This is a genomic window from Paenibacillus thiaminolyticus (genome assembly GCF_003591545.1).
Taxonomy (GTDB): Bacteria; Bacillota; Bacilli; order Paenibacillales; family Paenibacillaceae; genus Paenibacillus_B; species Paenibacillus_B thiaminolyticus_A.
Window position 1 is genome coordinate 115,344 of the sequence record NZ_QYZD01000006.1, and the last position, 114,120, is coordinate 229,463.

Below are 114,120 nucleotides of genomic sequence, written 5' to 3' on the forward strand. Positions count from 1 at the left end.
TAAAGTGCAGCAGCACCATGCCGAAGGTCATAATGAGCAGGCCGCCGATGGCCATCTTTTTATATTTTCCCGTCTTCGAGATGAATTGTCCGATAAATGCCGTACACAGAATCATAACGACTGACATCGGCATGGTGACATAACCCGAATAGGTCGGGGAGATGCCCTTCACCCCTTGCACAAAGAAGGGAACATAAATAATGGCGCCCATCATGCCGGCATTCAATACGAATCCGGCCAGGTTCGAGACCGTGACGATGCCGTTGCGGAACAGCGACAGCGGCAGCACCGGTGATTTGACCTTCATTTCCACCAAAATGAAAATAATGAGGGAAACGAGGGTGGCCGAGAACAAGCCGATAATTTGCCATGAACCCCAAGCATATTTGCCTACGCCGTCTCCCGCCCAGGAGAAGGCGAGCAGAAGGGGTACAATAGTCGTCGTCAGGAATACCGAGCCCAAATAGTCGATCGATTCTCCTACTTTGCGCTCCACTTTCGGGAACAGGGAGATAATCATAAAGAAGGCGATAATGCCAAGCGGCAGGAACATCCAGAATACCCATCTCCAATCAAGATGGTCGACCAGATAGCCCCCAAGCGGAGGCCCCAATACGCTGGACAGGCCGAACACGCCGCTCATGATGCCCATCCATTTCGCCCGCTCACGTGGCGCATAGAGATCGCCGACCGCCGTGAATGCGGTAGACATTATAATGCCGGCGCCCATCCCCTGGATGCCACGGAAGGCTATCAATTGAAAAATATCAGCGGAAAAACCGCACAAAAATGCGCCCAGCATAAAGAGCGCTATACCTGTCAAAATAAAAGGCTTGCGCCCATAAATGTCGGATAATTTGCCGACCAGCACGGTAGCGACCGTCGAGGTCAGCAGATAAATCGTAATTGCCCATGTATAATAGTCCATCCCGCCAAGCTTCGCGATTATGCGCGGCATGGCAACGCCGATGATCGTCTGATTGATGGCCGAGAAGAACATCGCTGCCATTATCGCGATCATGATCGTTAGTTTTCGTTTTTCTGATAAATGTTCCATATATCCACTCCTTGTCTTACTCCATTACTCTTCCAGCATTTCTTTTTCATATTTGTCCAGGTTCTCGAGCAGCTTCTCATAGGTACGATTGAGATGATGCAGATCGTCTGCCGGCAAGTTATTGAACAGATAGCGGATGATCTCCAGCCGCTCCTGATGAAGCTCCCTCATTATGTCCATGCCTTTGTCGGTAATCTCCAGAAAGACAACCCTGCGATCCTCCTCGTCGCGCTTCCGCTGCGCATACCCGCTCGCGATCAGCTTGTCGGAAATGCTGGTGACGCCTCCAGGCGTAATGCCAATGGACTCCGCCAGGCTGGACACCTTCTGCGGCCCTTCGGTCGCTAGCTTCACGAGAATATAAGTTTGCGAATCCGACAACCGATCGTTGAACTTCTTCTTGCGCAAGCACTGAATCTTGCGGGACACTCGCCAGAATAGCCGCTCGAACTGAATAAGCTCCTCATCCCCCGCCATTTTCCAACCCCCTTTAGTTGCTATACTTTATACAAACTATAATGTATACAAGTTAAATAGTTTACTAACTAAAATAAAAAACAATTCATAGTATATCCCTTTGATAAAATGGCGTCAATCTTTTTTTAAAGTTTTGGTTGCCACGGCGTCCCGGTTCTATTACCTTAATAAGTAAGGAAAAATATACCCGAAAAATGTTGAAATCACGCAACTTTTGGTCATGTTTTCCGTCTAATATATCGTCCGGCCTGAACACATAGACAGATAGGCCGGAACAATATGAAAGGATGTAGAGGTGAAGATGAAAAAAGGAAAAAAATTTGGTGTAGCTCTGATGCTCATGTGGTTGTTCATGCTGTTTCCTCAATTGGGACAAGCCGCTCCGACAGGAGCCTTGTACCTGGATGGCAATTCCATTCCATTGCCGGAAAAGATAACGTTGGTTAATTCGGTCACTATGATTCCGGTTCGCGTCGTCTCGGAACAATTAGGGTATAAGGTCGATTGGGACCCGAAGGCGAAGTCGGTAGCCATATATAATGACAGCAATCGATTGACTATGGCCGTCGATCAGAAGACGGCAACGGTAAATGACAAGGAAGTAAAGCTGGACGTAGCCCCGATGCTGCAAAAGGGCACCACCCTTGTACCGCTGCGGTTCATCGGGGAGAATATGGGATTGACGGTAGATTGGGACAGGGAGACCAAGTCGGTCTATCTGTTCACGGCTGACGAATCATCCGAAGTCGTCCCGCCAACGCCGGGTACCCCGAGCGGCGAGGACGCGAATGGTAGCTCGGATAACGGCAATTCCGATGACAACGGTGGCGGTGTCGTGAACCCTCAAGAAGGGGATGCCCTAATCACTGATTTTTCATTCATCGATAATAAGTTACATATCGCTGCTACTCGCAGCGTCACCCCGAGCATCATGATGATGGACTCTCCGGATCGGGTCGTTATCGACTTCCCGAAGGCAGTATTTGCCGATGAATTTTTGGAGGAATTCGGTTTCAACAGCGGCAGTCAGGGGGAAATGGTAATTACGGACTACCCTGACGTGCAGCGAATCCGCTTCGCGATGTTCAGCGACAACCCGAATACGGTCCGGTTCGTCATTGACCTGAACAGCCCGAATCACGGGAAGATTGCCTATAACGAATCGGGGCTGACGACGATCGAGCTTGTTCCGGGCAAAGACACCTCCGATCCGAAGCCTCCCATCAAGACGGACGGCAAGTATACGGTCGTAATCGATGCCGGACACGGCGCTCATGATTCCGGGGCCGTCAGCGTGAAGAAGCGGTACGAGAAAGATTTCAATCTGTCGGTCGCTCTGAAGGTTGGCGAGATTTTGAGTCAAGACGACCGGTTCAACACGGTGCTGTCACGCGAGGACGACACGTTCCTGGAGTTAAGTGAACGGGCGCAGCTCGCGAACAGTCTGAATGCTGATCTGTTCGTGTCGATTCATGCGAACAGCGTTGACAATAAGCCTTCCGTGTCGGGCACGGAGACCTATTACTGGCGCGCGGAGAGCAAGGCGTTCGCCGAGACGATGCACAAGCATCTGATGGAAGGAACGCAATTCAAAGACCGCGGTGTCCGCCAGGCGAATCATCATGTCACGAGAGAGACGAAAATGCCGGCCATTTTGCTTGAAGTCGGGTTTTTGACCAATGCCGCCGAAGAAGCCCAGCTTTTTGACGAACAGTTCCAACAGCGCGTCGCCGACAGCATCGTCAAGGGGATTCTTGACTATTTGGGCTTGTCCTGAGGATGAAAAACGCAACTTTTTACTTCGTGTTGCGTTAGGAACGGTGTAAAGGAGGTCATTACTGATGAAAAATAAAAAATGGTGGGGATTGGCTGCGATCGTGCTGTCGATCTCTTTGGTTACTGCGTGCGGCGCCAAGCCGACGACGAATGCTGGTCAGCCGGAAGTGCCTCCAGCCGAGGTGCTGCCGGATAACGGGGCTGTTCAGGATCCGGATCAAACGGATTCGAATCAGCAGGAACCGGATAAAGAAGAGCCTGCCAACCAAGAACCGGGGAAGCAGGAGAAGCAGGAGCAGTCGATTACGGCGTATGTGTCTGACAGCGATCTGATGGAATTAAAATCGTACTCCGCCAAGATTCAATTCTCAGATGATGAAGAGAAGTATAGAGAGGCGCTGAAGGCGCTCCAGACGTCTGATAATCCGGAAGACACTCCGTTATGGCAAAAAATCGAATTCAAGTCAGTGAAGCTGAGCGACGGAACATTGACCGTTGATATCCATATTCCGGACGATGCCCGTCTCGGCGCCGGTGGTGAATCGTTCGCTATCGAAGCGTTAACGAAGACACTGTTCCAGTTCGACGAGATCAAGGCGATTGATGTGCTCGTAGATGGCCAAGCTGAGGAGAGCATGATGGGGCATGTCACGCTGGAGCATCCGATCCACCGACAATAATACGAACTTTTGGGGAACAGGGGCAGGAATTGCCCCTGTTCTTGTCGAAATGGAACTACTTATAGCAATTTTTATGGACTATTTGGGGAAGGGGATTACATATGCACTCGAATAATACACAACCAAAGCGCAAGTTCCGTACGCTTGGCAGCGCACTGCTTGCCGTCTCGCTGACGCTCACTTCCGCGCCAATGGCAGTTATGGCGGCAGAGTCCGGACAGACGGCGCAGAATGAGTCTTCGTCCGCCGGAGTCAGCCCGATGTTCAGCGATGTTAATTTGGGATTCTGGGCTGAGAAGCATATACATAAGCTTGCAGCTTTGGATATTTTGAAGGGGAACAACGGCAAATTCCGTCCGAATGACGACGTAACCCAGCAAGAGGCAATCACGATAGCGATCCGCTTCATGGGTCTGCAGGGAGAATTGAACTCTTCCGATTCGGTTGCTCTGCCAGCCGACTTCAAGGTGGGCGAAATTTTCAAGCCTTACGTCGTGCTTGCCTTCCAGAAGGGGCTTATCGACAAGAACGAGGAAATGGCGAATCCGGATCCGAAGAGCAGCTGGGGCGAGAAGAAAGCGACGCGGGAATGGATTACGAAAATTCTCGTACGTGCCGTCGGCAAGGAAGAGGATGCCAAGCAGGCGAAGAACAAGCAGACTTCTTTTGCCGATAACAGCAAGATTTCCTCGTCTGCGCTCGGCTATGTCAATACGGCCGTCGATTTGAAGCTGGCAGCCGGCCTGAACGGCAACAAATTCGACCCGCAGGGCAAGGTCACGCGCGCGCAGATTGCGACCTTTTTCAGCCGCGGGGAGAAGATAGCGGACGTCAAACGCGAGAACGAGTCGATTGGCTATATTATGGAGCTGACGGACAAGGAAATCCGCTTGTACGGGGAGGATGGCCAGGCTTCGACGTTCCGCCTCGACGACAAGACGCTGTATTACCAGGCCGATTCGGATAAAGCGCTCAAGGCATCCGAACTGGAGCTGTACACGAAGGTGCGTGTCCTTGGCAGCGGCGGGGCCGGCGCCTTCGTCGAGCTGCTCGACAGCACGCCGCAGGTGGAGACCTCTCAAGCGACGCTGAAGTACGCTGTCAGCTCGGAGAACAAGCTGTACGTAAAGCGTGACGGCACAGCGGATTTGACTGAAATTTTTTATGATTCTTCGACCGTGTTGAAAGACGCAAGCGGCAATTCGATCCAGGCTTCGCAGCTGACGGAGGACAGCGTGCTTGAGATTAAGCGTGAAACCTTTACCTCCGATCGCAAAGTAATCGAGATTCAAGTGAAGTCCGGCCCTATCAACAAATCGGACAAGGGCACCGTTGTCGCCGTTGACGCGACCAACCGTTCCATTACGATAAAGCCGGAGAGCGGAAGTGAAGAGACCTTCACCGTCGCTGAGGACGCGGTTGTGCGCTACAAGGATCAACTGATGAGCGGCATCAAAGATTTGAAGCCGGATTCGGCAATCTCCTACGTGGTCAAAAACAGCATCGTCCAGTCGATTGAACTGACCCAACTGACGGAGATGACGGTGACGGGCCGTCTGTACGAGAAGGGGGCTGCGAAGACGAGCTTGACGATCCGCAAGGAGAATGACAAGCTGGAAGCGAAGATGCTCGCGCCTAACGTGGAAATCATAATGGAAGGCATCAAGGTACCGACGTTCGATGATCTGGTTGCCGGAGAGTTCGGCGATCGGGTGGAGCTGACGTTGAACAGCGAGGATCTGGTTACGAAGATCCATGTGCTCGATCGCAAGCTGGAGACGCTGATCGGGGTAACGGTTATCAACTATGACCGAACGAACAATCTGTTGACCGTAATGGACGCGAACAAAGTGCCTTACGCCTTGAAATTGACCAACGAGACCCGCTTCGAACGCAACGGCGATAGTGTGTACATCGATGATATCGTAAGCGAGCTGCGGGAGGGCAAGAAGAAAGCAAATATCCAGCATACCGCCAATCAAGCGCTGCTGGTCCAATTCGTCAACAAGTTCGAAGGCACATTCGTTTCGGCAAGCAGCACCGCCAAGACGGTGACGATGAAGCTGGAGAACGGCACGGCCGTTACGCTGCCTTACAAAAATACAACATTGAACGTGGAGAGATTCGATAAGTCGAGCGCGACGGTAGCCGATCTCCGTAGCGGCGATTATATCGTAGCCTACTTGACGGACGATCAGAGCACCGTCAACTCGCTGGCGCTGCGCACCGTCGAGCAGTTCGAGGTTCAATCCGTCGATACGTCGCGCAATCGTATCCGTCTGCGCACGTCCAGTTCGAGCGTAGAGGAGTTCAGTGTAGGCAGCACGTCATTCTATGATCTTGACCGCAAGAGAATCAAGCTGGCCGATATCAAGCCGAACGAGTATCTCAACGTGGTGATGGACGGCCGCAATTTTGTCGAGGCAAGCAAGGTGCAAGTGACCTATGGACGAATCGAATCGATTGATGCCTCTACCGGGGTGCTGATGGTTCGTGACAATGATGGCAGCGCATCGGTGCATCAGCTCGGCAAAAATCCGGTTATTCAGGTGGACGAGTCTTCCACAGGCAGTGTCAATGCGCTCAAAACCGGCGATCGGGTCTTTGTACGCAAGAACGTTGACGGTCTGACTACGGTCAATCTGATCACCGGCATGAAGCGAAGCTTCTGGAAAGTAAGCGGAGATCAGCTATATGTGAAGCGTTCGCTTGCCGAGAGCAATTATATCTTCAACTTGGCGTCAAATGTGTATGTTCATTCCAAAGGAGACAAAATTTCATTGTCTACGATTAAGGAAGACAATGAAATTATGCTCTATATCGTGAAAAACAAGGTTGTTGAAATCGAAAGATTGTCTTAAAATACAGTAGGGTTGTATCTGACCGTCTCATTCCTGTTCAGGGATGAGACGGTTTTTACCTAAGGAATGGGGGGGGAGAATTGGCAACCAGTGCACGTGTACGCCGAATATTGGATACGATCGCCAGCATGTATCCGGATGCGCATTGCGAGTTGATCCATTCCAATCCGTTCGAATTGACGATTGCCGTTCTGTTGTCGGCCCAATGCACGGACGAGACCGTCAATAAGGTAACCGCGGACTTGTTCCGGAAGTATAAGCGCCCCGAGGATTATTTGGCGGTGCCACTGGAGGAACTGCAGGCGGACATCCGGCGCATCGGGCTGTACCGCAACAAGGCAAGCAATATCCAAAAGCTGTGCCGTATGCTACTTGACAAGTATGACGGCGAGGTGCCTCGGGAGCATGCCCAATTAACCGAGCTTCCCGGTGTCGGGCGCAAGACGGCGAATGTCGTCGTCTCCAATGCGTTTGGCGTGCCCGCGATCGCGGTCGATACACATGTGGAGCGGGTATCCAAGCGCTTGAAGCTGGCCGATGAACAGGACAGCGTGCTGGAAGTGGAGAAGAAGCTGATGCGCAAGGTTCCGCGGGACGAATGGACGCTTACGCATCACCGGCTTATATTTTTTGGACGTTATCATTGCAAAGCGCAGTCGCCCCGGTGCGAGATTTGTCCTCTCATCGATTGCTGCCGCGTGGGAAAAGCACGTATGAAAGCGACCAAACCAAGAAAGACTGGAAAATAAAAGAACGTGAATAGGAGCGGTCGCGATGAAATGCATTTCTGTCTATACGAATGATTTTGAGCAGTTTTCCGATATCTACGAGGCCATCATTCAGACTCCGCTGCAGGAGGATGAGGAGAAAGAAGTAGAAGGCGTCATGATATACGGAGCCGGCGCGGTGCCTGCGCAATATGTGGATCGCATGCGCCAGAAGCGGGGGGTCGTCGTGATGAAGGTGAAGGATTTGGGCATCACCATTTTGCAGCACGGCGAGCAATTTGAAATTATCCTCCCGGAACAATAAAATATGGTAAACTAGAAACCGAGTCTAAGGCAGATGCTGCCAAGGCTCGGTTTTCATTATGTCAGGCCTTATTATCGCAGACCGGAGGACATGAAGATGCTGGACTTGAATGCAAAGCAAACGGCCGCAGAAACGACAGCAGGAATTAGCTCCATGGAAGCGTGGCTCGAACATACGGCGGATCAATTCCGCGAGGCAGGCGATCTCGCCCGGAGCCGGCAAATGCTTGATTTGCTCGGCAAATGGCGGGACGGCACGATTATTTTGGCGTTCTGCGGACATTTCTCTGCCGGCAAATCGACGGTTATCAACCGGCTGTGCGGAGCGGAACTGCTGCCGTCCAGCCCCATCCCGACAAGCGCGAACGTGGTCACCGTTCGCTACGGCAAGCGGCGCGCCGATATCATGCGCAGGGACGGCGAGCAATCGAGCGTCGTCTCCGTGCCGATTGAACAGCTGGCAGAGGTATGCCGTGACGGGGAGGCCGTGGAACGGGTCTATCTGTACAATGAAGCCGCCTGGCTGAAAGAAGGGGCCGCTCTGCTCGATACGCCCGGAGTCGATTCGGCCGATCCGGCCCATCGGGAAGCGACCGAAGCGGCTATGCACTTGGCAGATGTCGTGTTCTATGTGACTGATTACAACCATGTTCAATCCGAATATAATTTTGCATTTGCGAAGGAAGTGGCCGATGCCGGCAAGCCGCTTATCTGGATCGTGAACCAGATAGACAAGCACCGGGAGCGCGAGATCGCCTTCGACCTCTACCGCGACGACGTGAAGCGGGCGTTGGATGCTTGGCAGCTTAAGCCGGCTGCCATTTTCTATGTCAGCTTGAAGGAGCCGGAACATCCGTTGAATGAATGGGCTACGCTGGAGCGCTATATGCGCCGCATCGTCCAGGACAAGGCGGCGTTGGTACGGTTCGGCGTGGAGCGGGCAGCGAGAGAACTGGCCGTCTCCCATATCTCGATGCGCATCGCGCCGATTGAGCAGGCGCGGCAGGCGTGGATTGAAGGCCTAGGCGGGATGGAAGCGGCACAGGCGCTGCGGCAGCGCTGGGAGACGCAGCAGGCGGCCGTGCGTGCTGCGGAGGCCGAAGCGCAATCCGTGTCTTCGGCCTTCCAGGAGGCGCTGCAGAAGCTGCTGCGGGATGCGAATATTACGCCGGCGGCGACGCGCGACCTGGCCCAGTCGTATTTGGAAGCGCGGATGCCCGGCTTCAGGGTCGGGCTGCTCTTCTCCGGACAGAAGACGGAGCAGGAACGCGAGCGGCGACTCACGGCCTTCGCGGAGGCGTGGCGGGAAGGAATCCGCGCCAATGTGGAGGTCCATGTGCTGCGTATGATTCGGGAAGCGGCCCGCGCTGCCGGCATGGACGAGGCGAAGGCGGCCGCGGAGCTGGAAGCGGCGCTGCCGGCGCTGGAGGGCCCGTGGCTGGCGCAAGCGGTTCAGCCTGGGGCAGGAGCCCCTTCGGAGTATACGCTCAATTATTGCCGTGCGCTCGGCGATGAGGCGCGCTCGCTAATTCGCCGAGCCGTCCTGGCTCAGGCGGAGCCGTACCTCGCTGCGCAGCGGGCCCGGCTGGATCAGAAGGCCGGGACGCTACGGGCGCAGGCTGGCGAACTGAGCGCCGAGCTGGCGGAAGACGAGCGGCTGGCCGCGGAGGAGCACGCTATCACGGCACAGCGCGCAGCGCTGCTCGCCTCGTGGGAGGGCGTCCGTTCTATCGAAGCGGACGACCCGCAGCGCTTGCTGCCGCCAGTGGAGCGGCCGCAGACGCGCCGCCTGCCGGCACAGGACACCGGCGCAGCGGCAGCGGCGCCGCCTTCACTGCGCGGGCCGCTGCCAGCCGCAGCGGAAGCGCCAGCGGGCGCACCCGTGCAAGCGGCCGGGGCGCGCCGGCTGCTGCGCGATGCGGCGCAGCGGCTGACGCAGGCCGCGCAGGCGCTGGCGCCGCTGCCGGCGATGCGTCCGCTGGCGCAAGGGCTGCGCGACAAGTCCGCGCGGCTAGAGGCGAACCGGTTCACGGTCGCCTTATTCGGGGCGTTCAGCGCCGGGAAATCGTCGTTCGCCAACGCCCTGATGGGCCAGGATGCGCTCCCGGTCTCGCCGAATCCGACGACGGCGGCCATCAATACGATCGCGGCGCCGACGGAGGAGCATCCGCATGGTACGGCGCGCATTACGATGAAGAGCGAGGCGAAGCTGCTCGGCGATGTTCGCTTCGCCCTGGAGAGCATGGGTGAGCGCGGGACCGCTGCTATGGATATGGATGAGGTGCTGAAGGCCCTGGACCGGCATTCGCCGGAAACGCTCCATCCGACCGGGCGTCCGCACTACAGCTTCATCCAGGCGGTCAAGCGGGGATATGACGGCGCGCGTCCGCATCTTGGGGTGGCGCTTGATGTCGGCTGGGAGGAATACCGCGCCTACGTCAAGGATGAATGGAAGTCTGCGTTCGTCGAGCGAATCGACCTGCACCTGGACAGCCCGTTGACCCGGGAAGGGTTCGTGCTCGTCGATACGCCGGGCGCAGATTCCATTAATGCCCGCCATACCGGTGTTACCTTCAATTATATGAAAAACGCGGATATCATCCTGTTCGTAACCTATTACAATCACGCCTTCTCCCAGGCGGATCGCCAGTTCCTGGCCCAGCTCGGCCGCGTGAAGGACGCCTTCGAGTTGGATAAGATGTTCTTCCTGGTGAACGCTGCGGATCTGGCGGCATCCGGGGAGGAGCTGGAAGGAGTCGTAAGCTACGTCTCGGATCGGCTGACGGAATTCGGCATTCGCCGTCCGCGCTTGTTCCCGGTCTCGAGCCTGCGGGGACTGGAAGCCCGGCTGTCTGGCAACGCGGAGGAGTGGCAGACTTCCGGCCTTGCCGCCTTCGAGGAGCAGTTCCTCCGCTTCGCTTCGGAGGATCTGGCTGGCTTGAGCGCGGAAGTATCCCGCCAGGAGCTGCGCCGGGTGCTGTCGCAGCTCCTGGCGATGTGGGACGCCGCGCATGCGGACGCATCGGAACGGGCGCGCCAGGCGGAGCATATCCGGCAGGCGGCTGCCGAATGCGAGACGCGTGCCCGCGAATGGCTGCATGCGGACGAGCGCGCCCGGCTGGAGCAGGAAGCCGACGAACTGCTGTACCACGTTCGGCAGCGGATGCTGTACCGGTTCAATGACAGCTTCGCATACGCGTTCAATCCGGCCTCTCTGCGACAGGATGCCCGCGGCGGCGACGCCGCGCTGGAGCGATGTTATCGTGAATGGCTGCGTCTGTTCCGCAAGGAGCTATCTAATGAACTGTATGCGACGTCGCTTCGGTTGGAGCAGACGGCCAAGCGGATCGTGCAGGCACAGCGCGTGCGTCTGATCGAGCATTGCGAGCAGCAGCTTCCCGGCTTCGCCTTGGCGGCGGAACCGTTGGAGTCGTGGCCAACGCCGGAGGTACAGGAACCGGCCGAACCGGCGGACGTATCGGTCCGCTGGCTGCGCTCTTATTTCCGCAACGCCAAAGCCTTCTTCGAAGGAGGAGGCCGCGAGACGCTTCGTCAAGCGCTCGAAGAGAAAGCGTCGCAGGCGATTCAACTGACCGTGCGCGACCATCGCGATGCCTTCGCGGAACATGCGCTGCGGCAGATGGGCCAGACCGTCCAGCTGCTGCGCGGACAATGGGAGGATACGCTTCGCGCCCATGCCCAGCGTCTTGATGAAGCATCGCGGACGGACTATGACGTCGAGCCGCTGCGAGAAGCGATCGAGGCGATACGGCGCACGTTGAAATGAGATGAGTTGAACGGGTTTCTATATCAAAAAGGCATCAATTCATGGAAAACGCTTACCACGTATGAACGGGGTAAGCGTTATTGTGTCTCTAGCGGCTAGGATCGAAGGAAATCAGATGATTTAAAAGAGATCATCGGATTCGTTCTCTGAATTCTCGAAATAGGAAGTCATAGCCGGAATTATGAGCGAATTGACGTTTTGCCGTTGGATGGGGCCGATGATAAACTGCAATACATCTAATGAGTGTGCGTTCAAAATGTTTGCCTTCCGATTCGTTCCGGTGTGCCGCGTCGGCGGGGACAGATGGTTTGAGCAGCCACCACGAAAGATAGTTAGGGGAGGAGAAGTCCGATGAACGTCTTCAAACAGCTCGGCTCGTTCTACTGGCCCAAACGAGGCCTGCTGTTCGCATCGGTGTTTTGCTTGATTGTCGCGATGGCGCTCGGATTGGTTTATCCCAATCTGCTGCGCATTCTCATCGACGACGTGATAGCAAAAAAGCGGTTCGAATTGGTGCCTTGGCTGGCAATAACGGTAGTCGTCGTTGTCAGCATCAAAGGCATTTTGCAATTTATGCACGGATTTTTTGGCGGACGCCTGGGGAATCATGTGGCCTATGAAATGAGGGGCGCCTGCTATCGCAAGCTGCAATTTTTATCATTCCGCTATTATGACAAAGCAAGAACGGGCGACCTGATGTCTCGCCTGACCGCCGATTTGGAAGCGATTCGCAACTTCATCGGATTCGGGTTCGCCCAGATCCTGAACATGGTGCTGATGGTGGTATTCGGCGCGGCGATGATGTTTTCGATCGATTGGGGGTTAACGCTAACTACCCTTGTCTCCATTCCGCTGCTCGTGTTCGTTGCCTTCCGCTTCGAATCGAAAATTCATCCGGCTTTCCGGGAAATGCGGATTGCCTTCAGCCAGTTGACGACGGCGGTCCAGGAGAACATTACCGGCGTACGCACTGTCAAATCGTTCGCGCGCGAGAGCCATGAAGTCGACAAGTTCTCCGATCGGAACGAGGCGTACAAGGCAAACCAAATCTATGCATCGACCTTATGGGGGCGTTATTTTCCGTTAATGGAAATGCTGGCCTGCTTCTGTATCGTCCTCCTCATCGCGGTTGGGGGAACGAAGGTTATCAACCATTCAATGTCTCTTGGTGAACTGGTATCGTTCTTCAGCATGATCTGGTACATTATCGGACCAATGTGGGGAGTCGGCTTCCATATTAACAACTATACGCAATCGAAAGCGTCCGGCGAACGGGTGCTGGAACTTCTGGACACACCGGTAGACGTTGAGAACCGGAAAGATGCGATTGTGCTCCATGAGAGCCAGGTCACAGGCCACGTCCAGTTCAATGACGTGACATTCCGCTATGAAGGCGATGTGGACGCCATCCGCAATGTGACGATTGATGCGGAGCCCGGCAAGGTCATCGGTCTTCTGGGTGGAACCGGTTCCGGGAAAACGACGATTATCCAGCTGTTGATGCGGGCTTATGACGTGAAGCAGGGAAGCATTATGTTGGATGGACAGGATATCCGCAATCTGGACATTCGAAGTCTGCGGAGCCAAATGGCGGCCGTATTCCAGGAGACGTTCCTGTTCTCTTCTTCCATCTATAATAATATCGCCTACGGGCGCGATGACGTGACGATGGATGATGTCATTCGGGTAGCCAAGCTGTCCAAGGCGCATGACTTCATCATGGAGCTCCCGCTCGGCTACGATACGATTGTCGGGGAACGCGGACTCGGCCTCTCCGGAGGCCAGAAGCAGCGGATCGCGATCGCTCGCGCGCTGCTGAAGGATCCGAAGGTGCTTATTCTCGATGATGCGACCAGTGCCGTAGACATGGAGACCGAGCACGAGATTCAGGCCGGCTTCCATGAGGTGATGAAGGGGCGTACGGTATTCATCATTGCGCACCGCATTTCTTCTCTGCGCCATGCGGATGAGATTATCGTCCTCGACAAGGGTGAGATTATTCAACGCGGCACGCATGACGAGTTGATTCAGGTGCCGGGCACTTATCAGGATATCTACCATATCCAATATGCAGACCAGTTGCAGGGCGCTGCGGCAGGCATGAGAGAGCAGGTGAGAGCATGAGCGCGATGAACGAAGCCGCTGCCGCCGGCCGGAAGGGGCGGGAGACTACGCAGGATACATCACAGAAGCGATCCCGGTTCGTCTATCAGGATGACGAGATTATCGAGAAGCCGTTCAACTGGGCCCAAATGCGCCGCTTGCTCGTCTATATGAAGCCATACCGCAAGCAGCTGCTTCCGGTGCTGATCATCATGATGGTGCTGGGCACCATTACGAAGCTGGCGATCCCGTTCCTCATCAGCTACGCGATTGACCATGCGATACAGCCGGCGGTCGGGGATCCGTCGACACGGCTGCTCTATATTATTGCCGGAACGGCATTTGGCCTGTACCTCGTGCAATGGGCGGCCAACGCGTTCCGCATCAAGTTCATGAACATGATCGGACAGCGGATCATTTACGATCTGCGGGCAGACCTGTTCAAGCATATTCAGAGGCTGTCCTTTCATTTCTATGACAAACGTCCGGCGGGCTCCGTACTTGTTCGGATTACCAACGACGTCAACTCGCTCCAGGATCTGTTCACGAACGGCGCCGTTAATACCCTTGTAGACTGCTTGCAGTTACTCGGGATCATCATCATTTTGCTGTTCCTCAATGTGCAGTTAGCGGTCGCTGTCATGATTACCGTGCCGATTATGTTCCTGGTCTCGACCAAGCTGCGCAAAAAGATCCGTTTCGCCTGGCAGGATGTGCGCATCAAGCAGTCGCGCATCAACTCTCACTTGAACGAAGCGATTCAAGGCATCCGGGTAACGCAGGCGTACACGCAAGAGCAAGCGAACATGGAATATTTTGATCACATGAACCAGGTCAACAAGAAATCATGGGATCGGGCGTCCGCCATGAACCAGACGTTCGGCCCGGTCATCGAGATTACGAGTGCTATCGGAGCGTTCATCCTGTTCATGCTCGGCTCGCATCTCGTGCAGACCGAGGCGATTACGGTCGGTATTCTGTTCGCCTTCGCACAGTATATCGGGAACTTCTGGGAGCCGATCAACCGGCTCGGTCAGATGTATTCGCAGATGCTGATTGCGATGGCTTCGTCGGAGCGCATCTTCGAATTCATGGATGAGCGCCCGACCATTGCGGAGAAAGAGCAAGCCCGAAAGATGCCGGAAGTGCACGGCGACGTGAAATTCGAGAACATTGTGTTCGAATATGAGAAAGGCCGCCCGGCGCTGCGCAACATCTCGCTGTCCGCCAAAGCGGGCGAATCGATTGCTCTCGTCGGCCATACCGGCTCTGGGAAAAGCACGATCATCAGCCTGCTCAGCCGGTTCTACGATCCGACAGAAGGCCGCGTACTCGTTGACGGCATCGATATCCGGGATGTGACACTGGAAAGTCTTCGCTCCCAGATCGGCATCGTGCTGCAGGATACGTTCATCTTCTCGGGCACGATTCGCGACAATATCCGCTTCGGCCGGCTTGATGCGACGGATGCGGAAGTCGAAGCAGCCGCCAAGGCGGTATTCGCCCATGACTTCATCGTCAAGCTGAAGGACGGGTATGATACCGAGGTGCAGGAGCGGGGCAATCTGCTCTCCATGGGACAGCGGCAACTGCTCTCGTTCGCCCGGGCGCTGCTAGCGAATCCGCGCATTCTGATTCTGGATGAGGCGACGGCTAGTATCGACACCGAGACCGAGCTGAAAATCCAGGAGGCGCTGAAGACGCTGCTGCAGGGCCGGACTTCGTTCATCATTGCCCACAGGCTGTCGACGATTCGCCACTGCGATAACATCATCGTCCTGGATCACGGGGTGATTCAGGAACAGGGCACCCATCAAGAACTGATGGCGAAGCAAGGAACGTACTACGGCCTTGTCGCCGCCCAATATAAATATATGTAAGCTGAAGAAGGATGGCTCCATTCGCCCGAATCGACCTGGACCGCGCAAGCGAATTGGGAGGTTCCGCGGATGGAGCTTTTTTGGTGTGGGAAAGGCGCCGGGGCCGGAATCCCCTCTATGCTCAGAAATTATGGGGTCGTAAAGTCATTGATCTCGACTCTCTTTTCATGACTCTCTTTGGCAAATCAGGAACGGTGCATTCGATACACTACGCTCATATCGTCATTGGGAATGTGGCGCATTCGTTTTCTTAATGATTCCTGACTGGGTTATCCCTTTTGGTCAGGAGCTTTGTGGCAAAGAAAATATATTCGCAGCGTGTACGGAAGGCGTGTGAAAATACAGTGCTTCCTTATGGTCAGGCTGATGCGAATAGATGTATTTCCCTCTTTTAACTGTACTCTCCCCAATGCTCAGAAAATCGGACTAGATATGCAAGAAGCTGCTTACAGGCCATCTCCCATTCAGTCAGGTGCAGGTGAAGATGGAAGTCCAGTGTACATAGAAAATGAAGGTGGACTAAGTCGGAGCTTGAGTCTGTGCTGAACCCCTTATACATATTCTCCCCATTGCTCAGAATGGCGGGTCCCATACGGCTTTTCTCCTGAAAGTTCAGTCTTATTGTTTTTCATTTCTCGAATGGAAACAAAGTCTTGGTTCATTAATGTAAGGGTCCAATGATAAGTTATTGAATCCTTGAATAATGATGATCGCGTTTAGGCTGATTGAACGGGATAATACACCAAAGGCACTGCGAGAGACGCACCTAGGCGAACCTGCGTGGAAGGGAGAGTGCAAAGAGCGGTTAGGGTAGCAAAACTAGAAGGATGGCGATTGACAAGAAGAGAGTCAGCCTGATGAGAAGGGATAAGCGTAAAAGGGAATAGAACGTCCTGATTAGAAGGGATAGTGCGTTAAAAAGACAGAGCGACCTGAAGGGATAGTGCGTCAAAAGACAGTGCGAGCTGATTAGAAGGGATAACGCGTCAAAAGTGAACAGCGTGACCTAACGAGAGGGGAGAATGCGTCAAAGTGAAACAGAGTGTCCTGATGAGAAGGGGAAATGCATCAATGGATACCGGAGTAACTCCTGACCGGTTGGGAGAAAACATCAATGACAACCAGAGAGGGGATGGTCCTAAGTGAATGGGAGTATGGTGAAAAGAACAGCGAAGGGTTGAGGAGGGGGCGGGAACCAACCAATTGCTCCGGGAAGCGGATTTGTGTTGCACAGCGAAAGGGACTCGTTTGCAAATCGGTACGCGAACAGGTATTCTAATACAATATAGCATGTATTGTTAGTCGCATGGCAGTATACGTAACAAGTCGGGCATCTTTAGGCGGAGATCCGGAATACCCGGGCAAAGATGTTGAGGGAGGATGGATATGCAGCGCAGACCGATCTCGCAATTATGGAGCTGGATTGTTATATTCGGATGTTTGTCTACGGTTCTGCTTATCATCGGTTTTGGCTTTGGGGTAGCGGATATTTTGCGGCCGGCGTCTGTGCCGTTCACGGATAAGCCGGAGATGAAGCTGCCTCCTGTTGAGGAGACGAGCCGATCGAAGGAGCTGCTGATAGCGTCGCTCGGCGATTCGCTGACGAGAGGCACTGGTGACGGTACGGGAGAGGGGTACGTTCGCCGTACGGTGTCATTGCTGAAGGAAGGTACGGATAAGCCGGTCACGCTGCTTAATAATATGGGGATTAACGGCTTGAGGGCAGAGCAGTTAGCCGAACGGGTTGAGCAGGAGAGCACGGGGTATGTGCTGAAGAAAGCGAATGTCATTCTGCTTACCATTGGCGGCAACGATCTGTTCCAGAGTGCGCAGAGTGAGCAGATGAGTCCATCCGCGATGGATGAGCGTGCGCTGCTGGCGAAGACGGAGAAGGGGACTGCCGATCTGAAGCGGATTTTGGAGGGCATTCGCCGTTGGAATAAGGATGCGCTTATCGTCTATGTCGGGCTGTACAATCCGTTCGCGGATCTGAAGGAAATGCGGCAGATCGGAAATACTATCGTGCAGAAATGGAATGATGAGGCGTTCCGCATCATTAACCAGGACGAGAACATGCTGCTCGTGCCGACGTCTGATTTGTTCCAGCACAATATCGGAAGTTATTTGTCTTCGGATCATTTTCACCCGAACGGGGAAGGCTATCAGGCGATCGCGGAGCGCATCGTTCAGAGCATCCGGTAAGGATCGCGTGAGAGGAGGAAGCTTATGAGCATGGATTCATCCATCGTCCTGTCGGTGCAGCAGGTCGTGAAGCGGATCGGCCGCAAGTCAATCATTAACGATGTCACTTTCGATGTGCGGGCAGGGGAAATCTTCGGCTTTCTCGGCCCGAACGGGTCGGGCAAGACGACGACGATCCGCATGCTGGTCGATCTCATTAAGCCGACATCCGGGCGCATTCAAGTGTGCGGATTCGATGTGAATCGGGAGCCGGAGCGGGCCTTGCGCTATGTCGGTTCCATTGTCGAGAACCCGGAGATGTATAACTTTTTGACCGGGTGGGAAAATTTAGAACATTTCGCCCGCATGATGCCGGAGCTGGGACCCGAACGAATTCAAGAGGTCGTCGACATTGTTGGCTTGTCCAACCGGATCCATGATCAGGTCAAGACCTATTCGCTCGGCATGAGGCAGCGCCTCGGCATCGCCCAGGCGCTGCTCGGACAGCCGAAGCTGCTTATTCTGGATGAGCCGACGAACGGGCTGGACCCGCTTGGCATCAAGGAGCTTCGCGCCTTCATTCGCGAGCTGGCGGACAGCGGCATGGCCGTGTTCGTCTCCAGTCATCTGCTGAGCGAGATTCAGCTGATGTGCGATCGGGTCGCGATTATTAGCCGCGGGAAGGTGCTGGCTGTCGATGATGTCGAAGGGCTGTTGACCGGAAGGAATCAATTCGTTATCTGGCAGGCACAGCCGGCCGCCAAGGCGCGGGAGATTCTGGAGCGCAGCGGTGCGGTCCGGTTCTACAGCCGGGAAGAGGGCGTCATCGATGCCGCGGCGCTCGTCGGGCTGCCGGAGGGCGCGATTTTGACGGAGACGGCGCCGGAACGGATTGCCGGACTGAACCGAAGCTTGCTGGATGCGGGCATCGAAGTGGAAGGAATCCAACGCATCATGCCGACCCTGGAACAGCTATTTTTGGAAATAACGGAGGGGGAGCGCATTGAGTAGCCTGTTGCCTTTGATTCAGAACGAGACGATCAAAGTGTTGAGGAAGAACCGCTTCTATGTCATCCTGCTTATCCTCATCATTATTATTCCGGTCTTCACCTACGCGCAAATGAAAACCGTGGAAAACAATCGTGAAAAATTCAACCAAGACTGGCGTCTGGAGCTGCAGCAGCGGATTACGGACATCCAGAACTCGCTCGGAAGCGACCGGGTTCCGGAGGAGTGGAAGAAGTACCGGCGCATCGTGCTGCAGCAGCTTCAATATAATCTTGATCATGATATCAATCCGAGCGACCCGAACGGGGTTACCTTTACGCGTACCTTTTTGGATAACTCCGTTACGCTGTTCATTCCGCTGCTCGTCATGGCGATTGCGAGCGATATCGTGTCCTCGGAACGTTCGACGGGCACGATCAAAATGCTGCTGACCCGGCCGATCCGGCGCTGGAAGGTGCTGCTGAGCAAATGGATTGTGCTCATGATGTTCACCGGCATCATCGTATTATTGACAGCGCTGCTGTCTTATCTTATTTCCGGGCTCGTCTTCGGTTACGGAGGCTGGACCTATCCGATATTTACCGGCTTCTCCTTGACCGGAACGGATGTCAATTTCGAGACGGTACATACGGTGCCTTCCTGGCTCTATATGCTGATGCAGCTCGGACTTGTCTGGTTCTCGAGCATTGTCGTCGCCGCGCTCGGCTTCATGATATCGGTGCTTGTTCGCAGTACGGCGGCCAGCATCGTGACGTTGATGGCAACCTTGATCGCCGGATCGATCCTATACAACATGGCCTCTTCCTGGCCGACAGCGAAATATTTATTCATGATTAACCTGAAGCTGACGGATTATTTGGCAGGAACCCCGGCTCCCGTGGAAGGGATGACGCTGCCGTTCTCCCTCGCCGTACTAACGGTATGGGGGGCTGCCGGATTGATTGTCGCATTCCGCGTCTTTACGAAACAGGATATATTGAATTAGAATATACAAGTACTAGTTTTCCTTGTTCGTCAAGATTTTCGGACAAACTTATCAAGAAGGCGAAACATCTGTTTGCATCCGAACGATATACGTGGTGGGAGTGTTCTCCTTTCCTACGGGTGCGACAGATTTTCTTTTGATTATGAACAGATGCATTTGAATGAAGGATTGAAGGAGGAGCTGGAATGGTCGAGCAAATCGATTTGTTCAAACAGCTGCCGGGCAACGAGGGAGCATCGGGGAACCGGAACGGGGAATATGGAGCGGACGATATACAGGTACTGGAAGGGCTTGTCGCGGTTCGCAAGCGGCCGGGCATGTACATAGGCAGTACGAGTTCCTCGGGTCTGCATCATCTGGTATGGGAGATCGTGGACAATGCCGTGGACGAGCATTTGGCCAAATACTGCTCCCAGATCGATGTAACGATTCATAAGGACCAGTCGGTGATGGTCCGTGACAACGGACGCGGCATCCCGACAGGCATGCATAAGACCGGCGTTCCGACGCCGCAGGTCGTATATACGGTTCTGCACGCAGGGGGCAAGTTCGGCGGCGCGGGCTATAAGAAATCAGGCGGCTTGCACGGGGTCGGCGCTTCGGTCACGAACGCGCTCTCGGAGTGGCTTGTGGTGGAAATTTACCGGGATGGGCATGTTCATAGACAACGCTTCGAATCGTGGACTGATGAGAACGGGACGGAGCATGTCGGGGAACCGGTGACCGGTCTCGAGATTATCGGGAATACGAACAAGACCGGCACGAAGGTGACCTTCAAGCCGGATGCCAAAGTGTTCCATGGCAACATTCATTTGAGCTATGACAACCTGGCGGAGCGGCTGCAGGAGATTGCCTTTCTCAATTCAGGTCTGAAGGTTGCTCTGAAGGATGAGCGGACCGGCAAGGAAGATACCTTCTGCTATGAAGGCGGGGCAAGCGAATTTGTCCGCTTTTTGAATGAAGGCAAGAGCGTGCTCAATGAAGTCGTTCATTTCGCGGCCGAGAAGGATGAGACGGAAGTGGAGGTCGCTCTCCAGTATAATGATGGGTATACGGAGACGATCGCTTCGTTCGTCAACTCGATTCCGACGCGCGGCGGCGGCACACACGAGACGGGCTTCAAGACCGCCTACACGCGGGTAATGAATGAATATGCGCGCAAGAACAACCTGCTGAAGGAGAAGGACAAAAATCTCGACGGCAACGACCTGCGCGAAGGCATGATGGCCGTCATCAACGTGAAAATGTCGGATGTCGAGTTCGTAGGACAGACGAAGGATCAACTGGGCAGCGCCTCTGCCCGCAGTGCGGTCGATACGGTCGTGTCCGAGCATATGAGCATTTTCCTGGAGGAAAATCCGCAAGTCGCCCAGATGCTCGTCAAGAAGGCGATCCAGGCCTCCAAGGCGCGCGAGGCGGCGCGCAAGGCGAGAGAAGAAGTGCGCAGCGGAAAGAAGCGGAGCGAGAGCTCGAATCTGAACGGGAAGCTCACGCCGGCCCAGTCGAAGGATTATACGCGGAATGAGCTTTTCATCGTCGAAGGGGACTCGGCAGGCGGATCGGCGAAGCAGGGCAGGGATTCGCGCTTCCAGGCGATATTGCCGCTAAAGGGCAAGCCGTTGAATCCGGAAAAAGCCAAGCTGGCGGACATCTTGAAAAACGACGAGTACCGCACGATCATCCACGCGATCGGAGCGGGCGTTGGCACGGAATTCGAGGCGGATGAGAGCAACTACGCCAAGATCATCATCATGACCGATGCCGACACCGACGGCGCGCACATTCAGGTGCTGCTGCTGACATTCTTCTACCGCTATATGAAGCCGCTGATCGATCAAGGCAAGGTGTACATTGCGCAGCCTCCTTTATTTAAAATTACGCATAAAAAAGGGAAGCATCTGTCGGTACGCTACGCCTGGACGGATGAGCAGCTAAGCAACTATATGAAGCAATTTGGATCGAGCGCCGAGATTCAGCGGTACAAAGGGCTCGGGGAAATGAATCCGGAGCAGCTCTGGGAGACGACCATGGATCCGGAGACCCGCACGCTGCTGCAGGTCCGCATCGAGGATGCGGCCAAGGCGGAGCGCAGAGTGTCGACGCTGATGGGCGACAAGGTAGAGCCGCGCAAGCGTTGGATCGTGGAGAATGTGGATTTTGCGGAGTTCGAGGAATAGAAAGGTGAGAAACTGATGAGCGTATCGGAACAATTCAAACCAGCGTTTCTGGAAGATGTCGTCGGCGACCGGTTCGGCCGGTACTCCAAATATATTATCCAGGATCGAGCGATTCCCGATGTCAGGGACGGCCTCAAGCCGGTCCAGCGCCGCATTTTGTATGCGATGTATGAATCCGGCAATACGCCGGACAAGCCGTACCGCAAGTCGGCGAAGACCGTCGGGGACGTGATGGGGAACTACCATCCGCACGGGGATGCGTCGATTTATGACGGCATGGTGCGCATGGCCCAGCCTTGGAAGATGGGGCATGTGCTCGTAGACGGGCACGGCAACTGGGGCTCGCAGGATGACGATCCGGCAGCTGCGATGCGGTATACGGAAGCCCGGCTGTCTCCGATAGCGATGGAGCTGTTGAGAGATATTGAGAAGGATACGGTCCAGTTCCGTCCGAACTTCGATAATACGGATAAGGAGCCTACCGTACTGCCCGCACGCTTTCCGAATTTGCTGGTGAATGGGGTCAGCGGGATTTCTTCCGGCTTCGCAACCGAGATTCCGACCCACAATTTGCGTGAGATCATTGATGCTTGCACCGCATTGATCGACAAGCCGGCGATAGAGCTGGACGATCTGATGCAGATCGTGCATGGACCGGATTTCCCAACCGGCGGGATTATTATGGGAGAAGACGGAATTCGCGATGCTTATCGGACCGGCAAGGGCCGAATTTACATTCGGGCGAAGACGGAGATCGAGGATATCCGCGGCGGCAAGCAGCAGATCGTCATTACCGAGATTCCGTATCAAGTCGTCAAAGCGCGGCTTGTCACGTCCATGGAGAACATCCGGCTGGAAAAGAAGGTGGATGGCATTGCTGAGGTTCGGGACGAGAGCGGCCGGAACGGCCTGCGTATCGTCGTAGAGCTGAAGAAGGATGCGGATTCGACCGGAATTCTGAATTATTTGCTGAAAAAGACGGATCTCCAAATCGTATACAACTTCAATATGGTCGCGATCGTGAACAAGGCGCCGCAGCAGCTTGGCCTCAAGCCGATGCTGGAGCAGTACATCAGCCATCAGAAGGAAGTCGTCACGAACCGCACCCGTTACGATCTGAACAAATTGGAGGACCGGGCCCATGTGCTTGAGGGCTTGGTCAAAGCGCTCGATATTTTGGACGACGTCATCGCGACGATTAAGGGCTCCAAAAACCGCCAGGATGCGCAAGCCAATCTGATGGACAAGTACGGCTTCACGGAGCGTCAGGCTGATGCGATCCTGACCTTGCAATTATACCGCCTGACCAATCTGGAGCTGACAGCCCTGACGAAGGAGCTTGACGAAATCCGGAAAAAAATAACGGAGTTCCGTGCGATACTGGACAATGAGCGCAAGCTGTTCTCCGTGATCAAGAAGGAACTGAACGAGATTCGCAATAAATACGGCATCGACAGACGGTCAGTCATCCAGGGCGAGGTCGAGGAGATTAAGGTCAACCTGGAAGTGATCGTCAATGCCGAGGATGTCATCGTGACGCTCTCGAACGAAGGCTACATTAAACGGACGAGCCTGCTCTCCTTCACCCGTTCGGGCGGGGAATGGGAAGGCTCCGGCGTGAAGGAAGGCGACTATATCCGCCAAGTGTTTGAGGTCAATACGCTGGATCGGCTGCTGCTGTTCACGCAGCGGGGGCAATATTTCTCGCTGCCGGTTCATCTGCTGCCCGAATTCAAGTGGAAGGACAACGGCACGGCGATCGTGAATGTGATTCCGATCGGGAAGGAAGATCGCATCGTCAGCGTCATTCCTGTCAAATCGTTCGCCGATGAGCACTCCTCCTTGTTGTTCGTCACCCGGCGCGGCCAGGTGAAGCGAACCATGCTCAAGGAGTATGAGACGAACCGTTCCGGTGCGATCGCGGCTTGCAAGGTCGCGAACTCCGACGAAGTGCTGACGGTACTGCCGAGCGACGGCTCGCATGATCTCATGCTCGTGACGAAGCTCGGGATGTCCATCCGTTTCGCCGAAGAAGAGGTCAGCCTGATGGGACGGGCCGCCGGCGGCGTGCGCGGCATTCAACTGAAGGAAGACGATGAAGTAGCTGCGGCGCTTCAAGTCATTGGAGACGAAGGAGAAATAACGGTCATGTCGGATCTCGGATGGGGCAAGCGCTCGCTGCTGCTCGATTATCCGACCCAAGGACGCGGCGGCAAAGGGATCGCCACCTTCGAGTTCAAAGAGGGCAAGCGGGTGAAACCGAACGGATCCCGCCTGATCGGCGCCTTCTTCAGCAAGACCGCCTATCCGATTACGTTCATTACCGATGCGGGACATGCCTATACGCTGCTGACCGGACAGGCGCCATTGATGGATCGGAAGGCGCATGGCCGCTCCCTCGTGCCAATGGACAAAGGGGAAGAGATCGCAGCGACGGTCGTGATCGGCCCGCGCGGGGATTAGTCAAACGGCTTGTGCGGAGGATGCAGATCATCATGCATTCGGATTATCCATTCTAATAGGACCCGCAGGGGCACCGGTTCATCGAGCCGGTCGACCCACTGCGGGTCTTGCTGCAGGAATCCGGCCCTCACGGCCTTGTGGATAAGCTCGTCATCGGTGAACTTCATCAGCATTCCTCCTCGCCATTCGGAATGGAATTAGGCGGGACATTCGCCCATGTGCTATCTTATGCGAACCGGGCCCGCAGCGTGCCGAATCCGGCCCGGAACCGCGCTGGCAGAAGGGAACAATGGACGCGCCTCTGGCTGGAGTGATGACCGCGCGTGGATCATGTGGTATAATTTACTTGTTTTTGGGAATCGGATATTCTCGTAATTGAACTCGGCACGGAGAAAAGGGGGAAGCAGCGGACATGCATGCAACCGAATTTGCCAAGCTATGGTCGAAGTTGTCGAAGGATTACAAGGGGGTTATGGATGAAGCGCTGGCGCCTAGTCTGACGGAAAGCCAACTCGTCGTGCTTGAACTGGTGGCGGAGTACGGCAAGGTGAAGCCTTCCGATCTGCTGCCGCACCTGGCGACGACTCCGGCAGCGATTACGACATTGCTCGATCGAATGGAGAAGAATGCACTCATTATGCGTGAACGCGACTCGGTCGATCGGCGAATCGTATGGATTCAGGCTACCCCGTTCGGAGAACAAGAGATGCGGCGCGGCATCGAGATTCGGGAATCGTATTGGAATGATACCTTGCATCGCATCTCCACCCATAATCAGCAGCTGCTCATTCTGCTGCTGGGCAAGCTGGCGAACAAGCCGGCCGCCCCTGCACCCGATACGGTAGCGGCCGGTACGAAGCGTTGAACTCCCGAAAGGCGGGAAGCGCCGCGCCGTTCGCGCTAGTGGGCCGGCAGTGCCTGCAGCAGCACTGGCACCTCGGACATGGAAGAGACATGTCTGGCTGCCCGCTGCTTCAAGTTGGACATCTGCTGCCGCTGCTGCTTGGTGAACCGTGTATCCGTCTTATCCTTCAAGACTGAGGATAGAGGAATGACGCTATATTTACGTTTTTCATGCGGCCCATTAATATGCACCCATGTCGGCTCAGCCGAAATTTCCTTCAGCTCGATTGTTCCTTCCGGCATATGCTTCTCAATTGTGACACCGAAGATGACACCGACATCTTTGCCGTCTCCCCGTTGATTCGATATAAAGTTGCCCAGTGAATAAATAATAAGACCCTCCCGCGTCTGGCCGTGCTTATCTTTGACGGTCAAGCGCTCATAAGGCTGAAGCACATGCGGATGCGAGCCAAGAATGATGTCGGCTCCGGCTTGGACGAGCTTGCGCGCCAGCCGGATCTGCTCTTTGTTCGGATTCGGATCGTACTCGGTTCCGAAATGCAGGGCGATGGCCACGACATCGGCCCCGGCCGAACGGGTCTTCTGAATATCTTCAATCATGCGCTTTTCGTCAATGAGGGAGACGAGGTACGGCTTATCCTTAGGAAGCGGGATTCCGTTCGTCCCGTATGTATAAGCAAGAATACCCATCGTTATCCCGTTCTTGTCCATCAATGTCGGCTGCTTGGATTCCCACAGGGAAGCTGAGATGCCCTTCGTGACGAGGCCGCGATCCTTGAGCACTTCTCTCGTTCGCAGCGCTCCGCGCTCCCGCCGGTCCAATGTATGATTGTTCGCGGCGGTGACGATGTTGAAGCCGGCATCCTTCAGCGCGTCGGCCAGCTCGGGCGGGGCATTGAACATCGGGTAGCCCGTATACACCTTCTCGCCCCCAAGCAAAGGGGTCTCAAGATTTGCCCAGCACCAGTCGGCTTCCTTCAGTATCGGCTTCACGTTCGTGAAGAACCCGCGGAAATCATACTTTCCCGTCTTCCGATTCAGATATGCCGGGAACTGCGGCGAATGCATCATAATATCGCCTACAGCCAGGAGCCTTCCGCTCAGCGTATACGGTTCGGCTTCAGCGGCGGGCTCTCCCGCTTCCGAGGTGGTGTCCGTCTCGTCGGTCTGGCCTGTCTCGTCTGTCGAGGCAGGCACCGCTTCCTCGAATGTGTCCTCGGCCGTCTGCTTCTCCTCTCCGGCCTCCAGCGCGGCTGCCTGCCCCTGATGGGCATGAGGATTGGGGGCGAGTGATCCGCAGGCGGTCAGCAGCAGGATGACCAGCATTGCATAAATGAATCTCTTGCCGAATTTGAATCGATGCTTGTTCATCGTATGCCACTCCCTTCCCTTAAGACGCAGGCAGCATCAGCCAAGGATGCTGTCCTTCCATATGGTCCAAGGGTATTCATGAGGCGGGGTGGAATAGAACTCCAACTCCGTCTTCGTAACCGGATGGGGAAGGGTCAACCTCCGCGACCATAGAGCGAGCTGCTGTCCCGGCCGATTAAGCTCGGCCCCGTACTTCTGATCTCCGTATAGCGGGCAGCCCAACTGCTTCATCTGCACGCGGATCTGGTGCGGTCTCCCGGTGTGCAGCGCGATCCGGACAATCGACATGCCTTCGGCGCTTCCAAGCACGTCATAGTCGAGCACCGCTTCCTTGCCTCCCGCCGTGCCGGGCGGCACGACGCGGACGGTATTGGTCCGGGCATCCTTGAGCAGTGTATGCTTCAAGGTGCCGTGACGGGAAGCAGGGACGCCATGCACGACGGCGATATACTCCTTGCCCAACTCCCGCTTGCGGACCGAATCGGACAGCCGGGAGGCCGCCTTCGATGTCTTCGCGAACACCATCGCGCCGCCGACGGGGCGATCCAGCCGGTGAACGAGGCCGAGATATACATTGCCCGGCTTGTTGTGGCGTATCTTCAAATCCTGCTTGATCGCCGTGAGCATGTCCATATCCCCGGTATCGTCAGCCTGAGACAGCAGATTCCGCGGCTTCACGACGACGATGACATGATTGTCTTCGTACAGGACATCTATGTTCGGCACCGGAGTCACGCCTCCCAGCGACCCAGGATGCCGCATGGAAGCACCAGTCCGGACTGCGTAATCGGCAGTCCGATCTCGCCGCTCGTAATCTTTCCTCCGTACCGCTTCTTCATCGTCATGCTGAGCATGTTGTTCAGTACGGACGGCGAGAGCCCGGTCGTATACGAGTTGATTAGCAGGAACAACGGGTTGTCCGACATAATTTTCATGCAGGAGGCCAGGAACGGATACAAGCTCTGCTCCAGCTTCCACGTTTCACCGCCAGGCCCTCTTCCGTACGATGGAGGGTCCATAATAATGGCATCATACCTGTTGCCGCGGCGCTCCTCCCGCTGCACGAATTTGAACACGTCATCCGTTATGAAGCGAACCGGACGGGAGGCAAGGCCGGACAACTGCACATTTTCTTTGGCCCACTGCACCATCCCTTTGGCGGCGTCCACATGGCATACTTCTGCACCCGCATAAGCGCATGCGACGGTCGCGCCGCCCGTATAGGCGAACAGATTCAGCACTTTGATCGGGCGGTTCGCCTGCGATATTTTCTCCATCATCCAGGCCCAGTTCACGGCTTGCTCCGGGAACAGCCCGGTATGCTTGAAGTTGGTCGGGCGGATATGGAACTTCAAGTCGCGGTACTGTATGGACCAGCGTTCCGGAATCGGCTTCTTCATGTCCCAGCTGCCGCCTCCCGAGGAGCTGCGGTGGTAGTGGCCGTGAACCTGATGCCAATGCTTCGCTTCCTGTTCGATAGGCCATATAATTTGCGGATCCGGGCGGCGCAGGATTACATCGCCCCAGCGCTCCAATTTCTCACCGTTCCCGGTATCGATGACCTCATAATCTTGCCAATCTTTTGCCATATACATATCGTGCACTACTTCCTTTCTGACTTCAGTCACTAAGCGTTATTGTACTATAACCGAACGGCGGGCGCCAGAAAATCCGCATGCAAACATGCCCGCATGGCTTGATCGTCTTCATACGGGCACTTGCGTCGGTTTTATTCATATTGAAACTTGTAGCCTACGCCTCGAACGGTGACGATATAACGGGGGTGGGCGGGATCGCGCTCGACTTTTTTCCGCAGATTGCTAATGTGCACCATCAACGTGCGCGTGTCGCCGAAGCTCTCGGAATTCCAGATATGCTGGTACAGCTGTTCGAGCTTGAATACTTTGTTCGGGGATTTGGCGAGATAGGTCAACAGATCGAATTCCTTCGCGGACAGCGAGACCGTCCTGCCGCCGACCTTCACGTCGTGGCTGAGCAGATTAATCTCCAGTTCGCCATAATGTAATTGGTGGGCAGAAGGTGAAGGCAGGATTGAGTAGGATTGCAACGTTCTGCGCAAGTGAGCCTTGACTCTGGCCACCAGTTGGCCGGGACTGAACGGCTTCGTGATATAATCATCGCCGCCTACGGTCAGACCCATTATAATATCCATGTCCTCGCTTTTGCAGCTGATAAACAGGATCGGGACGGAGGAAGTTTTGCGTATTTCCTTGCACACTTCGTAGCCATCCAGCGACTTCAGCAAAATATCGAGAATGATTAGATCCGGATTGGTCTCCTTGACCATGTGCAAGGCAGAATATCCGTTATCCGCCACGAAGACCTGATACCCTTCCCGCCTCAGATACAGCGAGATAAGCTCGGTGATTTCCCATTCGTCATCAACGATTAATATCCGTACGTCATTCATTACCGGTCATCCCCTCCGCTCTTCTTCCCATTATAGCGAATGTTGTCAGATGATGACAATCTATACCTGCGTTTTCATAGGAATAAGTGGAGGCGAGCAGCCTCCAGCACGCGGCCCGAGCAGGGTAGGGGCGTTCCGACATAAAACGGCGCCTGTCCGATGTGAGGACAGACGCCGCGATTCAGGTTCAGGCGAAGTTCCCTATTCGATTCATGGCGGAGGACATGTCCAGTCCGGCTCAATACAGTGACAACGCGAGCGAGTCCATCTCCCGCTTGGAGTGCAGGATCGCCTCTGACCCGATGATCTCGATGCTGATCAAGGATTCGAGACAGGTCTTGATGGCTTTCTTGCCTGTACGCACCTTCGTGTTCAAAGCTTCCATTAATAACGAGAATGTATTTTTGTGCGATATATTTGTGCAAAACACGGGAATTTTACGCTCCTGAAAATCGATAAAGACAGTTTTCATCGTAACGGACCTCCTTCAACTTCTGATTATTTCCGTTATAGTCATTCTACGAAAGGAACATTAAATGAACATTAAAATCATAAGACAATGTTGTTACAAATCGAAAAAAAATGTTACCCAAGGCATGAAATGGAGGCAGAAAATGATGAAAAAAACGGCGAAACGTGAAAAACGTATTCGTTTTCCTGTCTGCCGCTTACATGTATGAATGTGCGAACTGCATCTATGAATGTGATGCCGGAGGCAGGGAAAGGCGCAATCTTGCACGCCCCCCTGTCCGCAGCGATTATAAGCCGGTGTCGACTTGAGCCCAGATCTCATCATCCACTTCCAGGCGAATCTGATGCCGGAAGGCACGCTGCCCGTATTCCTTGTGGACGTATTGCTCGATCGCTTCCAGCAGGTTCATCTCGACCAAATATTGGTGACGCCTGTTCACCCATACCTCGGCGGTGAATCCGTGCTCCTCATCCCAACAGAGCTCGACTTCAATATCCGTCGGTTGAACCTGTCTGCGCATCGCCAGGTGCAAGCACACGGCGTTCACGATCTCATCCATACTAAGGCGAAGCTGCATTTAGTTCCACCGCCCGCTGTCCGGCCGCGGCGGCTTGCGGCGATCCTTGAATTTGCGGAAGATCATGACCACGAGCATGAACAGGGCGAAGAGCGCCATGAGATTCACCAGCAATCCCAATATTTCTCCGAAGAAGCCCATGTTGCCGAACAATCCGCCGAACAGCATGCCGGCCAGCCCGCCGACCATCAGGCCCTTCATGAAGCTGCCGCCGCCAAAAAATCCGCGGTTCCCCGTCGTGTTCGTGCCGGTTGTCTTGGTATTGCCGGTTGTGTCCGAACGATTCACTTGGTTGTTCGTCTCCGCTTTCTTCGGGGCGGGTTGATACTTCTTCACGCCCGAACGGAATGATCCCCCTCGCTTGGCATCCACCAGCGATGGCGTTGTCACCGCAAACACGAGCAGGAACGCCATCATAACGATAATCCATTTACGCATGAACTGCCTCCTCCAGTAGATTAGATGTATCCGATACTAATACGGGCAGTCCCGAAAGAGGTTTCAAAAAAATATTGAACTTGTTACAATGAATTTGTCTGTGCCGCAAATCATAGAAACTAGGATCCGTTAAGGCGGATTTTTTACTATTTTATAATTCACGGGAAGATGAATCCGGATAGATGAGAGGAGGAGCCGAATGGATTATCCGATAGCGTACATCGACTATATGCTGGAATTCCACGGCACGAGGGATTGGTTCGAATGCCATGAGATTATGGAGGAGCACTGGAAGGCGGAGTCATCGGCTGAACGGAAAGTCTGGTGGCTGACTCTCGTGCAGATTGCGGTCGGCTTGTACCATGAGCGCAGAGGCAATCTGGCCGGGGCCGGCAAAATGCTGCGCAGCGCGCTGGCGCATGCTCCGGAGGTTCCATGGGCGCAGCTGGGGATCGACGGCAAGGAGCTTATCGCCCAATTATCGGAGCGGGTGGAGTCGTATCGTCAAGGGGGTACGCCGGAGCGGACGTATGCCGAATGGAACTTCCCTATTGCCGATCCGGAGCTGGCCGTTCAATGCGAAGCCCGTTGCCAGGCCTTGGGCTGGCAGTGGTGCCGCAAGGGAAGCGAGCTAGACGAGAGCATTCTCCATCGCCATAAGCTGAGGGACCGCGAACCGGTCATTGCGGCGCGCAGGGCGGCACAGCGCCTGAAGGGGCGGAACCGGAAGCAGGGGCGTCCGTAGAATCCCGTTCCGCCAAGGGAGGCGCATGCCGGCGAATCGTCTTAGGAGGTCGAGTCCTCTTCCTCCAGCATCCGGACGACCCAACGGCACCATTCGATCTGAGCCGTCGCGAGCGAGATCGCGCGGTGCAGCAAAATGTAGCTTCCGAATTTTTTGGAGTGGACATGGCGCTCTTCCTCGGGAATGCGCTGCAGCAGCTTTTCATGGTAAGCGATTTTCGTCTCCAGTTGCTTCTTGCGTGTCAGGAACAATGGAATGGCGAGTTCACGATCGATCATCCAGATGCACTTGGCCTTCAGGCTGAGCTCGTCGCGGGACAACTGCTCCGCGGGCGGCTCGCCCAACCAGTCCAAGACAGCCTGCTTCCCCTGTTCCGTCAGCGAATAGACCTTCTTATCCGGCTTGTCCTTCTGTTCAATGCGCACATATTGAACGTAGCCTTCCCGCTCCAGCTTGGCCAGCAGCGGGTAGATCTGGCTGTGCTTCGCCTGCCAGAACGGCTGGATGCGAAGCATTAGATCATAGCCGGAGCAAGACTCGCTTGCAAGAAGTCCGAGTAGTCCGTAAGATAATGTATTAAGCACGGGGGTAACCTCCAATACAGGAATGGGTCTGCGTCCTGCCGCAAAGGGGAACGGACAGACCTTTTCACATTCCATTATATGTAATTGATTACATATTTGCAAGCGATATTTATCATCAACCCGCGATGCGGTTGCTGCAAGTTCAGGCAAGTGGAAATGGGGTAGAGTACGTAATGAAGAAGGCATTATCAGACAAGTCGCCAAAAATTCCCGTCGTTATCCTGGCGGGCTTCCTCGGGAGCGGCAAGACGACGCTCCTTCAGCAATGGCTGCAATGGAGCCTTGATGCGGGCATGAAGCCGGCTGTCGTCATGAATGAGGTCGGCGATGTGAATCTTGACGGGCAGTTGCTGCCCGAGGACGTAGCGATGACCGAGCTGCTGAACGGATGCATCTGCTGCTCGATACGGGGCGATTTCAGTCTCAAGCTGTACGAACTGGTTCAGTCGGAGCGTCCCGACATCATCTATATAGAGTGCACCGGCATTGCCCAGCCAATGGAGCTGGTCGACTCGATTACGGAGATATCGCTGTATTCCGATGTCGTATTGAATCATATCGTGACCTTGGCCGATGCTTCTCATCTGGCCGCGATGCTGGACGAAGGGGAGAAGCCGAACCGCAAGCTGATGAATCTGCTGCAGGAGCAGGTCCGCGCGGCTCAGCTCATTCTGGTGAACAAGGCCGATCGGGTGAACGAAGCGCAGTTGGAAGCGGTGCAGCGTGAGCTCCGCGCGTGGAATGCCGAGGCCGACATGCTCGTTACCGAGCGGGCCGCTATCGACCGTTCACGATGGCTGGATGCGGTTCAGACGGGGGATGCTCCTGCTGAGCAAAAGGCGAAGCCTGACTGCACGTCAAGGCCTCACGCGCACGACAAGGTTACCGTGTGGACGCGAGCCATTCCGCAAGCGGTCGATAGCGAGCGGTTCGAGCGCTGGCTGCTTGGACAGCCCTCGAACGTATACCGGGCGAAGGGAATCGTCACCTTCACCGATACGACGAAGCGCTATATGTTCCAGTACGCGTACCGGGCGACCGAGTTCGTTCCCATTATGCCGCAGGGCGAGGTGGAGGATGTTATCGTCATGATCGGCGAACAGATGGATGTCGCCGAACTGGAGCGCTCCCTCCGCGATGTATGCCAATAACTACGAAAGCTCCTGGAGCAGAACCGGATGTTCTGAGCCAGGAGCTGTCGCCGTTAGATCAACGGGTGGCCGAAGGGGTATGCGTCTCCTTGTCCGCCAGTTCCGGATCGGATCGGAGATCCTCCAGGTAACGGTATCCGTCCGCTACCCATTCCAGAGCGCCGGTATCGGGATGAATGACCATGCCATGCACGGGGATATCGTTCGGCAGCAGCGGGTGCTTCCGCAAAATGCGCACGCTGTTCAACACGCCCTCATGGACGTTGTCGAATCCGCGAAGCCAATGGTGAAGCTTGATGCCCGAATTGGTGAGCGTGTCCAGGACGACATCCTGAACTCCTCTTGCCTTCGCCTTCTCGATAATGCCCTCGGAATTCAGCCCGGTCATGCCGCATCCATAATGGCCGACGACGACGACTTCATTCGCTCCCAGCTCATAGATGGCGACGAGCACGCTGCGCACGACGCTGCCGAACGGCTGCGAAATAATGGCGCCTGCGTTTTTGATGATTTTGGCATCGCCGTTGCGCAGATTCATCGCCCGGGGAAGCAGCTCGACGAGCCGGGTATCCATACAGGTAATAATAGCCATCTTTTTGTCCGGGTACTTGTTCGTCAAAAACTGCTCGTATTCCCGCTTGTCCACGAATTGCTTGTTGAATTCCAAAATGGATTCCATGTTGTTCTTCATCGTTATTCCTCCTCTGAAGATGCCTCGGAAGCCGTGCGCCGATCCGAGCAAAAGACATGTGTCGAATAGATCTGCTGCGGGCTGCTGAGCACGAAGGATCCGGCAATCGCTCCGGCATCGAGCTTCATGCGATCTTCATAAAATACAGCCTGATGGCGGTCGATCAGCATGGGCAGGCTTGCGTTATTCGGCAGATCCTCATCGCAGGCGCCCCGTTCCCTCACCAGCCAGAGGGCCGGAACCCCGTTCACCGCGCATCCGCATCCATCCGTATCATAGATGAGCTTGACATAGCCTGCTTCGCAGGACGGCCCGTCCAGCTTCCGTCTCAGCGCTTCCTCTGCTCCCAGCGTCACTTCGATGCTGACTGACATAATACCAACTCCTTCTTCAGAGCTGCAGGGGGAATGCCGCTTTTGAAAGTTGATTATATCCCGAACACCACGTATCATCAAGAGGTGAGCGGAAACGGCAGCAGGAGCGCCCGTAGAATCAAGAAAAATGAGGTGAATGCCCAAATGAGCACAAACGAACATCCGGTGTTGCAGCAATTTCACGATATGTTGACGAAAATGAAAAGCTATGAGGAAGCGTTGGGCCTGATGCAGTGGGATCTGCGGACAGGGGCCCCGCGCAAAGGCGCGGAGCAGCGAGCCCACGCCATCGGCGCGCTGGCGGCAGAGATGTTCTCACTGTCCGTCTCTCCAGAGATGGGGAACTGTCTGGACGAATTGGAACAGCCTGGCGTGCTCGATTCGTTGAGTCAAGCGGATCGCAAAATGGTGAAGGACGCCCGCAAGGAATACAATCGCAGCCGGCTTATCCCGCCGAAGCTTCATCAGGAGTATGTCGTGCTGACCTCTCATGCTGAGACGCTGTGGGAGGATGCGAAGCAAAAGGGAGATTACGAGTCATTCAAGCCGTACTTGCGGGACATCGTAGCGAAGACCCAGCAATTCATCGATTACTGGGGCGTGCGGGATACGCGCTATGATACGCTGCTGGACGCCTATGAGCCGGATATGACGGTAGCCAAGCTGGATTCAATATTCGGACGGCTCCGGGATCAGCTCGTTCCGCTCGTGCAGTCGGTCCAAGCCTCCGGCAAGCAGCCGGCCGCGGATTTTCTCTTCCAGGAGTTCCCGATCGAAGGGCAAAAGGCGATCAGCCATTACTTGCTGAAGGAGATCGGCTACGATTTCGATGCCGGCCGTCTCGACGAGAGCGTTCATCCGTTCGCGATCGGGCTCAATCCGGGCGATGTGCGGATTACGACGCATTATAAGACGCATGATATGGCCGATGCGATATTCAGCTCGCTTCATGAAGGCGGACATGCGCTATACGAGCAAAATATTAGCGGAAAATATGCAGGCACGCCGCTGGCGTCCGGCACCTCGATGGGGATTCATGAATCCCAGTCGCGCTTCTGGGAAAATCTGATTGGGCGGAGCCGCGCCTTCTGGTCAAGATACTATGGACAGGTGCAGCAGACCTTCCCGTCCCAGCTCGGACAAGTGACCGACGAGATGGTGTACCGGGCGGTGAACCGGGTGGAGCCGTCGCTGATCCGGATTGAAGCGGACGAAGTCACATATAACCTACATATCATTATCCGCTATGAAATTGAGAAAATGCTGTTCAACGAAGGCTTGTCCGTGGACGATCTCCCGGATGTATGGAACGATAAGTATGAATCTTATCTCGGCGTTCGTCCGAAGCATCCGGGAGAAGGCGTGCTTCAGGATGTCCATTGGTCGGGCGGCGGATTCGGCTACTTCCCGTCTTACTCGCTCGGCAATATGTATGCGGCCCAGTTCATGCATGCGCTGAGTCAAGGCATGCCGGATGTGGAGGACCGGATCGCCAGCGGCGAGCTGCTGGCGATTAAAGAGTGGCTGACCGAGCGCATTTATCAGCACGGCAAGCTGCTTACGCCTGCCGAGATCGTAATGCAGGTGACGGGGGAAGCGTTGAACCCGCAATATTTGGTCGATTACTTGTCGGCTAAAATGAAGGATGTATATAACCTGTAATCTGTAATTGGAAACGGCAACGAGCCGAGTTCGCGGAGAAGCCGCGTCATCCCGGAAGGGAATGATGCGGCTTCTTCGTGCTGTGCAAATAACCATTTATTCGCCGCCTGCATACGATGCAATATCCGTGAACATGATCTCCGGCGGCCGGGCCGGCACGGCTGGAAGGACAGCGGGACCAGGAGCGGAGCAACGGTTTTTATTTTACCCGCAGAGGAGGGATCATTCGATGAAGCGTAGACGGCTTGGCTTCACCGTGCTCGCCGTGCTGCTATTGGGCTCGGCAATGCTGGGGGCTTGCGGAGGCAAGAGTGACAAAGTGAAGTTGAAGGTCGGGGAAGTGACCCGGTCGATCTTTTATGCTCCAGAATATGTCGCGATGGGCAAAGGATTTTTCGAGGAAGAGGGACTGGAGGTGGAGCTGCAGACGACGTTCGGGGGGGACAAGACGATGACGGCGCTGCTCTCCGGAGCGATCGACATCGCGCTTGTCGGCTCGGAGACGTCGGTATATGTCGCGCAGCAAGGAGCGGAAGACCCGGTGATCAACTTCGCGCAGCTGACGCAGACCGATGGCACGTTCCTGATGGCTCGCCATGCCGAAGGCACCTTCGATTGGAATGATCTGAAGGGCAAGGTGTTCCTCGGACAGCGCAAAGGCGGCATGCCGCAAATGGCCGGCGAGTTCACGCTGAAAAAGCATGGCATCGATCCGCACGGCGATCTGGAGCTGATTCAAAATATTGATTTTGCCAACGTCGCCTTCGCATTCGCTTCGGGCACAGGGGAGTACGTGCAACTGTTCGAACCGCAGGCGTCCATTTTCGAGAAGGAAGGAAGAGGGGCGGTCGTCGCTTCGTTCGGCGTGGAGAGCGGACTGCTGCCGTATACGGTCTTCATGACGAAGCAAAGCCATCTGACGAAGAACAAGGAAGCGATTCAGAAGTTCACCAATGCGGTCTATAAGGCGCAGAAGTGGGTGGAGTCGGAATCGCCGGAAGCGATCGCCGATGTTATTATGCCGTTCTTCAAGGATACGGAACGGGAAATTGTTGTCAGCTCGTTGAAGCGGTATAAGGAACAGGGCTCCTTCGCCGCCGATCCGTTGCTAGACGATAAGGAGTGGAGCAATCTGCTGGATGTGCTCGACTCGGCCGGCGAATTGAAAGAACGGATCGAGTACAGCCGGATCGTCAATAATGAATTTGCGGAGGAAGCCAAGCGGCAGGTGAAGTAGGTGACGGACAGAATAGAAGGAGGCGGACGCGTGATCCCTGCGGTAGAAATGTCTCAAGTCACTCATGTCTATGTGACGGAACGCGAAGCGAAGCTTGCGATCGATCGGCTGTCCGTCACGATTATGCCGGGGGAATTCGTTAGTCTGGTCGGGCCGAGCGGCTGTGGCAAGACGACGATCCTCTCCATTATTGCCGGGCTGCTGGAGCCGACGCATGGCAGTGTCCGCGTCTATGGCAATGCGGTCGCGGGACCTTCGCCGCGGGTCGGTTACATGCTGCAAAGCGGCTATTTGTATCCGTGGCGCACGATTCTGGAAAATGCGAGCCTCGGCCTTGAGCTGACGAAGCGGTGGAATCGGGAATCGGAGGCGCTGGTGCGGGATTTGCTGAACGGAATGGGATTGGGCGGCACGGAAGCATCGTATCCGCATCAGCTGTCCGGAGGCATGCGGCAGCGGGTCGCGCTCGTACGGACGCTGGCGACCTCGCCGGAGCTGCTCTTGCTGGATGAACCGTTCTCCGCGCTCGATTATCAGACGAAGCTGAAGCTGGAGGATCTGGTCGTCCATACATTGAAGTCCCGGCTGAAGACCGCCGTGCTGGTAACGCACGATCTGTCGGAGGCCATCGCGGTCAGCGACCGGGTGATCGTGCTGAATCGCGATCCCGGCAGCATGCGCAAAGCCTTCGCTATCCCGGATGCGATACGGGAGGCGCAGCCCTTCTATGCCAGAGAGCAGCCCGGCTTCAACGAGATGTTCCACGAGCTGTGGAAAGAGCTGGAGGCATCGGACGGAAAGGAGGGCGAACATGCAGAGCGGAACTGATATACACAGAGCGGCGGGGGAAACCAGTCAGTTGCTGGAACGGACATATTCGCGCTATCGGGCCGCCCGGCGGAAGAGGACCTGGATCGTCTCGCTTACCCAAGCGGCTATTCTCATCGCTTGCGTCGGACTGTGGGAGCTGGCCGGCCGCCTGAAATGGATCGACGTGCTGCTGTTAAGCTATCCAAGCAAAGTATGGGAGCAGATTGTGCAGGACTTCGCCGACGGGTCGATCTGGCCGCATCTCGGGATGACGGTCGGGGAGACGGTTGCCGGGTTTGTGCTGGGGACGTTATTCGGCACGCTGCTGGCCGTCCTGATCTGGTGGTCGGACTTCCTGGCACGAGTGCTGGATCCGTACATGGTCGTCTTCAACAGCATGCCGAAGGTGGCGCTTGGGCCGCTCTTCATCGTTGGCTTCGGTGCCGGCTTCGCGGCAATCGTCGCCACGACGTTGTCGATCACGGTCATCATCACGACGATCGTCGTATACAACAGCTTCCGGGAGGTCGACCCGAATTATATTAAGGTCGTGCGGGTGTTCGGCGTAGGCAAAAGCGTCATTTTCAGCAAAGTCGTCCTGCCGGCCTCCTTCCCGGCAATCGTATCGACGCTCAAAGTGAATGTCGGATTGGCCTGGGTCGGCGTTATCGTAGGAGAATTTCTCGTCTCCAAGATCGGACTCGGCTATTTGATTATTTATGGCTTCCAGGTGTTCAATTTCACGCTGGTGATGGCGTCGTTGGTCATTATCGCTGTGGTGGCGACCTTGATGTACCAAGGAGTCGCCTATCTGGAACGGGCATGGTTGAGCCGATCGTAAGCCGCAGGGCGGCAGGTGGAGCGCGGAACAACGCTGCCGCCCTTCCGGCGGGGAAGTCCGATCGCCGCGAAATGTTTGGTATGCAAGAGGATTGTAGATTATAATGAAAGTCTACCTAATCCTTTTACAGCAAGGAGCATTTTTATGATTTTCCGATTTGTCGGCATTCGTGTCATCAAGACGGCAATCGCCTCGATTTGTGCGATCATTGCAGCTGGGCTGATAGGAAGCCCCAACCCGCTCGGTGCGGGCCTGTTGGCTATTTTGGGAGTCGATGTGACGCGGAAGCGGAGCATACAGACCGTCTCGGCCCGCTTTTTCGCCTCGCTCGTCGGACTGCTTGTGGCGTCGCTTTTGTTCGGACTGCTTGGTTTTCATCTGTGGGTACTGGCTTTATACATATTGTTGGCTTTTCCGGTCATTGTACGGCTCAATTTCAAAGAAGGCATTGTGACGAGTTCGGTCGTCACCTTCCATATTTATGGCGCAGGCACTTTGACGCTGACGGGGGTGCTCAATGAGGTCGTGCTGCTGCTCGTCGGCCTCGGTTCCGCGTCCCTGGTCAATCTGATTTACATGCCGAGCGAGGAAGATAAGCTCGTTCGGATCCGGAGCGATGTCGATGAGCGCTTCTCCCGCATTTTTCAGCAGATCAGCTACTGTCTCCGCGATCCCTCATACGCATGGGACGGGCGCGAAATTATCGAGGCGAACGCCTCGGCGGATGAAGGCATCCGGCTCGCCTCCCGGGCGCTAGAAAATTTGCTGCTTCGTTCCGACGACATGCGGGAGGACGAACGGTGGCTGGTCTACTTCTATATGCGCAAGACGCAGCTCGACCATGTGCAAAATATGATGCAGCTTATCTCGCAAGTATATGAGCAGCTTCCGCAATGTCTGCTGGTGGCCAAGCTATTCGATCAGCTCAGCCGCGACGTGAAGGAGCCGCACTATACGGGCAAGACCGAACAATTGCTGCTTGAGCTGGAGGAGCTGTTCCGGGGGATGGACCTGCCGGCGACGCGGCAGGAATTCGAAGTCCGCTCCGCGGTGCTGCAGCTGAATCGCGAACTGTACAGCTTCCTGAAGATCGCGAAAAAGGACAAACAAAAAAAACAACTGGCCGCCTGAGTTGGCCTGCGGTGGCATGCGGACGGCCTCTTCCATCATAAAGATATACTATGTATGACGGTGCGGAACGGACTCTCTCTTTTTTTCTTGCTCGCTATGTTCGCAAAAGGATGGAATAGTGGAAGAAGTGCAGGCGCGGTAGAAATCCGCGGCTCCCGGAAAATGCCGCATCGCTAGAATTTCCTTAGACCATAAGGAGAAGCGCGGCGGCCGCGAGCCGCATATCTCCGGCGCGACATCATGATATGACCGCAGTCGCAGCGCCCGCGCCGCTTCGGAATAGAAGCTGGATTCCGAAGCATATATCTTTTTTCTCTATATTTAAATCTGTCTATTCAACATTCGCCCACGTCCTGCATACACTTTATTGAATGATTGTATGGAGGAGGTCCACACGATGGCAATTTCAGATAAACACCACTGCCGTGAGATAATCACGAAAGCAGTCTGCGGCAAAGGTCGCAAGTTCTCCGTCGTTACACATACCGTCACTCCGCCTCATCATCCGACGAGTATACTGGGAGCCTGGATTATCAACCATCAATATGAATCGGTGAGGGCCGGAGATGGAGTTGAGGTCATCGGTACTTATGACATCAACATCTGGTATTCGTACGACAATAATTCCCAGACGGATGTAGCCAAGGAGACGGTATCCTACGTCGAGCTGGTCGGATTGTCTTATGTCGATCCGAAGCATCGCCGAACGACGGAAGAGGTAGGGGCTGAGGCGATCCAGGAGCCGAACTGCGTGGAGGCCAGCGTCTCCTCGTCAGGGACAGGGGTTACGATTCGCGTGGAGCGGGAATTCGCGGTAGAGATGGTAGCGGAGACGAAGGTATGTGTGCGCGTCTGCCCGAACGGTTGCAACGAATTCGAAGACAAGGATTTTGATTTCGGCATCCAGGACGATGAATTCGACGATCTGGATCCGGATTTCACGGATGAGGAGTTGTGATTAGGTCCGCAGACCCTCACCGCCTGCGGAGATATCCCGGATAACATCCTGAAGCCCTCATCCGTTGAACTTCATACTTATGCATATGCAGCAGCAGTATCATCGAAGAGGGCGGGAGCCCTCCTTTTTTTTGAAAATTTGCCGGGTTGCCGCTATCAGGCAATCGGGAGCATCACGATGAACGGGGGACGAGGCGATGCAACGTCTGGAATTGGGCGGCGGTGTCTGTCTGTATACCGATCATGCCGCCGGATATCGTCAATGGCGGCGTTATGCCGCATCGCTGCGTCTGAAGACAGCCGAAGCGCTGCCGGGGCTGCCGGGCGTCGATGTCCTCTGGCTGCAGGCGCCTGATGCCGCCCGCCTGCCGGACGCGGCGGCGGGCATTGGCTCCGCTGGTGACGAACGGATGATTTTGAACCGCCATGCCGGGCCATGGAGCGGCCCTGCGATGCGGGAGCGGCTGCGGCTGTGGGGACTGCCCGTGCTGGACAGGGCCGCCTGGGACGCCGAGCCGGGAAGCGATCCGGACGGCGCCGGCTTCGTGCGCACGCTCTGCTTCTGGGTGAGCGAGCTTGAAGCGGTCGCGGCGGGACAATGCTTCCAGACGCCGTCCGGCGGCTATTTCTACCGCCCGCTGGACGAATGGAAGCGGCCCCCCTACCTCCGGCTGGCCCGGCTCGCTGTGCGGGCGGTCTATGCGCTCGGCCGCGACACGGGGGCGGTTACGCTCCGCTGCTGCCCCGCCGCCGATGAGACCGATGCGCCCCCCGCCGAAGAAGCCGATGCGCCCGCAGGCATCCTGGAGGAGCCCCGCCCCGGCGACGCCATCGAGCGGGTAGAGCCCGTTCCGGCGCCGCTCCCGGCATGGGTACTGGAGCGCTACGCCGCTTCCTGGGCCAAGGCGGCCGCCGAACAGCAGTCTGCCCGCTCACGGCCGGGTTCGCTCCTGCTGGGGCTCGATGCGGAGCTCGTGCTGCACGATGCGCGCCGGCGCAAGCTAATTGCAGCGAGCCGCTATCTGCCCCGGGGCGGCCGGGCAGGCTGCGATGCGGTGCGCATCGGGGGCCGGGTGCGCTTCCCGCTGATGGAGCTGCGGCCCGATCCCGCTCCGAGTCCCGCGCAGCTCGTGCGCAATATCGGCGCCGCGATGGCGGAAGCTCGCCGCAGCCTCGAAGCGGCGGAGGAAGGCGCCGCGCTGGAGTGGCTTGCCGGCGGCCGGCCGCTGGGGCGCTTCCCGCTCGGCGGGCATATCCATCTGAGCGGGCTGCCACTTACGTCCGAGCTCGTGCGGGTGCTGGATACTTATGTCGCCGTGCCGGTATCCGCCTTGGAGGACCCGTCCGGCGCGTCACGGCGGCCCCGCTACGGAACGTTCGGCGACGTGCGCCTGCATGAGCATGGCGGGGCTGGCGGCTTCGAATACCGGACGCTGCCCAGCTTCCTGCTCTCGCCCGATCTGGCCCAGGAAGTGCTGGCCCTGATGAACGCGGCCGTCAGGCACAGCCACCGCTTGAAGCGGCGCGACAGTCTGCGCGAGCCTAACATCCGGGCCTATCACGCCGGCCGGACGGCGGAGGAGCTGCGTCCGATTGCCCGGGCGGCGGTGCAGGGGCTGCTGGCCGTGCTGGAGTATGAAGCCGTCTCTGCCGGGGGGGGGACGGGGAGCGAGCGGGAGCAGGCCCTCATCCGCTCCTTAGCCCGCCGTATCGATTCGGCCTGGCGGTGGAATGAGCGCGCAGATATCCGCCAGGCATGGGCCATCCGGAAGGAAGGCGCGGTCAAAGCGTGAGTCTGCGCTCTTTTTTTGATATAATGAGGACGATTCAAGGTCAGGTATCGGAGGGTGTTTAATGGCGAAGATGACGCCGATGATGGAGCAGTATTTGGCGATTAAGCAGCAGGCGGAGGACGCGATTTTGTTTTTCCGCCTCGGCGATTTCTATGAAATGTTCAATGACGACGCAATTGTGGCGGCCAAGGAGCTGGAGATTACGCTCACCGGACGGGGCAGCAGCGGGACAGAAGACCGGATCCCGATGTGCGGCGTTCCGTATCATTCCGCCGAGAGTTACATACAGCGGCTGATCGAGAAGGGGTACCGGGTCGCCATCTGCGAGCAGATGGAGGATCCGTCGGTCGCAAAGGGGGTCGTGCGCCGCGAGATCGTGCGCATCATCACCCCGGGCACGATTATGGAAGGGAAGATGATTGACGAGAAGGCCAATCATTATTTGCTCTGCCTGACGGAGCATGAAGGCATGTATGCCCTGGCCGCCTGCGATCTGTCGACCGGCGAGGTGACGGCGACGTCCGCCCCGGCCGGCCAGTCTTGGCTGCTGGACGAGCTGAACGTGTATGCGCCGACGGAGATTCTTGGCGCAGAGCGGGTGCTGGACGAGGCGCGCCCGGTGACGAAGGCGTGGAGCAAGCCGGTTCTGTTCACTCCTTGGACGAAGCGGGATGAGGCGCTTGCTCAGCGGCAATTCGGCGAGGCGGCATGGATGCGGCTCGAACCGGAACGCCGTCAGGCGCTGGCGCTGCTGATGTCGTATCTGGCCGAGACGCAGAAGCGCTCATTGTCTCAGCTGACCCAGGTGCGGACGTACGAGCCGGATCAATATCTGGTCCTCGATCCGTTCACGCGCCGCAATCTCGAGCTGACGGAGACGGTGCGCGAACGGGCGAAGAAGGGTTCGCTCCTCTGGCTGCTCGATCGGACGCAGACGTCGATGGGAGGCCGGCTGCTGCGCCGCTGGATTGACAAGCCGCTTATGAACAAGCGGGCGATCGAGGCGCGGCTCGAAGCGGTGGAGACGCTGTATCATCATATGATCTGGCGCGAAGATATCCGGGAGCAGCTTCATCAGGTGTACGATCTGGAGCGTCTTGTCAGCCGGATTGCGTTCGGCACGGCGAACGGCCGCGATCTGATCGCGCTGAAGCATTCTCTGGAGCGGGTGCCGGGCTTGAAGCGGTGCTGCGCGGAGACCGATTCGGCGACGCTGCGCGAGCGGGTGTCCGGTCTGGACGACTGCCAGGATATCGTGGCATGGATCGATCGCGCCATCGTCGAGGAACCGCCCGTGTCGGTGCGCGACGGCGGCATCATCAAGGCAGGTTATGACGCGTATTTGGACAAGCTGCGGGAAGCGAGCGTGAACGGCAAGCAGTGGATCGCGGAGCTGGAACGCCGCGAACGGGAAGAGACGGGCATCAAGTCGCTGAAGGTCGGCTATAACAAAGTTTTCGGCTATTATATCGAGGTTACCCGATCGAATCTGCAGGCGCTGCCGGAGGGCCGCTATGAGCGGAAGCAGACGTTGGCGAACGCAGAGAGGTTCATTACGCCGGAGCTGAAGGAGAAGGAAGCGCTCATCCTGGAAGCGGAAGATAAAATGATCGGGCTGGAATACGATCTGTTCAGCGAGCTGCGCCAGCGCATCGGCGAGCAGATCCGGAGGCTGCAGACGCTGGCCGAGGTAATCGCGGAGATTGACGTGTATCAGTCGCTGGCGGCGGTCGGCGCGGCGCACCGCTTCGTCCGTCCGGAGGTCACCGACGGCTATGATATGCATATCGAAGGCGGGCGCCATCCGGTGGTGGAAGCGGTCATGGAGAGCGGATCGTTCATGGCGAACGACACCTTGCTGGAGGAGCAGGCCGCAGGCATGCTGCTCATTACCGGGCCGAACATGGCCGGGAAGAGCACCTATATGCGCCAGGTCGCGCTGATGTCGATTTTGACCCAGATGGGCTCCTTCGTGCCGGCCGATCGGGCGGTTATGCCGATAGTCGATCGGATCTTCACCCGTATCGGCGCGGCGGATGATCTAATTGGCGGCCAGAGCACCTTCATGGTGGAGATGATGGACATCCAGGTAATGACTGCGAAGGCGACCCGCCGGAGCCTGGTCATTATCGACGAACTCGGACGGGGAACGTCGACGAGCGAAGGGATGTCGATTGCGCAGGCCGTGATCGAGTTCGTGCACGACGAGATCGGTTGCAAGGCGCTCGTGTCGACCCATTTCCACGAGCTGGCGCACCTGGAGGAACGGTTGGACGGCTTGCGCAACGTCTGTATGGCGGTTCAGGAGAGCGGGAATCAAGTAACCTTCCTGCGGAAGCTGATTCCGGGAGCGGCGAGCACCAGCTACGGCATCTACTGCGCGAAGCTGGCCGGGCTGCCGGATTCGATTATCCATCGCTCCTATGATCTGTTGAAGACGTATGAGACGGGAGCGCCGCGGGAGACGGCCGTGGAGACAGCTTCGGCTGACGCTGGCATAGGACAGGCGGAGCGGCAGGTACTGCCGGATCGGGTGCGGGAGCAGGCCGAGCCGCCGGCGGTTGCAGAGGAAGGCGCGGCCAAGGGGCTGGTTGCGGAGCCGGCGCCGGTTCGGGAAGCGGGAACGGCCGCAAGCGGCGCAATCGAGCAGCTGTCGCTGTTCGGCTGGGAGGAATCCGCGGCGGCGACGGCTTCGGCTGCTCCAGCCGCTGCGGTCACGAAGGAGGAGCAGCGGCGGAACCGGCAGGCCGATGTGTTGATCGCGGAGCTGCAGGAGGTCGACGTGCTGTCGCTCACGCCGCTCGAGGCGATGAACGCGCTGCACGCGTTCATGAAGCGGGCGCGCGGGCTGAAGAACGAATAAGGGGGAATCCGAGATGGCCGTCATTCGTATATTGGACGAGCATATCGCCAATCAGATTGCGGCTGGCGAGGTCGTGGAACGGCCTTCCTCCGTCGTCAAGGAATTGGTGGAAAATTCGATCGACGCCGGGAGCACCCGGATTGATGTGACCGTCGAGGAGGGCGGGCTCCAGTTGATTCGGGTCAAGGACAACGGATCCGGAATCGGGGAAGACGATGTGGAGAACGCCTTCCAGCGCCACGCGACGAGCAAGATCGCTTCCGGCAAGGATCTGTTCGCGATTCGCAGCCTCGGCTTCCGCGGGGAGGCCTTGCCCAGCATCGCCGCCGTGGCGCGCGTGGAGCTCACGAGCTGCGCGGATGACCGCGGCCTCGGGCGGAAGCTGACAATAGAAGGAGGAACCGCACAAGCATCCGAGCCGGCGCAGTCGATGCAGGGGACGGATATCGCCGTCCGCGATTTGTTCTACAATACACCTGCCCGCTTGAAATATATGAAGACGGTGCAGACCGAGCTCGGACATATCTCCGACTACATATACCGGCTGGCGCTCGCCTATCCGCAGATTGCGTTCACTTTGAAGCATAATGAGAATTTGCTGCTGCAGACGATCGGCAACGGCGATTTGCAGCAGGTGATCGCGGCGGTGTACGGCGTGCAGACGGCGAAGAGTATGGTGCCGGTGGAGGCGGAGCAGCTGGATTACAAGCTGGAGGGCTATATCGGGAAGCCGGAGCTGACCCGATCGAACCGCAACGCGATGTCCTGGTTCGTGAACGGGCGCTATGTGCGCAGCTTCGCCTTGAACCAGGCGGTGCTGAAGGCGTATCATACGCTGCTGCCGATCAACCGGTTCCCGATGATCGTCCTCCACGTGCGGATGCATCCGACGCTGGTTGATGTCAATGTGCATCCGGCGAAGCTGGAGGTAAGGTTCAGCAAGGAGCCGGAGCTGTGCGAATTTATCGCGTCGACGCTGCGCGACATTCTGCTGCAGCAGGCGCTCATTCCGCAGGCCGCTCCGGACAAGGCGAAGGTGCGGACTTATGTCGAGCAGACGGAATGGCAGTGGGCTGCCGCGTCGTTGGCCGGCGGCCGCGACGAGCCCCGGCTCAAGCCGATGGGCGCGCTCGTTCCGTCAGCGGAGCCGGAGTTGCCGCCGCTTCCGCCCGAGAGCGAGGCTCCTGCCCCTGGTCCGGATCCGGATCTGGCAGGGGTTGAGCTTGACCGCACCGGAGTGAAGCCTGCAGACGATGCAGAGCGGAGATCCGGGGCGGCGGCGGTGCCAGCGGAGAGCGGCCCGGCGGCTGCTCTGGAGGCGGACTATGGCCGCCGGGATGCTGTGCAAGCGGAGCGGGCGCCTGAGCCGGATGCCGGTTCGATGCGGGAGCCGGAAGCGGTGCGCGAGTCCCGCGGAGGCTATGCCGGCGGGAGCGGAAGCCCGCGTTCCGGATCTGCTGCCCCGGCGCCAGCGCCGAACCGGCCACCGGCGGGCTTCCGCCTGGCGGGTGTCCAGGCGGCATGGCAAGCCGGCGCGGGCAAGCCGGGTGAGGCGGAGCTGCCACCGTTCCCGGCTGTCGAGCTTATCGGCCAGCTGCATGGGACGTATCTCATCGCATCCAATGCGGAGGGGTTGTATCTGATCGATCAGCATGCGGCCCACGAACGCATCAATTATGAATATTATTACGAGCGCTTCGGGCATCCGGAGGAGGCATCGCAGGAGCTGCTGCTGCCGTTGACGCTGGAGTTCACGACGGCGGAAGCCGCGCGAATAAGAGATCGGCTGCACCTGCTGGAGCAGGCCGGCATCCGGCTGGAGCCGTTCGGAGGGCAGACCTTCCTCGTCCGGTCGTATCCGCACTGGTTCCCGAACGGGGAGGAAGCCGATCTCGTGCGGGAGATGACGGATTGGGTGCTGCGCGAAAAAGTGCCGGATGTCGCCAAGCTCAGAGAAGCCTCGGCGATTATGTGCTCGTGCAAAGCCTCGATCAAGGCGAACCAACGCTTGACCGAGGCGGAGGCGGAAGCGCTGCTGGCCCGGCTGGCCGCATGCCGCCAGCCGTATACTTGCCCGCACGGGCGCCCGATCGTCGTCAAATTCACGACCTATGATCTGGAGAAAATGTTCAAGCGGGTTATGTAATGCGGTTGCCGCATTTGTGTTTCCCTTTCTGAAGCGTATATAATGAGGAGGAGCTAATGATTGTAACTACGGGGGATAAGACCTCCCCGCACATAAGGGAACGCGCCAGGAAGATGGCCGAAGCGTTCGGCCACCGGTTCGTCGAGCGCCGCAGATGCACGCTGGCCGCTCTTCGGAACCGGTACGGGGACGATGAATTTGTCGTCTACCGCAATAAGGATGTACGATACACGAAGCTGGGGGTAACCGAGCTGATCTATCACCCAAGCATGGCCTATGTCCGTATCAAGCGGCTGCTGGCCGGCGAAGGGGACACGATGATTGCCGCCAGTCGCGCCCAACCGGGCGATGAGGTGCTGGATTGCACGGCAGGTCTCGGATCCGATGCGCTCGTCTTCTCTCACGTCGTGGGCGAAGCGGGCCGCGTGACGGCTCTGGAGAGCGAGCAGGCGCTTTTTACCCTGCTGCACGAAGGGCTTCTCTTGTATGAGAGCAGCATTGAATCCGTCAATGAAGCGATGCGACGCATCGTGCTGAAGCAGGCCGACCATGTGGAATGGTTGCGCGGCCTTCCCGACCGTTCGGTGGACATCGTCTATTTCGATCCGATGTTCCGTGAACCGGTGAAGGAATCGGCATCGATCGATCCGCTGCGCGCCTTGGCCAATCCGGGAGCGGTGAAGCCGGAAGCGATTCGCGAAGCTTGCCGCGTGGCCCGGAAGACGGTCGTCATGAAGGAGTTGCGGGGCAGCGAGGAATTCGGGCGGCTCGGATTTGAACGGATCGTGCACACCGGGACGAAATTAGCATATGGAGTGATTGACATTGCCGGCAACAACGTCGCCAACTAGGCCAAGGCTGCTCGTGCTCGTCGGCCCTACGGCAGTTGGCAAGACGAAGCTGAGCCTGGATATGGCTCATGCCTACGAGTGCGAGATTATATCCGGCGACAGTATGCAGGTATACCGCGGGATGGATATCGGCACCGCGAAGCTGCCGCTGGAGGAGAGAAGGGGGATACCTCATCATCTTTTGGATATCCATGATCCGGATTATGCCTTCTCCGTCGCCGAGTTCCAGGAACGATGCCGTCATCTGATTGACGATATCACCGCTCGGGATCGGCTGCCGTTCATTGTCGGGGGGACCGGCTTGTATGTCGAATCGGTTTGCTATAGCTTCGAGTTCAGCGATGCCGGTTCGGACGAGGCTTTTCGCCGGGAGATGAACGAATTTGCGCTCGCTCATGGCCCCGAAGCGCTGCACGCCAAGCTGCAGGCCGTTGACCCGGTAACGGCGAATCGGCTGCACCCGAATGATCAGCGGCGGGTCGTACGGGCGTTGGAGATTTACCATCTGACCGGCCAGACGCTGTCTTCACAGCTTGCAGGCCAACAGAAGACGTCTCCGTATGACCTGTGCTTAATCGGTTTGACAATGGACCGGCAGATGCTATATAAACGTATTGAGGATCGAATCGACATCATGATCCGGGACGGACTGATTGAGGAAGTGCGCCGCTTGCTCGATGCAGGCTACTCGCGTCAGCTCATCTCCATGCAGGGGCTGGGGTACAAGGAAATCGCTGCGTATTTGGAGAATGAAATGTCGCTGGAGGCCGCCGTCGAACGATTAAAGCGAGATACGCGGCGTTTTGCGAAGCGTCAGCTGTCATGGTTCCGCCACATGCAAGATATTGAATGGGTGGATGTGACCGATGTGGAGCGTGCGGACGAACATTTCGATCGAATTTGTAAAATCATAGCAGGAAAGTTTCGGTAAGAGGTTGAATATATTTCAACACAACCTTATGATTATGGGGGTACGGACGATGAATAAATCTATTAATATCCAGGACACGTTTTTGAACCAATTGCGCAAGGAGAGCATCCCGGTGACGGTGTATTTAACGAACGGGTTCCAGATTCGCGGGGTTATCCGCGCATTTGACAACTTTACCATCGTCATAGACAGCGACGGCCGCCAGCAAATGGTGTATAAACACGCCATTTCCACGTTTACGCCGCAGCGTAACGTATCCCTGATGCAGGATCATCAGAACGACACGCAATAAGCTTCAGCGGCGGGGGCCGAAGAGAAGCACTGCAACTTTTCGCCCCTGTTTTGCGTCTAATGGTATAGTTCGCTGCCGAACAACCCTGAAGGGTTGTTCTTTTCATTGCACGTCCCATCAGGTGCTGGATAGTATGCAAATCGTAGGAGATAGAGTAGAGAGAACTCATTTCTGTGAACAAAAGGGAGTCGGTTACGATGACGAGAGAGAAGCAACCTCCCCAGCGTACACGCACGCGCACACCGGTGCCAACTAAGGGGAAAGGAAAGGGGAAGCCTCCGAAGAAACGCGGCAAGTGGAGTTGGCGCAAAACCTTCTGGCTATCGTTCTTTATGGCTGCGTTTGCCGCCTTCATCGCGGTTGGCGGTTATCTGTTCATCTTGCTGAACGGCGAGCGTCTGATGCGCGAGTACAAGGACGCCGATATGTTCGAGATGGCGGAAATCTCCACCGTATATGACAGCAATAATAATGTTATCGCCCATCTGGGCAGAGGAATTGAGCATCGGGAAATTGCCGAGCCGGAAGATATTCCGCAGCGTGTCCGCGATGCGTTCATCGCGACCGAAGACCGGCGCTTCAACGAGCACCGCGGGGTCGACCTGTGGTCCATCGGCCGCGCCATGGTGAAGGATATCGTGTCGCGAAGCTTAGTCGAGGGCGGAAGCACCATTACCCAGCAGCTGGCGAAGAACATGTTCCTGACCAGCGACAAGACTTTCTTCCGTAAGGCGACTGAGGTGTCCATCGCGCTGTCGTTGGAGAACCATTTTACCAAAGATGAAATTTTGACGATGTATTTGAACCGCATTTTCTTCGGGAAACGGGCTTATGGCATTATCGCTGCATCAAAAACTTATTTCGGTACGGAAGATCTTGATCAGCTTGAATTGTGGCAGATTGCTACGCTGGCCGCCATTCCGAAGGCGCCGACCCATTATAATCCGCTCAATAATCCGGAGCGCTCGAAGGAACGCCGTCAGGTCGTGCTCCAACTGATGTACGATCAGGGCTATATCACGGCGCAGGAGCGGGATGAAGCGTCTGCGGTCGATTACGTGCCGGTAGAGACCAAGGATGAAGGAGCCGCCGACAACAATAGCGAAGAAGCGTATTATTCTTATCTTGATTATATGGTAGAGGAAATCGTGGAGCGGACCGGTCTTACCGAAGACCAGTTGTTCCGCGGCGGCTACCAGATCTATACGACGCTGGACGCGAATGCGCAGCGTATCATGTACGACGCCTTCAATAACGACGCAATGTTCGAGAAGAGCAAGGATGAGACGAAGGTACAGGGCGCGATGGTCATTACGGATCATAAGACCGGCGCTATCATGGCGATGATGGGCGGACGAGACTACGCCCGCAAAGGATTGAACCGGGCGACCATCACGCGCCAGCCGGGCTCGGCCTTCAAGCCGATCGTGTCCTACGCTCCGGCGCTGGAGACCGGCAAATGGTTCCCGTGGTCGAAGTTGAGCAACGAGAAGCAATCCTTCAACGGCTATAGTCCGACTAACCTGGGCGGCTATACGACCAGCGTCGATATGAAGGAAGCGGTCAGACGCTCGATCAATATTCCGGCGGTCTGGCTGCTCAATGAGATTAAATTGAAGACTGGCTTTGAATTTGCCAAAAGCTTGGGCATACCGTTAACGAACGACGATTTAAACTTGTCGATTGCATTAGGCGGGATGACGCATGGTGTGACGCCGATTAATATGGCCACCGCCTATAATGCATTCGCCAATGGAGGCAATTATTATCCTTCTTACGCTGTGGCGAAGATTGTGGACCGCAAGGGACATGATTATTTCACGTATCATGTGCCGAAGCCGGTGAAGGTCATGAGCGAGCAGACTGCTTACTATATGACAGAGATGCTTACGGATGTCGTGAAAAGCGGAACCGGCACCCAGGCGCAGATCAGCGGCCGCCAGGTAGCGGGCAAGACGGGAACGACACAGCATTCGGTTCCGGGCTATGACGGACCGGGCGACCGGGATGCGTGGTTCGTCGGCTATACGCCGGAATGGACGGCAGCGGTATGGATGGGATATGACAGGACGGACCGCGATCACGTGCTGCTTGAGAGCAGCCGGGTGCCTTCGCGCATGTTCAGCGAAGTGATGGGCAAGGCGCTGAAGGACCGGAAGTCCGGTTCCTTCGGGAAGCCGGACCATGTCGAGAAGCAGCCTGATCCGGTGCAGAAGGTTAACGGCCTTACCGCTTCCTACTCGGAAGCGACGAAGACGGTGTCGCTGAACTGGCAGCCGGTACAAGGCGAGAACATCGTCTACAATCTGTACCGGAAGTCTTCCGCCGAGGAGGATTACACGAAGCTGCTGTCTGGACTGAAGGTAACGAATGCGGAAGATATCGGCGTATTTGCCGGCGAGGCGTATTCCTATGTGGTGACCGCGGTAAGCGGCGACGAGGAATCGGCCCGTTCCAATGTCGCCACGGTCAAGATCGAGGAAGAAGAGATCCAGATACCGGAACCGCCAGAAACACCGGAACCGCCGGTCGTGGATCCTCCGGATCAAGGGGGAGACCCGGACGGATCGGTTGATCCGTTTCCTCCTCCTGACCCTGACGGTTCCGATCCGTCCGGCGGAGGGGATGATACGGGCACGGTGCATGGAACCGTGGAGCCGGATCAGCCGACTCCGCCGGATCAGACGGATAGCTTCGAAGCTCCGGATCCAGGGCAGGATCAGGCCGTTTCGGGCAACAACGGAGGGGGCAACGGCCATGGCTTTGGCCGTAATGGAAATAACGGCAACGGAAATGGTTAATGCATTTCTACGCATCAGAGGAAGCGCGCAATGAGGAATTGCGCGCTTTTCTTTTGAACAAGGAGGAGTGAGTCGCGCATGATTCAAGGACAAGAGCTTGGCGTACATACAAATAAGGGCAGATTGCGGGCGAGGCTGCTGTCTCTTGCCGGAACGCTGCTGTTCGCAGGCCTTCTCTGGTTGGCTTATACACAGTGGAAGATTGCGTCGATGCAAGATGTGGTACAGCCCGTCCGCACGGACATTGGCATCGTGCTGGGCGCTTCGCTCTGGGGAGACGAACCGAGTCCGGGCTTGCGGGAGCGGCTGAACAAAGCGCTTGAGCTGTACAAGGAGGGGCGCTTCGATTATATTATCGTGTCCGGGGGATTGGATCGCCCGGATGCGAACTTCACGGAAGCCGAAGGCATGGCTCACTATTTGATCGATCATGGGGTAAGCGAAGATCGCATCGTGCTGGAAGGCGAGTCGACGAGCACGCTGGAGAATCTCCGCTTCAGCCAGCGCATGATGCAAGAGCGAGGCTGGACGTCGGCCACGATCGTGACGCATGATTTCCACGGCATGCGTGCGTTGGAGATCGCGCAGGCACTCCATTATGATCAGCCGCAGGTCGTAACGGTTAACAGCGAGGTGCTGTCTCCGCTATGGGTTCGCAGCCGCGAATCGTTGGCCTATACGAAATGGAAATGGGACGAGTTGTGGATTCCGTAAACTTCTAATAACCTGTTCGACGCTAGAATATATTGAACAACATAGACGGTTCTGCCTCGGGATGGCAGGATCGGGAGTTGAACGTCGAAAGGGTGACGCATATGAACGTACGACTCAAAGCGGCCGGCTCGAACGCAGAAACAAGACCTTCGCGTCAAATTAATGTCGTCATCCGTCCGGTGGACACGCCGGCCGAGTCCGCGGCTCAGCAGGATCAAGCCCGGACGGCCGGTCAAGATAAGTCGGCCATGCCGGCGGAAGGGCCTTTTGCCGACATCCGCAAGGAGCTGGACCGGCTCGTCGGTCTGGAGCATATGAAGGAGATTGCGTTTGAACTCTATGCCATTCTGCAAATGAATCGCCGCCGCCAGGAAGCGGGCCTCACATGTCAGTCCCATGTCTATCATATGATTTTTAAAGGGAACCCGGGAACGGGTAAGACGACGGTCGCCCGGATTATGGCGAAAATGTTCCAGCAGCTCGGATTGCTGAGCAAAGGTCATCTGCTCGAAGTGGAGCGCGCGGATCTGGTTGGGGAATATATAGGACATACGGCGCAAAAGACACGTGACTTGATCAAAAAGGCGATGGGCGGCGTCTTGTTCATTGACGAAGCGTACAGCTTGGCTCGTGGCGGCGAGAAAGATTTCGGCAAGGAAGCTGTGGACACACTAGTAAAAGCGATGGAAGATCAGAAGAACCAGTTCGTTCTGATCTTGGCAGGCTATTCCGAAGAAATGGACTGGTTGATGCAGACCAATTCGGGATTGCCCTCCCGCTTTCCGATTCAAGTCGAGTTCCCCGATTATACGGTCGATCAACTGCTATTGATTGCGGAATCCATTGCCAAGGAACAGGATTATGTGTTGATGCCGCAATCGCTCTCGCAGCTGAAGAACATCATTCTGGACGAGAAGATTATGTCTTCCAACTTGTTCAGCAATGCGCGGTTCGTGCGCAACGTTATGGAGAAGGCGATGCGCAATCAAGCGGTGCGCTTGCTGCAGACCTACCCGGAACAGTCGCCAGGCAAGCTGGAACTGATGACGCTTCGTCCGGAAGATTTAAAATGGGAGCGCAAATGAGGTATACTGGGGTACAGAAGCGGGAAGCCGGCCACTATGACATGAAGGAGACCTTCAATGCATGCGAAGAATGTTCTATGAGACTTCTCAAGATATTCAAGACCGCGCGGTCTTGGTGACACTTATTACGGATGAAGTCCGGCGAAGCCGGCTTCGTCCGGAAGATTCCTTGCAGGAATTGGTGCAGCTGGCGGAGACGGCCGGCGTTGCCGTGCTGTCGGTCATGATGCAGCAGCGGGAGAGCGCCGATCCGAAATGGTTCATAGGCAAAGGCAAGGTTGCTGAACTGGGAGCGGTCATCGCGGAGCTTGACGCGACGACCGCCATCTTCGATCAGGAGTTGTCCGGCGCCCAGGTGCGCAATCTGGAAGAAGCGCTCGATGTGAAAATTATTGACCGGACGCAGCTGATTCTCGATATATTTGCACAGCGGGCGAAGACAAGAGAGGGTATTATTCAAGTTGAGCTTGCACAGCTGTCTTATCTGCTGCCGCGGTTATCGGGCCATGGACGCAATCTATCCCGGCTAGGAGGCGGCATTGGAACGCGCGGGCCGGGGGAGACGAAGCTGGAGACCGATCGGCGCCATATCCGGCGGCGCATCTCCGATCTGAAGCGCCAGCTGGAAGAGGTGGTCCGGCATCGCGGCGTCTATCGCGAGCGCCGCAAGAAGAGCGGCGCGATTCAGGTGGCGCTCGTCGGCTATACGAACGCAGGCAAGTCAACGCTGCTCCGACAGCTAACGGAAGCGGATGTCTACGTGGAGAACCAACTGTTCGCCACGCTGGATCCAACCTCCCGGCAATGGGAGCTGCCGAACGGCAAGTTGACGATTTTGACGGATACGGTCGGCTTCATTCAGCATTTGCCGCATGAGCTTGTCGCTTCATTCCGCGCGACGCTGGAGGAAGTAAATGAGGCGGACCTCATTTTGCATGTCGTGGATGCCTCTTCTCTGATGCGGGAGGAGCAGATGCGGGTCGTCGATGATATTTTGCAGCAATTGGGCGCCGGGGCGAAGCCGCAGATTGTGCTATATAATAAGAAGGATATGTGCACCGAAGAGCAGCGCCAGATGCTGCCTTTGGATCAGAGCCATTTCTTGATCAGCGCGTACGACGAAGCCGATCTTGAACAGGTGCGGCTTGCCGTCCAGCAGCATCTGTCGGGCCGCACGGTAACCTATCGGTTGCCGGGCGCGCGCGGCGATCTGATCGCGCTTGCTCATCGCATCGGCGAAGTGCTGGAGCAGGAAGCCGACGGCGAGAATGTACGGCTGACCGTTCGTCTCGATCGTGCGGAGGCAGAGCTCCATAGTTACAAGCTGGAGCCTTATCTATCATAAGTACAACGGGAGCTTGTTGGGAAGTGCGTTGTCGAGAACAAGGGGAATGAATGGATCATGCAATTTACAGATGAGATGATGAAGCTGGCAGAACGGGTAGAGGAGAAAATCAAGGTTCGGGTCCGGGACATCGAGTCGATTGCGGAACAGAACCAGTGGAAGGTCATTCAGGCTTTTCAGCGGCATCAGGTCAGCGATTATCATTTTGCCGGATCGACGGGCTACGGCTACAATGATCGGGGCAGAGAAGTGCTGGATGAGGTCTATGCCGACGTATTCGGCGCGGAGGCGGCGCTTGTGCGGCCTCATTTCGTATCGGGGACGCATACGATCGCGACCGCTCTGTTCGCGGTGCTCCGTCCGGGCGATGAACTGCTGTATATTACCGGAACACCTTATGATACTTTGCACAAGGTGATTGGGCAGGAAGGCGACGGGACCGGCTCGCTTCGCGACTGGGGCATTCAGTACGGCGAGGTGGATCTGACGGATGAAGGGCAGGTCGATTGGGCGGAGGTCGAGCGGCGGATCACGCCGCGAACCAAAGTGATCGGCATTCAGCGATCGCGCGGCTACGCCTGGAGGACATCGTTCCGCGTCGATGAGATCGCGGACATGGTTACCCAAGTCAAGCGGCTGATCCCGGATGCTATCGTGTTCGTCGATAACTGCTACGGTGAATTTACGGAACGGCTGGAGCCGACGGAGGCCGGAGCGGATCTCATTGCCGGTTCCCTTATCAAAAATCCCGGGGGCGGCATCGCCGAGACCGGAGGCTATATCGCCGGCAAGCGGCGCTTCGTGGAAGCGGCGGCGGCACGTCTGTCCGCACCGGGCATCGGAGGCGAGGTCGGGGCGATGCTCGGCATGACGCGCGCCATGTACCAAGGGCTGTTCCTTGCACCGAGCATCGTGGGACAAGCCGTGCGCGGCAGCGTCTTCGCGGCGGCGATGTTCGAGGAGCTCGGATTCGAATCATCCCCGCACTGGTCGGCACCGCGGACGGATCTAATCCAGGCGATCCGCTTCGATTCCGCCGAGCATCTGATCGCCTTCGTGCAAGGGATCCAAAAGGCATCAGCCGTCGACGCTCATGTCGTGCCCGTGCCATGGGATATGCCCGGGTACGAGCACCCGGTCATTATGGCGGCCGGCACCTTCATCCAGGGCGGGAGCCTGGAGCTGTCGGCGGATGCGCCGATACGGGAGCCGTATACGGCGTACATGCAGGGCGGCTTGACTTATGCCCATGCGAAGCTGGGGGCAATGACCGCATTGTCCGCCATGGTGGAGCGGGGGCTGCTGAAGCTGTCCTGATTTTTCTGTCAGTTTTTCTGACATCTGTTGACACCTATTTGAACGGGAGATACAATGAAGGGAAGCAAGGGATCACCAGAGGAAGGTTGATGAGCGGTGGGGGATGAAATTCGCAGAAATATGGCTTTGTTTCCAATCGGCATCGTAATGAAGCTGACGGATTTGACCGCAAGGCAGATTCGTTACTACGAGCAGCATGAATTGATTATGCCTGCGCGCACGTCCGGCAATCAGCGTCTATTCTCATTCAATGACGTGGAGAGGCTGCTGGAGATTAAGGCGCTTATTGAGAAGGGTGTGAACATCGCCGGGATCAAGCAAGTGCTGAATCCGGTCTCCAAGGAATCGGAGGAGGCGACCGTGCTAAGCGAAGATTCGGAAAGCAAACGCAAGGAACTGTCGGAGACTCAACTGCATCGAATGCTGAAGCAGCAGCTCATTTCCGGAAATAGACCGGGTCAAGTGTCATTGATTCAAGGTGAACTGTCTCGTTTCTTCACGAAGTGATCAAACCAATCTAATCCAGGTTCACAAGAAGGAGATGTTACCCCGTGGGATACACCAGAGAAGACATTGTGCGCATCGCGGAAGAACAAAATGTACGATTTATCCGGCTTCAATTTACGGATTTGCTGGGAACGATCAAGAATGTGGAGATCCCGGTAAGCCAATTGAACAAGGCGCTGGACAACAAAATGATGTTTGACGGCTCTTCTATCGAAGGTTATGTGCGGATTGAAGAATCAGATATGTATCTGGTGCCTGATCTGGATACTTGGGTGGTATTCCCGTGGGTAACGGAAGATCGTGTAGCACGGTTGATTTGTGACGTATATACAACAGAGGGAGTTCCGTTCGCCGGATGTCCGCGCGGCATTCTGAAGCGGGCACTGAAGGAAGCGGAAGAAATGGGCTATACGGCAATGAATGTCGGACCGGAGCCGGAGTTCTTCCTGTTCAAGACGGATGAGAAGGGCAATCCGACGATGGAGCTGAACGATCAGGGCGGGTATTTCGACTTGGCCCCGACGGATCTGGGGGAGAACTGCCGTCGCGAGATTGTATTGAAGCTGGAGGAAATGGGCTTTGAAATCGAAGCTTCCCACCATGAAGTGGCTCCGGGGCAGCATGAGATTGATTTCAAGTACGCGAACGCCATCAAGGCCGCTGACCAGATCCAGACCTTCAAGCTCGTCGTGAAGACGATCGCGCGCCAGCATGGCCTGCACGCCACCTTCATGGCGAAGCCGCTGTTCGGCGTGAACGGCTCCGGCATGCACTGCAACATCTCGCTGTTCCAGGGCAAGGAGAATGCGTTCTATGACGAGAAGGATAAGCTGGGCTTGAGCGATGATGCCCGCCGCTTCATGGCCGGGGTCTTGAAGCATGCCCGCGGCTTCGCGGCCATAACGAATCCGACAGTCAACTCCTATAAGCGGCTCGTTCCGGGATACGAGGCTCCATGCTACGTCGCTTGGTCCGCAAGCAATCGCAGCCCGATGGTTCGCATTCCGGCATCCCGCGGTCTCAGCACACGGGTTGAGGTGCGCAACCCGGATCCTTCGGCGAACCCGTATTTGGCGTTGGCCGCCATTCTGAATGCGGGGTTGGACGGAATCAAGAAAAAATCCGACCTGCCGGCGCCGACTGACCGGAACATCTACGTGATGACGGATGAAGAGCGCGAAGCGGAAGGCATCCCAAGCTTGCCATCCAGCCTTAAGGAAGCGCTGGAAGCATTGCTCCGCGACGAGATCATTTGCGATTCGCTCGGCGAGCATGCGCTGCAGCACTTCATGGAGCTGAAGGAAATCGAGTGGGATATGTACCGCACACAGGTTCATCAGTGGGAACGCGATCAATATATGACCTTATATTAATTCTTTCATCCCTAGAGCCGTAAGGCTTCTGGGGATTTTTATTGTGGGGGCACGGGGAGGATATTAGTGGCGTTGGGGTTGATACCCCCAAAACGCCCCCAATTTTATCGCTCGAATATTAAATCTTGGGCGCTCAGCGCCTAAGGGGAGGGTGAACCTCCCCGACATATATCACAAATTATTCTGGCATGATCCAAACGATTTCGGCAATGCGGACAAAAAATTTCTTTTTTCTTTGTTCGAGCAAAACATGGTCTTGTTTGACATCCAGGACACATCCGTCGATTCTACCACGTGTGGTTTCCAGAATAACGACATTTCCAATTTGACACATTAAAGCTTCAACAACGCAAGGATCTACAGGATAAACCACGATAGGCTTGTGATGCATATATGGCTTATGGTGCATATAGGACTTGTGGTGCATGTAAGGCATTTGATGCATCATTGGATGACTACTCAAAATAATTACCTCCCAAATAATTTATATGGCATTCTATGCAGTTGCCTACAAAATGAATTGGACGAATGCCCAGAAGCGTGTTGTATTGTGCGGGGAAAGAGGCATGAATAAAGCAGAAAAGGTAGCACACATGTACTTCTGCCTTTTAAAGCAGAAGGTTTTTGGTAATTTACCTTCTACTTTAAGCGGAGCATATCAAGGACTCCCACGGCTCTTGTATCTTCACAATAGACTCCCACTTTATTGCTTGAAAATTGGAGGAAGTCCCTTGCTTGCATTCGTGCTGGCTGGGTGCACCCGCTATGCTAAGGTGATAAAGCAGCCTAATTTTCTCTTACTAGGTCCAAGCCAAGTCAAAACCCGGCTCATTTCATATCGTATTAGTACCTGGAAGAGAGGAAGTTACCTTATGAGCGGTGTTGTTGGAGGGATTGGAGGTTCGTGTGGCCTCGGAGGTCTCTGGACTTCGACGGGGGTAATCTTGGTTCTGTTTATTTTGCTTGTAATTATTTCCCGTGGATGTATCTGGTAAGACTGCGTCTATACCCATGGAGCAACTTATTTAAAAGCCCCGGACCACACATCACACCGGGGCTCTTTTGTGTAAAGAATCACCCACAAAACCATATTTCACCGACAAAATTAAGAAACCGTATGAAGTTACATGATGTTCCCGATAACCACAGGTTCATCAGCGGGACGCGATCAATATAATATAAATTATCGAAGCCCTTGGCGCTCTAAGGCGTCGAGGTTTCCGTTATCCTTTTATTTTTTAACTTTGGAAACGGTCATCCCATCACCTATTGGAATCAGCAATGATTCTAATTGAGGATGATTGGCCACGGTTTCATTGAACTTTTTCATTATTTCCGTATAACTCTTGGGCTTAGCGTCCTGATCCGCTACAGAGCCGCCTGCCAGTACGTTATCACTAACGATTAAAGCGCTCGGTGCCGCGAGGTTTATGCAATATTTCAGGTAATTTTCATAATTTTCTTTGTCAGCATCAATAAAGAAAAAGTCATATCGTTTATTCTCAGCAACTAATTTTTCAAGACTTTGCAAAGCTGGTCCGGTAACATAGGTGACTTGATGACCAAAACCAGCTTTAGAAAGATTGCTGTATGCTAATTCTGCGTAACTTTCCTCTAATTCGAGGGAAGTCAATTTTCCTTCGAGACCGAATCCTCTGGCTAGGAAAACCCCGCTATAGCCTCCCAGAGCCCCTATTTCCAACACATTTTTAGCTCCTGAAATGGAAACAAGCATCGTCAGGAGTTTTCCAGAGGAAGGAGATATCGATATAGCAGGCATCCCGTTTTCTTGTATGGACGAGATAACACCCTCCAAAAGAGCATCTTGTTTATAAAATACGGCATCGATATAACTGTTAATTGGTTTCATCAGAGTCACTTCCTTTCTCATCATTAGCTTTGAAATCTTTGCTCTCCGACACAGAAGTTTCCGATTCTTCATTCTTTGTCTTGGGTATTTCCATGGCTTCACTTATGTGTATTTCAAATAACTGAATAAATTCGTTGATGACCATATCGATGGCTTTTAATTCACCAACCAAAATTTGATGAATCGATTCAAACTCTGGTTGATCCAACTGTTGTTTAATGGTGGAACGCTTAAGATTCAACATCTCTAAAAAAGCAATTGCTCTCCCTCGACGAAAGGTTTTTGGACCTCGCTGGTGGGAACTATCTTTTCCTTTGTAACGTTCACCATGATAATGTCTCTCTTTCTTAAAGTCTCTAAATATTTCATCTCTCATTTTATACCCTCCACTTGTATACGATTGTATACATATTATCTTGTTATGAATTGTATACAAACGTATACAATATGTCAATATACATTTAAAGAGACCATAGTATTTATTTCTCTAAAAAGGTCCAAGTACAATGATGTTTACGGCACAGGTCCTGGGGGAGATGGCATTGGGACAAGTATTGATGCAGGGCATAAGGTATCCGTGAGAGTGATTGCCAAATGCGCCACCGAATACTTTTGTTTTTGATACCCGTAGGATGCGTTTTTGATGGAATGAAATTGTATATGATTCAATGATTGAGATGGAAGGCTTCGCTGTCGGCTTTTTGCTTCATACGACATAGGCGAAACGATTTTCCGAAAAGCTCACTAAGAGAATGTCACTTACATAGTCCGTTTTATGGGGAACTGGCATTAGATATGATCATCATGAGTAAGGGGGGGAGTAAATGGCAATTATTAAACCGTTTCTCGCAAACCGGAGATTCAATGCAACCATCGGTGACGGGACTGGGACGGGTGCTGCGTTTGCGATTGCGGCGACTGCATTTACTAATGATGCCAGCACGGCTGCAACGGCATTTCCAGCCTCTTTTGCATATTACAATCTTTTTATCAACGGCATTGGCCAAATGGGTAATTCGTCCACTGTGACCGTAACAACGATAACGATTCCGGATGGCGATACGCTTGACCCTGCAACACCGGTACTAGTTGAGTTTGTTGTAACTTAACTTCTGCGGTTTCGTTTGCGTTGAACAGGGCATGTGAGGCTCCTTCCAGCACCAGAAGAGCCTGTGATGGATTGAGCAACTGCAGGAGATGATCAAAAAAAGCAAGGAAGCTGGCCTGGAAGCCAAAACGGCAATCGGCGCGATGGCGATCTTTACCGTAAATTTGAAAAGAATACGAAAGCTGATGAAGTTAGAATCCAGCTTTGAAGGTAGAATTAGAAAGCGAAAAGACGGTCGTTATTCCAAATTCAGGGATACCGACCGTCTTATCTTTCTCGATGTTTGGTTGTTCATTAAAAACCGCTAGTATTCTATGGCCTCGGATTAGTCCGAGGCTTTTTTTTCTTACGAATACACGGGGGAGGTGCCCCAACGGCAGCAGAAAACTGCACTCATCTGAAGACGCCGAAAGGCTAGAACAAGGCCGTCAGCAGAAGGGAAGGAGCACGAACACTGAGTACGGTGCTCCACTCAAATGAGTAATTACCAACAATGTCTTCTCCGTCTTCTTCTGCACACTACCAATACTTTCTGACCTCGTTTTAGAACAACAGTGATTGTTCTACGATGACGTCTCATTCAAGCCACCTCCTTTCTATATTACATTATGAGTAATTGCTTTCAATGATTGTGCTATAGCTGTGGGTTACCTAACCTGAAAGTGATGTCACAACACTTTGACTCCTGGGAGCAGCAAGGTCACTCACTATTTTGAGAGCGGCGTTCGCACTAACGGCCCAAATTTTGCGCCTATGGGTTATAGCCAAGTCAAACCGCCCGTAATTCTAATATCATGGGAGTACCAAGAGAAAGGAGGTAACTCAAATGGGTGGAGTTACTTGTGGTGTTGGAGGACTTTGGACGTCGACAGGTGTAATTCTGGTGTTGTTTATTCTGCTAGTCATCGTTTCCCGTGCATTTATTTATTAATAGGCCCTAATGAGTCTTTGCCTTGCGATTAAAGGCAGTCTACTGTACAAGGCCCTGCTTATTCAGCAGGGCCGTTTTTTTGTATGTCCGGGTAATGGGAGGACTTACAACTAATAATTTGTTTCTGAACAGGAGCATTATTGGTCCATAGGCATATGATGGGGGTATGAACTTTGAGGGGAGTTGTTTTTCAGTGAGTTACCATTACCAACCATATGCAATGTCTGTTAACCCGTGGTCATACATGGACCCTTATTCTTATCCTCATTCCGATTCGCATTATTGTCCGGAGACACAAAATTTAAAGATGGAAACATTACAGACCGTTGAGCCATGGGTGCAAAACGGATTAAGGGAAGCGCATTGCATATCGGTTGAACATGCGTTGCGCGAAGCGGCAGCCGTATCATATCTGATTGGGAGAGGGTACAATCCAACTGTCGCCCATCAAATTGTCGAATCGTGGTGGCATAAGTAAAGCGCACGGTATCAGGAATAATGAGTACTTAATAATCATCGAGTCATGGGACTGTTTCCCGTTAAATAATCCAGTAAATTTACACTTCCGTGGTACGCGGTGACGGAGGCGGTGTTAATAATGACGCCGGATTGCGAATTGGACCATTGCCGCCTTCGTCAGATAGAACATCGCAAATACGTTAATATGTCCAGCTTCCCAAGCTCCTTTACGGTCTGTTCCACAGCATGGTGACACGTCAAAAAGCCGCTTCCGAATACAGAACTACTGTATCCCAAGCGGCTGCTCTACACTTGCTCCCATTGAATTGTAACTATTAATGAAAATCACGGAACAACCCAATCACCTTGCCCAAAATCGTCACATGCTTCAACCGGATCGGCTCAAATGTCGGATTCTCCGGCTGAAGGCGGATATGATCGCGTTCCTTGTAGAAGGTCTTTACGGTCGCTTCGTTCTCCTCGGTCATGGCCACGACAATTTCGCCGTTGTTCGCTGTCTGCTGCTGGCGAACGATAACGTAGTCTCCGTTATGTATTCCGGCTTCGATCATGCTGTCGCCGACAACGGATAGCATGAAGATGTTGTCATCATCTCCCACCATATGAACCGGAAGAGGGAAGTAATCTTCGATGTTCTCTGTCGCCGTAATCGGTTCGCCGGCCGTTACCTTCCCGATGACGGGAACGCGAGCCACGGCATGGCTGAATTCCGAATGGCGATCCGATTGTTCGCTCAGCAGTTCGATCGCTCTTGGCTTCGTTGGGTCCCGGCGGATAAAGCCTTTCTTCTCCAGCCGGTCCAGATGGCCGTGCACCGTAGAACTCGATGCGAGGCCGACAGCTTCCCCGATCTCTCTGACGGAAGGAGGATAACCCTTGGTGCGGACTTCATCACGTATAAAATCAAGGATCGCTTGTTGTCGACTTGATATTTTAGACAAAGATATCAACTCCAATGAATGCTCTTTTGTCAAAATTATACCATAGAACCTCCGTTCGCACAAACGTAAGTTCTAAAAAACCTTGATTTTATGCGGTTTTTTTCGTGTTCCTTTCGAGAAGCATCATTTAAAGGAATTTGGGGAACAAAAAAGAGAACGCACGTTCTTTAAAAACTGTTGACCTGAACGTATGTTCGTGTTACATTATGGACAACAAGAATAGAACAAGTGTTTGGGGAGTGGGCGAACATGAGCCAAGTGGTATATAACCCGAGACGGAATTATGCATATCGAACGGAAGCAATATCATCTATGTATCAACCTGTAGAGCAGAACCGTGATAATAGAAGGAAAATGATTCGAGCGATATTTCTCTTTGGGCTGTTGTTCCTTTTGTGTGCGGGAATCGTCCAAGCATGGGGGGGTGACGACACGGTATCCGAGCAGCCTTCTGTTGTGATGGAGCACGTACTTGTTCAGCCCGGGGATAGCCTGTGGGAGATCGCGACCGAATACAAGCCGAACGGAATGGATACCCGTGAATACATATACAAGATTATTCAATTGAATGATTTAAGAGGGCATACGCTGCAATCCGGCATCGTCATTGACGTGCCGATATTTTCTTGACGATATTTCCGCCGTGACGGATCATAGTTCTCATATCACCGCTTTTCTTTCCCATTGAGGCCGAAGACGTGCTTCTTGTATTCTCTCGCCGTCAGCTTGCTTGACAAGGCTGATGCAGCATGTCAAAGTAGAAGATATGCACCAGGGTATGGAGGGTACAAGATGAACATGGATAAATTGATCGCCCGCATCAACGAGCTGGCCCGCAAGCATAAGAGCGTAGGGCTTAACTCGGAGGAACTGGCAGAACGGGCCGCGCTAAGAGAGCAATACCTCGTATTGTTCCGGCAGCAGGTACGCAACAAGTTGGACAGCATTCGCTATGTGGAAGACGAAGAAGGCGAACAGAACAATCAACCGGGAAGTACCGTTCATTAGAGTGTTTAGGCATATATAGGAGGTCTGGATGGGATGTCGCGTAGTTGGGAACGTCAAGTACGGCGCAATAGCGCTCAGTTGAACAAGCAACTCAAAAAGCAGGGCAAGCCGGGGATAGCCTCCCATACGGCTGAGTTCGATGAATTCAAGGGCCGGAATTTTATTCTTCCTTTGATATTGACCGGGTTCACGATCATTTATGCGCTGCTTGGCAGTGTTGGCACGAACCTGCCGTCTCCGACGCTGTACTGGATAACTGTTATTTGTTATTTGGCATTGGCATTGATGCTGTTTTTGCGCCGGCCCTTTTTACGGGTCACGAAAGACGACCTAAGCACGACAAAATGGAATCGGCTGCGTACGCTCAAAGTGGAGGACATCAAAAAAATAACGTATCAGCCTGGCTTCATCGTTATTGAAAAGAACGGCAAAGGCACGAACTGGGTGTTCTCCCGCATGATGAACCGCTATGACATCGAAGCGATGCATGCCCGGCTGCAGCAGTTCGCTGCCCAGAACCGGATAGCGTACGAAGAGAGTTCAAAAGCAGACAAGAACGACAAGTCCAATGAGACGGAGCAGTCGGATAAGGTCGTCTTCGTGAAGCCGAAGAAGTAGTTTTGCCGGAGTGGAGACAGGGGGAGACGCAATGGCCATACGTGCTGTATTATTCGATCTGGATGACACGCTGCTGTGGGATGAGCGGTGTGTGGAGGAAGCCTTTGCGGCTGTGTGTCAATATGCGCACTCCACAGCGGGAGTCGACGCGGAACAATTGGAGACCGAAGTGCGGAACGCTGCAAGAGCGTTATATGAAAACTATGCAACCTACGGCTTCACGACCAATATTGGCATCAATCCTTTTGAGGCGTTATGGGGGCATTTTACCGGGGGAGAGCATGAGCAGTTCCGCAGCCTGGAACAGTTGGCGCCGGCTTACCGGACCGCCTCATGGACGACAGGTCTTCGCCAATCGGGGTGCGAGGATGAGACGCTGGGAGCGGAGCTGGCGGAGCGATTTATGCGCGAACGTCGGGCGCGTTCTTACGTATATGAGGAGACGTATGATATTTTGCGGGCGTTGAAGCCTCATTATCAATTGCTTCTCTTAACGAATGGGGCTCCGGATTTGCAGCAGGAAAAGCTTGATGGCATACCGGATATCCTTCCGTTCTTCGATCATGTCGTCATCTCCGGTCATCATTTGGAAGGGAAGCCTGCACCAAGTCTGTTCCGCCACGCGATGTCATTACTGGGCATCGGCCCTCATGAAGGCTTGATGGTTGGGGACAAGCTGACCACGGATATATTGGGGGCGCAAAATGTTGGAATGCATCATGCCTGGATTAATCGCAAGGGCTTGACATTGACCGGCAATATCCGGCCCGAACACGAAATAACCAACTTAATGGAACTGACCGGCGTGATTGAATCGATAAATCAAGCGGCGTTAAAGTAAGCCTACAAATGATAGGGAAGTCTGCCTGAAGGGCAGGCTTTCTTGCTTGATGGGGGTCAAATTGTACGCCGCGGACCTGCTATGCACAAATCCTGGTGTGATGAATGTCACATAACCGTCACATAACTGTTCAGGATCTAGCCCGATCGAGTCATATCTTGCGAAGTATTGTTGTTTATAATGAATGCATAGTGAGGTTGGAATAGCTAAGGAGTAGGAGTGAATGGGCATGATGAAGAAGGCAATGTTGGCGCTGTCGCTTTGCATGATGCTTATTTTCGCTGCAGCCTGCGGAAATGGCAATAGCAACGGCGGAGAGCATGCGAGCCACAATGGCTCCGGCGATCACAGCGGGCACGATGAGTATGGGCAAGATGGGGCGGTACCGGACTTGATTAAAGTCGACCTGCAGGTTCCTGCGGAAGTCAAAGCGAATGAGCCTGTCACGATAACCGCCCGCGTTACACAGAGCGATCAAGCGGTGGATGATGCGGACATAGTAGAGTTCGAGTATTGGCTGGAAGGGGAAGAGCAGCATGAGCGGGCCGAAGGTTCGTTCACGCAGGATGGTACATATCAATTCGAGCATACGTTTGATAAGCCGGGCACCTATAATGTGATCTCCCATGTAACAGCACGGGATATGCATTCGATGCCGAAGAAGCAATTCCAAGTCAAGTAAACAAGCAAGGAAGCCCTGTCATGGCGACAGGGCTTTTTTGACCGTTCATTGCGATGGATCCGCATACGTACGAGCGACCCAGCCCTCGGTTTCGATAAATAAGTGAACGGCTACGATTTTGCGATTATCCATTAAGGTGAAATAGTGCGGCTTATTCTCCGGAACGGAGATGATATCCCCAGCTGACAGAATGACATCCATATAGCCGAGGTCATCGGATCCTTTAATAACGAAGATGCCGTTGCCGGCGGTTATCGCTCTAACTTCATCTTCGGTGTGAGTATGAACTTGCTCGAATTTTTTGAGCAGCTCTTCAATATTCGGCGTTGCGTCGGAAAGCGCGATAATGTCCCATGTCCGATAGCCTCGTCGCGTGGCCAAGTCACGGATTTCAACATCGAATGTGTCATGGATCGCCTGCTTCTCGTCGTCGGTTAGCACAAATTAGTCTTGCAGGGAGGCGTCTAATTTGTTCGGATTCCAAAGCTCATACAGCACGCCTTGCCCCTCCAGGAAATTACGAACGTTTTCTTCTCCTGTAATCTTTTTATTCGTGTTTCGAATCCGAATCTCAGCCATTCGCCAATCCCTACTTTCATAATCAGAATAATTGTGATTGTATTATAGTACACAGGAAATGAATGGGCAAGAGCCAATCGAGCGAAAAGATCGCAAGTCTTTCCTAAACGTTGCACTTCTGTTAAACTAGGTTCTAAACGTTTGACAGAGGGTGGGCAGAAGGATGAAGAAACCAACATTAGAAGAACGACTTCAAGAACGTATTCTCATTCTCGACGGTGCGATGGGAACGATGATTCAGCAGGCGGATTTATCGCCGGAAGATTTCGGAGGCGAACATTTGGACGGATGTAACGAAATGCTCGTCCTGACTCGTCCTGAAGTCATTTCACGAATACACGAACAATACCTTGAAGCTGGGGCTGACATTCTGGAGACGAACACCTTCGGCGCCACCAGCATTGTGCTCGCGGAGTACGATCTGCAGGAGCGAGCCCGGGAATTGAACCTCGCGGCGGCGAAGCTGGCGGTAGAGGCGGCGAAGAAGTTCAGCACGCCAGATTGGCCGCGCTATGTGTCCGGAGCGATGGGCCCAACGACGAAAACGCTGTCGGTCACCGGAGGGGTTACCTTCAATCAATTGGTAGATTCCTATTACGAACAAGCCCTGGCTCTCATTGAAGCGGGTGTCGACGCGCTGCTGCTGGAGACGTCTCAAGACACGTTGAACGTGAAGGCCGGTTCGATTGCTATTCAACGCGCGATGGAGACGACAGGACAGAAGCTTCCGTTAATGATTTCGGGCACGATCGAGCCGATGGGAACGACCCTTGCCGGACAAAATATTGAATCCTTCTATATTTCCCTCGAGCATCTGAAGCCAGTGTCGATCGGATTGAACTGCGCGACCGGACCGGAATTCATGCGCGATCATTTGCGCTCGCTCTCCGCGATTAGCCGGGCGGCGATTAGCTGCTACCCGAATGCGGGCCTGCCTGACGAGAACGGACATTATCACGAATCCCCGGAATCGCTCGCTCGCAAAATAGCCACCTTCGCCGAGCAGGGCTGGCTGAATATTGCAGGCGGCTGCTGCGGGACGACGCCGGAGCATATCCGTGTGCTGAAAGAGGAGCTGGATAAATACGAGCCTCGCCAGCAAGTCGGAAGCCACCCGCCGGCCGTATCCGGAATCGAGACGGTATACATCGAGAATGAGAGCCGCCCATACATGGTCGGCGAACGGACGAACGTGCTGGGCTCGCGCAAGTTCAAGCGGCTAATCCGTGAAGGCAAGATCGAAGAAGCGGCAGAGGTGGCGCGTGCCCAAGTGAAGAGTGGAGCTCATGTCATCGATGTGTGCCTTCAGGATCCGGATCGGGATGAGGCAGAGGATATGCGCGGGTTTTTGCAAGAAGTGGTGAAGAAGGTCAAAGTGCCGCTCGTCATCGACACGACGGATCCGAAAGTGCTGGAGCTGGCATTAAAATATACGCAAGGCAAGGCGATCATTAACTCGGTTAACCTGGAGGACGGACTGGAAAAATTCGAGAACGTCGTGCCATTAGTGCACCGTTATGGCGCATCGCTCGTCGTCGGTACGATCGATGAGCGCGGACAGGCCATTACCCGGGAGGATAAGCTGGCGGTCGCTCAGCGCTCCTATGACATCCTTGTCAATAATTTTGGCATCGAGCCGGAAAATATTATTTTCGATCCGCTGGTGTTCCCGGTCGGAACCGGGGATGAGCAATATATCGGCTCGGCTAAAGAAACGATCGAAGGCATTCGCCTCATCAAAGAAGCGATGCCCCGCTGCCAATCGATACTCGGCGTCAGCAATATATCGTTCGGCTTGCCGGAAGCCGGCCGGGAAGTGCTGAATTCGGTCTTTCTGTATGAGTGCACCAAGGCGGGACTCGACTACGCGATTGTCAATACGGAGAAGCTGGAGCGATATGCCTCCATACCGGAGCATGAGCGGAAGCTGTCCGAGGCGCTTCTCTACGAGACGAATGACGAGACGCTTGCCGAGTTCGTGGCCGCGTTCCGCAACCGGACAGTAGAGAAGAAGGTGAAAACGAACGATCTTCCGTTGGAGGAACGGCTTGCTTCTTATATAGTGGAGGGCACGAAGGAAGGACTTACCCCGGATCTGACGCTTGCCCTAGACAAATACTCGCCACTTGACATAATTAACGGCCCGCTGATGAAAGGAATGGAAGAGGTTGGACGCCTGTTCAATAACAATGAGCTGATCGTTGCTGAGGTGCTGCAGAGCGCGGAGGTGATGAAGGCGTCCGTTGCCTTCCTCGAGCCGCATATGGAGAAGAACGAATCTGCAGTCAAGGGGAAAATATTGCTCGCTACCGTAAAAGGCGACGTCCATGATATCGGGAAAAACCTGGTTGAAATCATTCTGTCCAACAACGGCTATGAAATTATTAATCTCGGAATCAAAGTTCCGCCTGAGCAACTGATTGAAGCTTACCGCAAAGAAAAGCCGGATGCGATTGGCTTATCCGGTCTGCTGGTCAAATCGGCGCAACAGATGGTTGTGACCGCCCAAGATCTGCGGAGCGCCGGCATCGATGTGCCGATTATGGTGGGCGGTGCGGCGCTGACGCGCAAATTTACGAAAAACCGGATTATTCCAGAATATGACGGCCTTGTCCTGTATGCGAAGGATGCAATGGAGGGGCTGGACTTGGCGAACAAGCTGATGAACGCCGAGGAACGGCAGCTTCTCGTCGATGAGCTGCGCGCGCATAAGGAACGGCTGGCGAAGGAGGAGGAAGGGGTGCAGAAGCTGCCGAAGCTGACCCGTGCGGTCCGCTCGGCGATCAAGGAAGCACCGGTGCATCTTCCGCCGGATCTGGAACGCCACGTTCTGCGTAATATTCCCGTGCCGCAAGTGATTCCGTACGTGAACATGCAGATGCTGCTTGGGCATCACCTCGGCATGCGCGGGTCCGTCGAGCAGCGTTTGAAAGAGCGCGATCCGAAGACGGTTGAACTGAAGGAGACGGTAGATCGGATATTACGCGAGGAAGCGGAGAGCGGCGTGCTGCAGGCGAACGCGATGTACCGATTCTTCCCGGCACAGTCGGAAGGGGATTCTATTCATATTTATAATCCGGAGCGGCAGGATGAAGTGCTGCATACCTTCACGTTCCCGCGGCAGCAGGTCGAGCCTTATATGTGTCTGGCCGATTTCTTGCGATCGAAGGAGAGCGGCGTCATGGATTATGCCGGCTTTCTGGTCGTAACGGCCGGGAAAGGAGTCCGCGAACGTTCGGATGAATTCAAGCAGCAAGGAGAGTATTTGCGTTCCCACGCCCTGCAGTCGGTGGCGTTGGAGCTGGCGGAAGGTCTGGCTGAGCGGATTCACCACATGATGCGGGAAGTATGGGGTATCCCCGATCCTGACGAGATGACGATGAAGGAACGGTTCGGCGCCAGATACCAGGGCATTCGGGTGTCGTTCGGTTATCCGGCCTGTCCGAACCTGGAGGATCAGGAGCCGCTGTTCCGCCTCATGCAGCCGGAGGATATCGGCGTGCACTTAACGGAAGGCTTCATGATGGAGCCGGAAGCCTCCGTCACCGCGATGGTGTTCGCTCATCCGCAAGGAACGTACTTCAACGTGGATAAGGCGTAAGGAGCCTTTCAGCATAATGGGTCACACAACGGCAACTCCGCACCGCTTTCTCTCCAGGCTGGTGCGGAGATTTTGTTTTATAGGGGCAGGGGCGGAATCGAACGATGCGCAGTTGGGTATAGCTTACTACGAATGTACTATCAGTAACCGAAATTATTTTATATCATGAAGTAAAGGGGGAGACAAGGCCATGGATCTTTATTTTCTCGGCACGGGGGCTGGCATGCCGAGTACCCGGCGCAATGTAAGCAGTCTCGTGCTGCGCTTACAGGAAGAACGGGGAACGTTCTGGATGTTCGATTGCGGCGAAGGGACGCAGCATCAAGTTCTTCGTTCTCCATTGAAGCTTGGCAAGTGCGAATTTATTTTTATTACGCATTTGCACGGGGATCATTTGTTCGGGCTGCCGGGACTGTTGTCCAGCAGAGCTTATCAGGGTGGGGTTGACCCGTTGACGGTGTTCGGACCGGCAGGGGTGAGCGAATTCATGGAGACCGCGTTTCGAGTAAGTGATACGCATTTGCCCTATGCGCTGCATATCCAGGAGATTGAGCCGGGCTTAATCTGGTCTGACGACAGCTTCCGCGTCACCGCGCTGCCGCTGGACCACCGTCTGCCTTCCTATGGCTACCGGGTTCAGGAACTGGCCCGTCCGGGCAAGCTGCGCATCGAGGTGCTTGAGCGGATGGGCATCGCACCCGGACCGATCTATGGCAAGCTTAAGCGCGGGGAGGATGTCACGCTGCCGGACGGGCGGCGCATTGCGGCTGCTGCCGTCCTGGGAGAACCGATACCGGGGAAGACGGTCGCGATATTAGGCGATACGCGTCCGTGCGAGAACGCGGTACGGTTGGCGGAAGGGGTGGATGTCCTTGTTCATGAAGCTACGTTCATGGAAGACAAGCGCGACAATGCGCATGAATATGGCCACAGCACCGCCGCGGATGCAGCCGCCATCGCCCTGAAGGCCGGCGCGGGCAAGCTGGTGCTGAACCACTTCAGCTCGCGCTACAAAGAAGAGGAGACACTGGCTCATTTGCTGGCCGAGGCGAGGGCGATCTTTCCCTCCACTGTGCTCGCCGACGACCTGCTCGCCGTTCCGCTCGCGATGGAACCGGACAATAGCCGCTAGCGAAGCCTGTACTCGGAGTGCCGTTGTTTGGCGAAGCCCGGACGCTTCGGCGTATTATTTTCCGGGAAAGCGCACAAGTTGACAAAGGAGGCGCCATCCGGGGCGGAACGGGAGACTTAGAGGGAATTTCGACGCCGATCGACGCGGCGTACCGTCGAAAATCGAGGGATCATTCTAATATCCAGCCTTGCAAGCGGAGTGGCGGTTCTTTACAATGGATCAAAGTTGAGTATTTCCCGGCATGCTATCGTGAGCGAAGGCCGGGAAGAAGGAAAGGTGGGATTCTCCATGCAGAAGCTTGGTTTCTCTATAGTAGGGTTCGGCACGATCGCCAAAACCCACATGATCGCATTGAGAACGCTGCCGATTGTGAAGCCGCTGCATGTGGAGCTATACCTCCATGCGTTGGTCACCAGACGGCCCGAAGAGGTGGGCGCCCAGGCACGCCGCATCGGATTTGCCCATATTACGAATTCGTTGGAAGAGGCGCTTCAGATTGAAGGCTCTGATGCGGTAAGCATTTGCACGCCGAATGCGTTACACGCAGATCAAGTCAGAACCGCGGTCGCCTGCCGGCAGGCTGTATATTGCGAGAAGCCGGTAACGGACAATGCGCAGGCGACGAAAGAGTTGGTAGCGGAGATCCCTGCACAGCACCCGCAGCAGCTCGCATTTGTATTTCGTTATCACCCGGCTGTCATGCGCATCCGGTCCTGGCTGGAGGCGGGGCTGGTCGGCGAAGTCCTGCAATGCAAAATCGCTTATCTGCGTTCCGGATATTTGAGCGAATCAAGGCCTTTCAGTTGGAGGCTGAGCGACTCGCTGTCCGGCGGAGGAGCCATTACGGATATCGGTGTGCATGCGCTTGATCTGATCCGTCACTGGTTCGGTGATTTCGCGAGCGTGGATGGCCATGTACATACGTTTGTGCCGGAGCGGCCGAAGACGGCCGGCTCGGAAGAGCGCGTCCCGGTTCATGTCGATGATTGGGGCGTCATGACCTATAAGACAGAGAGCGGCGTCCATGGGATGGTGGAAGTATCCCGGATTGCTTATGGCGCTGATGCGTTCCGGATAGACATTGTCGGTACGAAGGGAAGCATCACATGCGACCTGGAACGGGACAAGATGCCGGCCCTTCATTTATTGAACGGACAGCAGCCTGCGCTCCCTGAACCGGACAGCCTGTATTTGCTCCCGGATGAAAAGGCCACGATGGGCGTCTTTCAGGACAGCCACTTTGCGGCGCTTCATCATTTCATTTTGCGATTGTCTGGAGATGATCGCTGGTCGGATATCGTTCCGACCTTGGCAGATGGCAATGCGGTGGAGCAGTGGGTGGATCATGTCATCCGTACCGACCTGGAGCGGCAGGCTTAGACAGAACTGCTTACGGCAAGCGAAGAAAGGAATGGGGAAGCATCATGATGGACACGAAATGGTATGCCTGCATTGATCTGGATGGAACCATGTATCACGGATCGACGATGATTGAAGGAGCGGATGCGCTGATCTCGACCTTGCAGCAGCTCCGAATTCCGTATCAATTCGTGACGAACAACTCGTCGCGTACGCCGGAGGAAGTTGCTGAGATGCTGAATGGGCTCGGAATCAATGCGAAAAGCCGGGATGTGCTCACGTCGGCGCAAGCTGCTGCATCGTATATTCAGAAGAAATTTCAGGGCCGCCGCGTTTTTATGATCGGGGAACGTGGCCTGGAGCAAGCGTTGACGGATGCCGGAATTACGTGGACGGCGGATGTAAAGGCCGTATGGAATGATGAGATCGATATCGTCGTTCAGGGAATTGACCGGAATATGAGCTATGCGAAGCTGGAAGCGGCCGCAGCCGCAGTGCGCAAGGGAGCGCTCTCGATTCTTACGAATCCGGATCTGATGCTACCTTCCGACCGGGGATTCTCTCCCGGAGCCGGCTCGATCGGGGCGGCGATCCAGGCGGCCTCGGGAGTTGAACCTGTCGTGATCGGGAAGCCGAGCCGCATCATCATGGACGCCGCACTGGAACGGCTGGGCTGCCGTGCGGAGGAAGCCATCGTCATCGGCGATAATATGATGACTGACATGCTGGCAGGCCAGCAGGCGGGCTGCCGGACGGCGCTTGTATTGACAGGCATTACGACAGCGGCCAACCGTGAGGATTATCAGAAGCGCTCGGGAGTCAATCCCGATATGATATGCGATACGCTGGAGGAGCTGCGGTTGTGGTTCATGGATCAAGCGTATGTTAACGAATAAGCGGAATTAACGCCATTAATTTATAGACATAGGAAGGAAGATGCTCGATGCCGGGAATTCCCGAGATCGAAGGTTACCGGAAACGGTTGGATCAGCATACGGTAGGTCAGCATATCCGCATATTGGATATGCAGCGCTTATCCGGGCTGAACGTGGAAATGGAACGTATGCATGATCAGGCTCTTGGCCGACAAATTTTATTTGTGGAACGAAGAGGGACGGATCTTATTTTTCATCTGGATAATGGTCATCGCCTGGTGCTACGGTTGGGCCAGGAGGATGAGCTTCATATTGACAGGCTCGAATCCGGTGCGGAGGACGAGGAACTGAAAACGGCCGCAAGCGCAAGCAAGCCTGTATTTTCGCTCCGCTTGGACAGCATGGCGGTGACCGTGGTCAAGTCGCGGTCGCTCCAGTTGTTGCTGCTGACGGCGAAGGAGCTGGATCAACAGCAGCGGGAGCAGGGTCCTGATCCATTGTCCCGCCATTTGACGGCGGAGCGGTTCCGCCAACGGTTCGCCAGGCGGTGGTCGACTTTGAAGGCGGCCTTGATGAATCCCGCGCTGCTGGCCGGAATTGACAGCCGGTATGCGGATAACATCGCGTTCGCCGCCGGACTTCGCCCATCTATGCGTGTTGATCAACTGCAGGAAGAAGAGCTTGACCGGTTGTATTTATCAATGATTCATGTGCTTCAGGAAGCGATCGAGCGGCAGGATGGGAGCGGAGCGGCAGCTGACGGCAGTACGGCTTCACTCTCATGGGGAATCGCAGGCAAGACAGGGGAGCCTTGCCCGCGCTGTGGCACGCCGATTGAAGAAATGCAGATCCAACGGAAGCCTGCGTATTACTGTCCGCAGTGCCAGCCGCTGCCGTCAGCGGATGAATCCTAGTCTCCCGGGGAGGGGAGACGGCAGCTTTGCGCTGCAATACGGTTGTCATTTGTCGCTGCGGGGCGGGTATAGCCATGCCGCGCGTGACGCGGTCCGATTGCAGGAGGCGTTCGGCCTTGGCTGCTATCAATATTTCAGTAAGAACCCGAGGGGCTTGTCTGTCAAGCTCGGCTACGAGGATGAGGCGAAGGCGGCTCGGGAGATATGTGAACGTCACGGGATTCATACCGTCGTTCATACACCGTATCCGACGAATCTAGCGGTCGATGCCGAACAGGCGCCGGAGCGGTTCCAAGCGACGGTTCAATCGCTGTTGAATGATTTGATGATTGCGGAAGCCTGCGGATCGATTGGAGCAGTCGTCCATTTCGGTATGTTCAAAGGCAAGTCCGATGGGGATCAGCTTCTGCTGCGCACCTATGGGAACATTATTCGTACGATCGATACGGTGCTGGCCGTCTGGAACGGGCGCGCCCTGCTTCTGTTGGAGAATCAGGCGGGCAGTCATGGCGGCCTCGGAGTAACGCTGGAGGAGCTTATCCAAGTCAGGCAGTTAAGCCGCTATTCCGATAAAATCGGCTATTGCTTCGATACCTGTCATGCGTTCGTCAGCGGCTTGTGGGATCCTTCCAAGACCGATGATTTGGTTGCCAAGGGGCATGAGCTCGGTTATTGGTCGCATATGCAGGTCATTCATTTGAACGATTCAAGAGAAGTCTATGCTTCACGCCAAGATCGTCACGCTAATCTGGGAGACGGGCATATCGGCATCGAGGATCTGGCCCGACTGGCAATGGCTGAAGGGATCCGCGGCAAGCCGCTCATTCTGGAGACGCCAGGCAGCGGACAATACGGACATGTTCCCGAGTGGAACAGGCTGAAGCAGGCAGTTCGGGCCGACAACAAATGATTTCATGGTGAAGGGAAAGAGGGAATGCGATGATTCATGTCTACCTGGACGACTGGCGGCGCTGTCCGGACGGATTCGTGCTGGCGCGGAATATGGAGGAATGTCTGCTGCTTCTGGAAGAGGAGCGTGTCGGTATTTTGTCGCTAGATCATGATCTGGGGCCGGACGAGCCCACGGGAACGGAGCTTGTGTTGGAAATGGTGCGCCGCGGACTTTATCCGCAGGAGGAAATCTATCTCCATACTTCCTGCCCGGAAGGGAGACAACGGATGTACCAGCAGCTGTATAAGCATAAGCCGGACTCCGTGAAGCTTCATAACGGGCCCATGGGCTGGGATACGCTTGAGCGGGTTAGGATGGAGAAGCAGTGAACCCGGTTCGCGGGCTAGAGCTTCAGAACTTTATGTCAGGTCGTCCGGTCACGGCTCCAGGAAGCCGGCGGTCACTCTATGTGTACAGCCCCTTTTGCGGGACGTGCCGGCTTGCTGAACGGATGCTAACTCTATTGGAGCAATCTTATCCCCAGCTTGCGATCGCTTCGGTCAATGTGCTGGATGCCGCTGAACTGGTGCAGGCGCATCGCATCGAGAGCGTCCCTTGTCTTCTGCTCTGGGGAGAAGACACGACGGAACGGGAGAGCGGGCCGGAGAAGATTTATGCATTTCATTCGGTAACTTATATGTATGAACGATTGAAGGGCGGGGGATTGCTGTGATACAGCTAGAACAGATCAGGTTCCAGAGAGAAGAGCGAACCATTTTAGATGACGTGAACTGGAGCGTAAACCCGGGGGAGCACTGGGTGCTGCTGGGACGGAATGGATCCGGGAAGACGACGCTGCTTGAACTGATAACCGCCTACCAATTTCCTTCCAGCGGAACCGTCCGCGTGCTTGGTCATACATACGGTCAGTGCGATGTAAGAGAAGTGAGACAACGGATCGGATATATTAGTCAATCGCTCGTCGAAAAATTAACGCTGCGCGACCCGGTGTGGGAAGTGGTGGCGACTGGTGCCTTCGCTTGGCTGCGCTTCTACCAGGAGATTCCGAAGGAAGTGAAGGAGCGGGCCCAGCAATTGCTCGAGGAATTCCATCTTGGCCGTCTGGCGGATCAGCCGCTTGCCGTCTGCTCGCAAGGGGAGCGCAAGAAAATTATGCTTGCCCGCGCATTGATGGGCGATCCCGAGCTGCTTATTATGGACGAGCCGTGCTCCGGCCTCGATATTTATGAACGGGAGAAGCTGCTTGAAGATATGGCGCTGCTCTCGGGACGCGATCTCGGGATTGTCTATGTGACGCATCATTCGGAGGAAATCATCCCGCTTTTCACGCATGTCGCGCTGCTGCATGAGGGGAGGATGGTCGCGTCCGGGCTGAAGCGCGAGGTGATGACTCCGGAGCTGCTCTCGGAGACCTTCGATATGCCTGTCCAGGTGGACTGGACGAATGATCGACCATGGATACGGGTTCCGTGAGCGTTGTCTTTTTGAAATTATAGTTTTGCAATGATGTTCAATATAGCGATTGATATTCGCAACAAAGCTGGAGGTTTGCCCACGTGGAATCCGTACAAGAATTGATTCTGGAGTCACATTATACACCGTCATCCCATTGGATTATCACCTCCAATCACGGTTATATCCCGTATGCGCAGGAGGAGCTGCGCAGAAGCTTCGGTCAACTGAAGAGCCGCATGCTCGTTCCTGGCGAGATGGCCTTGATGGAGCTTCCAGCCGGTTCCGCTGAAGCGATGGAACGATGGCAGCAGGAGCCGCCGATCTTCGGCCGGCATATTCAGCCGGTGCACCTGGCGCTCAAGCGCGAGGAGGGTCTTGGAAATGGTCCGGCGGAAGAACTGGAGGCGATGTGCGCCTTATGGCTGGAGCGGTTGAGCGCAGGCTCCGGTCTCCAATCCGGCAGCGGCATGCGGGTCGCCGTCCATGTTCGGTCCGGCGGGGCGCGGACAGAGGAAGATAAGGCGATCCGGGAGGCGTTCCTCTCCGTAATCGAACGGATTGGAGGAGAGACAGTACTCGCCGAACCGGATGTTATCGTATCTGTTGTGATTAGCGAGGATGCAATCTATGCCGGAATGATGACTTCCGCGGAAGCGGGATCCGATTGGCCGGGCGGAGCGATGCGGTTCCAGAGGGAGGAAGGGCAAATCTCCCGCGCCAAGTTCAAGCTGCTGGAAGCGGAACGGACATTCGGTCTCGATTACTCTGCTTATCGGCATGCACTGGACGTCGGCGCGGCGCCGGGAGGCTGGACTAGCCTCTTGCTGGAGCGGGGAGTGCACGTTACCGCGATCGACCCGGCCAAAATGCATCCGAGCTTGATAGGGCACCCGCAGTTGACGTATGTGAAGCGGAATGCTGCCGATGTCCCGGTGGAGCCGAATGAGTTCGATCTGCTCGTCTGCGATATGAGCTGGAGCCCCAAAGCGACGGCAGAGATGGTTATCCGCTTGCTGGACGGTGTGATTGCGGGGGGAACGATCCTCGTCACCGTAAAATTGATGCACAAAAAGCCGCTGCAGACGATTCGCGATGTAACGGCCATGTATGCCGAGCATGCCCAAATCATCCGGGCAAAGCAGTTGTTCCATAATCGGGACGAGATTACACTTTATATGATGAAATATTAATGATGCTAAATGCACCGTGGCACGATCTTTTTCGAAATAAGGCTGGACAAGCCGCTGCAAATCTTATACACTAGCATCAAAACATAGCGTGCACACAGGGAAGCACCCTGATTACGAACGATGGTTCGTTTTCAGGGTGCTTTTTTGCGTTGTCTAGGGGGGATTGCATTGCTGGAACATGGATATAGCCTGAAGCCGGGTCAACTGCTGCACGACAGGTACCGCATTGTCCGATTGCTCGGAAGCGGGGGGATGAGTTCCGTCTATTTGGCGGAAGACGAGAGGCTGGCTGGGAAGCAGTGGGCGATAAAGGTTTCCAAGCCCGTGACCAGGGACATGGAGCAACTCGTACATGAAGCGAGGCTGCTGACGGCTTTGCGCCACCCGCATCTTCCCTTGATTGTTGACTTTTATCGGCCCGACGCATCGGGAAGAGCCTATCTCGTCATGGAATATATCGAGGGGGTGACATTGGGAGAACGAATGCGGGAGCGGCCGGTTTCGTTCACCGAGGCAATCGGTTACGCGGTACCGGTTTGCGAAGCCTTGTCTTATTTGCACAGCCAGCAACCGCCAATTGTCTTTCGCGATATGAAGCCGTCGAACATTATGCTGACCCGGCAGGGCCAGGTGAAGCTGATTGATTTTGGAATCGCCCGCAACGTCGATGCAGACAAGGAGCACGATACGGTGAAGCTTGGCACAGTCGGGTTCGCCGCGCCGGAGCAGTACGAGGGCAAGCAGAGCGATGCCCGCACTGATCTGTATGGGATAGGCGCTCTGCTGGCGTATATGATGTCAGATGGCCGCTGGAAGGGAAAGATTCCGCTTCAGCCGCAATGTCTGGCCGATGATGTTCCGGCCGGCTTCCTTCCGCTTCTCGTCAAGCTGCTGGCCATCCGTCCCGAACATCGCTATCAATCGGCACAGGAGTTGCTCGAAGTATTAAGGCCGTTTGCCACGGAGGACAGTCCTTCCAGAGTGGGCATCAACGCACCTCCTTATGCTGCAGGGAGGACAGGCGCCGGAGTGGTGATTGCTTTTCACGGCACTTCCTCCGGAATCGGAGCGACGCATGCGGCACTCATGTGCGCATATCACCTGTCGGCGGGGGAATTGGGCAGGGCAGCCTACGTTGATGCCTCAGATGAGGCGGACGGTGCGGTAATTCGCGCCGTAGAGGCGGATTATGAAGGCGAGGAGCCGGATGCGATGGAGAGCATTCGAGCGGGCCGGAAGACGGCGGGAGATGCGGCCGAAGGAGTTCGGCTGCATGGCGTGACCTGCTACCGTTGGGGGCAGGGCAATCTGCTGCCGTATTTGCTTGGACGGTACGAATACGTCGTGCTTGATACGGGAGTGGATGCAACCGGACGCCGGATAGAGGAGTTCGAGCGGGCTCAGATTCCCGTGCTCGTCGGCAGCGCGGCTCCCTGGCGCCGGGAAGAGCTGCGCGAGGCGGCCCGAAGGCTCGAAGCGAACCAATGCACGCATTGGTTCGCAGCCATCGCACATGCGGATGCCTACCCTGCCTGGCGGCCGAACTGGCTTCGCGGGCGTTGCAGAGGTGTGGTGAAGCTGCCGCATCAGGCGAATCCATTCGAGTGGAGCGAGGATGCCTTACGCTGGACGGAAGAGCTTGTAGGGTCGGGCCGTACCGGCAGGAGCTGGCTGAATCGGTTCGGAAGATGGATGAAGGAGAAGAAACTTGGCAAAGGAGAGGTGCGAAGTTGAGACGATGGACACGGAGAAGCAAGCAAATGGCGTGGTCCGCTCTATGCGGCGCGGCGGCGGCAGGCATCTTGTTCGGGTTCTACCTGTGGTGGTCCGACCGCCAATTATTAGCTCTGCGGGCATCGGTGGAAGCCGAATATAAGCAGGAATTCGATCGGCTGGAGCGGCTGGCGGCAGAACGGGAGAAGCAGCAGGCGGCGATATGGGTATTCGAGCGGCCGCTCCAAGCCGGGGCCCGAATTAGCAGGGCTGATCTGAAGCAGAGGGAGATCGCGAAATCGGCTGCTCCGGCAGGCCGGGTGGGCGAGGTGGATGACGCCGTCGGCAAAGTGCTGAAAATCGATGTATCTGCCAAAACTCCGGTGCTCGCCTCGATGCTGTATGAAGAGGCGCGGCTGGCGGATGATATGCGCTGGGTAGAGACGGCGGTCATTCAACTGCCGCTGTTGTTGAGCAAGCGCGATGCGATTGATGTGCGCATCCGGTTCCCGGATGGCCAAGATTATGTCATCCTGTCCCGCAAGGCGGTTCATGAGCTGCAGGAGTCCACTATCTGGCTGCAGATGGATGAGCGTGAACGGTTGTCGTTCTCCAGCGCCTGTGTGGACGCTTATTTGCATGGAGGTCAGATTTATGCATTGCGGTATATCGAACCTCATCTGCAAAAGGATGCGGCAGTCAATTATCCGCCCAATGAACAGGTGCTGAAGCTAATGCAATCGAACCCGAATATCGCGAAGCAGGCCAAGACGGCACTAGTCTCCCGTCTTCGCGGACAGATGGAAAAGGCATGGGCCGACAAGGCCGCCGAGCGGGACACTTCCGGCGGGGCAAGAATGAGTCCGGAACAAGGGACGCAAGAAGCGGCCGGTTATCCCGTTCCCGCTCATCCCGGCGGAGCGTCGCCACTAACGGGAAGAGCGCCGGAGGCGGTAAGGAATTCGCCGTTCGTCGGTCCGAAGGGCGGCACGTCGACAGAATGGTTGGCCCAGGACATGCAGCGGCCATTGCCGGATACGGTTCCCGGCAGCGCCGGAACAGAGCAGGAGCCGGACAGAAGGCCTGCGCAGCCCTCGTCGTCGGATGAACCGGTTCATTCCATTCCGGAGGAGGAATCGCAGCAAGGAGCAGGCGGCTCCGGAGATCGTATAGAAAATGTGACGGAGCACGAATCGATCTTCTCCGAGCCTGACCGCCGCTAACGGCAGAAGTGGAAGTGAAGAAGATAGGGGGGAATTCGAATGTCTAGCGCGGTATTTATCGGAAGCGTGGATAAGAGCGAGCATCTATTTGCGGTATGCACATTGCTTGCCCGGTTGCAGCGCAAAGTACTGTTGATTGACGGGACCCAGGCGCAATGGAGCGCGTACCGGGTTGCCGGACCGGACCCGACCATGAGTCCGCTCAACTGGAATGGCTTCGACGTATTGACCGGATGCTCGAATTGGATGGACGCGTTCCGGAGACTGGAGCGGGAAGAAGAGGAGCTACCGAGCTATGATGATGTCCTCATCGATACGGATTCAGCTGCATTTTTTGCTCCCGCGCAATGGTCGGAAGCGGATTGCCGCTTCCTCTGCCAGACTGTAGAGAGCTATCACATCGCGAAGAACAGAGAGTGGCTGGCTGCCTTCCAGCGCGATCAGGAAGGGGAACCGCTCGCATTCATTCCAGTGCTGTTCCGTTCTCTGGAGCCGGAATCCGAGCTGGAATTCGTGAAAGAGCTGTATCAGCCGGGATTCGAGCAGTGCTGGTCAGAGGACGCGGTAGTTATTCCCGAAGACGAACGGGATTGGGCGGCGAAGATGGATCAGGAGCATGCGGGAACGATGCGTCTTCAGGCCTATGCGCGCGGAACGAAAAGAGCATGGCGCGAGTTGGCGGAACGGATCGCAGGTCCGCTGGCAGACAAAGAATGGAGAAAATGCCTGAAGGACACGACGAAAGGACGGTAATGCAAAAATGCCGCTATGCAAGCATTGGATGATACGTTCGGCAGGACGGGGAATGTGCGGAGGCACTTCCTTGACGGCATGCTTGGGAATGACGCTCGCCTGGGGCTGGCAGCTGCGCGTGCTGCTCATTCATGCCGAGCAGCGGGGCAGGGGTCTGGAGGCGCTCCTGCCGAAGCCGGAGGCCGCCTCTTCGATTCATTATCGCACCACTCCGAACGGTTGGAGCAACCTGCTTCGCATGCTGAAGCATCAACAAGCGGAGGATGATCTCCTCGTGCCCTTCACGATCCCCGTCATGCGCAATCTCGATACGCTCCCGGGCTTCGACGACGAACATGAACGATCGACTGGCAGAGCCAAGCTGCACCAATGGATACAGAGAATAATGAGGCTGGCGGAGAAAAGATACGACATCGTGCTGTGGGACGCAGGCGGAGAAGATGACGATATGGCGAAGTCTGTCGGGGTGCGGGCCCATGGGACGCTGCTCGTCGCCAGCCAACAGCGATCTTCGCTGGATGCCGCCTTCCGCGATCGGGGTTCTCCCGCCTCCGCCTATATATTAGGAATGTATGATAACGATATCCGGCAGAATGATGTCCGGATTCGGCGTCAATACAGGCCGGAGGCACCCGTGTTCATGATTCCGTACTCGGCCGGTTTCCGCAACGCCGTAGACGAGGGCAGGCTGCTTGCCTGGTATATTCAGCAGCTGATGAAGGAGCAGCGGAAGCAGCGGAATGGATTCGCCGATCATCACAAGAAGCTGGCGGAATGGCTCATGGCGGAGTCAGGCGCGATAGCGCGTTCCGATCCAGGTGAAGCGGGGTGAGCGCATGTTATGGAACGGAATTCTCATCGCGGCCATTGGCGTGGGCACGCTTGTCGGGTTGGGGCTGCGCCTGCGCAGTAAGGGAAGTAAGGCGGCAACGGCAAGTGCGGGCAAGCCACAGGATTGGACATGGGAGAAGCTGGACGCTGCCGTGAAGCAGTATTTCATAACGTGGACCTCTGACATTCTGATGGATGTCCATGCGAATGAAGAGGAGTTCCGGCGCGAGACAGCACGCCGGCTAGCGCTCAAGAAGGCGTTGAAAGCTTGCAACAACGGCGAGCCTGCGGCCAAGGAATATATAAAAGAGTGGATTGTCGACATTGTCGAACAGCATATCAAGCTTGCGGCAGATGAGCTGGAACGGCTTATCTCGTTCAACAGTCCGGCTCTGCTGACCGTGCAGGACAAGTTCGATTTGCTCCTGTATGCATACAAGCAACGATACGGGTACGAAGCATTGGATGAACTGATACGGACATACAAGTGGGATGAATTAAAAGTTACTCCATCTGCGGAGGACGAATCAGGCTATGTCGTCATGAGCGGGGATGTCGACGTGGCGTTTCGGCTGGAGTGTCTGCAATTCGCGCACCGCGATCGGATACGGATTGTAGCTCAGCGTCTGTATCAGCGGTATAAAGGGTTTTCGGTCATTGATGAGATGCGTGATATGCGCATTGATGGCGTATCCGGCGGCATTAACGGGGTTCCTGAGGTGTTGGCCGGCACGCCGCACGCTGCTTTGGTGCAACCGGAATCGGGGGACAAAGAGGAGATCCGAGCCTGCGACAGCGTATGGATTTTTTATAAAGGGAAATCGATTCGTTTCGCGTTTCTTTCCTTCGGCAGCGATGCAGAGCTGCGAAGAGTGTGCCACAACATTTACAAATATCAATCGCCCGGCCCGTTGACCGAAGCGGACGGCTACCGGGTCAATCATATGAAGGATGGCTCGCGGGTTGTCGTTCTTCGCCCGCCCTTTGCCGAATCATGGTGCTTCTTTATCCGCAAGTTTGATACGAGCCGGGTCACGCTTTCGCAGCTAATTACGGATAAGAACGCCGATCTGCCGATCGCTCTGCTTACTTATTTAATGAAGGGGGCGCGGATGACGGCTGTTACCGGTGCTCAAGGATCGGGGAAGACGACGCTGTTGATGGCATTAGTCCAGTCCATCTACCCGTTCTATCCGCTTCGCGTGCAGGAGCAGGCGTTCGAGCTCCATTTGCGGCGACTGTACCCGCACCGGAATATTGTCTCGCTCAGGGAGACCGAGCGCATTTCCGGTCAGGCCGGGCTGGACGTGCAGAAGAAAACGGATGGCACGGTGCATATACTCGGGGAGGTCGCTACCGATCCGGTCGCGGCTTGGATGATTCAAATGGCGCAGGTTGCCAGCTTGTTCACCGTTTTCACACATCATGCCAAAACATTTCCGGATCTTATTTTCGCGCTTCGCAATTCGCTGCTTAAAAGCGGAATGTTCTACAACGAAGCGATTGCGGAGCAGCAGGTTAGCAGCGTGATCCATTTTGATGTGCATCTGGCCCGGGACGCGGACGGGAAGCGGTATATTGAGCGGATAACGGAGTGCATCCCGATGGCGGATCCGGAGCCGGGGGTGATGCCGGCGGCCGCGGAGAGCGGGGGCGGAGGTGTATCCTGGGAGCGCTACATTCTGTCCTCCGAGCAGCTGCACCGTCGGCTTAGCCGCACGCGCGCGTTCGAGTACCGCAATATCGTCGAGTACCGGCAAGGCCGGTACTGCTTGGTTCATCCGCTCTCCGATCGGCAGGCGGAAGCAATGGAGCGGGAAATGACGGCCGAGGACAAGCGGAGATTCCGCAAATGGCTGACCGACGAAGGAGGGATGGCGAATGCCGGTTAGTACTGTGCTGATGGGGCTGGCCGCCGTCTCGCTAGCCGTTGGTGTTCTGCTCTGGAGGATCAGCAGAAGGCTGGAAGCGGGACAAGCTTATCTATACCCGCAGCGAAGTGAATCTTGGGGCGCATATATGAAGGCGGCATGGCATGCAGGGCTGCAGCGGTTCTATATGATGGCTGTGAATACGCCGCTGCTGAAGAGCCGGGCCCGCGCAATCCGACAGCGGCTAAGTCTATTCTATTCGTATGATGAATGGCTGCTGTGCCGGAAGACGGCAGCTGTCTTGCTCGGCAGCACCGCGACGGCTGCGTTGGCGGCGATCGTGTTCCTCTCGTTCGATCAGGATGTGCTGTCATGGCTCATGCTCGTGCTCGTATTGAGCGTCGCGGAAGGGCTGTACCGGGATGCGATTGTCCAACGCGCCGAACGTAAGCTGCTGAAGCTCGGGGCGGAGGCCTTCGCCAGTGTGAGGCAAGCCTATCACCGCCATCGCATGGTCGACGCAGCGATCGCCGAGGCGGCGGACGGCAGCCGCCCGATGCTGGAGCGCCATATGAAGCGAATGCTTGACATGTTGGATGAACAGGAGCCGGAAGCGGCCCTGTCCGCGTATGAGGAGGCGGCTCCGAACCGTTACTTCAAGCTGTTCGCCGGATTATCGCGCTTCGTGGCCGAATACGGGGATCCGCCTCAGCGGCAAGGGTCCTCCTATTTGCAAGGCATCTCGATGCTCGTGAGGGAGATGCATCTGGAATTGACGATGCGCTCCCGGCTGGAATATTTACTGAGCGGGCTTCAGGCCATCGCGATCATGCCCGTGTTGTTTGCTGACCCGCTTGCCCGCTGGGCAAAGGCCTATTTCCCGTTGATGGAGCAATTTTACGAGAGCAAGCTCGGCTGGCTGCTTCAGCTGACGGTGTTCATCACGGTCTTCATCTGCCACAGGCTGCTGCTGCAGCTGAATTGGCAGCCAGGCCGGGGCGAGGCGGGAGCCCGGTGGACATGGGAGTCCCGAATCTGGATCCGCCCTGCCGTCAAGCATCTCGTACGGCGACTGATGGCCCGCACACCTCCCGCATCGATTCGGCGGATTCAGCGGCTGCTGAGAGAGGCGAACGACGACATGCCGGTCGATCAATTCTATGCCCGGCGCTGGGCATTGGGTGCGGTCGTGCTGTGCTGCGGGGTCTGTCTGCTGTTCCTATTGCAGTCGACAGCCGCTTCCGGGGCGTGGAATCAGCTGCAGCGGCAGATGACGGCGCTCGGGCTGGAGCTACCGGCCATGGCTGGCAGCACTGCCGGGCAGCCGTCCCAGGAAGCGCTTGAGACGTGGAAGGAACAACTTCTGGATCACCCCTCGGTGGCAAGCGAACGGAAATCCAAGCAGCTAATCAACTACTTCGCGAACTATGCTGATCGGCTGCAAGGGAGCTGGATCCAATGGTGGGAGGTACTGATGATCCTTGCTGCGAGTCTTGCCGCTTATGCCTGCCCGGTCGTCCTGCTTCACGTCAGAATCCGTCTGCAGCATATCGACATGAGGACGGAGATTAGCCAGTTCCAGTCGCTGACCTTGCTGCTGAGAGCCTTCGACCGCATGACGGCTGAACAGATCGTGGGCTGGATGGGGCGCAGCTCTATTTATTTCAGGAAGCCGCTGCATGCATGTCTCATGAATTGGGAGAGCGGGGCGGAGGCGGCCCTGCAGCAGCTGAAGCGGGATGCTCCTTATCCGGACTTTGTCCGCTTCGTCGAAAAAATCGAACTGGCCTTTGATCTGATTCCGCTTCATCAAGCCTTCGATGACGTAGAACAGGACTGGCTCTATGAGCAGGAAATGATCAAACAGCATTATGAGAAGAGCATCGATGCCAAAGCGGTATGGGGACAATGGTTCGGATTCGCACCGATGTATGCGCTCGTCTTTCTCTACTTGGTCATACCGCTCGTCTGGATGAGCGCGGAGCAAATGCGCTCGTCTTTTGAGCAAATTCGTCAGTTGTAGCTTCCACTCTGTAAGCGGCCTATCCGAGTCAGACATGCCAATCAGAACCCAATAGAACAAAAACCGGGAAAAGGAGAAGGTGATTTGCCATGAATAATGCTCAATCCGCGCTGAAGGTAGCGGCGGGAATCTTTTTGACCATTGCGTTGATAACGATTGTCGTACTGCTGTTCGTCAGCGCTCAAGAGGCGACGAAGACGGCACAAAATGAGTTCTCGTCTATACAGACAGAGCTCAGCAAAGCATCGTTCACGGTCTATGACAACACAACGGTAAGCGGTTCTCAGGTCGTGAACGCCATCCGCAAATTTTATAAGCAGGATCAGTTCGGCGTTCGTGTCATCACAGGCAAAAACAAGTCGAATGGAATTGTGGAAGGGACCTACTACGGATCAGATGTGCTTGACAACGGGACCATCTCCAGCGCGAAGCGCAACGAAAGCCTGGAGCTGGCGACGCTGGAGTCGCTGGAAAGCTATGTCAATCCGAGCGGAAAATTTAAAGCCCGCGTCATCGTGGACCAGAGCAATGTGACACGCGGCATCGTGTTCGAGCAGCAGTAAGTGGAGAATTCAGTTAACAGGCCGCCAGAACTCTGGTTCAAAGTTGTGTCCTGTCCTTCATGGCTTTCTTTCGGGCCAGAACTGTGGATGGGGGGAGATTTTAGTTGAAAAATGCCGCTCACATGATATCCCTTTCGGTATCCTTTATCCTTTTTATGGCGGTGCTATCGAACTCGCATGATGCGGTAACGGCCCGCAAGCTCCTGCTGGACGAAGCCGATCGCGTTCTCGAAGAACGTGATCCGAATCTCGCGCCCCGGCTGCAAATTCCGGCAACCTATACGGTCACAGGAGCTACCGTGCTGCAATCGATCTATCATATTCGCGCGATAGGTGCCGTGATTCAAGTGGGAATGACGGAATTTGGGCGGGATGTGGGCAGGGACCGTATAGACGCTTCGGGAATCAGGCTGTACGGTTTGTATCATATGAGGGAGGTATGGCATCCCGACGGCAGCCTGGAGAAGGTGATTTTCAATCCGCTATAGGAAGGAGAGTGAGCGGTGTGGCCAAAGGGATCATAACGTTGTTCGCCGCAGTCATTGCATGTTACTTGATGTTCCTGTATCCGCTTGGCGCTTCGTATCAGCAGCAGGCGCAGCTTGCTTATACGCTTGCCTATTCGTCCGTTACCGGATTTGTCGATGCCGTTCGTGACAAAGGATTTATTACGCCGACCATGATCAATGACCTGAACGCGCAGCTCTCGCAAAGCGGCTATGTATTCGATCTTGAGATAGAGCACGGTATCAAAAAATATAATCCTATCCATACGGATCCTGCGGATGCAGGAACCTTCCAAGCACGCTTCGAGGTGTATTATGATTTTTACTATACGGATGATTTGAACCGCGTCCTGTTCCCGGACACATCAGCACCGCTAACCGATCCGGACCGGGTCTATTATTTGAAGGCGGGAGATATTTTTCGCGTCGTCGTCAAAAATGTGAATGAAACCAATGCTGCCCTTGTTCGCAGCTTCCTGACCCGCACGCTTCCTGATGACATGGCGCGCATCTACATCCCGTACGGAGGAATGGTGCGGAATGAAGACTATTAATTCCAGTTATTTCATCGGTCTGGCGCTGTTTTTCATTGCCATTTTCTTTCCCGCGATGCTGCTGCAGGATTGGCGGATCGCAGACCAAGCTGGCGTTCTGGAGCTGACGCGCATGTATGACGGCGCTGTCCATGCTGCGGTGCAGGACGCGGCGTTTGCGCTTCACATAAATGAATATCAACAATATGAGGCGGGTTATGACTCGTTCAAACATTTCCGCGCCAATAAAGAACGGGCTTTGGAACAATTTTACGAGACGCTGTTCACGAATTTCGATGTGTCCGGGGATGGAGTTGGACAGCAGGTACTGCTCGGACATATTCCCGTTATCGCCGTGACGGATTATGACGGCTATTGGATTCATGCTTACGGTGAGATTCGCAACAGCGACGGCGAGCTGGAATCCAAGCCGTTGTGGCATGCTAAGAAGCCGTATGCTCATGCGGATGCGTTGGGGAACAGCGTGTCATTCACCCTGGATGATTACGTCCATGCGTTCGACGCGACAACAGATCGATGGTACGAGGGCAAGCGGGAGCGGGTCAATGAAGCAACGGGTCAGCGCATTCCGCTCCTGGCGGATGCCGGTCAGTTCGAGCAGGTGCGACGGACGACGATCGTGAACACGCTTCAGGCGGATCTGGCCCATTACATCAATTTTCACAATACGCATGCTCGCAAGCTGGGGATCACGTATACGTTTACACTTCCATTGGTCGGGCAGGAAGATTGGAACAATACGGTTGATGATATCGGGTTTATCGCATTTATTCAAGGGCTTCCGATGGGTGTGCACGACTATAACAACTTCGCCTTCGGCGGAGGACGTTTGGTCAAGCGTCCCGTCGTCTATGGAGCGATTCGGGACGGCATCCGTATTTATTACCGTTCCTGGTGCGGGGAGCGAGACGCCATCTTGAAGACCTTCACCAGCGAGAAGGAGGCTGCGGCACAAGGATACTTCCCGCGGCCGTGTCCGAACGGGCCCGTAACCGCCATATTAAATTAAATATTTGTAAAGCGGTTGCGCCGTTCGTACTATGCGTGATATCAATAAGGAATCAGACGGAGGTCTGGTCTTGCTGCCGATCCATATTCCTTATCGAGCGGAGCGGCAGCGTACCATGTCACCGAATCAGGAGGCAGCGATGTCAAGTCACGGACGGCTATGGGAAGTGTTTTGGACGGCGTTAAAATTGGGGCTCACCTCGTTCGGAGGTCCCGCTGCGCATATTGGTTATTTCCGGGATACGTATGTTGATAGACTGCGATGGGTTAGAGATGAGCAATTCGCGGATATGAACGCGTTGAGCCAACTGCTGCCCGGTCCTTCAAGCAGCCAATTAGGCATGGCGATAGGGACGAGGCGAGCCGGCTGGCTGGGCGGGATTGCGGCGTGGGCCGGCTTTACTCTCCCATCGGCCTGCCTATTGATATTATTCGCCTTCGGCATCGGCTGGCTGCCCGGGGAAGTTCCCGGCTGGCTGCAGGGGTTGAAGCTGGTGGCGATTCCGGTCATTATTCACGCCTTGCGAGGCATGTCGGCGCAGCTGACACCGGACCCGTTGCGCAAGACGATTGCGGTGGCCGCGTCCATCGGCGCATTAACAATACCCGGCACATACGGCCAGCTCGCGATCATTGGGCTGTCAGCTGCCGCAGGCTGGCTGATGCTGCGCAAGCCTTCCCAGCAACAGGCGCAAGCGGCGGGAAGCGGCGAACCGTCGGCTCTCGTGCTGCCGTCTGGCTTCTCGGTGACGATGCTGATCTTGTTCGGAGCCGGCTGTATCCTGCTTCCGTGGCTTGCGGCGGCTCAGCCGGGCCCGGCCACCAAGTTGGCGGACATGATGTTCCGCACCGGCTCGCTCGTGTTCGGGGGCGGTCATGTGATGCTTCCGCTGCTGGCGGAGGAGTTGAGCGGGAGCGGCATCATGGACGAGTCCGCCTTGCTGGCAGGATACGGAGCCGCACAGGCCGTTCCAGGCCCGCTGTTCACCTTCGCGGGCTTCGTCGGCGCCTCGCTGGCGCCGGGCTGGCTTGGTGCACTTTATGGCATCGTGGCGCTCGTCTTCATCTTCCTGCCCGGATATTTGCTTCTCGCGGCAGCGCTGCCCTTCGCCGAACGGCTACGGACATGGAACGGCGTAAGGGCCGCCCTTGGCGGGATCAATGCCGCCGTGGTCGGGCTCTTGCTGGCGGCGCTGTACCAGCCGGTATGGACGACTTCCGTACAGGGGCCGGCCCACTTTGTGATTGTCCTGATCGGCTCTCTGCTGCTGATGGCATGGAAGCTCCCGCCATGGTCGGTCGTGCTCGTGTCGGCCTTATGCGGCGCGGTCCTGCTATAGGTGCATCAAGGGACGGCAGCGGCCTGTATTTCCCGACCGGCTGCCGTCCCAGTATCGGCTTGCGAGGGCATGCGGTTGTCTCCTCTAAGTGAGGACGTGCCAGCCGGCATCACTGAATGCTTGTTCCCGCTTAGTCGCAGCTGCAGATGACGAGCAGGTAGCCGTCCCGAATGGTGACGGTTCCTTCCTCGGCGGCGAACTGGTTGCTGATCGCGAGCGATTGCCCGATATGCAGCGTGGCATCTACCAGAGGATAAGCGAAGCCCTTGAGCGTAATGCCGGTAACGGTCATGCTGAGCGGGAGCAGCGATATATAAGGGTAGGGCTGCTGCGGCAGAGTCAGCTCGGAATTGGTCAGCCGGATAATATTGTGGGCGTCAACGATTTGGCACTGGATGCCTTGGTCAAGTCCGACCCGCAGCAGATGGATATTGCCAAGCGTATGATCCAATCTTGTGCCGGTTGCGCCTAACAGCGTAATCTGGGCGGGCCTCCATGAGAGCGCCGTATGGAAGGCCAGCTCGGTGTCGGTGTAATCTTTGTCGATTGCGTCAAAATCTTGATAATGCTTGCTGCAGCTTCGTATTTGGTTCCGTTCGTCCTCTGTGACGGAATCGAAATCCCCAATCGCCACGTCCGGGCAGATTCCATGACTGGCCAATGCCAATGCGCCCCGATCTGCGCCGATAACGACATCCGCTTCATTGCATACGGAGAGCAGGGAGGCATCGAGCATGCCGCCGGCGCAAATAACGACATGCCGGGGGCGGGGAACAGGAGGGGCTATGTACATGACTATCCTTCCTTTATGAGACCTTCTCACGCGGAAAGTCCCGAATTATAGATGTGTGCGTTCTAAGTATATCCGATCGCCGCCCAGAGACCAATCCTTAACCCGCCTTCTTGGAACACGGGCTTGTTATTTCTTGTCGAGATAGGTATATTTACAGGTGAAGAGCCCCTAACCCACCTGAGGCTGAAAGGAGGTGTACCGCAGTGGTGAACGTATTGTTCGTCTGTCTCGGCAACATTTGCCGTTCACCGATGGCAGAGGCGATATTTCGACATGAAGTGAAGCAAGCGGGCCTGGAACACGCGATTACCGTCGATTCCGCAGGTACGGGAGATTGGCATATTGGCAAGCCGCCCCACCAAGGCACGCGAACGATACTGGATGAACGCCGCATTTCATATGAAGGCATGCTGGGTAGACAAGTAAGACCTGGAGATTTCAATGATTTTACATATATTGTATGCATGGACAGAAGCAATGAACAAAATGTATTGGCATGGGAAGGGGCGGAAGCAAGACAAGCTCAGGTGATGCGCTTTATGACGCTGCTTCCGGAGGAGCAGGCTGAAGACGTGCCTGATCCGTACTATACCGGCAATTTTGACGAAGTATACCGGCTGATTCAGGCAGGCTGCATCCAGCTGTTGGACAAGATCGTTCAGGAGCAGGGCCTGGATCATGGCAAATCGACAGAAAAGTAGTGACATACCCTACAGTATGCCACTACTTTTTTAGCTGTTCTTTTTTGACGATACAGACATAGGGGACTATTCAAGGAAAAAGCGGAGCGCGTCCGGGATATGCTGCTGCCAGAAGCCCCACTGATGCTGGCCGTCATGCTCGCTGTACTGGATATGGGCGCCTCTGTCCTCGAGAAGCTGCTTCGCTGACCGGTTCAAGGCAACAAAATCGAACACGCCCTGATCCGTCTTGAAAGCGGTCTCCTGCAGTCCGACGATCATGAACAAGTGCAGCCAGGACAAGTCCGTTTCTCGGGCAATCAGCTCTTGCGAGTAAGGATAGTACGCACCTGACAACGAGATGACCTGGCGGAAGCGTTCGGGATAGCGAAGCGCCAGATGAAGAGATACGGTGCCGCCCAGCGAGTCGCCCGCCAAGACGGTCTCGGTCCAGTCGGTCCGTACCGGATAATGCTGCTCGATGAAGGGAACAATCTCTTCGACGAACGCGCGGGTATATGATTCAAAACGTTCCCCGTCCGGGGAATATTCAGATGTACGTATTTTTTTGTCCACGTCTACGCCGACGATGATGAAGGGCTCCATATCCTCTTCAATAATGAGTTTGTTCGCATAGGTCGCGATGCGGCCGAAGTTGAAGAAATCTTCGCCATCCTGGCAGTAGACGACCGGATAGCTCAGCATCTCTTGATAGCCTGGCGGCAGGTAGACGCGAACATGTCGATCTGCGCTCAGCAGGCTGCTTGGAATGACATGCTTGTGGATCGTTCGTTTGAGAATGGATGAATCGGACATCATTTACACCGCCTTGTGCAAAATTTAGCTTTTATTGGTGAATAATATCTCTGATTGGCCAAAATGTACTTCTATCTAAAGGTAGTTTGAACTTGAAGTAGAAATGACAGCGATCCGCTCGTTGAGGAAACAGACATCACACCCCTTTTGGAAGGGGACCGCTTTGTGCTTAAGTTCACAATTTTGTAACAGCCTGTTATAGTCTAAAATTAGCCCTGTTATAACAACACTAAAACAAAATGTTCACTTTTTTCGCGTTTTCTTTTGACCAATTGAGTGAAACAGGTGTATAATCATTCTATAACAGCTAAACAAAATCTTCAAACTTTTATTGAGGTGAAAACAATGAGCAAGTATCCATTTGAAGTTCAGACGGAAGATGTTCAGCCATTGTCCGTCTTGTCTCCAGAAGGAGAAATCGTGAACCCGGATCTCATGCCGGAACTTACCGACGAACAATTGAAGGAAATCATGTACCGCATGGTGTTCACGCGGACATGGGACGAGCGTGCCATCAACTTGGGCCGCCAAGGCCGCCTCGGCTTCTATGCGCCGGTATCCGGTCAAGAAGCTTCTATGGTAGGCAGCGTATACCCGCTTGTGAAGGAAGACTTCGTTGTGCCGGCATATCGAGACATGCCGCAAATCGTATGGCATGGATTGCCATTGTACCAAGCATTCCTCTATTCCCGCGGACATCAGCATGGCGGGCAAATTCCGGAAGGCGTCAACGTATTGATGCCGCAAATCATCATCGGCGCGCAAATCCTGCACGCGATGGGAATTGCAAAAGGCTTCAAGCTGAAAAAACAACCGAACGTGGCCATTACGTACACTGGTGACGGTGGATCGTCCGAAGGCGACTTCTATGAAGGCCTTAACTTCGCGGGTGCGTACAGCCTGCCGGTTATTTTCTTTGTACAGAACAACGGTTATGCAATTACAACGCCGTTCACGAAGCAAACGGCAGCCAAATCGATCGCTCATAAAGCGGTAGCAGCGGGCATTCACGGCATGCAGGTTGACGGCATGGACGTGCTCGCAGTTATCAAGGCGGTTCAAATCGCGGCAGAACGCGGACGCAAGGGAGAAGGCGCAACGCTGATCGAGTCGTTGACGTACCGTTTCCGTCCTCACTCCATGGCCGACGATACGACCAAATACCGCACGAAAGACGAAGAAGCGGAATGGGCAATCAAAGATCCGATCGTACGCTTCGGCAAATATTTGGAGAAAAAGGGACTGTGGACCGAAGAAGATACAGCCCGCGTGAAAGATGAAGCGAAAGCGAAAGTGAACGAAGAAATCAAGCGTGCGGAAAAAACCGAAAAAATGACGGTTGCTGGTCTGATCGACAGTATGTTCGAGACGACGCCGAAATATTTGGAAGAGCAAAAAGCCGATTTTCAATAAATAGCAGAATGAATGAACCGGGTAGCAGAGAAGACATCCGGTTATCGATAGAAGTCAGCATCGCATGAGAATGCGAACCAGACCGAATCAGGCTGTGTGATAACGTAAGGAGGATACGATGCAATGGCACAAATGAATATGAAAGAAGCGATTCGCGACGCAATGCGCGTGGAATTGAAGCGGGATCCGAACGTGTTGGTATTTGGGGAAGACGTCGGCCATGTCGGCGGCGTGTTCCGTGCGACGGAAGGTCTGCAAAAAGAGTTTGGCGATGAGCGTGTCTTCGATACGCCGCTGGCAGAGTCCGCAATCGGCGGGATGGCTGTCGGTCTCGGCATCCAAGGCTTCCGCCCTATCGCGGAAATCCAGTTCGTCGGCTTCATCTATGAAGCTCTTGACCAAATCTGTGTTCAAGCAGCGCGCATGCGCTACCGCTCCGGCGGACGCTACAACGCGCCAATCGTATTCCGTACGCCGTTCGGCGGCGGGGTAAAAGCGGCAGAACTGCATACGGACTCGCTGGAAGGCTTGCTCGTACAGACGCCGGGCATTAAAGTAGTTATTCCTTCGAATCCATATGATGCGAAAGGATTGCTCATCTCGGCGATCCGCGACAATGACCCAGTGTTCTTCATGGAGCACTTGAACCTATACCATGCTTACCGCGAAGAGGTGCCTGAAGAAGACTATACTGTTCCGCTCGGCGAAGCAAAAATCGTCCGCGAAGGCAAGGACGTTACGATCATCGCTTACGGCTTGATGGTTCATACGGCGATGAAAGCGGCCGCTGAACTGGAGAAGGAAGGCATTCAAGCGGAAGTCATCGATCTGCGCTCGTTGGTTCCTTTGGATATCGATACAATCGTCGCTTCGATCAAGAAGACGAACCGCGCAATCATTGTTCAAGAGGCGCAAAAAACTTCCGGTGTCGCTGCAGAAGTTATTGCCCAAATCAATGAAAAGGCGATTCTTCATCTGGAAGCGCCAGTGCTGCGCATAACCGGTCCGGACACGGTATATCCGTTTGCCCAAATCGAGGACACTTGGCTGCCAACGCCTGCCCGCATCGTAGCTGGCGCCAAAAAAGTATTGGACTTCTAAGTTAGAACCGAACAGATTTGAAGGAGGTTGTTCTTGTGGCTAAATTTGAATATCGCTTCCCAGAGCTGGGGGAAGGGCTGCATGAAGGCGAAATTATTAAAATGCACATCAAACCGGGTGACAAGGTTACCGATGACGACATCATCATGGAAGTTCAAAATGATAAAGCTGTCGTTGAAGTGCCTTGTCCGGTAAACGGTACGGTGCTTGAAGTGCTGGCGAAGGATGGCCAAGTATGCCATATGGGCGAAGTCGTGGCTATCATCGACGCCGAAGGGGATATCCCGGAACAAGCGGAACCGGCCGAAGAGGCTAAGGAAGAACCGGCAGCAGCAGCACCTGCACCTGCAGCGGAAGCTCCAAAAGCGGAAGGAACTGCGGCAGCGCCTAACCATGAAGTGCTGGCTACGCCAAGCGTGCGCAAGCTGGCGCGCGAATTGGGCGTGAACATCGGCGAAGTTCCTCCAACCGGCAAGAACGGCAAAATTACGCGCGAAGATGTTGAAGCATTCGCCAATGGCGGAGCGCCTGTCGCGAAGGCAGAAGCGCCGCAAGCCGCTGCCGAAGCCAAAGCAGCACCTGCCGCTCCAGCAGCAGCTACAGGACGCGAAGCCGAAGAAGAGCGCGTGCCATTCAAGGGCATCCGCAAAGCCATCTCCAATGCGATGGTCAAATCGGCTTATACCGCGCCGCATGTTACCATCATGGACGAAGTGGACGTTGCGGAGCTGGTTGCATTCCGTACCCGCTTGAAGCCAATGATGGAGAAGAAAGGCACGAAAGTAACATACCTCCCGTTCATCGTCAAAGCGCTGGTTGCGGCTTGCCGTCAATTCCCGGCTATGAACGCGATGATCGACGAAGCGAACAACGAGATTGTGTACAAAAAGTACTACAACATTGGTATCGCTACAGATACAGACAACGGTCTGATCGTTCCGGTTATCAATGATGCGGATCGCCGCAGCATCTGGATGATCGCCGACAGCATCAAGGATCTGGCTGCCCGCGGACGCGAAGGCAAGCTTGGCCCGAACGAATTGAAAGGCAGCACGATCACGATTACGAACATCGGATCCGCAGGCGGCATGTTCTTCACTCCAATTATCAACTTCCCTGAAGTTGCGATTTTGGGTACCGGCCGCATTACGGAAAAGCCTGTCGTGAAGAACGGCGAAATCGTGGCAGCGCCAGTAATGGCCTTGTCTCTCAGCTTCGACCACCGTCTCATCGACGGCGCAACGGCACAAAACTTTATGAACTATATCAAGCAGCTGCTTGCTAATCCAGAGCTGCTTGTCATGGAGGTGTAACCGGACATGGTAGTAGGAGACGCATCTTTGAACATTGATACTCTGGTTATTGGAGCAGGCCCGGGCGGTTATGTAGCAGCGATTCGCGCTGCCCAACTCGGCCAAAGCGTGCTTATCGTAGATAAATCGACTGTCGGCGGCGTATGTCTGAACCGCGGCTGTATTCCTTCCAAAGCATTGATCAGCGCAGCGCATCAATATGAAGTGACTCAGCATGCTTCCGCTATCGGCATCACGGCTGAAAATGTAAAAGTTGACTTCAAAAAAGTGCAAGAATTCAAGGGCGGCGTCGTGAAGAAGCTGACCGGCGGCGTTGGCGCGCTGCTGAAGGCGAACAAAGTGCAAGTATTCAACGGCGAGTGCATGTTCATCAACGAAAATGAAGCGCGCGTATTCAACGACCAAGAAGCGCCGCGCTACAAATTCAAGAACTGCATCATCGCAACCGGCTCCCGTCCAATCGAATTGAAGGCTTTCCCGTTCGGCGGACGCATTCTGTCTTCGACGGAAGCTCTCGAGCTCCAAGACATTCCGAAGTCGATGATCGTCATCGGCGGCGGCTACATCGGCGCAGAGCTTGGCCAAATGTACTCCAAGTTCGGCACGAAAGTAACGATTATCGAGGGCGCAGATATGGTGCTGCCAGGCTTCGATAAAGATATGACGCAGCTTGTCGCGAAAAACATGAAGAAATCCAATGTGGAAATCTTCACGGGCGCGAAAGCGGAGAGCGCTACGCAAACGGATAAAGACGTTACCGTGAAGTTCACGGTCAAAGGCGAAACCAAAGAAGTTACTGCAGAATACCTGCTCGTAACGGTTGGCCGCCGTCCGAACACCGATGGCGAGCTTGGTCTCGATATGATCGGCGTCAAAATGACTGACCGCGGCCTGGTCGAAGTCGACCACCAAGGACGCACAAGCATTCCGCACATCTTCGCAATTGGCGATATCGTTGCCGGTCCAGCTCTGGCGCATAAAGCTTCTTACGAAGGCAAGGTTGCGGCGGAAGCCATCGCGGGCATGCCAAGTGTCGTTGACTACAAGTGCATCCCTGCCGTATGCTTCACTGATCCGGAATGTGCAAGCGTAGGCTTGTCTGAAGCGGAAGCGAAGGAAAAAGGCCACAACGTCAAAGCAGGCAAGTTCCCATATGCGGCGAACGGACGCGCACTGTCCCTCGGCGGCAACGCGGAAGGCTTCGTCAAAATCGTAGCTGACGCGGATACCGGCGTCGTGCTCGGTTCCCAAATCGTCGGCGCGGAAGCGTCCAACCTGATCGCGGAAATGGGCTTGGCTGTGGAAATGGCGGCAACGCTGGAAGACCTGTCGCTGACGATCCATGCTCACCCAACGCTTGGCGAAATCGTGATGGAAGCTGCGGAAGTCGTGCTTGGACATCCGATCCACACAGTAGCGAAGTAATGTTTTAATCATGCAGTACTCCTGCTCCAGGAGCGTTCTGTTATCTTTCTGTTACGGTTCTTTTCGATATTGATTTGCTTTGTGCCCTCGCAGCGTGATGCTGCGGGGGATCTTTTTATTATATGGCTGAATGCACTTCTCCTAGCTCCATAACTCGTTATTGACTAACCTTCTCCAACGTTGTAAATTAAATGTAAGCTCAATATAGTCATTAGTGAACAGAATGTAGCTTTGAATGAGGGAAGTACTCGGTTTCCTTATCGAACTGCATTCTTTTTGTTTTATAGAGGTAGTTCACGTGTATATTTGAGTTGGCGGGAACGAGTGAAAGAATAGGATGAAGCAATGGCCTTTAGCGAATAGTCATTAGAAGCCGTTACCGAAACTACTATTTATAGTAAAGCAGGTGCGGATATGGAGATAACGGAATTTAAGGAAGATCATCACGCCGTGTTCGTTGGCGGCGGAACATTAACGATTGGGCAGGTCGTTCAGGTTGCTCGCTTCGATGCGAAGGTGGAGCTGCGCGAAGAGAGCATCCGCAGCATGGAGAAGAGCAGGGCTTATGTGGAAACATTGCTGCGCGAGAAAAAAGTGGTGTACGGCTTGACAACCGGCTTCGGGAAGTTTTGCGATACGTATATTTCCGGCGAAGATGTCAAGGCGCTGCAGTTGAATCTCATCCGAAGCCATGCGTGCGGGATCGGTGGCCCGTTCTCGATCGAGATCGCGCGAGCGATTATGCTGCTGCGTGTCAATGCGCTTGCGCTTGGCTACTCCGGCATCCGTCCGGAAGTGGTCCAATTGATGGTCGGCATGCTGAATCAGGGGGTAACGCCTGTCATCCCGGAAAAAGGCTCGCTCGGCGCAAGCGGCGATTTGGCGCCGTTGTCCCATTTGGCGCTCGTGCTGGTCGGTGAGGGAGAAGCTTATTATCAGGGCAGACGAATGCCGGGCGGCCAGGCCATGCAGCTTGCCGGTCTCGTTCCCGTAACGCTGGAGGCGAAAGAGGGATTAGCCCTTATCAACGGGACGCAGGCGATGACGGCCGTAGGCGCGTTGGCCTGTTACGATGCCATGAATCTGGCGAACTGGGCCGATTGCACGCTTGCATTGACTTGTGAAGCGCTGTTCGCCGTCCGGGACGCCTTCGATCCGTTGACCCACCTCATTCGCCCGCATCAAGGACAGCGCCAATCCGCCGAAAATATAATCCGGCTAACCTCTGGAAGCAAGTTAATGACGAGTCAAGGGGAGCGGAGGGTGCAGGATGCCTATTCCTTGCGCTGCGCGCCGCAGGTCCATGGGGCAAGCCGGGATGCGTTGGCCTATATTGCCGGCAAGCTGGAAATTGAAATCAATTCGGCGACCGATAATCCTCTAATTTTTGTGGATGAGGGACGAGTGATCTCGGGCGGGAATTTCCATGGGCAGCCGATTGCGCTGGCGATGGACCATCTGTCCGTCAGCGCAGCGGAGCTGGCCAACATTGCCGAACGGCGGATCGAAAGGCTCGTCAACCCTCATTTGAATGAGCAGCTTCCGCCTTTTCTTACGAGTAATGGGGGGCTTGAATCCGGCTTCATGATTGCGCAGTACGCAGCCGCGTCCGTCGTGTCCGAGAATAAGGCGCTGGCTCATCCGGCAAGCGTCGATTCTATTCCATCTTCGGGCAATCAGGAGGATCATGTCAGCATGGGAACCATCGCCGCCCGAAAAGCGAAGCAGATCATTGAGAACGCTTACGCGGTGCTCGCCATTGAGCTGCTGTGCGGGGCGCAAGCGGCTGATTTCCGCGACCCGCGGGGGCTTGGGCTGGGGACGAAATGGCTCTATGACCAATGCCGCAGGCTTGTCCCGGCCGTGGAGACGGATCGCGTGCTTGCGGATGATTTTCACAAGGTGGCGGAGTGGATGAGGCAGACTGATGCCGCCGCGAGCATTGCGGATGTAATCAAGCTTCGTTAGGCGGACATGGTATCAAGGCTATACAGCACTGCTTTCTGTCTCGCTTTGGCTGTACTATGCTGTATCCCTGGCTGTATATCATTTTTTCAAAACATGGGATTGCTGTGCAAGAAAGGAGGTTGGCAATGAGTAACCGGGATGAAGGAAAGCGGTTCGACTGCGGCAATTATACGATGGGCAAGCTGACTTCGCTTTTGGTCATGCTGCATAACGAAGAAGCGGGCGCGGAAATTGAGGAGGAGATGAGAAAAAGAGGATACCGGTATACGATCGGCAAGGTCGGCGCGATGGAATTGGTCAAAGTCGTGACGGCGATTGAAACGAGCGCCAAAGCGAACAAGGTGATTGATCCGAACTCTTATCGGGAGGTTCATTCTTTATACCATGCCATCATCGAAGCGCTGCAGGGGATTGGAAGAGGGACGGTCCAATTCGGAGATATTTTGCGGACCGTAGGGCTAACCTTCTGCATTACGAGAGGGATAGTCGAAATATCAGGATATTCCGAGGAATGGTTAAACGTCTGCGTATACGGCACGATTGGCGCCCCTAAAAAAGGATTCGAGCACGATGTGCTCGGGTTCGGGTACAACCATATTTAAGGCAGCTCATCTTGCGATACTCCTTCATGTCATGCTGCTTTGCGCGCAAGCTGGGCTAGTGTCATACGCTCTTCTTTAGAGAGATGTTTTGAAAAGATGGAAAGCGGGCTTTGATATTGTTTGTCGAATCTATCACAAAGGAGTGGCTATTTGTGAAGCAACCTACCAAACGTATCATCAGGGCGGCACATGGAACGGAATTGACTGCGAAAGGCTGGCAGCAGGAGGCGGTCCTGCGGATGCTTATGAATAATCTGGATCCCGATGTGGCCGAGCGTCCGGAAGATCTGGTCGTATATGGCGGCATCGGCAAGGCGGCGCGGAACTGGGAATGCTTCGACAAAATCGTGGAATGTCTCACGAACCTGGAAGCGGATGAAACGCTGCTTGTGCAATCCGGCAAGCCGGTCGGCGTGTTCCGGACACACACGCACGCGCCGCGGGTTCTCATCTCCAATTCGGTTATCGTGCCTGCCTATGCCAATTGGGATACATTCCACGAGCTTGATAAGCAGGGACTGATGATGTACGGGCAAATGACGGCCGGAAGCTGGATTTATATCGGGACGCAGGGCATTTTGCAAGGAACGTATGAGACCTTCGCCGAGGCGGCCCGCCAGCATAATGGAGGCACCCTGAGAGGAACGCTGACGTTAACGGCGGGCCTCGGCGGCATGGGAGGAGCCCAGCCGCTCGCCGTCACGATGAACGACGGCGTCATGATTGGAGTGGAGGTCGATCCGTCCCGGATCCAGCGAAGAATCGATACGAAATACTGCGATATCATGGTTCACGATCTTGGTGAAGCGTTGAAGCTGGCGGCTGATGCGCAGGCGGAGGGAAGAGCCCTCTCGATCGGCCTGGTGGGCAATGCGGCGGAGGTGTTCCCGGAAATGGCGCGGCGGGGGATCAGACCCGATTTCGTCACGGATCAGACGTCGGCCCATGATCCGCTTAACGGCTATGTTCCGGCAGGCTATTCACTGGAAGCGGCTGCCGAACTGCGTGCGGCCGATCCGGCGCAATATGTGAAGCTGTCCAAAAAATCGATGGCCGCCCATGTCCAGGCGATGCTCGATCTTCAGAAAATGGGAGCGATTGTATTCGATTACGGCAATAATATCCGCCAAGTGGCCTTCGATGAAGGGGTGACTGAAGCATTTCAATTCCCTGGCTTCGTTCCGGCTTATATTCGCCCCCTCTTCTGCGAGGGGAAGGGGCCGTTCCGCTGGGCGGCGCTGTCCGGCAATCCGGATGATATTTATAAGACGGATGAGCTTGTATTGAAGCTGTTCCCGCAAAATACCCATCTGTGCAACTGGATCAAGATGGCCAGGGAGAAGGTCGCGTTCCAGGGCCTGCCTGCGCGCATTTGCTGGTTGGGCTATGGGGAACGGGCCATGATGGGCTTGGCTATCAACGAGATGGTGCGCAATGGAGATATTTCTGCCCCGATCGTCATTGGCCGCGATCATCTGGACTGCGGATCCGTCGCATCGCCTAACCGGGAGACGGAGTCCATGAAGGACGGCAGCGATGTGGTCGCCGACTGGGCGATATTGAACGCGCTGGTGAATACGGCTTCGGGTGCGAGCTGGGTGTCTGTCCACCACGGCGGCGGCGTAGGCATGGGATATTCCCTGCATGCGGGCATGGTCATCGTCGCAGATGGTTCAGCAGAAGCGGATGAGAAGCTGTCCCGCGTCTTGAATACAGACCCGGGCATGGGCATTATCCGTCATGCCGACGCCGGTTATGATCTTGCGATTAAGACGGCGAAGAATTGCGGAGTCCGCGTGCCGATGCTTGGCATATAACAATGATGCGCAGCAAGACCGGCCGGGCTTGCTGCCTTCGAGAGGGGGAGCCTTATGGAACATAATCGAATTGATCTGTTGATTCATAACATTGGAACGCTTATCACGATGCAAGGGAGCCGGGGGCCGCGCACAGGCCGTGAAATGTCAGAGGTGGGGGCCGTGCGCAAGGGAGCTGTAGCGATCCGGGACGGACTTATCGTGGCGGCCGGACCGGAAGACGAAGTGATGGCGGACATCGGCGGATTGGCAATAGAGCGCAAGCATGATGCCCAAGGCTTGCTGGTTACGCCGGGGCTTATCGACCCGCACACCCACCTCGTTCACGGCGGCTCGCGCGAGCATGAGCTGGCATTGAAGCTGAAGGGCATGTCCTATTTGGAAATATTAGCTCAGGGCGGCGGGATTCTGAGCACCGTTCGAGCCACGCGTCAGGCAACGGAAGAGGAACTGTATGCGAAGGCGAAAGCGAGCCTGGATATAATGCTTTCCTTCGGCGTGACGACGGCGGAGGCGAAGAGCGGCTACGGGCTGACGCTGGAGGACGAGTTGAAGCAGCTTCGGGTCGCTCACCGATTGAACCGGGAGCATCCCGTTGATTTGGTATCCACCTTTATGGGAGCCCATGTCGTGCCGGAAGAATATAAAGGCCGATCCGGAGAATTTGTGCGGCTGGTCATCGAGCAGATGCTGCCGGAGGTGAAGCGGCAAGGGCTGGCCGAATTTTGCGATGTATTCTGTGAGCACGGCGTATTTTCTGTGGACGAATCGGAGCAAATCCTGCTTGCCGCCAAGGAATTGGGCTTCGGCCTCAAAATTCATGCGGATGAAATCGAGCCAATCGGAGGCGCTCAATTGGCCGGCAAGCTGGGCTGCATTTCGGCCGAACATCTGATTGCGGCTTCGGATGAAGGCTTGGAGGCGATGCGGCAGGCCGGCGTCGTGGCAGTCTGTCTCCCTGCCACTTCCTTCAATCTGCGGCTGACGCATCACGCCCGGGCGCGCAACATGATCGAGATGGGGCTCGCGGTAGCCCTGTCCACGGACTATAATCCGGGAAGCTCGCCTACGGAAGCGCTCCAGCTTGTCATGACCTTGGGCTGTCTGAACTTGGGCATGACCCCTGAGGAAGTATTGACGGCCGTGACCATCAATGCGGCTCATGCCATCGGGAGAGCGGATACCGTAGGGAGCATAGAAGCCGGCAAGCAGGCGGACCTCGTTATTTTCAAGGCGGATAATCTGGCCTACTTGCCGTATCATTTCGGAATCAATCATGTTCATACTGTATTCAAACGCGGGAACGTGGTCATGTCTACAGGCTATCGATGATATCCCCGGCGCTCAGCGAGCCGGGGGAGGGTCGGCTTGCGGCGGCGCGGTCGCCGGCAAGTCCGTGAAGATAGACGCCGAGGGCCGCGGCAAGCCCGGCGTCCCAGTCTTGCGCGAGCAGGCCGGCGATCAGGCCTGCCAGCGCGTCGCCCGCACCTCCCGTAGCCATCCCCGGGTTACCGGACGGGTTCACGTACACGTCCCCGGCGGGGGTGGCGGTTACGGTGCGGGCGCCCTTCAGCACGAGCATCACGCCGTGCTGCACGGCATAGCGGCGCGCCAGGCCGATGCGGTCGCGCTGCACTTCGCGCGTGGTGAGGCCCGTCAAGCGCGCCATCTCGCCCGGATGCGGCGTGAGGATCGCGGTGCTGTCACGCTGCGGCCATGCTCCGAGGCCGCCCGCATCCGCGATCATGTTGAGCGCATCCGCATCGACGACGAGCGGGCATGGCGCGCCCGTCCAGATCTCGCGCAGCCATGTGGCGTCGCCGGCGAAGCGGCCCATTCCCGGGCCGATGGCCAGCGCCTTCTTGCCGGCAGCCAGCCGTAGCACCGCCTCGGGCGGTACAGCCGTCCAGTCGCCGCGTCCGTCGTCGGGCATGCCGTGCAGCATGACTTCCGGGAGCCGCCCGATCATCGGGTCCAGCAGCCGTTCCGGCAGCGCCCAACTCACCAGACCGGCCCCGGAGCGGAGCGCCGCGGCGGCAGCCAGCAGCCCGGCGCCGCTATATTGGCGGGTACCGGCCGCGACCAGCACATGGCCGTACGTGCCTTTATGCGTATCCGCCTTGCGCGCCAGCGGAAGCTTCAGCCCGAAGCGCCGCAGGAACAGCTCCTCATTCGTCCATAAGGTCCGAATGCCCTCCCTGTCCGCCAGATCAGCCGGGATGCCGATGGAACGGACGACGACGCGACCTGCCCGTTCCGCACCCGGATATTGCGTCAGCCCGCGCTTGAGAAAGGCGAGGGCCACGGTCATATCCGCGTCAATGCAAGGATCATTCACTTCCCCCGTATCCGCATCCAAGCCGCTCGGAATATCGATGGCGACTATCGGCAGTCCGCTGGCGTTCGCTTCTCGGATTAGCGAGGCGTACGGATTGCGTGGAGCTCCCGCCGTTCCTGTGCCTAGGAGCGCATCGACAACCCCCGCATATCCCTCCCACTGGATGCTGCCCGTCCCATAGACGGAAGCGGCGATGCCCATCCTGGCGGCAATATCCCGCTGGATCGCGGCGTCGGATGTCAGCTTCTCCGGATCCGCCGCATACAGAAGTTCGGCTTCCACGCCCAGCTCCCGTAGATGCCGTGCGGCGACCATGCCGTCGCCGCCGTTGTTGCCTTTCCCGACCAGGATAAGCCATGGCTTGTTCGCTTCTAGATCGCTCAGCTCGGACGATAGCTTGGCAACCTCCTCCGCAACGGCTCTGCCCGCGTTTTCCATAAGCACTGCTGCGGGAATGCCGATGGTATGAATGGTATACTCATCAAGAGTGCGCATTTCTGCTGAAGTTACGATATACATGAACCTCACCTTTTCTCTTTCCCTCGAAAGCATTTTCTTCCATTATATCATTTCAGCGTCGTGTTCATTGTTTCCCATACCTCCATTATCCCTTTGTTTTCACTATCTTGATCATCTCCTAAAGCGAGGCTTGAGTTCGTGAACGGATTGCCCACGATATGAGGGGATGGTACACTATGAAGGATACACATCAGTACGGTAGAAAGAGAGTGGTTGAAATGAAGTCATATCTGGCGTTATTGCAGGACATTTTGGAGCACGGGGTGAAGAAGGAGGATCGGACCGGAACAGGCACCTTGTCCGTGTTCGGGCGTCAGCTTCGCTTCGATCTGGCTGAAGGGTTTCCGCTTGTGACGACGAAGCGGCTCCATCTGAAATCAATCGTGCATGAGCTGCTCTGGTTTTTGAGCGGGGATACGAATATTCGTTATTTGAAGGAAAACGGCGTCCGCATCTGGGACGAATGGGCGGATGAGAATGGCGATCTGGGACCGGTATACGGATCGCAGTGGCGCGCTTGGGAGACCAAGGACGGACGCATGATCGACCAGATTGCGAATGTGATCGAGCAGATTAAGACGAACCCGGATTCGCGCCGATTGCTCGTCTCCGCCTGGAATGTCGGCGAGGTCGATCAGATGAAGCTGCCGCCATGCCATTATTCATTCCAATTTTATGTCGCTGGCGGCAAGCTAAGCTGTCTGCTCAACATGCGATCGGTCGATACATTCCTCGGACTCCCGTTCAATATCGCCAGCTATACGCTGCTCACTCATATGGTGGCTCAGCAATGCGGCCTGGAGGTCGGAGAATTCATCTGGAGCGGCGGCGACGTTCATATTTATTCGAACCATATGGAGCAGGTGAAGACCCAGTTGGAGCGCGAGCCGCTTCCGCTTCCGAAGCTCGTCATCAAGCGCAAGCCGGATTCCATTTTTGATTACCGGTTCGACGATTTCGAATTTGTGGATTATCAGCATCATCCGACGATTAAGGCGCCGGTTGCTGTCTAAGTTCCTGCTTGCATGTCAGGGATGGCTAAGATGGACAGGTAGGTTTAGAAGGACAGCCGTTTAAATTTTACTATTAAATTATAGAAAGAAAGGAGGCGCACCTCTATGCCGATAACGATGATTTGGGCGATGGACAAGCACCGTCTCATTGGCAAGGACAACGGAATGCCATGGCGGCTGCCGAGCGATATGGCTTATTTCAAGGCGGTGACGCAGGGGAAGACGGTCGTCATGGGGCGCAAGACGTATGAATCGCTGGGGAAGGCGCTGCCGGACCGGCGCAATATTGTACTGACCCGCAACCCGGACTGGACTGTGCCCGATGCGGAGGTAATGCATCACATCGAGTCCGTGCTGCCGCTGGCGGCGGATGAAGAAATTATGGTGATGGGCGGCGCCCAAATTTACCGCGGGTTCCTTCCTTATGCGGACAAGCTGCTGGTGACGCGGATTGAGGCTGAATTCGAGGGCGACGAGTATTTTCCGCCGTATGACGAGTCGGCTTGGGAGCTGGCGGGGGAAGCCAACGGACCGGTCGACGAGAGGAACCGGTATCCGCACCGCTTCCAGACCTATGTCCGGAAGGAAGCGTGACGGGAGACCAGTCCCGCACACGGGCAGTGAGCCATTTCCATATGTATTGAAATGCAAATCATTCGTGATAGACTCCATATGTTCCGGGACATCGTTTAAGGTACGATCATTGGCACACACATGCCGGAACGTCCGATGTCCGGACATGTCATCAATCGGCACAATTGCGAACAGGCTTCGTGATTGCTACGCGAACGGATGGAGGAATCAGCATGTCAACGCCGACCGGATTTATGGAATATTCTCGACAAATACAAGCCGAACGGGACCCGGCTGAACGGGTGCTGGATTGGAAGGAATTCCATCTTCACCTGACCGAAGAGGAGATGCGGACCCAGGCATCCCGCTGCATGGATTGCGGCACGCCCTATTGCCATACGGGGATGGAGCTGGCTTCCGGCACCTCCGGCTGCCCGGTGAACAATCTGATTCCGGAATGGAATCATCTGGTGTACCGCGGGCTGTGGCGGGAAGCGCTCGAACGGCTCCATGCCACGAATAACTTCCCCGAGTTCACGGGAAGAGTGTGTCCGGCACCCTGTGAAGGATCGTGTACCGTCGGTCTTATCGGCGAGCCGGTCACGATCAAGTCGATCGAGGAAGAGATCATCGAACGCGGCTTCCGTGAAGGCTGGGTGACGGCGAAGCCTCCGGTACGCCGGACAGGCAAGCGGGTCGCGGTCGTCGGATCGGGACCGGCGGGACTGGCGTGCGCGGATCAGCTCAATCAGGCCGGGCATTCCGTCACGGTATACGAGCGCGACGATCGCATCGGCGGTCTGCTTACGTACGGCATTCCGACGATGAAGCTCGACAAGGAAGTGGTGGAGCGGCGGGTGCGGCTGCTCGCCGAGGAAGGGATCCGCTTCGTGACGAATATCGAGATCGGAACCGATATTCCGGCGCGCGAACTGGTCGATCAGTATGATGCCGTCGTGCTGTGCGCCGGGGCGACGAAGCCGCGCGAGTTCTTCATCGAGGGCAGCGAACTGGAAGGCATCCACTATGCGATGGACTATTTGAACGGAACAATTAAGAGCTATTTGAACTCCGGCCTGGAGGACGGCAGCTACGTGTCGGCAGCAGGCAAGGATGTCATCGTCATCGGCGGCGGGGATACGGGGACCGACTGCGTAGCGACCGCGCTGCGCCACGGCTGCCGCAGCATCACGCAATTCGGCACGCGTCCGCAGGCGCCAGCCGTGCGCGACGAGGCGTCCAATCCTTGGCCGCAGTTCCCGAATGTGTATACGCTCGATTATGCGCACGAGGAAGCGAAGGCGTTGTACGGACGCGATCCACGTGAATTTTCCATCATGACGACGCGCTTCGTGGGCGACGAGGAAGGGCGCGTGAAGGAGCTGCACACGGTTCAAATTGAGCGGATCGTCGACGAGCAGGGCCGGAAGACGTATCGGCCGATTACAGGAACGGAGCGGGTCTATCCGGCGCAGCTTGTTATCATTGCGGTCGGCTTCAACGGCCCGGAGGCAATGCTCATCGATCAGCTTGAGCTTGATACCGATCGCCATACCAATGTGAAGGCGGTCAAGGGCAAATATGGGACGAAGCTTAGCAATGTATTTGCCGCCGGAGATATGCGGCGCGGACAGAGTCTGGTCGTCTGGGCCATTCACGAAGGACGGGAAGCCGCCCGCGAAGTTGATACGTATCTCGCGAATCACTTGTCATCCTGCCCGGAATGAGGAATAATAAATAGAAGAGAACGCCGCAAGAAGCTGCGCTATCCATAGCGCGGCTTTCTGTCGTTCGCCAGAGAGACGGGGGGAGCAGATGAAGACGCTGATTATTGCGGAGAAGCCGGATATGGGACGGAATATCGCTGCCGCCATAGAACCGAAAGCGAAAAATCACCGTTCCTATCTGGAAGGGGAGACGTACATCATTACGTGGGCGATCGGTCATTTGGTCGGACTCGCCGAGCCGGAAGCCTATGATATGAAGTATAAGAAATGGAGCATTAACGACCTTCCGATTATTCCCGGCGACTTCAAGCTGATCGCTTATCGCAAGACGAAGGATCAACTGAAGGTCATTGCCGAGCTGGCCAAGCGCTGCAATCTGCTGGTCAACGCTTGCGACGCCGGAAGGGAAGGACAATATATCTTTTCACTCATCCAGCGTTATTTGAAATTAAAGCATCCGGTGAAGCGGCTCTGGATATCCGATCTGACGCCGGAGACGATTCGGCGGGGCTTCGCCGAACTGAAGGACGGCTCGGAATATGACAATCTGACCAGAGCAGCGAGCGCCCGCAGCGAGGCGGATTGGCTGATTGGCATGAACGGGTCGCGCGCGTTCACGACGAAGCATAACGTGCTGCTGTCCGTAGGCAGAGTGCAGACGCCTGTCTTGGCGTTGATCTACGAACGGCATAAGCAGATTGAAGCCTTTACTTCTTTGACTTATTTCGAGGTAGAAGGCCATTTCTCGCAGGGGGAAGGAACATACCAGGGGCTGTGGCAGGGCGATCGGATCACCGACCGGGCGCAAGCTGAGGCCTTGGCTGCGAAGGTGCAGGGGAAGCCGGGACGGATCGCTTCCTATCAGGCGAAGGAGACGAAGGAATATCCTTTGCGGCTGTATGATCTGACCCTGCTGCAGCGGGAGGCGAATAGCCGCTACTCGTTCTCGGCGAAGAAAACGTTGGATATCGCCCAGTCGCTGTACGAGAAGCATAAGGTCATCTCCTATCCGCGGACGAATTCGAACTATGTGACGGAGCAGAACATTCCGGAGATGCACAGGGCGTTGTCCGTGCTCCAGGGCACGACATATGACGAGTGGGTGAAGGGCGCGAACCGGGCTCTCGTTCATAAAGGGAACAAGTACATATGCAATCCGGCCAAGGTGGAGGATCACCATGCGATTCTGCCGACCCAGCGGAAGGCATCGGGCCTGTCTCCCGATGAACAGAAGCTGTACGATCTTATCGTGCGCCGCTTCCTGTCCCAGTTCTATCCGGCTGCGGAATACAAGGTCCATACGGTGATGACGGAGGTCGAGCAAGAGACATTCAAAACCTCGGTCAAGGAGCTGCTCCACATTGGCTGGAAAGCCATTTATGCCGATATGAAGAAGGAGAAGCCCAAGTCCGGAAGAGGGAAGCGCAAGGGTGAGGAGGAAGCGGAAGAGATCGAGGTCGAGGAGCCATTCCGGGTGAATCCGAACGAGGCGGTGCATTGCGTCCAAGCCATCGTCAAGGACAAGGAAACCCAACCGCCCAAGCCATATACGGAGGGGACGCTCCTTAAGGCGATGGAGAGCGCGGGCAAGCAGATTGAAGACGAGCAGCTGCGCGATGCGATGAAGGATTCCGGCTTGGGCACACCAGCTACTCGCGCCGCCACGATCGAGCGTCTCAAAAAAGTGGGTTATATCGAGATGAAGGGCAAGACGATTCAGGTGACGCAAAAAGGCCGCACGGCAGTCGAGCTTATCCGGGGAGCTGGCATTGATCTGCTTACCTCGCCGGAGATGACTGGGCAATGGGAGCGCCGGTTGACGGAAATATCCCGGGGCGCGGCTTCCGACCTGCAGTTTATGGAAAATGTCAAAAAATTCGCAACGATGATTGTAGACAAGGTGAGGCTGCAGGCGCGGGCGGCGAAGACCTCCTTCGAGAGCGCCGAGCCGAAGCAGGGGGGGTCGCGCCGGCACAAGGGCGCGGCCGGACAAGCGTCCGCCGCGGCGGAACCTGCGCAGGGCAATTCGGCAGCGGCCGGGAGCCGGCCATCTCCGCAGCGAAGAGCAGCGGCTAAGGCGGCGGAGCCGCAGCGGAGCGAGGGGCCGGCCATCGTCGGGACTTGTCCGCGCGCCGGCTGCGGAGGCATGATTTTTATGGGGCGCAAAGGGTATGGTTGCTCGAATTACAAGCAGGGCTGCGGCTTCGTCATCTGGAAGGAGAGCTTCGGCCGCAAGCTAAGCGACACGCAGGTGAAGGCGCTGATCGACAAGGGCAAGACCGCGAAGATGAAGCTGATCCTGCCGGACGGCTCCGAGACGCAAGCCCGGATTGTCCTGGCGAGCGCGGAGACCGGGGAGTTAGCGACAGAAGCATAGCCTGGGGTGCCAGGTGCCATGCGCTGGCAGGACGAGGGGATGTCATGCCGGTCCAGGGGCAACGTTATGCCAACTATAACAGAAGGCCGGCTCTGGGGAGCCGGCCTGTCATATTACCGCAGAGTCAATATCCAGTTGTGAATGACGCGAGGCACGTCGGTTAGCTGCTCGATCGTCTCGAAGGCGCCATTCGGTTCGGCATCGATGTCGACGATGTTAAATGCCCATTCGTTCGCCTGCTTCAAGTAGATCGCATTCAGGCCGGACAGAAGAGCGGGAATCACGTCAGTACGCAGCGAATTGCCGATCATCCAGGTGCTCTCCGTCGGGAAGCCCTGTTCCCGCACGATGGAGGACAATGCGTCCGCTGTCTTGTGCCGGCGGATGAATATCCGCTCTCCGAAGTAGTCCGACAGCTTCATTTGCTCAATTTTGCGCTCTTGTATGACAGGTTCCCCGCCGGTATACAGGAAGAGCTCATGTCCGTCATCCCGCAGCCGGTCGAGCGTATCGATCATGCCGGGATAAGGCTCGATCTCGAACTCGTAGACGCTCATTCCGAGCTTCCAGAGCAGTTCGGACTCGTCGGCGGACGGGGTGCGGCCGGTCAGTGTGCAGAAGTGCTCGTACGTTTGGATGAACGAGCGCGGGAAGTGTTCGCTATGAAAGCCGTTGTCCTGCACGCCGGCAATATCGATGCGGACCTGCACGGCGCGAATGTCCTCGGCCGGCAGCTTCCACGGGGCGAACCACGTCATCATCGAATCAAGAAATTGTTGAATGACGATGTCAAAATATTTGTTGCAATGGACGAGCGTATCGTCCAGATCGAATAATATTGTCTGTCTCGGCATTACGGTCATGCCGAATCACCTCCTTAACGCTATCAGAGCCGCAACAGCGCAAGAGGCTGCAATCAGGCTTGCTGTCATGAATGTATGTAGGCTTCGAGAAAAGCGGATAAATCGGCCAGCCCTTCTGGCCGCAGCGAGATGCGCTGCACTTTGCCGTTCCAGTACGTCCGGATATAGCCCGCGGAGCGGAGGACCGCCAGATGATGCTTGAGCGCTCCCGTCGACAGCGGAATGTACTCCTGGATTTCCTCGAACGTATACGGCTTCTGGCCGACCAGCCGCAAGATGCGCAGCCGCTTCTCGTCGGCCAAGGCTTCGGTCATGCGGCGCAGGTTGTGCGACGGGACCATCAGATCCGGTTCCGGCTTGTCCACCGCGTACAGGATGAGAATCCGGCTACGGAACGTACAGTTATTATTAATTGGGCGATAGTGCCACATCGGGGCAAGAATCACTTCGTGAAGCGACTCGTGCTCCGGAATGACGACGCCGTTCGTGGCCAGCTCGATGAGATCCTGCGGCTTTATTTTGTCCAATAACCGCCGTTTCTCTTCCGCGTCGTGCAGAAGGATTGGTTCCCAATCCGGAAGCGAGTGACGGATATAGTGTTCATACCAGAATCGGAGCGCCGGAACATACAGCTCCAGGCAGCGTTCCAGCCGGAAGGAGGCCAGGCGCAGGCCGTTCTCCAGTCCGACTCGGTCCCATTCGGCCGGAGTCAACTGCTCCAGATTCTCGAGATAGGATGGAATATCGTTATGATTCCGCTCCAGCGCCAGCGCGTAGAGCATGTCGAAGTCGCTTAACGAATGCTTCCGGATCTTCTCGCTGTATGCATTCCACTGCGGAGGGAGCTGCTGCTCGATGCTGCGCGCCCATTCCATTCCGTTCTCTACGTTGCGGATCCACTTGCGGTGAACGAACAACATAAAGCTTCCAATAAGTTCATATACCGATGAGTAGTCGATACGAACATGGTAGGTCATGCCTTACGGAGCCCCCTTGGATAACATTGCGTTACTCTATCATTATGAATGTCAATCGTCTGTGAAAATGTCACTTTAACTGTGCTATGAAAATGTCACTTGT

The 114,120-nt window shown here is 55.5% G+C and carries 101 protein-coding genes and 1 pseudogene (1 of these 102 cut by a window edge); 78 read left to right on the forward strand and 24 right to left on the reverse strand.

The annotated features are described in order from the left end of the window. Both DQX05_RS09565 and DQX05_RS09570 read right to left on the reverse strand, forming a co-directional pair. Window positions 1–1,057: the 5' portion of an MDR family MFS transporter gene (locus DQX05_RS09565; protein WP_119793010.1), read on the reverse strand. 593 nt of this gene lie to the left of the window's left edge; the window shows 1,057 of its 1,650 coding nt (coding positions 1–1,057); it begins with the start codon at window positions 1,055–1,057; its stop codon lies beyond the left edge, outside the window. Window positions 1,058–1,081: 24 nt separating this feature from the next. Further along, on the reverse strand, window positions 1,082–1,534 hold the full coding sequence (locus tag DQX05_RS09570) for a MarR family winged helix-turn-helix transcriptional regulator (RefSeq protein ID WP_119793012.1): 453 nt from the start codon (window positions 1,532–1,534) through the stop codon (window positions 1,082–1,084). A gap of 301 nt (window positions 1,535–1,835) precedes the next feature. Here DQX05_RS09570 and DQX05_RS09575 point away from each other — a divergent pair, with 301 nt between their 5' ends. From DQX05_RS09575 to gyrA, 13 genes are all read left to right on the forward strand, one after another. Then, entirely contained in the window at window positions 1,836–3,311 is a 1,476-nt protein-coding gene (locus tag DQX05_RS09575; protein WP_119793014.1) for an N-acetylmuramoyl-L-alanine amidase, read from the forward strand. A gap of 64 nt (window positions 3,312–3,375) precedes the next feature. Next, window positions 3,376–3,990, forward strand: a complete 615-nt coding sequence (locus DQX05_RS09580) for a GerMN domain-containing protein (RefSeq protein WP_119793016.1) — start codon at window positions 3,376–3,378, stop codon at window positions 3,988–3,990. 101 nt (window positions 3,991–4,091) lie between these two features. Next, on the forward strand, window positions 4,092–6,851 hold the full coding sequence (locus tag DQX05_RS09585; RefSeq protein WP_119793018.1) for an S-layer homology domain-containing protein: 2,760 nt from the start codon (window positions 4,092–4,094) through the stop codon (window positions 6,849–6,851). Between the two features lie 80 nt (window positions 6,852–6,931). Then, window positions 6,932–7,600, forward strand: a complete 669-nt coding sequence (gene nth, locus DQX05_RS09590) for an endonuclease III (protein ID WP_119793020.1) — start codon at window positions 6,932–6,934, stop codon at window positions 7,598–7,600. Between the two features lie 25 nt (window positions 7,601–7,625). Continuing rightward, the gene (locus tag DQX05_RS09595; RefSeq protein WP_119793022.1) at window positions 7,626–7,883 is read left to right on the forward strand and encodes an NAD/NADP transhydrogenase alpha subunit; all 258 of its coding nucleotides are present in this window, start codon (window positions 7,626–7,628) and stop codon (window positions 7,881–7,883) included. A gap of 96 nt (window positions 7,884–7,979) precedes the next feature. Beyond that, window positions 7,980–11,669 carry a dynamin family protein gene (locus DQX05_RS09600; protein WP_259391883.1) on the forward strand — a complete coding sequence of 1,230 codons (3,690 nt, stop codon included), beginning with the start codon at window positions 7,980–7,982 and terminating at the stop codon, window positions 11,667–11,669. A 351-nt stretch (window positions 11,670–12,020) separates the two neighbouring features. Then, window positions 12,021–13,793, forward strand: coding sequence for an ABC transporter ATP-binding protein (locus DQX05_RS09605; protein WP_119793025.1), 1,773 nt, complete (start codon window positions 12,021–12,023; stop codon window positions 13,791–13,793). Further along, complete coding sequence (locus DQX05_RS09610; protein WP_119793027.1) at window positions 13,790–15,652, forward strand: ABC transporter ATP-binding protein; 1,863 nt, start codon at window positions 13,790–13,792, stop codon at window positions 15,650–15,652. The genes DQX05_RS09605 and DQX05_RS09610 overlap by 4 nt, the downstream gene beginning before the upstream one ends. Before the next feature lie 1,386 nt (window positions 15,653–17,038). Further along, window positions 17,039–17,854 carry a GDSL-type esterase/lipase family protein gene (locus DQX05_RS09620; protein ID WP_119793030.1) on the forward strand — a complete coding sequence of 272 codons (816 nt, stop codon included), beginning with the start codon at window positions 17,039–17,041 and terminating at the stop codon, window positions 17,852–17,854. Window positions 17,855–17,878: 24 nt separating this feature from the next. After that, complete coding sequence (locus DQX05_RS09625; RefSeq protein ID WP_119793032.1) at window positions 17,879–18,844, forward strand: ABC transporter ATP-binding protein; 966 nt, start codon at window positions 17,879–17,881, stop codon at window positions 18,842–18,844. Next, a complete protein-coding gene (locus tag DQX05_RS09630; RefSeq protein WP_119793033.1) occupies window positions 18,837–19,826 on the forward strand; it encodes an ABC transporter permease in 990 nt (329 codons plus the stop codon). The genes DQX05_RS09625 and DQX05_RS09630 overlap by 8 nt, the downstream gene beginning before the upstream one ends. Before the next feature lie 185 nt (window positions 19,827–20,011). Continuing rightward, a complete protein-coding gene (gene parE / locus DQX05_RS09635; RefSeq protein ID WP_119793035.1) occupies window positions 20,012–22,003 on the forward strand; it encodes a DNA topoisomerase IV subunit B in 1,992 nt (663 codons plus the stop codon). A gap of 15 nt (window positions 22,004–22,018) precedes the next feature. Then, window positions 22,019–24,466, forward strand: coding sequence for a DNA gyrase subunit A (gene gyrA, locus DQX05_RS09640; protein ID WP_119793036.1), 2,448 nt, complete (start codon window positions 22,019–22,021; stop codon window positions 24,464–24,466). Here gyrA and DQX05_RS30640 read toward each other — a convergent pair. After that, window positions 24,463–24,633 (reverse strand): hypothetical protein, encoded by a 171-nt coding sequence (locus DQX05_RS30640; RefSeq protein ID WP_165643397.1) that lies wholly within the window; start codon window positions 24,631–24,633, stop codon window positions 24,463–24,465. The genes gyrA and DQX05_RS30640 overlap by 4 nt on opposite strands. A 245-nt stretch (window positions 24,634–24,878) precedes the next feature. On the opposite strand from DQX05_RS30640, the gene DQX05_RS09645 reads away from it, so the two are divergent. Further along, entirely contained in the window at window positions 24,879–25,331 is a 453-nt protein-coding gene (locus DQX05_RS09645) for a MarR family winged helix-turn-helix transcriptional regulator (RefSeq protein WP_119793038.1), read from the forward strand. A gap of 35 nt (window positions 25,332–25,366) precedes the next feature. Here the strand turns inward: DQX05_RS09645 and DQX05_RS09650 are convergent, their stop codons facing one another. The 7 genes from DQX05_RS09650 to DQX05_RS09680 all read right to left on the reverse strand — a co-directional run bounded on the left by DQX05_RS09650 (window position 25,367) and on the right by DQX05_RS09680 (window position 30,619). Next, complete coding sequence (locus DQX05_RS09650) at window positions 25,367–26,701, reverse strand: CapA family protein (protein WP_119793039.1); 1,335 nt, start codon at window positions 26,699–26,701, stop codon at window positions 25,367–25,369. Window positions 26,702–26,737: 36 nt separating this feature from the next. Then, the gene (locus DQX05_RS09655) at window positions 26,738–27,463 is read right to left on the reverse strand and encodes an RluA family pseudouridine synthase (RefSeq protein WP_119793041.1); all 726 of its coding nucleotides are present in this window, start codon (window positions 27,461–27,463) and stop codon (window positions 26,738–26,740) included. Then, the gene (locus DQX05_RS09660; protein ID WP_119793042.1) at window positions 27,433–28,296 is read right to left on the reverse strand and encodes a class I SAM-dependent methyltransferase; all 864 of its coding nucleotides are present in this window, start codon (window positions 28,294–28,296) and stop codon (window positions 27,433–27,435) included. Before DQX05_RS09660 ends, DQX05_RS09655 begins: the two co-directional genes overlap by 31 nt. Window positions 28,297–28,430: 134 nt before the next feature. Continuing rightward, a complete protein-coding gene (locus tag DQX05_RS09665) occupies window positions 28,431–29,132 on the reverse strand; it encodes a response regulator transcription factor (protein WP_119793044.1) in 702 nt (233 codons plus the stop codon). A gap of 238 nt (window positions 29,133–29,370) precedes the next feature. Beyond that, the gene (locus tag DQX05_RS09670) at window positions 29,371–29,604 is read right to left on the reverse strand and encodes a 3-dehydroquinate dehydratase (protein WP_087441850.1); all 234 of its coding nucleotides are present in this window, start codon (window positions 29,602–29,604) and stop codon (window positions 29,371–29,373) included. A 286-nt stretch (window positions 29,605–29,890) separates the two neighbouring features. After that, window positions 29,891–30,181, reverse strand: a complete 291-nt coding sequence (locus DQX05_RS09675; RefSeq protein ID WP_119793046.1) for a YxcD family protein — start codon at window positions 30,179–30,181, stop codon at window positions 29,891–29,893. Beyond that, window positions 30,182–30,619 (reverse strand): hypothetical protein, encoded by a 438-nt coding sequence (locus tag DQX05_RS09680; RefSeq protein WP_119793048.1) that lies wholly within the window; start codon window positions 30,617–30,619, stop codon window positions 30,182–30,184. It lies immediately after the preceding gene. 199 nt (window positions 30,620–30,818) lie between these two features. Between DQX05_RS09680 and DQX05_RS09685 the strand changes: the two genes are divergently transcribed. Continuing rightward, window positions 30,819–31,364 (forward strand): DUF309 domain-containing protein, encoded by a 546-nt coding sequence (locus DQX05_RS09685; protein WP_119793049.1) that lies wholly within the window; start codon window positions 30,819–30,821, stop codon window positions 31,362–31,364. Window positions 31,365–31,405: 41 nt separating this feature from the next. Here DQX05_RS09685 and DQX05_RS09690 read toward each other — a convergent pair whose 3' ends face one another. After that, window positions 31,406–31,948, reverse strand: coding sequence for a PadR family transcriptional regulator (locus DQX05_RS09690; protein WP_119793051.1), 543 nt, complete (start codon window positions 31,946–31,948; stop codon window positions 31,406–31,408). Between the two features lie 173 nt (window positions 31,949–32,121). Here DQX05_RS09690 and DQX05_RS09695 point away from each other — a divergent pair, with 173 nt between their 5' ends. Further along, the gene (locus DQX05_RS09695; protein WP_119793053.1) at window positions 32,122–33,099 is read left to right on the forward strand and encodes a CobW family GTP-binding protein; all 978 of its coding nucleotides are present in this window, start codon (window positions 32,122–32,124) and stop codon (window positions 33,097–33,099) included. Window positions 33,100–33,157: 58 nt separating this feature from the next. Here the strand turns inward: DQX05_RS09695 and DQX05_RS09700 are convergent, their stop codons facing one another. Both DQX05_RS09700 and DQX05_RS09705 read right to left on the reverse strand, forming a co-directional pair. Continuing rightward, the gene (locus DQX05_RS09700; protein WP_119793054.1) at window positions 33,158–33,790 is read right to left on the reverse strand and encodes a beta-class carbonic anhydrase; all 633 of its coding nucleotides are present in this window, start codon (window positions 33,788–33,790) and stop codon (window positions 33,158–33,160) included. A 2-nt stretch (window positions 33,791–33,792) separates the two neighbouring features. Next, window positions 33,793–34,164, reverse strand: a complete 372-nt coding sequence (locus DQX05_RS09705) for an iron-sulfur cluster biosynthesis family protein (RefSeq protein ID WP_119793056.1) — start codon at window positions 34,162–34,164, stop codon at window positions 33,793–33,795. A gap of 144 nt (window positions 34,165–34,308) precedes the next feature. Here DQX05_RS09705 and DQX05_RS09710 point away from each other — a divergent pair, with 144 nt between their 5' ends. From DQX05_RS09710 to DQX05_RS09735, 6 genes are all read left to right on the forward strand, one after another. Further along, complete coding sequence (locus tag DQX05_RS09710) at window positions 34,309–35,826, forward strand: carboxypeptidase M32 (RefSeq protein ID WP_119793176.1); 1,518 nt, start codon at window positions 34,309–34,311, stop codon at window positions 35,824–35,826. A gap of 229 nt (window positions 35,827–36,055) precedes the next feature. Then, on the forward strand, window positions 36,056–37,063 hold the full coding sequence (locus DQX05_RS09715) for an ABC transporter substrate-binding protein (RefSeq protein ID WP_119793058.1): 1,008 nt from the start codon (window positions 36,056–36,058) through the stop codon (window positions 37,061–37,063). 30 nt (window positions 37,064–37,093) lie between these two features. After that, a complete protein-coding gene (locus DQX05_RS09720) occupies window positions 37,094–37,891 on the forward strand; it encodes an ABC transporter ATP-binding protein (RefSeq protein ID WP_119793060.1) in 798 nt (265 codons plus the stop codon). Then, window positions 37,875–38,714 (forward strand): ABC transporter permease, encoded by an 840-nt coding sequence (locus DQX05_RS09725; RefSeq protein WP_119793061.1) that lies wholly within the window; start codon window positions 37,875–37,877, stop codon window positions 38,712–38,714. Before DQX05_RS09720 ends, DQX05_RS09725 begins: the two co-directional genes overlap by 17 nt. A 144-nt stretch (window positions 38,715–38,858) precedes the next feature. After that, window positions 38,859–39,845, forward strand: coding sequence for an aromatic acid exporter family protein (locus DQX05_RS09730; protein WP_119793063.1), 987 nt, complete (start codon window positions 38,859–38,861; stop codon window positions 39,843–39,845). Between the two features lie 397 nt (window positions 39,846–40,242). After that, a complete protein-coding gene (locus DQX05_RS09735; RefSeq protein ID WP_119793065.1) occupies window positions 40,243–40,803 on the forward strand; it encodes an outer spore coat protein CotE in 561 nt (186 codons plus the stop codon). Between the two features lie 172 nt (window positions 40,804–40,975). On the opposite strand, the gene DQX05_RS31880 is transcribed toward DQX05_RS09735, so the two are convergent. After that, window positions 40,976–41,401, reverse strand: coding sequence for a hypothetical protein (locus tag DQX05_RS31880; protein ID WP_259391892.1), 426 nt, complete (start codon window positions 41,399–41,401; stop codon window positions 40,976–40,978). An 87-nt stretch (window positions 41,402–41,488) separates the two neighbouring features. On the opposite strand from DQX05_RS31880, the gene DQX05_RS09740 reads away from it, so the two are divergent. The 13 genes from DQX05_RS09740 (at window position 41,489) to glnA (ending at window position 58,820) form a co-directional block, all read left to right on the forward strand. Beyond that, window positions 41,489–42,595, forward strand: a complete 1,107-nt coding sequence (locus DQX05_RS09740) for a putative amidoligase domain-containing protein (RefSeq protein WP_259391888.1) — start codon at window positions 41,489–41,491, stop codon at window positions 42,593–42,595. Window positions 42,596–42,656: 61 nt separating this feature from the next. Then, window positions 42,657–45,458 (forward strand): DNA mismatch repair protein MutS, encoded by a 2,802-nt coding sequence (gene mutS, locus DQX05_RS09745; protein WP_119793068.1) that lies wholly within the window; start codon window positions 42,657–42,659, stop codon window positions 45,456–45,458. A 13-nt stretch (window positions 45,459–45,471) separates the two neighbouring features. Beyond that, the gene (mutL, locus tag DQX05_RS09750) at window positions 45,472–47,604 is read left to right on the forward strand and encodes a DNA mismatch repair endonuclease MutL (RefSeq protein ID WP_119793070.1); all 2,133 of its coding nucleotides are present in this window, start codon (window positions 45,472–45,474) and stop codon (window positions 47,602–47,604) included. A 56-nt stretch (window positions 47,605–47,660) separates the two neighbouring features. After that, window positions 47,661–48,455 (forward strand): class I SAM-dependent methyltransferase, encoded by a 795-nt coding sequence (locus tag DQX05_RS09755; protein ID WP_119793072.1) that lies wholly within the window; start codon window positions 47,661–47,663, stop codon window positions 48,453–48,455. A gap of 13 nt (window positions 48,456–48,468) precedes the next feature. Continuing rightward, entirely contained in the window at window positions 48,469–49,386 is a 918-nt protein-coding gene (gene miaA, locus DQX05_RS09760) for a tRNA (adenosine(37)-N6)-dimethylallyltransferase MiaA (protein ID WP_119793073.1), read from the forward strand. A gap of 49 nt (window positions 49,387–49,435) precedes the next feature. Further along, the gene (gene hfq, locus DQX05_RS09765; protein WP_040730128.1) at window positions 49,436–49,678 is read left to right on the forward strand and encodes an RNA chaperone Hfq; all 243 of its coding nucleotides are present in this window, start codon (window positions 49,436–49,438) and stop codon (window positions 49,676–49,678) included. A 197-nt stretch (window positions 49,679–49,875) separates the two neighbouring features. After that, window positions 49,876–52,479, forward strand: a complete 2,604-nt coding sequence (locus DQX05_RS09770) for a transglycosylase domain-containing protein (RefSeq protein ID WP_119793075.1) — start codon at window positions 49,876–49,878, stop codon at window positions 52,477–52,479. A gap of 78 nt (window positions 52,480–52,557) precedes the next feature. Continuing rightward, complete coding sequence (locus DQX05_RS09775; RefSeq protein ID WP_119793076.1) at window positions 52,558–53,193, forward strand: YdcF family protein; 636 nt, start codon at window positions 52,558–52,560, stop codon at window positions 53,191–53,193. Window positions 53,194–53,294: 101 nt separating this feature from the next. Then, window positions 53,295–54,278 carry an AAA family ATPase gene (locus DQX05_RS09780; protein ID WP_119793078.1) on the forward strand — a complete coding sequence of 328 codons (984 nt, stop codon included), beginning with the start codon at window positions 53,295–53,297 and terminating at the stop codon, window positions 54,276–54,278. Between the two features lie 61 nt (window positions 54,279–54,339). Next, window positions 54,340–55,623: a GTPase HflX gene (gene hflX / locus DQX05_RS09785; RefSeq protein ID WP_119793079.1), complete on the forward strand. Its 1,284-nt coding sequence runs from the start codon at window positions 54,340–54,342 to the stop codon at window positions 55,621–55,623. Window positions 55,624–55,680: 57 nt separating this feature from the next. Beyond that, window positions 55,681–56,940, forward strand: a complete 1,260-nt coding sequence (locus DQX05_RS09790; RefSeq protein ID WP_119793081.1) for a methionine gamma-lyase family protein — start codon at window positions 55,681–55,683, stop codon at window positions 56,938–56,940. A gap of 96 nt (window positions 56,941–57,036) precedes the next feature. After that, a complete protein-coding gene (locus DQX05_RS09795; protein ID WP_087441828.1) occupies window positions 57,037–57,447 on the forward strand; it encodes a MerR family transcriptional regulator in 411 nt (136 codons plus the stop codon). A 44-nt stretch (window positions 57,448–57,491) separates the two neighbouring features. Then, window positions 57,492–58,820: a type I glutamate--ammonia ligase gene (gene glnA / locus DQX05_RS09800; RefSeq protein WP_119793083.1), complete on the forward strand. Its 1,329-nt coding sequence runs from the start codon at window positions 57,492–57,494 to the stop codon at window positions 58,818–58,820. 178 nt (window positions 58,821–58,998) lie between these two features. Here the strand turns inward: glnA and DQX05_RS09805 are convergent, their stop codons facing one another. Beyond that, a complete protein-coding gene (locus DQX05_RS09805) occupies window positions 58,999–59,256 on the reverse strand; it encodes a DUF2642 domain-containing protein (protein WP_397335207.1) in 258 nt (85 codons plus the stop codon). Window positions 59,257–59,692: 436 nt separating this feature from the next. On the opposite strand from DQX05_RS09805, the gene DQX05_RS31885 reads away from it, so the two are divergent. Beyond that, window positions 59,693–59,815, forward strand: a complete 123-nt coding sequence (locus DQX05_RS31885) for a YjcZ family sporulation protein (RefSeq protein WP_259391890.1) — start codon at window positions 59,693–59,695, stop codon at window positions 59,813–59,815. Between the two features lie 236 nt (window positions 59,816–60,051). On the opposite strand, the gene DQX05_RS09815 is transcribed toward DQX05_RS31885, so the two are convergent. Together DQX05_RS09815 and DQX05_RS09820 are read right to left on the reverse strand one after the other, a co-directional pair. Further along, window positions 60,052–60,690 (reverse strand): O-methyltransferase, encoded by a 639-nt coding sequence (locus tag DQX05_RS09815; protein WP_119793088.1) that lies wholly within the window; start codon window positions 60,688–60,690, stop codon window positions 60,052–60,054. Beyond that, a complete protein-coding gene (locus DQX05_RS09820) occupies window positions 60,677–61,066 on the reverse strand; it encodes a hypothetical protein (RefSeq protein WP_119793090.1) in 390 nt (129 codons plus the stop codon). Before DQX05_RS09820 ends, DQX05_RS09815 begins: the two co-directional genes overlap by 14 nt. 448 nt (window positions 61,067–61,514) lie before the next feature. On the opposite strand from DQX05_RS09820, the gene DQX05_RS09825 reads away from it, so the two are divergent. The 3 genes from DQX05_RS09825 (at window position 61,515) to DQX05_RS31890 (ending at window position 62,729) form a co-directional block, all read left to right on the forward strand. Beyond that, on the forward strand, window positions 61,515–61,799 hold the full coding sequence (locus DQX05_RS09825; protein WP_119793091.1) for a DUF4183 domain-containing protein: 285 nt from the start codon (window positions 61,515–61,517) through the stop codon (window positions 61,797–61,799). An 88-nt stretch (window positions 61,800–61,887) separates the two neighbouring features. Continuing rightward, entirely contained in the window at window positions 61,888–62,106 is a 219-nt protein-coding gene (locus DQX05_RS09830; RefSeq protein WP_119793093.1) for a hypothetical protein, read from the forward strand. 518 nt (window positions 62,107–62,624) lie between these two features. After that, window positions 62,625–62,729, forward strand: a complete 105-nt coding sequence (locus DQX05_RS31890) for a sporulation protein YjcZ (RefSeq protein WP_240927515.1) — start codon at window positions 62,625–62,627, stop codon at window positions 62,727–62,729. Between the two features lie 794 nt (window positions 62,730–63,523). Here the strand turns inward: DQX05_RS31890 and lexA are convergent. Continuing rightward, entirely contained in the window at window positions 63,524–64,150 is a 627-nt protein-coding gene (gene lexA / locus DQX05_RS09840; protein WP_087441822.1) for a transcriptional repressor LexA, read from the reverse strand. A gap of 456 nt (window positions 64,151–64,606) precedes the next feature. On the opposite strand from lexA, the gene DQX05_RS31895 reads away from it, so the two are divergent. From DQX05_RS31895 to DQX05_RS09865, 5 genes are all read left to right on the forward strand, one after another. Then, window positions 64,607–64,780 carry a LysM peptidoglycan-binding domain-containing protein gene (locus tag DQX05_RS31895; RefSeq protein ID WP_472924364.1) on the forward strand — a complete coding sequence of 58 codons (174 nt, stop codon included), beginning with the start codon at window positions 64,607–64,609 and terminating at the stop codon, window positions 64,778–64,780. A 162-nt stretch (window positions 64,781–64,942) separates the two neighbouring features. After that, the gene (locus DQX05_RS09850) at window positions 64,943–65,158 is read left to right on the forward strand and encodes a DUF896 domain-containing protein (protein ID WP_087441820.1); all 216 of its coding nucleotides are present in this window, start codon (window positions 64,943–64,945) and stop codon (window positions 65,156–65,158) included. A 33-nt stretch (window positions 65,159–65,191) separates the two neighbouring features. Further along, a complete protein-coding gene (locus DQX05_RS09855) occupies window positions 65,192–65,776 on the forward strand; it encodes a methyltransferase (protein WP_119793097.1) in 585 nt (194 codons plus the stop codon). A gap of 31 nt (window positions 65,777–65,807) precedes the next feature. Beyond that, entirely contained in the window at window positions 65,808–66,617 is an 810-nt protein-coding gene (locus tag DQX05_RS09860) for an HAD family hydrolase (protein WP_119793098.1), read from the forward strand. Window positions 66,618–66,846: 229 nt separating this feature from the next. Continuing rightward, complete coding sequence (locus DQX05_RS09865) at window positions 66,847–67,299, forward strand: FixH family protein (RefSeq protein WP_119793179.1); 453 nt, start codon at window positions 66,847–66,849, stop codon at window positions 67,297–67,299. Between the two features lie 45 nt (window positions 67,300–67,344). Here DQX05_RS09865 and DQX05_RS09870 read toward each other — a convergent pair. Next, window positions 67,345–67,878: pseudogene (locus DQX05_RS09870) on the reverse strand (cupin domain-containing protein). A 163-nt stretch (window positions 67,879–68,041) separates the two neighbouring features. Between DQX05_RS09870 and metH the strand changes: the two are divergent. The 21 genes from metH to chrA all read left to right on the forward strand — a co-directional run bounded on the left by metH (window position 68,042) and on the right by chrA (window position 91,702). Next, entirely contained in the window at window positions 68,042–71,479 is a 3,438-nt protein-coding gene (metH, locus tag DQX05_RS09875) for a methionine synthase (RefSeq protein ID WP_119793100.1), read from the forward strand. Window positions 71,480–71,669: 190 nt separating this feature from the next. Continuing rightward, window positions 71,670–72,611 carry a ribonuclease Z gene (gene rnz, locus DQX05_RS09880; RefSeq protein WP_119793102.1) on the forward strand — a complete coding sequence of 314 codons (942 nt, stop codon included), beginning with the start codon at window positions 71,670–71,672 and terminating at the stop codon, window positions 72,609–72,611. A 288-nt stretch (window positions 72,612–72,899) separates the two neighbouring features. Beyond that, window positions 72,900–73,991, forward strand: a complete 1,092-nt coding sequence (locus DQX05_RS09885) for a Gfo/Idh/MocA family protein (RefSeq protein WP_119793104.1) — start codon at window positions 72,900–72,902, stop codon at window positions 73,989–73,991. 44 nt (window positions 73,992–74,035) lie between these two features. Continuing rightward, window positions 74,036–74,866, forward strand: coding sequence for a TIGR01457 family HAD-type hydrolase (locus DQX05_RS09890; protein ID WP_119793106.1), 831 nt, complete (start codon window positions 74,036–74,038; stop codon window positions 74,864–74,866). A 47-nt stretch (window positions 74,867–74,913) separates the two neighbouring features. Next, window positions 74,914–75,759: a DNA-formamidopyrimidine glycosylase family protein gene (locus DQX05_RS09895; RefSeq protein WP_119793107.1), complete on the forward strand. Its 846-nt coding sequence runs from the start codon at window positions 74,914–74,916 to the stop codon at window positions 75,757–75,759. Next, window positions 75,749–76,669 (forward strand): deoxyribonuclease IV, encoded by a 921-nt coding sequence (locus DQX05_RS09900; protein ID WP_119793109.1) that lies wholly within the window; start codon window positions 75,749–75,751, stop codon window positions 76,667–76,669. Before DQX05_RS09895 ends, DQX05_RS09900 begins: the two co-directional genes overlap by 11 nt. Window positions 76,670–76,698: 29 nt before the next feature. Continuing rightward, entirely contained in the window at window positions 76,699–77,040 is a 342-nt protein-coding gene (locus DQX05_RS09905; RefSeq protein WP_119793111.1) for a cyclic-phosphate processing receiver domain-containing protein, read from the forward strand. Further along, window positions 77,037–77,384: a thioredoxin family protein gene (locus DQX05_RS09910; RefSeq protein WP_119793113.1), complete on the forward strand. Its 348-nt coding sequence runs from the start codon at window positions 77,037–77,039 to the stop codon at window positions 77,382–77,384. Before DQX05_RS09905 ends, DQX05_RS09910 begins: the two co-directional genes overlap by 4 nt. Continuing rightward, on the forward strand, window positions 77,381–78,145 hold the full coding sequence (locus DQX05_RS09915; RefSeq protein ID WP_087441807.1) for an ABC transporter ATP-binding protein: 765 nt from the start codon (window positions 77,381–77,383) through the stop codon (window positions 78,143–78,145). The genes DQX05_RS09910 and DQX05_RS09915 overlap by 4 nt, the downstream gene beginning before the upstream one ends. 83 nt (window positions 78,146–78,228) lie before the next feature. Further along, window positions 78,229–79,317: an SAM-dependent methyltransferase gene (locus DQX05_RS09920; RefSeq protein WP_119793114.1), complete on the forward strand. Its 1,089-nt coding sequence runs from the start codon at window positions 78,229–78,231 to the stop codon at window positions 79,315–79,317. 168 nt (window positions 79,318–79,485) lie between these two features. Then, window positions 79,486–81,051, forward strand: coding sequence for a serine/threonine protein kinase (locus DQX05_RS09925; RefSeq protein ID WP_119793116.1), 1,566 nt, complete (start codon window positions 79,486–79,488; stop codon window positions 81,049–81,051). Beyond that, window positions 81,048–82,253: an SAF domain-containing protein gene (locus tag DQX05_RS09930; RefSeq protein WP_259391885.1), complete on the forward strand. Its 1,206-nt coding sequence runs from the start codon at window positions 81,048–81,050 to the stop codon at window positions 82,251–82,253. Before DQX05_RS09925 ends, DQX05_RS09930 begins: the two co-directional genes overlap by 4 nt. Before the next feature lie 39 nt (window positions 82,254–82,292). Then, window positions 82,293–83,006 (forward strand): carbon monoxide dehydrogenase maturation protein, encoded by a 714-nt coding sequence (locus DQX05_RS09935; RefSeq protein WP_119793120.1) that lies wholly within the window; start codon window positions 82,293–82,295, stop codon window positions 83,004–83,006. 70 nt (window positions 83,007–83,076) lie between these two features. Continuing rightward, window positions 83,077–83,838 (forward strand): ABC transporter permease, encoded by a 762-nt coding sequence (locus tag DQX05_RS09940; RefSeq protein WP_259391886.1) that lies wholly within the window; start codon window positions 83,077–83,079, stop codon window positions 83,836–83,838. A 4-nt stretch (window positions 83,839–83,842) separates the two neighbouring features. Further along, window positions 83,843–85,729, forward strand: a complete 1,887-nt coding sequence (locus DQX05_RS09945) for an ATPase, T2SS/T4P/T4SS family (RefSeq protein WP_119793121.1) — start codon at window positions 83,843–83,845, stop codon at window positions 85,727–85,729. Then, on the forward strand, window positions 85,719–87,731 hold the full coding sequence (locus DQX05_RS09950) for a GTPase SAR1 (RefSeq protein WP_119793123.1): 2,013 nt from the start codon (window positions 85,719–85,721) through the stop codon (window positions 87,729–87,731). Before DQX05_RS09945 ends, DQX05_RS09950 begins: the two co-directional genes overlap by 11 nt. Window positions 87,732–87,820: 89 nt before the next feature. Next, window positions 87,821–88,294, forward strand: coding sequence for an ABC transporter permease (locus DQX05_RS09955; RefSeq protein WP_119793124.1), 474 nt, complete (start codon window positions 87,821–87,823; stop codon window positions 88,292–88,294). Window positions 88,295–88,398: 104 nt separating this feature from the next. Further along, entirely contained in the window at window positions 88,399–88,782 is a 384-nt protein-coding gene (locus tag DQX05_RS09960; RefSeq protein ID WP_119793125.1) for an enoyl-CoA hydratase, read from the forward strand. 17 nt (window positions 88,783–88,799) lie between these two features. Beyond that, window positions 88,800–89,354, forward strand: a complete 555-nt coding sequence (locus tag DQX05_RS09965; protein ID WP_119793127.1) for a hypothetical protein — start codon at window positions 88,800–88,802, stop codon at window positions 89,352–89,354. After that, on the forward strand, window positions 89,341–90,363 hold the full coding sequence (locus DQX05_RS09970; protein ID WP_119793129.1) for a hypothetical protein: 1,023 nt from the start codon (window positions 89,341–89,343) through the stop codon (window positions 90,361–90,363). Before DQX05_RS09965 ends, DQX05_RS09970 begins: the two co-directional genes overlap by 14 nt. Before the next feature lie 70 nt (window positions 90,364–90,433). After that, complete coding sequence (gene chrA / locus DQX05_RS09975) at window positions 90,434–91,702, forward strand: chromate efflux transporter (protein ID WP_259391887.1); 1,269 nt, start codon at window positions 90,434–90,436, stop codon at window positions 91,700–91,702. Between the two features lie 130 nt (window positions 91,703–91,832). On the opposite strand, the gene DQX05_RS09980 is transcribed toward chrA, so the two are convergent. Next, the gene (locus DQX05_RS09980) at window positions 91,833–92,495 is read right to left on the reverse strand and encodes a thiamine diphosphokinase (protein ID WP_119793131.1); all 663 of its coding nucleotides are present in this window, start codon (window positions 92,493–92,495) and stop codon (window positions 91,833–91,835) included. Between the two features lie 203 nt (window positions 92,496–92,698). Here DQX05_RS09980 and DQX05_RS09985 point away from each other — a divergent pair, with 203 nt between their 5' ends. Next, window positions 92,699–93,196: a low molecular weight protein-tyrosine-phosphatase gene (locus DQX05_RS09985; protein WP_119793133.1), complete on the forward strand. Its 498-nt coding sequence runs from the start codon at window positions 92,699–92,701 to the stop codon at window positions 93,194–93,196. Window positions 93,197–93,262: 66 nt separating this feature from the next. Here the strand turns inward: DQX05_RS09985 and DQX05_RS09990 are convergent, their stop codons facing one another. After that, on the reverse strand, window positions 93,263–93,991 hold the full coding sequence (locus DQX05_RS09990) for an alpha/beta hydrolase (protein ID WP_119793135.1): 729 nt from the start codon (window positions 93,989–93,991) through the stop codon (window positions 93,263–93,265). A 345-nt stretch (window positions 93,992–94,336) separates the two neighbouring features. Here DQX05_RS09990 and pdhA point away from each other — a divergent pair, with 345 nt between their 5' ends. The 8 genes from pdhA (at window position 94,337) to hutI (ending at window position 104,962) form a co-directional block, all read left to right on the forward strand. Then, window positions 94,337–95,404 carry a pyruvate dehydrogenase (acetyl-transferring) E1 component subunit alpha gene (gene pdhA, locus DQX05_RS09995; protein WP_119793137.1) on the forward strand — a complete coding sequence of 356 codons (1,068 nt, stop codon included), beginning with the start codon at window positions 94,337–94,339 and terminating at the stop codon, window positions 95,402–95,404. A gap of 123 nt (window positions 95,405–95,527) precedes the next feature. After that, a complete protein-coding gene (locus DQX05_RS10000) occupies window positions 95,528–96,505 on the forward strand; it encodes an alpha-ketoacid dehydrogenase subunit beta (protein WP_119793139.1) in 978 nt (325 codons plus the stop codon). Window positions 96,506–96,540: 35 nt separating this feature from the next. Then, a complete protein-coding gene (locus DQX05_RS10005; RefSeq protein ID WP_119793141.1) occupies window positions 96,541–97,818 on the forward strand; it encodes a dihydrolipoamide acetyltransferase family protein in 1,278 nt (425 codons plus the stop codon). 6 nt (window positions 97,819–97,824) lie between these two features. Continuing rightward, window positions 97,825–99,243, forward strand: a complete 1,419-nt coding sequence (gene lpdA / locus DQX05_RS10010) for a dihydrolipoyl dehydrogenase (protein WP_119793142.1) — start codon at window positions 97,825–97,827, stop codon at window positions 99,241–99,243. Window positions 99,244–99,657: 414 nt separating this feature from the next. Beyond that, window positions 99,658–101,211, forward strand: coding sequence for a histidine ammonia-lyase (hutH, locus tag DQX05_RS10015; RefSeq protein ID WP_119793144.1), 1,554 nt, complete (start codon window positions 99,658–99,660; stop codon window positions 101,209–101,211). Between the two features lie 125 nt (window positions 101,212–101,336). Beyond that, window positions 101,337–101,813: a hut operon transcriptional regulator HutP gene (gene hutP / locus DQX05_RS10020; protein ID WP_119793146.1), complete on the forward strand. Its 477-nt coding sequence runs from the start codon at window positions 101,337–101,339 to the stop codon at window positions 101,811–101,813. 152 nt (window positions 101,814–101,965) lie between these two features. Further along, window positions 101,966–103,630: a urocanate hydratase gene (gene hutU, locus DQX05_RS10025; protein WP_119793148.1), complete on the forward strand. Its 1,665-nt coding sequence runs from the start codon at window positions 101,966–101,968 to the stop codon at window positions 103,628–103,630. Between the two features lie 54 nt (window positions 103,631–103,684). Beyond that, window positions 103,685–104,962 carry an imidazolonepropionase gene (hutI, locus tag DQX05_RS10030; protein WP_119793150.1) on the forward strand — a complete coding sequence of 426 codons (1,278 nt, stop codon included), beginning with the start codon at window positions 103,685–103,687 and terminating at the stop codon, window positions 104,960–104,962. On the opposite strand, the gene DQX05_RS10035 is transcribed toward hutI, so the two are convergent. Then, window positions 104,946–106,487 carry an NAD(P)H-hydrate dehydratase gene (locus tag DQX05_RS10035; RefSeq protein WP_119793156.1) on the reverse strand — a complete coding sequence of 514 codons (1,542 nt, stop codon included), beginning with the start codon at window positions 106,485–106,487 and terminating at the stop codon, window positions 104,946–104,948. The genes hutI and DQX05_RS10035 overlap by 17 nt on opposite strands. 218 nt (window positions 106,488–106,705) lie before the next feature. Between DQX05_RS10035 and thyA the strand changes: the two genes are divergently transcribed. From thyA to DQX05_RS10055, 4 genes are all read left to right on the forward strand, one after another. Next, the gene (gene thyA, locus DQX05_RS10040; RefSeq protein WP_119793158.1) at window positions 106,706–107,500 is read left to right on the forward strand and encodes a thymidylate synthase; all 795 of its coding nucleotides are present in this window, start codon (window positions 106,706–106,708) and stop codon (window positions 107,498–107,500) included. Window positions 107,501–107,605: 105 nt separating this feature from the next. Further along, window positions 107,606–108,094 (forward strand): dihydrofolate reductase, encoded by a 489-nt coding sequence (locus DQX05_RS10045; RefSeq protein WP_119793160.1) that lies wholly within the window; start codon window positions 107,606–107,608, stop codon window positions 108,092–108,094. 212 nt (window positions 108,095–108,306) lie between these two features. Next, window positions 108,307–109,800, forward strand: a complete 1,494-nt coding sequence (locus DQX05_RS10050) for a glutamate synthase subunit beta (protein WP_119793161.1) — start codon at window positions 108,307–108,309, stop codon at window positions 109,798–109,800. 88 nt (window positions 109,801–109,888) lie between these two features. Then, window positions 109,889–112,177 (forward strand): type IA DNA topoisomerase, encoded by a 2,289-nt coding sequence (locus DQX05_RS10055; protein WP_119793163.1) that lies wholly within the window; start codon window positions 109,889–109,891, stop codon window positions 112,175–112,177. 113 nt (window positions 112,178–112,290) lie between these two features. Here DQX05_RS10055 and DQX05_RS10060 read toward each other — a convergent pair whose 3' ends face one another. Next, window positions 112,291–113,040: an HAD family hydrolase gene (locus DQX05_RS10060; protein WP_119793165.1), complete on the reverse strand. Its 750-nt coding sequence runs from the start codon at window positions 113,038–113,040 to the stop codon at window positions 112,291–112,293. A 65-nt stretch (window positions 113,041–113,105) separates the two neighbouring features. Then, complete coding sequence (locus tag DQX05_RS10065; RefSeq protein WP_119793166.1) at window positions 113,106–114,017, reverse strand: ArsR/SmtB family transcription factor; 912 nt, start codon at window positions 114,015–114,017, stop codon at window positions 113,106–113,108. Between the last annotated feature and the right edge of the window lie 103 nt (window positions 114,018–114,120).

Excerpts from the sequence above, each read along its gene's own strand:
- DQX05_RS09680 (WP_119793048.1), bottom strand. The coding sequence starts at position 30,619 with ATGCGTAAATGGATTATCGTTATGATGGCGTTCCTGCTCGTGTTTGCG.
- DQX05_RS10045 (WP_119793160.1), top strand. The coding sequence starts at position 107,606 with ATGCCGATAACGATGATTTGGGCGATGGACAAGCACCGTCTCATTGGC.
- DQX05_RS10050 (WP_119793161.1), top strand. The coding sequence starts at position 108,307 with ATGTCAACGCCGACCGGATTTATGGAATATTCTCGACAAATACAAGCC.
- DQX05_RS09625 (WP_119793032.1), top strand. The coding sequence starts at position 17,879 with ATGAGCATGGATTCATCCATCGTCCTGTCGGTGCAGCAGGTCGTGAAG.
- DQX05_RS09885 (WP_119793104.1), top strand. The coding sequence starts at position 72,900 with ATGCAGAAGCTTGGTTTCTCTATAGTAGGGTTCGGCACGATCGCCAAA.
- hutI (WP_119793150.1), top strand. The coding sequence starts at position 103,685 with ATGGAACATAATCGAATTGATCTGTTGATTCATAACATTGGAACGCTT.
- DQX05_RS09850 (WP_087441820.1), top strand. The coding sequence starts at position 64,943 with ATGAACATGGATAAATTGATCGCCCGCATCAACGAGCTGGCCCGCAAG.
- DQX05_RS09665 (WP_119793044.1), bottom strand. The coding sequence starts at position 29,132 with ATGAATGACGTACGGATATTAATCGTTGATGACGAATGGGAAATCACC.
- DQX05_RS09980 (WP_119793131.1), bottom strand. The coding sequence starts at position 92,495 with ATGTACATAGCCCCTCCTGTTCCCCGCCCCCGGCATGTCGTTATTTGC.
- DQX05_RS09675 (WP_119793046.1), bottom strand. The coding sequence starts at position 30,181 with ATGCAGCTTCGCCTTAGTATGGATGAGATCGTGAACGCCGTGTGCTTG.
- DQX05_RS09830 (WP_119793093.1), top strand. The coding sequence starts at position 61,888 with ATGATCAAAAAAAGCAAGGAAGCTGGCCTGGAAGCCAAAACGGCAATC.
- DQX05_RS09585 (WP_119793018.1), top strand. The coding sequence starts at position 4,092 with ATGCACTCGAATAATACACAACCAAAGCGCAAGTTCCGTACGCTTGGC.
- DQX05_RS09580 (WP_119793016.1), top strand. The coding sequence starts at position 3,376 with ATGAAAAATAAAAAATGGTGGGGATTGGCTGCGATCGTGCTGTCGATC.
- DQX05_RS31890 (WP_240927515.1), top strand. The coding sequence starts at position 62,625 with ATGGGTGGAGTTACTTGTGGTGTTGGAGGACTTTGGACGTCGACAGGT.
- DQX05_RS09655 (WP_119793041.1), bottom strand. The coding sequence starts at position 27,463 with ATGCGGCATCCTGGGTCGCTGGGAGGCGTGACTCCGGTGCCGAACATA.
- DQX05_RS09650 (WP_119793039.1), bottom strand. The coding sequence starts at position 26,701 with ATGAACAAGCATCGATTCAAATTCGGCAAGAGATTCATTTATGCAATG.
- DQX05_RS09825 (WP_119793091.1), top strand. The coding sequence starts at position 61,515 with ATGGCAATTATTAAACCGTTTCTCGCAAACCGGAGATTCAATGCAACC.
- parE (WP_119793035.1), top strand. The coding sequence starts at position 20,012 with ATGGTCGAGCAAATCGATTTGTTCAAACAGCTGCCGGGCAACGAGGGA.
- DQX05_RS09685 (WP_119793049.1), top strand. The coding sequence starts at position 30,819 with ATGGATTATCCGATAGCGTACATCGACTATATGCTGGAATTCCACGGC.
- DQX05_RS09715 (WP_119793058.1), top strand. The coding sequence starts at position 36,056 with ATGAAGCGTAGACGGCTTGGCTTCACCGTGCTCGCCGTGCTGCTATTG.
- mutS (WP_119793068.1), top strand. The coding sequence starts at position 42,657 with ATGGCGAAGATGACGCCGATGATGGAGCAGTATTTGGCGATTAAGCAG.
- DQX05_RS09935 (WP_119793120.1), top strand. The coding sequence starts at position 82,293 with ATGTCTAGCGCGGTATTTATCGGAAGCGTGGATAAGAGCGAGCATCTA.
- metH (WP_119793100.1), top strand. The coding sequence starts at position 68,042 with ATGAAGAAACCAACATTAGAAGAACGACTTCAAGAACGTATTCTCATT.
- DQX05_RS09790 (WP_119793081.1), top strand. The coding sequence starts at position 55,681 with ATGCAATTTACAGATGAGATGATGAAGCTGGCAGAACGGGTAGAGGAG.
- DQX05_RS09610 (WP_119793027.1), top strand. The coding sequence starts at position 13,790 with ATGAGCGCGATGAACGAAGCCGCTGCCGCCGGCCGGAAGGGGCGGGAG.
- hutH (WP_119793144.1), top strand. The coding sequence starts at position 99,658 with ATGGAGATAACGGAATTTAAGGAAGATCATCACGCCGTGTTCGTTGGC.
- DQX05_RS09945 (WP_119793121.1), top strand. The coding sequence starts at position 83,843 with ATGTTATGGAACGGAATTCTCATCGCGGCCATTGGCGTGGGCACGCTT.
- DQX05_RS09860 (WP_119793098.1), top strand. The coding sequence starts at position 65,808 with ATGGCCATACGTGCTGTATTATTCGATCTGGATGACACGCTGCTGTGG.
- DQX05_RS09890 (WP_119793106.1), top strand. The coding sequence starts at position 74,036 with ATGATGGACACGAAATGGTATGCCTGCATTGATCTGGATGGAACCATG.
- DQX05_RS09600 (WP_259391883.1), top strand. The coding sequence starts at position 7,980 with ATGCTGGACTTGAATGCAAAGCAAACGGCCGCAGAAACGACAGCAGGA.
- pdhA (WP_119793137.1), top strand. The coding sequence starts at position 94,337 with ATGAGCAAGTATCCATTTGAAGTTCAGACGGAAGATGTTCAGCCATTG.
- hflX (WP_119793079.1), top strand. The coding sequence starts at position 54,340 with ATGCGAAGAATGTTCTATGAGACTTCTCAAGATATTCAAGACCGCGCG.
- gyrA (WP_119793036.1), top strand. The coding sequence starts at position 22,019 with ATGAGCGTATCGGAACAATTCAAACCAGCGTTTCTGGAAGATGTCGTC.
- DQX05_RS09755 (WP_119793072.1), top strand. The coding sequence starts at position 47,661 with ATGATTGTAACTACGGGGGATAAGACCTCCCCGCACATAAGGGAACGC.
- DQX05_RS09705 (WP_119793056.1), bottom strand. The coding sequence starts at position 34,164 with ATGTCAGTCAGCATCGAAGTGACGCTGGGAGCAGAGGAAGCGCTGAGA.
- DQX05_RS09990 (WP_119793135.1), bottom strand. The coding sequence starts at position 93,991 with ATGTCCGATTCATCCATTCTCAAACGAACGATCCACAAGCATGTCATT.
- DQX05_RS09900 (WP_119793109.1), top strand. The coding sequence starts at position 75,749 with ATGAATCCTAGTCTCCCGGGGAGGGGAGACGGCAGCTTTGCGCTGCAA.
- DQX05_RS09620 (WP_119793030.1), top strand. The coding sequence starts at position 17,039 with ATGCAGCGCAGACCGATCTCGCAATTATGGAGCTGGATTGTTATATTC.
- lpdA (WP_119793142.1), top strand. The coding sequence starts at position 97,825 with ATGGTAGTAGGAGACGCATCTTTGAACATTGATACTCTGGTTATTGGA.
- mutL (WP_119793070.1), top strand. The coding sequence starts at position 45,472 with ATGGCCGTCATTCGTATATTGGACGAGCATATCGCCAATCAGATTGCG.
- thyA (WP_119793158.1), top strand. The coding sequence starts at position 106,706 with ATGAAGTCATATCTGGCGTTATTGCAGGACATTTTGGAGCACGGGGTG.
- DQX05_RS09905 (WP_119793111.1), top strand. The coding sequence starts at position 76,699 with ATGATTCATGTCTACCTGGACGACTGGCGGCGCTGTCCGGACGGATTC.
- DQX05_RS09700 (WP_119793054.1), bottom strand. The coding sequence starts at position 33,790 with ATGAAGAACAACATGGAATCCATTTTGGAATTCAACAAGCAATTCGTG.
- DQX05_RS09815 (WP_119793088.1), bottom strand. The coding sequence starts at position 60,690 with ATGAAACCAATTAACAGTTATATCGATGCCGTATTTTATAAACAAGAT.
- DQX05_RS09865 (WP_119793179.1), top strand. The coding sequence starts at position 66,847 with ATGATGAAGAAGGCAATGTTGGCGCTGTCGCTTTGCATGATGCTTATT.
- DQX05_RS09575 (WP_119793014.1), top strand. The coding sequence starts at position 1,836 with ATGAAAAAAGGAAAAAAATTTGGTGTAGCTCTGATGCTCATGTGGTTG.
- DQX05_RS10060 (WP_119793165.1), bottom strand. The coding sequence starts at position 113,040 with ATGACCGTAATGCCGAGACAGACAATATTATTCGATCTGGACGATACG.
- DQX05_RS09955 (WP_119793124.1), top strand. The coding sequence starts at position 87,821 with ATGAATAATGCTCAATCCGCGCTGAAGGTAGCGGCGGGAATCTTTTTG.
- DQX05_RS31885 (WP_259391890.1), top strand. The coding sequence starts at position 59,693 with ATGAGCGGTGTTGTTGGAGGGATTGGAGGTTCGTGTGGCCTCGGAGGT.
- hfq (WP_040730128.1), top strand. The coding sequence starts at position 49,436 with ATGAATAAATCTATTAATATCCAGGACACGTTTTTGAACCAATTGCGC.
- rnz (WP_119793102.1), top strand. The coding sequence starts at position 71,670 with ATGGATCTTTATTTTCTCGGCACGGGGGCTGGCATGCCGAGTACCCGG.
- DQX05_RS09660 (WP_119793042.1), bottom strand. The coding sequence starts at position 28,296 with ATGTATATGGCAAAAGATTGGCAAGATTATGAGGTCATCGATACCGGG.
- DQX05_RS09730 (WP_119793063.1), top strand. The coding sequence starts at position 38,859 with ATGATTTTCCGATTTGTCGGCATTCGTGTCATCAAGACGGCAATCGCC.
- DQX05_RS09645 (WP_119793038.1), top strand. The coding sequence starts at position 24,879 with ATGCATGCAACCGAATTTGCCAAGCTATGGTCGAAGTTGTCGAAGGAT.
- DQX05_RS10000 (WP_119793139.1), top strand. The coding sequence starts at position 95,528 with ATGGCACAAATGAATATGAAAGAAGCGATTCGCGACGCAATGCGCGTG.
- hutP (WP_119793146.1), top strand. The coding sequence starts at position 101,337 with ATGAGTAACCGGGATGAAGGAAAGCGGTTCGACTGCGGCAATTATACG.
- DQX05_RS10035 (WP_119793156.1), bottom strand. The coding sequence starts at position 106,487 with ATGTATATCGTAACTTCAGCAGAAATGCGCACTCTTGATGAGTATACC.
- DQX05_RS09670 (WP_087441850.1), bottom strand. The coding sequence starts at position 29,604 with ATGAAAACTGTCTTTATCGATTTTCAGGAGCGTAAAATTCCCGTGTTT.
- DQX05_RS09770 (WP_119793075.1), top strand. The coding sequence starts at position 49,876 with ATGACGAGAGAGAAGCAACCTCCCCAGCGTACACGCACGCGCACACCG.
- DQX05_RS10055 (WP_119793163.1), top strand. The coding sequence starts at position 109,889 with ATGAAGACGCTGATTATTGCGGAGAAGCCGGATATGGGACGGAATATC.
- DQX05_RS30640 (WP_165643397.1), bottom strand. The coding sequence starts at position 24,633 with ATGAAGTTCACCGATGACGAGCTTATCCACAAGGCCGTGAGGGCCGGA.
- DQX05_RS09735 (WP_119793065.1), top strand. The coding sequence starts at position 40,243 with ATGGCAATTTCAGATAAACACCACTGCCGTGAGATAATCACGAAAGCA.
- DQX05_RS09855 (WP_119793097.1), top strand. The coding sequence starts at position 65,192 with ATGTCGCGTAGTTGGGAACGTCAAGTACGGCGCAATAGCGCTCAGTTG.
- DQX05_RS09695 (WP_119793053.1), top strand. The coding sequence starts at position 32,122 with ATGAAGAAGGCATTATCAGACAAGTCGCCAAAAATTCCCGTCGTTATC.
- DQX05_RS09805 (WP_397335207.1), bottom strand. The coding sequence starts at position 59,256 with ATGCCTTACATGCACCACAAGTCCTATATGCACCATAAGCCATATATG.
- DQX05_RS09780 (WP_119793078.1), top strand. The coding sequence starts at position 53,295 with ATGAACGTACGACTCAAAGCGGCCGGCTCGAACGCAGAAACAAGACCT.
- DQX05_RS09605 (WP_119793025.1), top strand. The coding sequence starts at position 12,021 with ATGAACGTCTTCAAACAGCTCGGCTCGTTCTACTGGCCCAAACGAGGC.
- DQX05_RS09725 (WP_119793061.1), top strand. The coding sequence starts at position 37,875 with ATGCAGAGCGGAACTGATATACACAGAGCGGCGGGGGAAACCAGTCAG.
- DQX05_RS09820 (WP_119793090.1), bottom strand. The coding sequence starts at position 61,066 with ATGAGAGATGAAATATTTAGAGACTTTAAGAAAGAGAGACATTATCAT.
- DQX05_RS09895 (WP_119793107.1), top strand. The coding sequence starts at position 74,914 with ATGCCGGGAATTCCCGAGATCGAAGGTTACCGGAAACGGTTGGATCAG.
- DQX05_RS09570 (WP_119793012.1), bottom strand. The coding sequence starts at position 1,534 with ATGGCGGGGGATGAGGAGCTTATTCAGTTCGAGCGGCTATTCTGGCGA.
- DQX05_RS09950 (WP_119793123.1), top strand. The coding sequence starts at position 85,719 with ATGCCGGTTAGTACTGTGCTGATGGGGCTGGCCGCCGTCTCGCTAGCC.
- DQX05_RS09775 (WP_119793076.1), top strand. The coding sequence starts at position 52,558 with ATGATTCAAGGACAAGAGCTTGGCGTACATACAAATAAGGGCAGATTG.
- DQX05_RS09970 (WP_119793129.1), top strand. The coding sequence starts at position 89,341 with ATGAAGACTATTAATTCCAGTTATTTCATCGGTCTGGCGCTGTTTTTC.
- DQX05_RS10065 (WP_119793166.1), bottom strand. The coding sequence starts at position 114,017 with ATGACCTACCATGTTCGTATCGACTACTCATCGGTATATGAACTTATT.
- DQX05_RS09710 (WP_119793176.1), top strand. The coding sequence starts at position 34,309 with ATGAGCACAAACGAACATCCGGTGTTGCAGCAATTTCACGATATGTTG.
- DQX05_RS09595 (WP_119793022.1), top strand. The coding sequence starts at position 7,626 with ATGAAATGCATTTCTGTCTATACGAATGATTTTGAGCAGTTTTCCGAT.